The organism is Nocardia kruczakiae NBRC 101016 (assembly GCF_001612965.1).
GTDB classification, from domain to species: Bacteria; Actinomycetota; Actinomycetes; order Mycobacteriales; family Mycobacteriaceae; genus Nocardia; species Nocardia kruczakiae.
On sequence record NZ_BDBL01000027.1, the window covers coordinates 1 to 111002 of the forward strand.

119 protein-coding genes, 2 pseudogenes and 1 riboswitch (1 of these 122 running past the window's edge) are annotated in these 111002 nt (G+C 68.6%); of the genes and pseudogenes, 61 read left to right on the forward strand and 60 right to left on the reverse strand.

The genetic code is table 11. The features are described 5' to 3' along the window. Positions 1-368: 368 nt before the first annotated feature. Complete coding sequence (argS, locus tag NK1_RS19655; protein WP_084461235.1) at positions 369-2135, forward strand: arginine--tRNA ligase; 1767 nt, start codon at positions 369-371, stop codon at positions 2133-2135. A 115-nt stretch (positions 2136-2250) separates the two neighbouring features. On the opposite strand, the gene NK1_RS19660 is transcribed toward argS, so the two are convergent. The 3 genes from NK1_RS19660 to NK1_RS19670 form a co-directional block, all read right to left on the reverse strand. Next, entirely contained in the window at positions 2251-2811 is a 561-nt protein-coding gene (locus NK1_RS19660) for an NUDIX hydrolase (RefSeq protein WP_063010622.1), read from the reverse strand. 50 nt (positions 2812-2861) lie between these two features. Then, complete coding sequence (locus tag NK1_RS19665) at positions 2862-3899, reverse strand: endonuclease/exonuclease/phosphatase family protein (RefSeq protein WP_245660679.1); 1038 nt, start codon at positions 3897-3899, stop codon at positions 2862-2864. A 118-nt stretch (positions 3900-4017) separates the two neighbouring features. Next, a complete protein-coding gene (locus NK1_RS19670) occupies positions 4018-4593 on the reverse strand; it encodes a TetR/AcrR family transcriptional regulator (RefSeq protein ID WP_245660693.1) in 576 nt (191 codons plus the stop codon). A gap of 163 nt (positions 4594-4756) precedes the next feature. Between NK1_RS19670 and NK1_RS19675 the strand changes: the two genes are divergently transcribed. The 5 genes and pseudogenes from NK1_RS19675 to NK1_RS19695 all read left to right on the forward strand — a co-directional run bounded on the left by NK1_RS19675 (position 4757) and on the right by NK1_RS19695 (position 9469). After that, on the forward strand, positions 4757-5491 hold the full coding sequence (locus NK1_RS19675) for an SDR family oxidoreductase (protein ID WP_063010626.1): 735 nt from the start codon (positions 4757-4759) through the stop codon (positions 5489-5491). A gap of 511 nt (positions 5492-6002) precedes the next feature. Further along, positions 6003-6128: pseudogene (locus tag NK1_RS35805) on the forward strand (nuclear transport factor 2 family protein); the annotation flags it as partial. 37 nt (positions 6129-6165) lie between these two features. Next, positions 6166-7845: a steroid-22-oyl-CoA synthetase gene (casI, locus tag NK1_RS19685; RefSeq protein ID WP_245660681.1), complete on the forward strand. Its 1680-nt coding sequence runs from the start codon at positions 6166-6168 to the stop codon at positions 7843-7845. 132 nt (positions 7846-7977) lie between these two features. Further along, positions 7978-8592 carry a hypothetical protein gene (locus NK1_RS19690; RefSeq protein WP_063010632.1) on the forward strand — a complete coding sequence of 205 codons (615 nt, stop codon included), beginning with the start codon at positions 7978-7980 and terminating at the stop codon, positions 8590-8592. Between the two features lie 217 nt (positions 8593-8809). Next, positions 8810-9469: a GAP family protein gene (locus NK1_RS19695; RefSeq protein ID WP_063010634.1), complete on the forward strand. Its 660-nt coding sequence runs from the start codon at positions 8810-8812 to the stop codon at positions 9467-9469. A 14-nt stretch (positions 9470-9483) separates the two neighbouring features. Here the strand turns inward: NK1_RS19695 and NK1_RS19700 are convergent, their stop codons facing one another. Both NK1_RS19700 and NK1_RS19705 read right to left on the reverse strand, forming a co-directional pair. After that, positions 9484-9708 carry a LapA family protein gene (locus NK1_RS19700; RefSeq protein WP_063010636.1) on the reverse strand — a complete coding sequence of 75 codons (225 nt, stop codon included), beginning with the start codon at positions 9706-9708 and terminating at the stop codon, positions 9484-9486. 12 nt (positions 9709-9720) lie between these two features. Continuing rightward, on the reverse strand, positions 9721-10686 hold the full coding sequence (locus tag NK1_RS19705) for a DUF389 domain-containing protein (RefSeq protein ID WP_063010638.1): 966 nt from the start codon (positions 10684-10686) through the stop codon (positions 9721-9723). A 181-nt stretch (positions 10687-10867) separates the two neighbouring features. Here NK1_RS19705 and NK1_RS19710 point away from each other — a divergent pair, with 181 nt between their 5' ends. Beyond that, a complete protein-coding gene (locus NK1_RS19710) occupies positions 10868-12763 on the forward strand; it encodes an alkyl/aryl-sulfatase (protein WP_084461237.1) in 1896 nt (631 codons plus the stop codon). A gap of 33 nt (positions 12764-12796) precedes the next feature. On the opposite strand, the gene NK1_RS19715 is transcribed toward NK1_RS19710, so the two are convergent. The 8 genes from NK1_RS19715 to NK1_RS19745 form a co-directional block, all read right to left on the reverse strand. Further along, positions 12797-14263, reverse strand: a complete 1467-nt coding sequence (locus NK1_RS19715) for an FAD-dependent oxidoreductase (RefSeq protein ID WP_063010640.1) — start codon at positions 14261-14263, stop codon at positions 12797-12799. Positions 14264-14301: 38 nt separating this feature from the next. Then, positions 14302-14457: a hypothetical protein gene (locus tag NK1_RS34625; protein ID WP_157104354.1), complete on the reverse strand. Its 156-nt coding sequence runs from the start codon at positions 14455-14457 to the stop codon at positions 14302-14304. A gap of 7 nt (positions 14458-14464) precedes the next feature. Further along, entirely contained in the window at positions 14465-14695 is a 231-nt protein-coding gene (locus NK1_RS19720) for a ferredoxin (RefSeq protein WP_063010641.1), read from the reverse strand. After that, positions 14692-15927 carry an NADH-ubiquinone oxidoreductase-F iron-sulfur binding region domain-containing protein gene (locus NK1_RS19725; RefSeq protein WP_063906055.1) on the reverse strand — a complete coding sequence of 412 codons (1236 nt, stop codon included), beginning with the start codon at positions 15925-15927 and terminating at the stop codon, positions 14692-14694. The genes NK1_RS19720 and NK1_RS19725 overlap by 4 nt, the downstream gene beginning before the upstream one ends. Continuing rightward, positions 15924-16496, reverse strand: coding sequence for a ferric reductase-like transmembrane domain-containing protein (locus NK1_RS19730; protein WP_063010644.1), 573 nt, complete (start codon positions 16494-16496; stop codon positions 15924-15926). The genes NK1_RS19725 and NK1_RS19730 overlap by 4 nt, the downstream gene beginning before the upstream one ends. Continuing rightward, the gene (locus NK1_RS19735; RefSeq protein ID WP_063010646.1) at positions 16493-17419 is read right to left on the reverse strand and encodes an FAD:protein FMN transferase; all 927 of its coding nucleotides are present in this window, start codon (positions 17417-17419) and stop codon (positions 16493-16495) included. The genes NK1_RS19730 and NK1_RS19735 overlap by 4 nt, the downstream gene beginning before the upstream one ends. Beyond that, a complete protein-coding gene (locus tag NK1_RS19740; RefSeq protein WP_157104355.1) occupies positions 17416-17673 on the reverse strand; it encodes a hypothetical protein in 258 nt (85 codons plus the stop codon). The genes NK1_RS19735 and NK1_RS19740 overlap by 4 nt, the downstream gene beginning before the upstream one ends. Before the next feature lie 132 nt (positions 17674-17805). Further along, positions 17806-18744 (reverse strand): GlxA family transcriptional regulator, encoded by a 939-nt coding sequence (locus NK1_RS19745; RefSeq protein ID WP_063010650.1) that lies wholly within the window; start codon positions 18742-18744, stop codon positions 17806-17808. A gap of 201 nt (positions 18745-18945) precedes the next feature. On the opposite strand from NK1_RS19745, the gene NK1_RS19750 reads away from it, so the two are divergent. The 5 genes from NK1_RS19750 (at position 18946) to NK1_RS36330 (ending at position 21255) form a co-directional block, all read left to right on the forward strand. Then, positions 18946-19638, forward strand: coding sequence for a DJ-1/PfpI family protein (locus tag NK1_RS19750; protein ID WP_063010652.1), 693 nt, complete (start codon positions 18946-18948; stop codon positions 19636-19638). A 44-nt stretch (positions 19639-19682) separates the two neighbouring features. Then, positions 19683-20000, forward strand: a complete 318-nt coding sequence (locus NK1_RS19755; protein ID WP_063010654.1) for a hypothetical protein — start codon at positions 19683-19685, stop codon at positions 19998-20000. After that, positions 19997-20446 carry a hypothetical protein gene (locus tag NK1_RS19760; RefSeq protein WP_063010656.1) on the forward strand — a complete coding sequence of 150 codons (450 nt, stop codon included), beginning with the start codon at positions 19997-19999 and terminating at the stop codon, positions 20444-20446. The genes NK1_RS19755 and NK1_RS19760 overlap by 4 nt, the downstream gene beginning before the upstream one ends. Before the next feature lie 82 nt (positions 20447-20528). Then, positions 20529-21011 carry a hypothetical protein gene (locus NK1_RS19765; protein WP_063010658.1) on the forward strand — a complete coding sequence of 161 codons (483 nt, stop codon included), beginning with the start codon at positions 20529-20531 and terminating at the stop codon, positions 21009-21011. Between the two features lie 79 nt (positions 21012-21090). Next, on the forward strand, positions 21091-21255 hold the full coding sequence (locus NK1_RS36330) for a mannosyltransferase YkcB-related protein (protein WP_439955952.1): 165 nt from the start codon (positions 21091-21093) through the stop codon (positions 21253-21255). 29 nt (positions 21256-21284) lie between these two features. Here NK1_RS36330 and NK1_RS19770 read toward each other — a convergent pair whose 3' ends face one another. From NK1_RS19770 to NK1_RS33870, 3 genes are all read right to left on the reverse strand, one after another. Further along, positions 21285-22163, reverse strand: coding sequence for an SAM-dependent methyltransferase (locus tag NK1_RS19770; RefSeq protein ID WP_063010829.1), 879 nt, complete (start codon positions 22161-22163; stop codon positions 21285-21287). 532 nt (positions 22164-22695) lie between these two features. Then, entirely contained in the window at positions 22696-25017 is a 2322-nt protein-coding gene (locus NK1_RS19775) for an insecticidal delta-endotoxin domain-containing protein (RefSeq protein WP_063010660.1), read from the reverse strand. A 93-nt stretch (positions 25018-25110) separates the two neighbouring features. After that, positions 25111-25482 (reverse strand): DUF1918 domain-containing protein, encoded by a 372-nt coding sequence (locus NK1_RS33870; protein WP_369689824.1) that lies wholly within the window; start codon positions 25480-25482, stop codon positions 25111-25113. On the opposite strand from NK1_RS33870, the gene NK1_RS19780 reads away from it, so the two are divergent. Next, a complete protein-coding gene (locus NK1_RS19780) occupies positions 25393-25635 on the forward strand; it encodes an MmyB family transcriptional regulator (protein ID WP_063010662.1) in 243 nt (80 codons plus the stop codon). The genes NK1_RS33870 and NK1_RS19780 overlap by 90 nt on opposite strands. An 18-nt stretch (positions 25636-25653) precedes the next feature. Here the strand turns inward: NK1_RS19780 and arsB are convergent. The 3 genes and pseudogenes from arsB to NK1_RS19800 all read right to left on the reverse strand — a co-directional run bounded on the left by arsB (position 25654) and on the right by NK1_RS19800 (position 28071). After that, positions 25654-27152, reverse strand: a pseudogene (gene arsB / locus NK1_RS19790) (ACR3 family arsenite efflux transporter). After that, on the reverse strand, positions 27149-27529 hold the full coding sequence (locus NK1_RS19795; protein WP_063010668.1) for an ArsR/SmtB family transcription factor: 381 nt from the start codon (positions 27527-27529) through the stop codon (positions 27149-27151). The pseudogene arsB and the gene NK1_RS19795 overlap by 4 nt, the downstream one beginning before the upstream one ends. A 74-nt stretch (positions 27530-27603) precedes the next feature. Then, positions 27604-28071, reverse strand: coding sequence for an ArsI/CadI family heavy metal resistance metalloenzyme (locus tag NK1_RS19800; RefSeq protein WP_063010831.1), 468 nt, complete (start codon positions 28069-28071; stop codon positions 27604-27606). A gap of 97 nt (positions 28072-28168) precedes the next feature. Between NK1_RS19800 and NK1_RS19805 the strand changes: the two genes are divergently transcribed. The 4 genes from NK1_RS19805 to NK1_RS19820 all read left to right on the forward strand — a co-directional run bounded on the left by NK1_RS19805 (position 28169) and on the right by NK1_RS19820 (position 30705). Continuing rightward, complete coding sequence (locus tag NK1_RS19805; RefSeq protein WP_063010670.1) at positions 28169-28528, forward strand: Rv2640c family ArsR-like transcriptional regulator; 360 nt, start codon at positions 28169-28171, stop codon at positions 28526-28528. Positions 28529-28666: 138 nt separating this feature from the next. Further along, positions 28667-29260, forward strand: coding sequence for a TetR/AcrR family transcriptional regulator (locus NK1_RS19810; protein ID WP_063010672.1), 594 nt, complete (start codon positions 28667-28669; stop codon positions 29258-29260). Next, positions 29257-30102: an alpha/beta hydrolase gene (locus tag NK1_RS19815; protein WP_063010674.1), complete on the forward strand. Its 846-nt coding sequence runs from the start codon at positions 29257-29259 to the stop codon at positions 30100-30102. Before NK1_RS19810 ends, NK1_RS19815 begins: the two co-directional genes overlap by 4 nt. A 174-nt stretch (positions 30103-30276) precedes the next feature. Then, positions 30277-30705 (forward strand): SRPBCC family protein, encoded by a 429-nt coding sequence (locus tag NK1_RS19820; protein ID WP_063010833.1) that lies wholly within the window; start codon positions 30277-30279, stop codon positions 30703-30705. Between the two features lie 20 nt (positions 30706-30725). Here NK1_RS19820 and NK1_RS19825 read toward each other — a convergent pair whose 3' ends face one another. Continuing rightward, positions 30726-31355: a VOC family protein gene (locus NK1_RS19825; protein ID WP_063010676.1), complete on the reverse strand. Its 630-nt coding sequence runs from the start codon at positions 31353-31355 to the stop codon at positions 30726-30728. Further along, a complete protein-coding gene (locus NK1_RS19830) occupies positions 31352-32560 on the reverse strand; it encodes an MFS transporter (RefSeq protein WP_084461241.1) in 1209 nt (402 codons plus the stop codon). Before NK1_RS19830 ends, NK1_RS19825 begins: the two co-directional genes overlap by 4 nt. A gap of 84 nt (positions 32561-32644) precedes the next feature. On the opposite strand from NK1_RS19830, the gene NK1_RS19835 reads away from it, so the two are divergent. The 7 genes from NK1_RS19835 (at position 32645) to NK1_RS19860 (ending at position 37933) form a co-directional block, all read left to right on the forward strand. After that, complete coding sequence (locus tag NK1_RS19835; protein ID WP_063010678.1) at positions 32645-33097, forward strand: winged helix-turn-helix transcriptional regulator; 453 nt, start codon at positions 32645-32647, stop codon at positions 33095-33097. Positions 33098-33298: 201 nt separating this feature from the next. After that, positions 33299-33544, forward strand: a complete 246-nt coding sequence (gene mbp1, locus NK1_RS19840) for a microaggregate-binding protein 1 (protein WP_036510789.1) — start codon at positions 33299-33301, stop codon at positions 33542-33544. A 41-nt stretch (positions 33545-33585) separates the two neighbouring features. Next, a complete protein-coding gene (locus tag NK1_RS34630; RefSeq protein ID WP_157104356.1) occupies positions 33586-33744 on the forward strand; it encodes a hypothetical protein in 159 nt (52 codons plus the stop codon). A 31-nt stretch (positions 33745-33775) separates the two neighbouring features. Further along, positions 33776-34240 (forward strand): CinA family protein, encoded by a 465-nt coding sequence (locus NK1_RS19845; protein ID WP_063010680.1) that lies wholly within the window; start codon positions 33776-33778, stop codon positions 34238-34240. Between the two features lie 152 nt (positions 34241-34392). Further along, on the forward strand, positions 34393-35898 hold the full coding sequence (prpD, locus tag NK1_RS19850; RefSeq protein ID WP_063010682.1) for a 2-methylcitrate dehydratase PrpD: 1506 nt from the start codon (positions 34393-34395) through the stop codon (positions 35896-35898). Next, entirely contained in the window at positions 35895-36809 is a 915-nt protein-coding gene (prpB, locus tag NK1_RS19855) for a methylisocitrate lyase (protein ID WP_063010684.1), read from the forward strand. The genes prpD and prpB overlap by 4 nt, the downstream gene beginning before the upstream one ends. Beyond that, positions 36809-37933, forward strand: a complete 1125-nt coding sequence (locus NK1_RS19860) for a bifunctional 2-methylcitrate synthase/citrate synthase (protein WP_063010686.1) — start codon at positions 36809-36811, stop codon at positions 37931-37933. Before prpB ends, NK1_RS19860 begins: the two co-directional genes overlap by 1 nt. Before the next feature lie 24 nt (positions 37934-37957). Here the strand turns inward: NK1_RS19860 and NK1_RS19865 are convergent, their stop codons facing one another. Genes NK1_RS19865 through NK1_RS19875 form a run of 3 tightly spaced genes read right to left on the reverse strand, consistent with a single transcriptional unit; the run spans position 37958 to position 40885 of the window. Further along, on the reverse strand, positions 37958-39403 hold the full coding sequence (locus NK1_RS19865) for a lipase maturation factor family protein (RefSeq protein ID WP_063010688.1): 1446 nt from the start codon (positions 39401-39403) through the stop codon (positions 37958-37960). 40 nt (positions 39404-39443) lie between these two features. Continuing rightward, on the reverse strand, positions 39444-40268 hold the full coding sequence (locus NK1_RS19870; protein WP_063010690.1) for an acyl-CoA thioesterase: 825 nt from the start codon (positions 40266-40268) through the stop codon (positions 39444-39446). Continuing rightward, positions 40265-40885 carry a TetR/AcrR family transcriptional regulator gene (locus NK1_RS19875; protein ID WP_063010692.1) on the reverse strand — a complete coding sequence of 207 codons (621 nt, stop codon included), beginning with the start codon at positions 40883-40885 and terminating at the stop codon, positions 40265-40267. Before NK1_RS19875 ends, NK1_RS19870 begins: the two co-directional genes overlap by 4 nt. A gap of 116 nt (positions 40886-41001) precedes the next feature. Between NK1_RS19875 and NK1_RS19880 the strand changes: the two genes are divergently transcribed. Beyond that, positions 41002-41760, forward strand: a complete 759-nt coding sequence (locus tag NK1_RS19880) for a DUF72 domain-containing protein (RefSeq protein WP_063010837.1) — start codon at positions 41002-41004, stop codon at positions 41758-41760. Positions 41761-41772: 12 nt separating this feature from the next. On the opposite strand, the gene NK1_RS19885 is transcribed toward NK1_RS19880, so the two are convergent. Then, complete coding sequence (locus tag NK1_RS19885) at positions 41773-45207, reverse strand: serine/threonine-protein kinase (protein WP_063010694.1); 3435 nt, start codon at positions 45205-45207, stop codon at positions 41773-41775. 232 nt (positions 45208-45439) lie between these two features. Between NK1_RS19885 and NK1_RS19890 the strand changes: the two genes are divergently transcribed. The 3 genes from NK1_RS19890 (at position 45440) to NK1_RS19900 (ending at position 49228) form a co-directional block, all read left to right on the forward strand. Then, positions 45440-46297: a crotonase/enoyl-CoA hydratase family protein gene (locus NK1_RS19890; protein ID WP_063010696.1), complete on the forward strand. Its 858-nt coding sequence runs from the start codon at positions 45440-45442 to the stop codon at positions 46295-46297. Positions 46298-46323: 26 nt separating this feature from the next. Next, the gene (locus tag NK1_RS19895) at positions 46324-47073 is read left to right on the forward strand and encodes a VOC family protein (RefSeq protein ID WP_063010839.1); all 750 of its coding nucleotides are present in this window, start codon (positions 46324-46326) and stop codon (positions 47071-47073) included. 148 nt (positions 47074-47221) lie between these two features. After that, positions 47222-49228 carry an aconitate hydratase gene (locus NK1_RS19900; protein WP_063010698.1) on the forward strand — a complete coding sequence of 669 codons (2007 nt, stop codon included), beginning with the start codon at positions 47222-47224 and terminating at the stop codon, positions 49226-49228. A gap of 6 nt (positions 49229-49234) precedes the next feature. Here the strand turns inward: NK1_RS19900 and NK1_RS19905 are convergent, their stop codons facing one another. The 6 genes from NK1_RS19905 to NK1_RS19930 form a co-directional block, all read right to left on the reverse strand. Beyond that, a complete protein-coding gene (locus NK1_RS19905; RefSeq protein WP_063010700.1) occupies positions 49235-50212 on the reverse strand; it encodes a glycine betaine ABC transporter substrate-binding protein in 978 nt (325 codons plus the stop codon). Further along, the gene (locus NK1_RS19910; protein WP_157104357.1) at positions 50209-50946 is read right to left on the reverse strand and encodes an ABC transporter permease; all 738 of its coding nucleotides are present in this window, start codon (positions 50944-50946) and stop codon (positions 50209-50211) included. The genes NK1_RS19905 and NK1_RS19910 overlap by 4 nt, the downstream gene beginning before the upstream one ends. Beyond that, positions 50943-52226, reverse strand: a complete 1284-nt coding sequence (locus NK1_RS19915) for an ATP-binding cassette domain-containing protein (RefSeq protein WP_063010702.1) — start codon at positions 52224-52226, stop codon at positions 50943-50945. Before NK1_RS19915 ends, NK1_RS19910 begins: the two co-directional genes overlap by 4 nt. Next, positions 52223-52867, reverse strand: coding sequence for an ABC transporter permease (locus NK1_RS19920; RefSeq protein ID WP_063010704.1), 645 nt, complete (start codon positions 52865-52867; stop codon positions 52223-52225). The genes NK1_RS19915 and NK1_RS19920 overlap by 4 nt, the downstream gene beginning before the upstream one ends. A 134-nt stretch (positions 52868-53001) precedes the next feature. After that, on the reverse strand, positions 53002-53934 hold the full coding sequence (locus NK1_RS19925) for a TauD/TfdA dioxygenase family protein (RefSeq protein ID WP_063010706.1): 933 nt from the start codon (positions 53932-53934) through the stop codon (positions 53002-53004). A gap of 100 nt (positions 53935-54034) precedes the next feature. Then, positions 54035-54706, reverse strand: a complete 672-nt coding sequence (locus NK1_RS19930) for a TetR/AcrR family transcriptional regulator (protein ID WP_063010708.1) — start codon at positions 54704-54706, stop codon at positions 54035-54037. A gap of 211 nt (positions 54707-54917) precedes the next feature. On the opposite strand from NK1_RS19930, the gene NK1_RS19935 reads away from it, so the two are divergent. Continuing rightward, positions 54918-55589: a hypothetical protein gene (locus NK1_RS19935; RefSeq protein WP_157104358.1), complete on the forward strand. Its 672-nt coding sequence runs from the start codon at positions 54918-54920 to the stop codon at positions 55587-55589. Here the strand turns inward: NK1_RS19935 and NK1_RS19940 are convergent. Continuing rightward, the gene (locus tag NK1_RS19940) at positions 55525-56298 is read right to left on the reverse strand and encodes a 1-acyl-sn-glycerol-3-phosphate acyltransferase (RefSeq protein WP_063010712.1); all 774 of its coding nucleotides are present in this window, start codon (positions 56296-56298) and stop codon (positions 55525-55527) included. The two genes, NK1_RS19935 and NK1_RS19940, sit on opposite strands and share 65 nt — an antisense overlap. Positions 56299-56468: 170 nt before the next feature. Between NK1_RS19940 and NK1_RS19945 the strand changes: the two genes are divergently transcribed. Continuing rightward, positions 56469-56849, forward strand: a complete 381-nt coding sequence (locus NK1_RS19945) for a DUF488 domain-containing protein (RefSeq protein WP_063010714.1) — start codon at positions 56469-56471, stop codon at positions 56847-56849. A 30-nt stretch (positions 56850-56879) separates the two neighbouring features. Here NK1_RS19945 and NK1_RS19950 read toward each other — a convergent pair whose 3' ends face one another. Genes NK1_RS19950 through NK1_RS19960 form a run of 3 tightly spaced genes read right to left on the reverse strand, consistent with a single transcriptional unit; the run spans position 56880 to position 58525 of the window. Beyond that, positions 56880-57437, reverse strand: a complete 558-nt coding sequence (locus tag NK1_RS19950) for a histidine phosphatase family protein (protein WP_063010716.1) — start codon at positions 57435-57437, stop codon at positions 56880-56882. Then, positions 57434-58288 (reverse strand): CbtA family protein, encoded by an 855-nt coding sequence (locus NK1_RS19955; protein ID WP_063010718.1) that lies wholly within the window; start codon positions 58286-58288, stop codon positions 57434-57436. The genes NK1_RS19950 and NK1_RS19955 overlap by 4 nt, the downstream gene beginning before the upstream one ends. A gap of 21 nt (positions 58289-58309) precedes the next feature. After that, positions 58310-58525, reverse strand: a complete 216-nt coding sequence (locus NK1_RS19960; RefSeq protein WP_036510848.1) for a CbtB domain-containing protein — start codon at positions 58523-58525, stop codon at positions 58310-58312. Between the two features lie 36 nt (positions 58526-58561). Then, positions 58562-58702, reverse strand: a riboswitch (cobalamin riboswitch). Positions 58703-58816: 114 nt separating this feature from the next. Here NK1_RS19960 and ligD point away from each other — a divergent pair. Further along, positions 58817-59761, forward strand: coding sequence for a non-homologous end-joining DNA ligase (gene ligD / locus NK1_RS19965; protein ID WP_063010720.1), 945 nt, complete (start codon positions 58817-58819; stop codon positions 59759-59761). 213 nt (positions 59762-59974) lie between these two features. On the opposite strand, the gene NK1_RS19970 is transcribed toward ligD, so the two are convergent. Together NK1_RS19970 and NK1_RS19975 are read right to left on the reverse strand one after the other, a co-directional pair. Then, the gene (locus NK1_RS19970) at positions 59975-61054 is read right to left on the reverse strand and encodes an NAD-dependent epimerase/dehydratase family protein (RefSeq protein ID WP_036510960.1); all 1080 of its coding nucleotides are present in this window, start codon (positions 61052-61054) and stop codon (positions 59975-59977) included. 5 nt (positions 61055-61059) lie between these two features. Continuing rightward, positions 61060-62412, reverse strand: a complete 1353-nt coding sequence (locus tag NK1_RS19975; protein WP_063010843.1) for a cytochrome P450 — start codon at positions 62410-62412, stop codon at positions 61060-61062. Between the two features lie 234 nt (positions 62413-62646). Between NK1_RS19975 and NK1_RS19980 the strand changes: the two genes are divergently transcribed. From NK1_RS19980 to NK1_RS19995, 4 genes are all read left to right on the forward strand, one after another. Then, a complete protein-coding gene (locus NK1_RS19980; protein ID WP_063010722.1) occupies positions 62647-62997 on the forward strand; it encodes a hypothetical protein in 351 nt (116 codons plus the stop codon). Positions 62998-63090: 93 nt separating this feature from the next. Continuing rightward, complete coding sequence (locus NK1_RS19985) at positions 63091-63582, forward strand: Dps family protein (RefSeq protein WP_063010724.1); 492 nt, start codon at positions 63091-63093, stop codon at positions 63580-63582. Further along, the gene (locus NK1_RS19990; RefSeq protein ID WP_063010726.1) at positions 63561-64601 is read left to right on the forward strand and encodes a beta-propeller fold lactonase family protein; all 1041 of its coding nucleotides are present in this window, start codon (positions 63561-63563) and stop codon (positions 64599-64601) included. Before NK1_RS19985 ends, NK1_RS19990 begins: the two co-directional genes overlap by 22 nt. 11 nt (positions 64602-64612) lie before the next feature. After that, entirely contained in the window at positions 64613-64963 is a 351-nt protein-coding gene (locus NK1_RS19995) for a hypothetical protein (protein WP_063010728.1), read from the forward strand. On the opposite strand, the gene NK1_RS20000 is transcribed toward NK1_RS19995, so the two are convergent. The 4 genes from NK1_RS20000 to NK1_RS20015 are packed head-to-tail and all read right to left on the reverse strand — an operon-like array spanning position 64933 to position 67923. Beyond that, on the reverse strand, positions 64933-65211 hold the full coding sequence (locus tag NK1_RS20000) for a hypothetical protein (RefSeq protein ID WP_063010730.1): 279 nt from the start codon (positions 65209-65211) through the stop codon (positions 64933-64935). The two genes, NK1_RS19995 and NK1_RS20000, sit on opposite strands and share 31 nt — an antisense overlap. After that, positions 65208-66698 (reverse strand): molybdopterin-dependent oxidoreductase, encoded by a 1491-nt coding sequence (locus NK1_RS20005; RefSeq protein WP_063010732.1) that lies wholly within the window; start codon positions 66696-66698, stop codon positions 65208-65210. Before NK1_RS20005 ends, NK1_RS20000 begins: the two co-directional genes overlap by 4 nt. Positions 66699-66718: 20 nt before the next feature. Further along, positions 66719-67141 carry a hypothetical protein gene (locus NK1_RS20010; RefSeq protein WP_063010734.1) on the reverse strand — a complete coding sequence of 141 codons (423 nt, stop codon included), beginning with the start codon at positions 67139-67141 and terminating at the stop codon, positions 66719-66721. Between the two features lie 2 nt (positions 67142-67143). Continuing rightward, positions 67144-67923, reverse strand: a complete 780-nt coding sequence (locus NK1_RS20015; protein WP_063010736.1) for an SDR family NAD(P)-dependent oxidoreductase — start codon at positions 67921-67923, stop codon at positions 67144-67146. Between the two features lie 177 nt (positions 67924-68100). Between NK1_RS20015 and NK1_RS20020 the strand changes: the two genes are divergently transcribed. Continuing rightward, entirely contained in the window at positions 68101-68331 is a 231-nt protein-coding gene (locus NK1_RS20020) for a DUF6480 family protein (RefSeq protein ID WP_063010738.1), read from the forward strand. Positions 68332-68485: 154 nt separating this feature from the next. Beyond that, the gene (locus tag NK1_RS20025; protein ID WP_063010741.1) at positions 68486-68758 is read left to right on the forward strand and encodes a hypothetical protein; all 273 of its coding nucleotides are present in this window, start codon (positions 68486-68488) and stop codon (positions 68756-68758) included. Between the two features lie 236 nt (positions 68759-68994). Here NK1_RS20025 and NK1_RS20030 read toward each other — a convergent pair whose 3' ends face one another. Further along, positions 68995-69201: a hypothetical protein gene (locus tag NK1_RS20030; protein ID WP_063010743.1), complete on the reverse strand. Its 207-nt coding sequence runs from the start codon at positions 69199-69201 to the stop codon at positions 68995-68997. Positions 69202-69396: 195 nt separating this feature from the next. Between NK1_RS20030 and NK1_RS20035 the strand changes: the two genes are divergently transcribed. Both NK1_RS20035 and NK1_RS20040 read left to right on the forward strand, forming a co-directional pair. Then, positions 69397-70503 carry a glutamate--cysteine ligase 2 gene (locus NK1_RS20035; protein WP_063010745.1) on the forward strand — a complete coding sequence of 369 codons (1107 nt, stop codon included), beginning with the start codon at positions 69397-69399 and terminating at the stop codon, positions 70501-70503. 9 nt (positions 70504-70512) lie between these two features. Continuing rightward, the gene (locus tag NK1_RS20040; RefSeq protein ID WP_063010747.1) at positions 70513-71577 is read left to right on the forward strand and encodes an NAD-dependent epimerase/dehydratase family protein; all 1065 of its coding nucleotides are present in this window, start codon (positions 70513-70515) and stop codon (positions 71575-71577) included. A 36-nt stretch (positions 71578-71613) separates the two neighbouring features. Here the strand turns inward: NK1_RS20040 and NK1_RS20045 are convergent, their stop codons facing one another. From NK1_RS20045 to NK1_RS20070, 6 genes are all read right to left on the reverse strand, one after another. Next, complete coding sequence (locus NK1_RS20045; protein WP_063010846.1) at positions 71614-72069, reverse strand: SRPBCC family protein; 456 nt, start codon at positions 72067-72069, stop codon at positions 71614-71616. Then, positions 72069-72593 (reverse strand): DUF4142 domain-containing protein, encoded by a 525-nt coding sequence (locus tag NK1_RS20050; protein WP_157104359.1) that lies wholly within the window; start codon positions 72591-72593, stop codon positions 72069-72071. Before NK1_RS20050 ends, NK1_RS20045 begins: the two co-directional genes overlap by 1 nt. 293 nt (positions 72594-72886) lie before the next feature. Beyond that, complete coding sequence (locus tag NK1_RS20055) at positions 72887-74527, reverse strand: phytoene desaturase family protein (protein WP_063010751.1); 1641 nt, start codon at positions 74525-74527, stop codon at positions 72887-72889. Between the two features lie 3 nt (positions 74528-74530). Beyond that, positions 74531-74992 carry an SRPBCC family protein gene (locus NK1_RS20060; protein ID WP_036510888.1) on the reverse strand — a complete coding sequence of 154 codons (462 nt, stop codon included), beginning with the start codon at positions 74990-74992 and terminating at the stop codon, positions 74531-74533. A 182-nt stretch (positions 74993-75174) separates the two neighbouring features. Continuing rightward, positions 75175-76263 (reverse strand): NAD(P)-dependent alcohol dehydrogenase, encoded by a 1089-nt coding sequence (locus NK1_RS20065; RefSeq protein ID WP_063010753.1) that lies wholly within the window; start codon positions 76261-76263, stop codon positions 75175-75177. A gap of 3 nt (positions 76264-76266) precedes the next feature. Then, the gene (locus tag NK1_RS20070; protein WP_063010848.1) at positions 76267-76734 is read right to left on the reverse strand and encodes a DUF4334 domain-containing protein; all 468 of its coding nucleotides are present in this window, start codon (positions 76732-76734) and stop codon (positions 76267-76269) included. Positions 76735-76817: 83 nt separating this feature from the next. On the opposite strand from NK1_RS20070, the gene NK1_RS20075 reads away from it, so the two are divergent. Next, on the forward strand, positions 76818-77366 hold the full coding sequence (locus NK1_RS20075) for a TetR/AcrR family transcriptional regulator (protein ID WP_063010755.1): 549 nt from the start codon (positions 76818-76820) through the stop codon (positions 77364-77366). An 82-nt stretch (positions 77367-77448) separates the two neighbouring features. Further along, positions 77449-78288, forward strand: a complete 840-nt coding sequence (locus NK1_RS20080) for a glucose 1-dehydrogenase (protein WP_063010757.1) — start codon at positions 77449-77451, stop codon at positions 78286-78288. Positions 78289-78296: 8 nt separating this feature from the next. On the opposite strand, the gene NK1_RS20085 is transcribed toward NK1_RS20080, so the two are convergent. Beyond that, entirely contained in the window at positions 78297-78821 is a 525-nt protein-coding gene (locus NK1_RS20085; protein WP_063010759.1) for a DUF4383 domain-containing protein, read from the reverse strand. Between the two features lie 176 nt (positions 78822-78997). Between NK1_RS20085 and NK1_RS20090 the strand changes: the two genes are divergently transcribed. The 9 genes from NK1_RS20090 (at position 78998) to NK1_RS20130 (ending at position 90179) form a co-directional block, all read left to right on the forward strand. Further along, a complete protein-coding gene (locus NK1_RS20090) occupies positions 78998-81424 on the forward strand; it encodes a molybdopterin oxidoreductase family protein (RefSeq protein WP_084461260.1) in 2427 nt (808 codons plus the stop codon). After that, complete coding sequence (locus tag NK1_RS20095; RefSeq protein WP_063010761.1) at positions 81421-81909, forward strand: hypothetical protein; 489 nt, start codon at positions 81421-81423, stop codon at positions 81907-81909. Before NK1_RS20090 ends, NK1_RS20095 begins: the two co-directional genes overlap by 4 nt. Positions 81910-81941: 32 nt before the next feature. After that, positions 81942-82766 (forward strand): BON domain-containing protein, encoded by an 825-nt coding sequence (locus tag NK1_RS20100; RefSeq protein ID WP_063010763.1) that lies wholly within the window; start codon positions 81942-81944, stop codon positions 82764-82766. A 29-nt stretch (positions 82767-82795) separates the two neighbouring features. After that, a complete protein-coding gene (locus NK1_RS20105; RefSeq protein WP_218023144.1) occupies positions 82796-83575 on the forward strand; it encodes a metallophosphoesterase family protein in 780 nt (259 codons plus the stop codon). A gap of 618 nt (positions 83576-84193) precedes the next feature. Then, positions 84194-85351 (forward strand): AMP-binding protein, encoded by a 1158-nt coding sequence (locus tag NK1_RS20110; RefSeq protein WP_063010765.1) that lies wholly within the window; start codon positions 84194-84196, stop codon positions 85349-85351. Positions 85352-85526: 175 nt separating this feature from the next. After that, entirely contained in the window at positions 85527-86192 is a 666-nt protein-coding gene (locus NK1_RS20115) for a rhomboid-like protein (protein ID WP_063010767.1), read from the forward strand. A gap of 145 nt (positions 86193-86337) precedes the next feature. Beyond that, positions 86338-88473 carry an acyltransferase family protein gene (locus NK1_RS20120; protein ID WP_374726700.1) on the forward strand — a complete coding sequence of 712 codons (2136 nt, stop codon included), beginning with the start codon at positions 86338-86340 and terminating at the stop codon, positions 88471-88473. A gap of 83 nt (positions 88474-88556) precedes the next feature. Next, positions 88557-89507: an alpha/beta hydrolase family protein gene (locus NK1_RS20125; protein WP_245660685.1), complete on the forward strand. Its 951-nt coding sequence runs from the start codon at positions 88557-88559 to the stop codon at positions 89505-89507. 54 nt (positions 89508-89561) lie between these two features. After that, the gene (locus NK1_RS20130) at positions 89562-90179 is read left to right on the forward strand and encodes a TetR/AcrR family transcriptional regulator (protein ID WP_063010771.1); all 618 of its coding nucleotides are present in this window, start codon (positions 89562-89564) and stop codon (positions 90177-90179) included. A 10-nt stretch (positions 90180-90189) separates the two neighbouring features. Here NK1_RS20130 and NK1_RS20135 read toward each other — a convergent pair whose 3' ends face one another. From NK1_RS20135 to NK1_RS20150, 4 genes are all read right to left on the reverse strand, one after another. After that, complete coding sequence (locus tag NK1_RS20135; RefSeq protein WP_157104361.1) at positions 90190-90744, reverse strand: hypothetical protein; 555 nt, start codon at positions 90742-90744, stop codon at positions 90190-90192. 81 nt (positions 90745-90825) lie between these two features. Next, complete coding sequence (locus tag NK1_RS20140; protein ID WP_036505405.1) at positions 90826-91044, reverse strand: hypothetical protein; 219 nt, start codon at positions 91042-91044, stop codon at positions 90826-90828. A gap of 161 nt (positions 91045-91205) precedes the next feature. Next, positions 91206-91871 (reverse strand): sterol desaturase family protein, encoded by a 666-nt coding sequence (locus tag NK1_RS20145; protein WP_063010775.1) that lies wholly within the window; start codon positions 91869-91871, stop codon positions 91206-91208. After that, entirely contained in the window at positions 91861-92592 is a 732-nt protein-coding gene (locus NK1_RS20150) for a FadR/GntR family transcriptional regulator (RefSeq protein ID WP_063010777.1), read from the reverse strand. Before NK1_RS20150 ends, NK1_RS20145 begins: the two co-directional genes overlap by 11 nt. 196 nt (positions 92593-92788) lie before the next feature. On the opposite strand from NK1_RS20150, the gene NK1_RS20155 reads away from it, so the two are divergent. Both NK1_RS20155 and NK1_RS35035 read left to right on the forward strand, forming a co-directional pair. Then, positions 92789-93709 carry a universal stress protein gene (locus NK1_RS20155; RefSeq protein WP_245660687.1) on the forward strand — a complete coding sequence of 307 codons (921 nt, stop codon included), beginning with the start codon at positions 92789-92791 and terminating at the stop codon, positions 93707-93709. A 36-nt stretch (positions 93710-93745) separates the two neighbouring features. Beyond that, positions 93746-93901, forward strand: coding sequence for a DUF8730 family Cys-rich protein (locus NK1_RS35035; RefSeq protein WP_167331982.1), 156 nt, complete (start codon positions 93746-93748; stop codon positions 93899-93901). A 1-nt stretch (position 93902) separates the two neighbouring features. Here the strand turns inward: NK1_RS35035 and NK1_RS20160 are convergent, their stop codons facing one another. From NK1_RS20160 to NK1_RS20170, 3 genes are all read right to left on the reverse strand, one after another. Next, complete coding sequence (locus tag NK1_RS20160; protein ID WP_063010856.1) at positions 93903-94325, reverse strand: organic hydroperoxide resistance protein; 423 nt, start codon at positions 94323-94325, stop codon at positions 93903-93905. A 5-nt stretch (positions 94326-94330) separates the two neighbouring features. Next, entirely contained in the window at positions 94331-94804 is a 474-nt protein-coding gene (locus NK1_RS20165; protein WP_063010779.1) for a MarR family winged helix-turn-helix transcriptional regulator, read from the reverse strand. Positions 94805-95002: 198 nt separating this feature from the next. Then, positions 95003-95554: a TetR/AcrR family transcriptional regulator gene (locus NK1_RS20170; protein ID WP_245660689.1), complete on the reverse strand. Its 552-nt coding sequence runs from the start codon at positions 95552-95554 to the stop codon at positions 95003-95005. A gap of 108 nt (positions 95555-95662) precedes the next feature. Between NK1_RS20170 and NK1_RS20175 the strand changes: the two genes are divergently transcribed. Then, positions 95663-97093, forward strand: a complete 1431-nt coding sequence (locus NK1_RS20175) for an FAD-dependent oxidoreductase (protein ID WP_063010781.1) — start codon at positions 95663-95665, stop codon at positions 97091-97093. A gap of 8 nt (positions 97094-97101) precedes the next feature. Here the strand turns inward: NK1_RS20175 and NK1_RS34635 are convergent, their stop codons facing one another. Genes NK1_RS34635 through NK1_RS20185 form a run of 3 tightly spaced genes read right to left on the reverse strand, consistent with a single transcriptional unit; the run spans position 97102 to position 99529 of the window. After that, positions 97102-97239, reverse strand: coding sequence for a hypothetical protein (locus tag NK1_RS34635; protein WP_157104362.1), 138 nt, complete (start codon positions 97237-97239; stop codon positions 97102-97104). A 17-nt stretch (positions 97240-97256) separates the two neighbouring features. Further along, on the reverse strand, positions 97257-98675 hold the full coding sequence (locus NK1_RS20180) for an amidase (protein ID WP_063010783.1): 1419 nt from the start codon (positions 98673-98675) through the stop codon (positions 97257-97259). Positions 98676-98704: 29 nt separating this feature from the next. Further along, the gene (locus tag NK1_RS20185; RefSeq protein WP_063010785.1) at positions 98705-99529 is read right to left on the reverse strand and encodes a GntR family transcriptional regulator; all 825 of its coding nucleotides are present in this window, start codon (positions 99527-99529) and stop codon (positions 98705-98707) included. A 427-nt stretch (positions 99530-99956) separates the two neighbouring features. Between NK1_RS20185 and NK1_RS20190 the strand changes: the two genes are divergently transcribed. Next, on the forward strand, positions 99957-100403 hold the full coding sequence (locus NK1_RS20190; protein WP_063010787.1) for a VOC family protein: 447 nt from the start codon (positions 99957-99959) through the stop codon (positions 100401-100403). A gap of 9 nt (positions 100404-100412) precedes the next feature. On the opposite strand, the gene NK1_RS20195 is transcribed toward NK1_RS20190, so the two are convergent. Then, complete coding sequence (locus NK1_RS20195; protein ID WP_063010789.1) at positions 100413-101276, reverse strand: NAD(P)-dependent oxidoreductase; 864 nt, start codon at positions 101274-101276, stop codon at positions 100413-100415. 471 nt (positions 101277-101747) lie between these two features. Between NK1_RS20195 and NK1_RS20200 the strand changes: the two genes are divergently transcribed. The 7 genes from NK1_RS20200 to NK1_RS20230 form a co-directional block, all read left to right on the forward strand. Further along, positions 101748-103958: a SulP family inorganic anion transporter gene (locus NK1_RS20200; RefSeq protein WP_063010791.1), complete on the forward strand. Its 2211-nt coding sequence runs from the start codon at positions 101748-101750 to the stop codon at positions 103956-103958. A 290-nt stretch (positions 103959-104248) separates the two neighbouring features. Beyond that, positions 104249-106489: a SulP family inorganic anion transporter gene (locus NK1_RS20205; RefSeq protein WP_063010793.1), complete on the forward strand. Its 2241-nt coding sequence runs from the start codon at positions 104249-104251 to the stop codon at positions 106487-106489. A 246-nt stretch (positions 106490-106735) separates the two neighbouring features. Next, the gene (locus tag NK1_RS20210) at positions 106736-107383 is read left to right on the forward strand and encodes a (2Fe-2S)-binding protein (RefSeq protein ID WP_063010795.1); all 648 of its coding nucleotides are present in this window, start codon (positions 106736-106738) and stop codon (positions 107381-107383) included. Positions 107384-107500: 117 nt separating this feature from the next. Beyond that, the gene (thrS, locus tag NK1_RS20215; protein ID WP_218023143.1) at positions 107501-109579 is read left to right on the forward strand and encodes a threonine--tRNA ligase; all 2079 of its coding nucleotides are present in this window, start codon (positions 107501-107503) and stop codon (positions 109577-109579) included. Positions 109580-109587: 8 nt separating this feature from the next. Beyond that, a complete protein-coding gene (locus NK1_RS20220) occupies positions 109588-110223 on the forward strand; it encodes an ATP adenylyltransferase (protein WP_063010799.1) in 636 nt (211 codons plus the stop codon). 1 nt (position 110224) lies between these two features. Beyond that, positions 110225-110896 carry a phosphatidylinositol phosphate synthase gene (gene pgsA, locus NK1_RS20225; RefSeq protein WP_063010801.1) on the forward strand — a complete coding sequence of 224 codons (672 nt, stop codon included), beginning with the start codon at positions 110225-110227 and terminating at the stop codon, positions 110894-110896. A 22-nt stretch (positions 110897-110918) separates the two neighbouring features. Then, positions 110919-111002 carry the 5' portion of a phosphatidylinositol mannoside acyltransferase gene (locus NK1_RS20230; protein WP_063010802.1) on the forward strand. 900 nt of this gene lie beyond the right edge of the window, so the window shows 84 of its 984 coding nt (coding positions 1-84); it begins with the start codon at positions 110919-110921; its stop codon lies off the right edge, out of view.

Below are 111002 nucleotides of genomic sequence, written 5' to 3' on the forward strand. Positions count from 1 at the left end.
AGAGCAACGCACCCAGCCATATCTGGGCTGAATTGGCGTCCGGCCGCAGACTGGGCCGACACCCAACCGGGGCGCGGCTACATTCGTCACCGTGCGACCTTCGGTCTGGCTGACATCAGCCGTGCCGTTGTCTGTTGTGCGAGCGCGGCTGGTAAGAACTTCCTCAGGTACGACGATGGAGCGCACCTGCGGTCGACACTTGCACGGGGGATGGGCGAACTCATGGCCGAAGGATTCGTCAGGGACATCGACGGCACACACATCCGCAAACCGACGGATCGACCGCAAGATAGCTGAGATGCCAACAGGCATGCTCCTTGCCGGCCTGGGATACTGGCTCATCCCGACTATTCAGGAGGATTCTTCCCGTGGCCCAAACCGGGGTTCTGCCGTTGATCGACCTTGTCGCTGATGCCGTGTCTCGTACGGTCAGCGTGGTCCGACCCGCTGCGGCAGGCGCAGACCCGGTAGTCCGACGATCCGCACACGCCGATTTCCAATCCAACGTTGCTCTTTCTCTGGCCAAACGGTTGAAGGTCAAGCCGGTCGAACTGGCGACTGAATTCGCCGAGAACCTGGAATCGGTTGGAGCGCCGGTCGTTTCGGTGGAGCTGTCCGGCCCTGGTTTTCTGAATATCGGGGTTTCCGATAGGGCGGTGTGGCAGCAGGTCGCGGCACGACTGGCCGATGACCGCCTCGGAGTCGCTGCGTCGGAGGGCGGATGCCGGACGGTCGTCGACTACTCGGCGCCCAACATCGCCAAGGAGATGCACGTAGGGCATCTGCGGACGACGATCATCGGCGACAGCTTGGCCCGCCTGCTGGAGTTCCTGGGGGCGGAGGTGGTTCGTCAGAATCACTTGGGGGACTGGGGAACTCAGTTCGGGATGCTGATCCAATACCTGGACGAGCACCCGGATGCGCGCTGGCGCCGTGAAGATCTCGCTGAGCGGGACGGTTCGTCGGTGTCCGCGTTGGACGCGTTGTACAAGGCGGCGCGTAAGGAGTTCGATGCCGACTCGGCGTTCGCGGACAGGTCGCGGGCGCGGGTGGTGGCATTGCAGGCCGGTGATCCGGCGACGCTGGCTCGGTGGCGCGAGATCGTCTCGGAGTCGGAACAAGCCTTCGCCGATATTTACCGTCGGCTCGGGGTGTTGCTGACTGCCGAGGATTCGGTGGGGGAATCGTTCTACAACTCGATGCTGGTGGACACCGTCGACGAGCTGGTCGGCAAGGGGATCGCGGTCGAGAGTGATGGCGCGCTGGTCGTTTTCTCCGAGGAAGTGAACGGTCCCGACGGCCGGCCGGTGCCATTGATGGTGCGAAAAAGGGACGGTGGATACGGTTACGACACAACCGATCTCGCTACGATCCGCTACCGGATCAGCGAGTTGGGGGCGCAACGGCTGCTGTATGTGACCGACTCCCGCCAAGCCCTGCACTTCCAACTGATCTTCGAAACCGCGAGGCGCGCAGGCTGGCTCACCGAGAAGGTCGACGCGGAACACATCGCCTATGGCACGGTCCTCGGTCCCGACGGCAGGCCGTTCAAGACCCGCGCCGGTGGAACCGTGCGATTGATGGACCTGCTCGACGACGCTTTCACGAAGGCCCGTGAAGTTGTCGCTGACAAAGACCCCGACCTGGCCCCGGCAGAGCTGGACAAGATCGCCGAACAGGCCGGGATCGGTGCGGTCAAGTATGCCGATCTGTCGACTTCGCGGGTCAAGGACTACACCTTCGACCTCGACCGCATGATCGCATTCAACGGAAACACGTCCGTGTATCTGCAATACGCGCACACGCGGATTCGTTCGATCCTGCGCAAGGCGGGCGAGTCCACACCGATCGTCGATGTCGATGTGGTGCTGGAACCGGCCGAACGTGCACTCGCTTTGGAACTCGATGCCTATAGCTCGACCGTTCGTGAGGTCGCCGAAACACTCGAACCACACCGATTGTGTGGCTACCTCTACGAGCTGGCGCGCGACTTCACCACCTTTTACGACAACTGCCCGGTCCTGAGTGCGGCCGAACCTCTGCGGGGTAATCGCCTGGCGTTGTGTCGACTCACGGCGGCCACCCTGTCGCACGGGCTCGGACTACTGGGAATCGCTGCGCCCGAAAGGATGTAGACCGCAATCGAAGAGAACTGACGCCGCGACGTGGAGCAACGCACCGAGCCTCATCTGGGCTGAATTGGCATCCGGCCGCAGACCGGGCCGACGCCGAGCCGGTGTCGCGGCGGCGCTACCCGGACAGCGCGGTGCGCAGTTTGGTGAGGAATCGGCTTATGTGCGGGTCGGATTCGGGGATGGTGGCGCGATCGATCTCCCACCATCGGCCGCCGGCGAATTCTCGTGGGTCGAGGGTGAAGGGGTGGTCGCGGTGGCCGCGAATCACGTACCAGAGGGAGACGTCGCGGTGGGGGTGAGTGCCGACGGTTCGGGTGCTGGTGAGGAACAGGGGGCGTTCGCCGACGACGGTGAAATCGGCGTCCGTTCCGAGTTCTTCGGCGGCCTCTCGTCGGGCGGTGTGCAGAGGGTCTTCCCCCGGATCCACGTGACCGCCCATGGGTAGGTGTAGTCCGGACTTGCGGTGGGCGCCGAGCAGTACCGCGCGGGCATCCGGATCGACGACCACCACATACGACACCAGGTGTTGTGGCGGTGTGGCCGGGGGTTCTCGCCGGAAGATGTCGTCGGTGCCGGCGAGCCACGACAATGTCTGCCGGATGTGCTTCTGCTCCAGGGTATCCAGCGGGGTGATCGCTGCGACGATGTCCGCGACGACCGCGGTGGCGGGGTGCATGGGCCGACGATAGCGGCGGGTACCGACAATCGAGCCGGGCTACTCGGGCGCTATCGCGAGTGGGTGAGGCGCAGGTGCGCGATCAGCGCCTTGTGATCGGCGCCGGGCAGGCGGATCGTGTCGACGGTGTCCGCGTGGCCGTCGGCGACCAGGATGTGGTCGATGCCGACCAGCGGTGGCCAGCGTTTATCGGTGGGGTAGGTGACGAGGTGGCCGGCGCCCTCCTGCTCGGCGGCGTCGTGGAACCGGTCCGAGAGCATCGCCCGGAATTGGGCATGGTCGAAGGTCGCGTTGAAATCGCCGCCGACGATCACCGGCCGATCCGCGGGCGAGCGGTCGAGAATGGTTCGTAGCCGGGACAATTCGTCGGCCCACAGATGTGTTCCGGAGATCGGGGGCACCGGATGGAAGGCATAGACGCCGACCGGCCCGACCTCCGGGACGGTGGCGGTCGCGGAGAGCTGGTTCAGGACGAATCCGTCGTATTCGACAGTGTCCGAGAGGGGATAGGCGCTCCAGATCCCGGTCCCGGTGGCGGTCCGCCCGGGCGACAGATATCGATGCGGCAGCAACCGGTCCAGGCCGACGTCCTCGAGGGCGTGCACCGCGGCCGGAGTCAGTTCCTCGACGGTCAGGATGCCGACCTTGCGTTCGCGGACCTGCTCGATCAGCGCCTGCGGATCGGCGCCGTCGAAGAGCAGATTGGCCTGCATCACCGTCAGCGGCGTGCCGTGATCGCCGGGGGAGCGGCCGACATACAGTGGAGCCTGCGTCCAGATCGCCACGCCCACAACGGCAATGGCCACCGCGACCCCGGCCCACCGCTTCGCGGCGGCGAACAACGCCACCCCGAGCAGCGCGGCACACATCAGATACGGCGCACCCGACGCGGCCAGAATCAGCCACCGGGACTCGGTTCGATTGAAGTGCAGTGCCACACCGGCGGCGCCTACCAGGGTCGCGACCACCGCAAATGATTCGAGCGCGATCCGCCCCCACGCCGCCTTCACGCTCCCGACCCCCGCAGCCCGGATCCGGTGATCGCCCGCCGCGCGGCCTCGTTCGTCGGCGGCGTATCCCGCAGCCACGACGCCGGGAGGCAAGGCCGTCCGGCCGTTGTCCGGATCCGGTGCGCGCACGGCTCGGGCGGGGGAAACGGCACGGCACTCCCATCGATCGATCGGCTCGCGGATGTGGTGAGTGTATTCAGTCCTCTCGGGCGGGTTTTCGGCCGTCCGACGGTGCGGCCGTGCCGTACAGAACGTTGGTGACCAGGCTGGTGGCGAAGTGCTCGCCGAGGGGCAGGTTCGGCAGCAGCAGGCGGTGGTAGCAGGCGCCCCACAGTTGATCCACGACGATCTCCGGATCGATGTCGGCACGCAGTTGGCCCCGCTGCTGTGCGCGGCGCATGGCCTCCACGGCCAGCCGGCGGCGCGGTCCCGAATAGCGTTCGAGCAGGGCGGCGGACAGTTCCGGATCGGTCTGGGCCTGGCCGACGAGTTCGGCGATCACTCGCCCGGCGCGCGTGTGGGTGAGGACGTGGACGAACGAGCGGAGCTGGGCGGTCAGGTCGGCCTCGATATCGCCGGTGTCCGGAAAGGTGAGCGCGGATTCGACGGCATGGAAGTATCCGTCGAGCGCGAGCGCGCCCTTCGACGGCCACCACTTGTACAGCGTCGTCTTGCTGACACCGGCCTTCTCCGCGACCGCCTCGATGGTGAACGCGCCCATCCCCGACTCGAGGAGCAGCGTGCCGGCGGCGTCGAGCGCTTCGGCGCGCACTTCGGCGGCCGGACGGCGGCCCCGGCCTCGTCGCTTCCGTCCCGCCTCGTCCTGTTCGGGCATTCTCGACCTCCGTTTTCGAACTTCTCCAGCGTGACATATGGACGCAGCGTTCACAATCTGATTATATGGACTAGTAGTTCATAAATCCGAGGGAGGCATCATGGCTGAACACACGCGCGTCGCACTGGTGACGGGAGCCTCGGGCGGCATCGGTCGCGCCGTCGCCCGGCGTCTCGCGGCCGAGGGAATGGCCGTCGGCGTCCACTACGCCGGAAACAAGACCGCGGCCGACGAACTCGTGGCCGAACTCGAAGGGCGCGGCGGCCGAGCCCTGGCGGTGGGCGGCGATGTGGCCGACGAACACGCGATGGCCGCTGCGTTCGACGCGGTGGAGGCCGGCTTCGGTGGGATCGATGTCGTCGTCAACACGGCCGGGATCATGACGCTGGGGCCGATCGCCGACTTCGATCTCGAGGCGTTGGATCGCATGCACCGCACCAACATTCGCGGCACCTTCGTCGTCGCGCAGCAAGCCGCGCGGCGGGTGCGTTCGGGCGGCGCCGTCATCACGTTCTCCACCTCCGTGACCCGCCTGGCGCCTCCTGGATACGCCGCCTACGCGGCGAGCAAAGGTGCGGTCGAGGCGATGACTCTGATCCTGGCCCGCGAGCTGCGGGGGCGCGACATCACCGTGAACGCGGTCGCCCCCGGCCCCACGGCCACGCCCCTGTTCCTCGACGGCAAGGATCAGGAGGCCGTCGACCGACTCGCCGCGCAGTCCCCGCTGGAACGGCTCGGCACACCCGACGACATCGCCGAAGCGGTCGCCTTCCTGGCCGGTCCGGGCCGCTGGATCAACGGACAGGTGCTCTTCGCCAACGGCGCCATCGCCTGACCGCCCACCCAGCGGGAGTATTCGGCCGAATCGTCCGGAGAGTGGTCACACTCTTGCCATTCTGAGCGGATATCTCGCCGGAGCGGACCGGCGCCGCGCACGCACTCGATGCCGTCCTGGTGGACCGGCTGCGGCACTGTCTGCGGGTGGTGGCGGTACGCGGCTCGGCGGGGCCACCGCGGTGCTGATCCAGGACCGGGGAACCTGCCGGGAGCTGTCGGACGTGCTGAATTCCGCTGTGGTGCAGGAATTTCCGGAATCGCGCCGGGGCGCGGGCGGGCCGTGGGTGGGGATGGGGGAGCGGCTGCCGGCGTACGCCGCCGCCACGTCGTGGGAGCAGGCGCTGCGGGCGTTGCGTTTCGCCTCCTCGACCTGGCACGGGCGCCGGGTCGTCGCCTACGAGCGCCTCGGGTCCCTGGCCCTGCTCGGCGAGCTGCCCGGATTCGGATTTCGTCGCGAGCCGCAGCAATATCCTCGAATACGCCCTCGACCGATTGGTCGTCGACGATCACCCGTCGACGCGGAGGGCCGGATCGCCGGTGAGGACTCCTATCACTCCGGACCGGTGGAGATCCGCAAACTGAGGTTCGACGAATTGCCCGGCGAATACGTCGAACTCGTGCACTCGAAGGCGTGAGAACGGCCAGACTCGGCTGATGGAAGGCGATACCGAAATGACCGAACTAACCCCTGCGGCCGCGGATGTGCGCCGGGCGAATGTCGCGACCCTGCTGCTCGACCGGCTCGGTGACGAGCGGCTCGGACTGCGCACCCGTGATCGGGATTGGACCTGGGACGCGGTGGTCCGGGAATCGGCCGCCCGTGCGGATCTGGCGCACTCGCTGCGTCGTGACGGGCCCTTCCATATCGGGATCCTGCTGGACAATGTTCCCGACTTCGTCTTCTGGCTGGGGGCGGCGGCCTTGGCGGGGGCCACGGTCGCCGGCCTGAACCCCACTCGCGGCGACGCTCAGCTGGCGGCGGACATCCGGTATGTCGACTGCCAGCTGATCGTCACCGACGCGGCCGGGATGGCGCGCCTGCGCGACCTGGATCTCGACCTTCCCGAGGACCGGTATCTGCTGGTCGACGACCCCGGTTACGCCGCGCTCGTCGATTCCCATCGAGTCGAACCGGCGGCCGCGGGCGGCGGCCCGGACGCGCTGATGCTGTTGCTGTTCACCTCCGGCACCACCGGAACCTCGAAAGCGGTGAAATGCAGTCAGCGCCGCCTTGCGATGATCGCGTACGCGGCGCGGGACAAATACGGTCATGTGCGCGACGATGTCGACTATTGCTGTATGCCGCTGTTCCACGGCAATGCCATCATGGCGTTGTGGGCGCCGGCGCTGACGGTCGGCGCGACGGTGTGCCTGACACCGAAATTCTCTGCCTCCCAATTCCTTCCGGACATCCGCTATTTCGGTGCGACCTTCTTCACCTATGTCGGCAAGGCGCTGGGATATCTGCTCGCCACCCCCGAAACACCGGGCGACGGTGACAACGCCCTGGTGCGCGGTTTCGGCACCGAGGCCTCGGTGGCCGATCAGGCCGAATTCCGGCGCCGCTTCGGCGCCGAATTGTTCGAGGGCTACGGTTCCAGCGAGGGCGCGACCCTGGCGGCGCTGGATCCGAATGCCCCGCCCGCGGCCCTCGGCCGTCCCGCCCACGCCGGTGTCGCGGTGGTGAATCCGGATACGCTGCGCGAATGTGTGCGTGCCGAACTCGACGAATTCGGCCGGGTCCGCAATCCCGACGACGCGATCGGCGAGATGATCGACAAGGCCGGCGCGCTGGCCTTCGAGGGCTATTACAAGAACGACGCCGCCGATGCCGAACGCATTCGCAACGGCTGGTACTGGACCGGAGACCTCGGCTACATCGATACCGAGGGTTTCCTGTATTTCGCGGGCCGCAAGGGAGATTGGATTCGCGTCGACGGGGAGAACACCTCCGCCCTGATGATCGAACAGGTTCTGCGCCGCCACCCCGCGGTCATCGCCGCGGCCGCGTTCGGCGTCCCCGACCCGCGATCCGGTGACCAGGTGATGGCCGCGGTGGAGGTCGCCGACCCGGAGTCGTTCGATGTGCGCGAATTCGCCGAATTCCTCACCGCACAAAGGGATCTCGGGACCAAGGGGACGCCGCGACTGCTTCGGGTGTCGGCGAATCTGCCGGTCACCGGCTCCAACAAGGTGCTCAAACGCCAACTCCAGGAGCAGGCGTGGCGCACCGACGAGGCCGTCTATCGCTGGATCGGACGCGGCAAACCCGAATACGAACCCATGACGGCGGCGGACAAGAAGGCATGGGAGGCCGAATTCGCGACCTACGGCCGGGAGCGCCTGCTGTAACCGCACAGCACCGGCGGCCGGCCCGCGGTCGCCGCAATGGCCTCGCGCATTCCCCGTCCTGACGGTAACTGGGCGGTTACTGTGAAACCGCGGCACCGTCGCACATGCGGTTCACGGTCGGAAGGGGTCGGGATGAACGGCATCGTGGTTGCGCTCGTGGGAGCTCTGCTGTGCTTCTACGGAATCAGGTCGGTTCACCTGGGGATCCTCGCGATCGGCTTCGGCCTCGGCTGGATGATCGCGGATCTGTTCACCCCGTCGTTCCTGTGGCTGCTGCTGTTCGGCGCGATCGGCGCGCTCGCCTCGTGGGTGGTGACATCGCTGATCTTCCGTTTCGCGGCCTTTGTCATCGGCGGGTTGACCGGCGCCATGGTCGGCGCCAAATTGGCGGCGGTGCTGCAACCAGGAGACAAGAACTGGGCGCTCAGCATGATCGTGATCCTGGCGGTCGCCGTAGCCGGCGGGTTCCTCGCCGACCGCTTCCGGGCCCGCGCACTGCTGTGGCTGACCTCGATCGGCGGTGCGAGCATGATGCTGAGCGGCATCGGTCGGATGAACGATCACCTGTCGTTCCTGCGGGCGCCGGATTCCACGTGGCAGCAGATCTTCTCGGCGCTGGCCTGGATCGCGCTCTCGGCGGCGGGCTGGATCGTGCAACGCCATCTGTTCGCCGAGAAACTCGGTATCGACCATCTCGCCGGACGGGACAAGCACAACGGCGGCGGCGCCGTCGCCACCGGGCACTGATACCGGCATCCCGCCGTCACGTCATCCGATTCGGGTGAGGTGGGCGGGGCTCACCTGCGGCACAGTCGTCACCGCACCCCTGCTCGGAAGGAGTCGGAGATGACAACCTCGTCGCAGTACCGCGCGCCGGTCCACAGCCACCCCGTGCGGCAGGGTTTCGCCGCGGGGACCTCGATCGGCGCCGGCGCCACCTGGCGCCCGCAGATGTGACGCGGACATGGGTGCTGTCCTCGGTGATCTGCTGCCCCTGGCGGTCGGCGTCGCGATCTCACCGATACCGATCGTGGCTGCCATCCTGATCATCCTCTCGGCGAACGCCGCCCGCGCCGGAACCGGCTTCGCCATCGGCTGGGTGCTCGGAATCGTCGTCGTCACAACGATTTTCGTGGTGCTGTCCGGAACGTTGTCGGATTCGCAGGACGAGCATTCGTCGACGGTGACCGCGTGGATCAAGATCGTGCTGGGCGTCGTGCTGCTGGGATTGGCCGCGATGCAGTGGCGGTCGCGCTCCGACACCGGCGTACCCGGGTGGATGCGCGCGATCGACACGTTGAGCGCGGTGGGTGCGGTTGGCCTGGGCGCGCTGCTCTCGGCGGTGAATCCGAAGAATCTGCTGCTCTGCGTCTCAGCCGGGGTGGCCATCGGAACGAGTGGGATCGGCGGCGGCTCGCAGGTGATCGCCGTGCTGGTGTTCACGGTGATCGCGGCCGCCAGTGTGCTGGTGGTGGTGATCGGATATCTGGTGGCCGCCGAACGGCTGCGGGGACCGCTCGACCGCGCCCGGCGGTGGTTACAGGCGAACAACCACGTCGTGATGGCGATCGTGCTGCTGGTGATGGGCGCCGTCGTCCTGGGAAAGGGAATCGGCGGACTGTGACCGGTCCCCGGCGGTCAGCGCCGGGCGCGCCGGGTGAACAGGCCCACGATCCAGCCGACGACGAACATGATCAGCAGTATCAGCCACAGCGGCGACCGGATGGTCACGGTGAGGATGTTGATGTCGACGCGATGATGATTCTGCGCGACGAAGATGACGGCCAGAACCGCCAGCACGATCGCCACCCACTGCCGCGGCGAGATGCGGGACAGCAGGGAAGGTTTAGCGGCCCGATCCATATCGTCCTCCTGTTACTCGTTGGTGACACGATTGCCGACGGTGTGCACGACGACGACGGCCGGATCCCACGGGACCAGATCGTCGACCGCCCGCTGTAGGTCGGCGAGCGGGGGGAGTTGCTGAGGCCCCAGCACCGATACCGTCGCGGTCTCGCTGTGCACTGTGACGTCGGTGATTTCGGCGCCCGGTGTCTCGCGCAGCCAGGTGCGCGCCGCATCGGCGATCTGCCCGGCCCACAGTGTCGACAGCGAATTCACCGTCATGGGGACCGCGACCACGACGAGCGCCACGGCGAGTGCGAGGTAGGCCCGGCCGCGCCGTGCGGTGGTTGCTTCCTCGCGTCCGTAACCGGCGATGATCAGCACGACGGTCGTGGTGATGATCATCGCCAGCACATTCGAGGCGAACAACACGAACGCCCCCAGCGCCAATGACGGTGCGCCCGAACCCAAACAGACGCCGACGACGCCGAGCGGGGGGACCAGCGAGATCGCGATGGCCACGCCCGGCAGCACATCGCCGACATCGCGGCGGGTGACGGCGACGGCAGCGACCAAGCCGGTGGCCAACGCCGCCGTCAAGTCCATCAGTTTCGGTGAGGTCCGCCCCTGCACCTGCGAATTCGACAGAACGTTGATCGGATTGGGTAACAGCTGGGCGAACAGATAGCCGAGCAATACGACCGCAACCACCCCGGCGACGACCAGCACGGCACTGTGGGCGATGAGTTTCGCGCGACCGGTCACGATGCCGAACCCGATGCCGAGGATCGGCACGGACAGCGGCGCCACGATCATCGCGCCGATGACGGTTGCCGTGGAGTCACCGACAACCCCGGATATGGCGATGACGGCGGACAATACGAGCATCGTCCAGAACGCGGAACGCTTGGCGGGCGCGTCGCCGACCGACAGATCGAGGCGGTCGGTGAGCTCGTCCAGCGAGCGCCGCTGGGTGGCCGGAAGCAACTGGTGCACGACCCGTGGTCCTTCCCTGCGGTGGCAGCCGTCGAGCCGATGATCTCGGGTGCGGGCCGTGCGGGCTTCACCCGTAGCAGGTGACCTTCACCCGTCTCGGGTGAGGTGGCTTCCCGACAGCGCTGGAAGTGTCGCGGGTGAGTCGACACAACCAGCCTTCGTGCAGATTGGGGTGCGTGCTATGACCGGCCAGGGCGACGTTTCCGGGAGTGTGCGGACACAGAACGAGGAGGCGACCCGAGCCCTGCCCTTCGGGGACGATCAGGATTTCGCGGATGCGCGGCGCGGATTCATCGCGGCGCTGGAACCCGGCGTGGTCGAGAATGCGGCCGGCGATGTGGTGTGGGACAGCGACGGTTACGCCTTCCTCGACGCGGAATGCCCGCCCACTGTGCATCCCAGCCTGTGGCGACAGTCGAAACTGTGTGCCATCCAAGGCTTGTTCGAGGTGACCGAGGGGATCTATCAGATTCGCGGGCTCGATCTGTCGAATATGACCGTGGTCGAGGGCGATACCGGCGTGATCGTGATCGATCCGCTGATCTCCCGGGAAACCGCCGCCGCGGGTCTCGCGCTGTATCGCACGCATCGCGGTGACCGGCCGGTGACCGGGGTGATCTATTCGCATTCGCATATCGATCATTTCGGTGGAGTCAAAGGCGTGACCACGCCGGAGGATGTCGCGGCGGGCCGCTGCCCGATTCTCGCGCCCGCGGGATTCGTCGAACATGCCGTCGAGGAGAACGTCTACGCCGGCACCGCCATGGCCCGCCGCGCCGCCTACATGTACGGCGCCGCCCTGGGGCGGGGGCCGAAGGGCGCGGTCGGTGCCGGATTGGGGCCGACGACCTCGACCGGAACCCCGACCCTGATCACACCCACGACCGACATCACCCACACCGGCCAGACGGAGATCGTCGACGGTGTGCGCATCGAATTCCAGCTGACTCCGGGCACCGAGGCGCCGTCGGAGATGAATTTCTATTTTCCCGACCGGCGCGCACTGTGTATGGCGGAGAACGCGACGCACACCTTGCACAATCTGCTCACATTGCGCGGCGCCCTGGTGCGCGACCCGCATGTGTGGTCGAAATATCTCACCGAATCGATCAATCGTTATGCCGCACAGGCGGATGTGCTGTTCGCCTCGCATCACTGGCCGACGTGGGGAACCGATGAGCTCACGGAATTCCTTGCGCTGCAACGCGATCTGTACGGCTACTTGCACGACCAGACCTTGCGCGCGCTGAACAAGGGCGCCGTCGGCATCGAAATCGCCGAAAGCATCGAACTGCCACCCGCTCTCGCCGCGGCCTGGCACACGCACGGCTATTACGGATCGGTCAGCCACAATGTGAAGGCGATCTATCAGCGCTACATGGGCTGGTTCGAGGGGAACCCGGCCACCCTGTGGGAGCATCCGCCCACCGAATCGGCGAAGCGGCACGTCGAGTTCATGGGCGGCGCCGAGCAGGTGCTGCAGAAGGCGCGCGACTCGTTCGCCGCCGGCGATTTCCGTTGGGTTGCACAGGTTCTCAATTACGTGATATTCGCCGACCCCGGCAATCGCGAGGCGCGGGCACTGCAGGCCGACACCTTCGAACAACTCGGCTACGGTTCGGAGAACGGCACCTGGCGCAACTTCTTCCTGATGGGCGCCTACGAATTGCGCAACGGATCGGTCGGCACTCCGACCGCCACGGACGCACCCGATATCGCCGCCGCGCTCACGGTGGAACAGCTCTTCGACGCCATCGCGCTGCGGATCGACGGTCCCAAGGCCTGGTCGGCCGACATCACCATCGACTGGACGATCTCCGACCTGGATGTCGTGCATCGCACCCAGCTTCGCCACGGCGTTCTCGTCCACTACGACGTGAGCGCCGATATGCCCGCTCCGGACGTCACGTTCACCCTGTCCGACGCCGATCTGCACGCCGCGCTGCTCGGCGCGAAGGATATGCAGCAGTTGGTCGCCGACGGCGCGGTCACCGTCGACGGCGATGTGTCGAAGTTGATCGAACTGGTCGGCTACCTCGACGCGCCCGACCCCGACTTCGCGATCGTGACGCCTTAGCGGGCGTCGGCGACCGCTGCTGTCACCGGCCGGTTACAACTGGTCCAGATCGCGAGTAGCCGGTCCCTCCAACAGTTTTCCGTCGTGGGTGAAGCGCGAGCCGTGCAGCGGGCAATCCCACGAACGCTCGGCGTCGTTCCAGTTCAGAATGCCGTACAGGTGTGGGCAGACCGGCGACACGGCCGAGGTGGTGCCGTCGACTGTGCAGACCCCGACGGGGCGGATGCCGCGACGTTCCACCCGGCCCTCGCCCTCGGCGGGGGTGCCACCGCCGCCGAATGCCGCGCTCAGCCAGCCGGTCGTCAGATGCCGCGCGACTTGGATATTCAGCGACGCGGCCTTCGCCAGCCCGGTCACCTCACTGCCGCGCCAGGTGCGATATGCCTGCGCCCACGGCTGATGGCCGCCGAGCGCGGTGCCGGCCAGCGCGAGACCCGCCGCCACCGCGTTGGTCATTCCCCATTTCGCGTAACCGGTCGCGACGAGGATGTGATCGCTGCCCGGAAGCAGCGGCCCGGCGTAGGGCAGTTGGTCGATGGCCGAATAGTCCTGGGCCGACCAGCGGTGGGTCAGTTCGGCATCGGGGAAGTGCGTGCGCGTCCAGTTGTACATGTCGGCGACGTGGGCCATCGCCGATCGGGTACGGCCCACCACATGCCCGCTGCCACCGACGAGCAGCAGATCCTCGCCGCCGTGCGGGGCGTACCGCAGTGACCGCGTGGGCTGGTCGGCGGACAGGTACATGTCGTGCGGGAATTCGCCGGGCACCCGGAACGCGGCCGCGTAGGAGCGGTGGGGCTCGAGCCGCGCGAAGTATCCGCCGCGATCGAGAATCGGTGTGCCGGTGGCCAACACCACGGTCTTCGCGCGGATATCGCCGCGGTCGGTCGACACGGTATCGCCGTGGACGGCGCGGACGCGGGTGTGTTCGAAGATCGTGGCGCCGTGGCGGCAGGCCTGCAGCGTCAGCCCCTCGAGGACGTCCATCGGGTCGAACTGCGCCTGCTCGGCCAGGCGCACGGCGCCGTAGGTGTGGAACGGCAGCGCGGTCTCCTCGGACCACGCGACGTCGAGCCCGGCCTGCTCACAGGCGCGAAATTCCTTGCGCACCAAGTCGGTTCCGTCCTCGGTGCCGGCGTAGGTGATCGCGTCCGCGTGCTGGGTGGCGATGTCGTTCTCGGCGCAGAACCGCAGCAGCCATTGCTGGCCCTCCAGGTTCGCGTCGACGTATTTGCGCACCGTGCTCGCCGAATGCTTCGCGGTGATCGCCGAGAGGTGCGTGCCCTGCAGCAAGCTGAGCTTGCCGGTGGTGTTGCCGGTCGTGACCGCGCCGATCGTGCGGGCCTCGAGCACCGCGACCGTGCGCCCGGCGCGGGCGAAGAGAAGGGCGGTCACCAGGCCGGTGAGCCCGGCGCCGACGACGACGCAGTCGTACTCCCCGCCCGGTTCCGGGGTCACCGGGACCGAGACGGGTGCTCGATCGAGCCACAGAGATGTCACCGGACCAGCCTCCTGTCGTTGCGCGTGTTTCCGCCTCGTCACCGCAGGTTGCCCTCTTTGTCCGGCGGCTCCGTCCGGCCCGACCGGTGGTTGTGGATCGTGCGGTACAGCAGTACCGCGGCGACCAGGACGATCAAGCCGACGATCACCAGTAGCTCCATACCGGAGCCCTTACCCGGGATGGGCGCCTTCAACCCCCTGTCATCGGATCCGCCGCAGCGACAGCGCCAGGCGCGGGCACAGGCTCACCGCATCCCGGGCGGCGGGGGCCGCATCGCTGTCGAGGACCGGGTCCCGGTGGTCGCGGGTGAGCGGGAAGCCCCAGTCGTCGCGGGCGATGGCATGGGGGAGCAGTTCGCTGCACAGGCCACGGCCGTCGCAGCGGGTCCAGTCGATGTGCAGGCGCCAGGCGGGGCGGTCGGATGCGGTCACCGGGCGGCTTCCTGGGAACGGGCACGGCAGCAACCGTGCCGGTGGTGGTCGATGTCCCCGGCGAAGACGGCCAGGGCGGAACGCGCCAGCCGCGCGGTCCCGTCGGGGTGGTGGCAGGCGCCGCGGCCGTCGACCAGATCGGCGATGCGGGCGATGTCCTGCGCCCGCGTGGGCCCGCCCGCCGCCAGGTCGTCGAGGGTGCGTGCCAGCCGCGGTAGGCCGTTGCGGCACGGACCGCATTGTCCGGCGCTCTGGGCGGCGAGGTAGGCGGTGATGTCGGCGGTGACCCGCAGCCCGCACTCGTCGTGGCGGAGTACGCGTATGACGCCGGCGCCGGGCGTCGCGTGCCAGTGGCGCAATGTTTTCCGGGACAACGCCGCGCCGGGAAGGGCTGTCCCGGGCAGCCAGGCGCCGTGGTATCCGCCGACGAGAACCGCTTGGACCTCGGCCGGATCGGTGCGTCCGAACCGTTGGATCACCTCGGTCAGGCCGGTGCCGAGTGGTATCTCGACGACACCGGCGACGTCGGTTCCGGACAGGGTGACCAGCATGGTGCCGGGTTCGTCGCGGGTTCCGGCGGCGCGGAACCAGGACGGCCCGAATCGGGCCAGCAGCGCCAGATGTGCGAGGGTCTCCACGTTCTGCACCAGTGCCGGGCGGCCGTTCAGCCCGGAGCGGGAGGTGCTGACCGGCTTGTCCCGCGGGATCGGCGCGCGACCGGCCAGTCGCTCGAGGACCGCGCTCTTCTCCCCGGCCAGGAAGGTGTCGGCGGAGGGCGTGAGATCCACTCGCCGCGCGTCGTAGCCCGTGGACTGCCGCTCGGCGAGGGCGTGCCGAATCGGGTCGAGCAGCCGTTGCGGGGCGTACAGATGGCAACGCCCCGCCCCCACGGCGGCGGCTGCCACGGACAGGCCGTCGAGTACGAGATGCGGTGCGCGCCAGAGTAATACGGCATCCTTGTCGCTGTCGGGTTCGCCCTCGGCGCCGTTGGCGACCACGATCGCGCGCCGTCCGTCGGCCACGGCGGCGAGCTTGCGCGCCACCGGGAAACCCGCGCCTCCGCGACCGGTGAGACCCGCGGCCGACACCACGTCGATGAACTCGCGTCCGACGGCGCGCGCGGGGCCGTATCGCGCCACGTGTGCGGAGAGTTCGGGTCCGGTGGCCGCCAGCAGCCGGTCGGAGTCCGTCGGGGCGGATGGAGTCGTGGGGTTTCCGGTCAGTGTCGTCATTGCCGGCTCCTCTCGGGAACTGTGCTGAATTCGGTGAAACCGCGGCTGAACCGCCAGACGCCGGCGGTGGCGACGGCGACGATGCACGCGCCGATGAGGGTGAGCATCCAGACCCGGTCGACGTCACTTCCCGACCCGAGCGTGTGGATCAGAGCCACCGGCCACAGGGCGTAGACCGACCAGTGCACCACGCGAAAGAGGCGGGGGCCCAGGCGATGTCGCAGCAGGGCGGTGATCACGACCACCGCCAGCAGGTCGACGGCCAGGGTGCCGAAACCCACCCACAGCGGCCGATAGCCGCCGGTGAACGGCACCACGACAGTCAGCAGCCGCAATTGGGCGTACGGATCGAAGAGCAGGGTCAGCACATGCAGGACGACGAACGCCGTCGCCGCCAGTGCCGCGCCGCGGTGGAATTCGGCCAGCCCCGCGCGGGGGAGCAGGACGGCCCGCCCGGAGCGGGCGGCGATTCCGGCGACGGCCGCGACGGTCAGCAGGATCAGTGCCGTGATGCCGCTGCCCCGGCCGAACGCCCACAGTGCCTGGTCGAACGCGGAACTGCTCATCATCGAATTCCTTCCGGCTGGTCGGGCCAGCTGCCGAGTGTGAGCACCCGCCCGTCCCGATCGACGAGCCGGGCCGGGAGCCCGGCGGACCGCAGCCACGGCAGTGCCGCCCGGCCGCGCACCACGGCGGCGGTGGCGGCGGCATTGGCCGCGAGGCAGGATTCGGCGGCCACCGACACCGTGCGCCAGACCGGCTCCGCGGCGCATCCGGTGCGGGGGTCGAGAATGTGGTGCAGCGGGCGTCCCCCGCGAATCCAGCGGCGCCGCACCGTACTCGAGGTGGCGATCGCCGCGCCCGCGGGCAACCGGACGAGGGTGGCGGGCTGGGTCGCGCCGTCCTGGACGAGGACCTGCCAGTGCCCGCCGGGTGCGGGTCCGGCGGTGGCGATGTCGCCGCCGAGGCTCACCAGTACACCGCAGCCGAGTTCATCGGCGACCGTGCGCGCACACCGGTCGGCGGCCAGGGCCTTTGCCGTCGCGCCGAAGTCGAGTCGCATACCGGCGGGCAGCGTCACCGCGCGCGGGGACCGGATCACCTGCGACCAGTCGGGGCGCGGGGTGACGCGCAGCGCGACGACCGCCGGTCCGGTGGTGATCTGCGTGAAATCGCGGTCGTAGCCGAGGTTTTCGAGGTCGGCGCCGATCGTGGGATCGACGTCGCCGTCGGTGTCGCGGGCGACGGTCAGGGCCGCGTCGAGATATTCGTCGAACAACGCGCTGACCGTGACCGGACGGCCGGGTGTCAGCGCGCTGATCTCGGAATCGGCGCGAAACCGGTTGCAGGCGTGGTCGACTCGATCCAGGTGGGCGTCGACGAGGCGGCGCGCGTCGGCCAGCGCGGCCGGGTCGGTGACGACGATGCGCGCGGTGGTGCTCCACAGCTCCCATTCGGCTGCGGCGGTCTCCGCCGCGGGTGCCGAGGTCACGAGCCGCTCGAGCGTGCGTGTGCGGTGCCCTGGCCGGGGCTCAGCTGGGGCACGCTGCCCGAGGTGCCGGACGACTGATCGGTGTTGCCGGTGTTGTTGCTGCCGCTGTTGTCGGTGATGGTGCCGGTCGTCGCGGCGGGCTGGTTGTCGGCGTACGCGACGACCGCCGCCGTCGTGGTGCCGACGGCGCCGACGGCCACGAGTATCCCCGCCGCGGTCCGGCCCAGGCGGCGGTTCGGATGTGACGTTCCCATATCGGTCACCTGCTCGTTCGGTGCTGCGCCGACGCGTATCGGCGATCTCTGAAAGGCCAGCATGCGCACCGAGGCTGGGTGCCGGCTGTGCGTCGGCGATGAGTTGCCGAGGCGGCGACCGTGAACTGAAGATCAGCTGAAATTGCGGCGATAGCTGTGCGGGCTGACGCCGGTGGTGCGTTTGAAGCGCTCGCGGAAGGTGGTGGGCGAGCCGAAGCCGACCTGGGCGCCGATGCGTTCGACGGAATGCGCGGTGGATTCCAGCAGATGCTGGGCGCGGCGGATGCGGGCGCGATGCAGCCACTGCAGCGGCGTGGTGCCGGTGTGCTCGCGGAAGCGGCGGATGAGGGTGCGGGTACTGACGCCGGCGCGGGCGGCGATCTCGTCGAGGGACAGGTCGGCCGCGAGGTTGGTTTCCAGCCAGTTCAGCAGCGGCTCGAGATCGGAGCCACGGGGCGTGGGCGCGAAGCCGTGGACGATGAATTGTGCTTGTCCGCCTTCGCGTTCCAGCGGCATCACCGAGAGCCGGGCGGTGTCGGCGGCCACCGCGGAACCGTAGTCGCGGCGGATCATGTGCAGGCACAGGTCCAGCGCCGCGGCGGCACCGGCCGAGGTGAGGATCTGGCCGTTGTCGACATAGAGCACATCCGGGTCGACGTCGACGGCCGGATACGCGGCAGCCAGCTCGGCGGCGGCGATCCAGTGTGTGGTGGCGCGCAGGCCGTCGAGCAGTCCGGTGGCGGCCAGCGGAAACGTGCCCGTGCAGATGGAGGCGATGCGTGTTCCGTTCGCGGCGGCGGTGCACAGCGCATCGCGGACGGCCGGTGAAATCGGCGCGGTCGGGTCGGCGGTCCCGGGCACCATGATGGTGTCGGCGTCCGCGAGTCCGGCCAGTCCCCAGGGCGCGCGCAGGAGGAATGCTCCGGAGTCGACCTCCGATTGTTCGGCGCAGACCCGGACGTGATAGCCGGGGCGGCCGTCGGGCAGCCGCGTCCGGCTGAAGGCCTCGATCGGGGCGGCGAGGTCGAACGAGACCACTCCGTCCAGGGCGAGAACGGCGACGGTGTGCATGGCTGGAACATACCCCGTCGCCAGTTGTGACATCCGCCATTGCGCGCCGGATAGTGATCTGTTCCTCCAGGTCACAGCCACTTCTCTGAGCTATGTCATTTTCCCGTCGAAACATGTCGAAAATGCCACTGGGATCTGCGGGAGTGCCCGCATACCGTCGGGCCGTGCCCGGGCCGGCCGGGTGGATGCGAAGGGATTCCCATGCATGCTCAGATCGTCCTGTTCGACGGGTTCGATCCGCTCGACGTCATCGCCCCGTACGAGGTGCTCTATGCCGGCGGAACCGCATCCGAGGGAGCCGTGAGCGTCGAACTGGTCTCGGCGGAAGGGCCGCGAGTTGTGGTGAGCGGCACCGGCGGGCTGGAGTTGCGCGCCACCGCGGCACTCGATCCGGCGCGACCCGGTGTGGTGCTGATCCCCGGCGCCTCGGGCCGTATCGGCGAGCCGGGGGAGGTGCCGGACCAGGATGCCGGGTCCGCCGGCGAGTGGCGCCGCGACGAATTCATCCCGGTTCTCCTCGGCCGCACGCTGACCACCGGCCTGCCCGGCCTGCTCCGCGCGGCGATGGACAACCCGCGGATCACGGTGGCCGGCGTCTGCGGTGGGTCGCTGATTCTCGCCATGGCGGGATTGCTGGAGGGGCGCCCGGCGACCACTCATCACCTGGGACTGGATCTGCTCGATGCCACAGGCGTGCAGGCCGTGGACGCGCGTGTGGTCGACGACGGCGATCTCGTCACCGGCGCGGGCGTCACCTCCGGTCTCGACCTCGGTCTGTATCTGCTCGAACGCGAGGTCGGGCCACGCATCGCCCATGCGGTCGAGCGGCTGTTCGCGCACGAACGCCGCGGCACCGTCTGGCGCCGCCAGGGACCCGCGCCCGCCACCGTCTGACCCGACCTGCTCGATCCACGACACATCAGAGGAGTAACTTCGTCATGTCCGCCGCAGGCATGTGGGATCTGTCCATCTCCACCCCGATCGGCAGGATTGCCGTCGAACTCGAGCTCCATCGCGAGGACGGTACTCTCGTCGGCACGGCAAGCGGTGCGGGCGAACGGGTTTCGCTTCGCGACATCGTGCTCGACGGTGATCGGCTCACCTGGAATCAGGCCGTCACGTCACCGATGCGATTGAATCTCGCCTTCGCGGTCACCGTGGCGGGTGACGCTCTCACCGGCACCGCCAAGGCCGGCCGCCTGCCCGCGTCGAAGGTCACCGGCGTGCGCCGTGGCGGAGCGGAGCGCGTCCGGTGACGAAAGTGCTGCTGTCGCTGCATGTTCTGGCCGCGGTGATCGCGATCGGACCGGTTGCCGTCGCCGCCAGCATGTTTCCCCCGGCCCTGCGCCGGGCCGCGGAAACGACCGAATCGAGCGCGAATCTGCATGTCCTGCACCGTATTTGCCGAGTGTATGCCGTCGTGGGCCTCGCGGTCCCGATCTTCGGGCTGGCCACCGGCGCCGCGCTGGGCGTACTCGGGACCGGATGGTTGATCACATCGATCGCCCTCACCGCCGCGGCCGCGGCGATCCTGGCCACGATGATCCTGCCCGACCAGCGCGCCGCCCTCACATCCCTCGCCCCCGGCCGCGTCGAGGCCACGGCCGCGCGCCTGGCCATGTCGGCCGGCATCTTCAACCTGCTGTGGGCGACCGTCGCGGTGCTGATGGTGGTGCGCCCAGGATCGACCACCGGCGCCTGAACCCTCGGCGTGTCCGGTCGCGACACGACGAGGATTCCGCCGGGTCGGTGCATTGCGGCGCCGGCCGGAATACCGTGGACATATGCGCGCTGTCGTCCATCTGGTGCTGTTCGCCTGTGGGGTCGTGATGGCGGTCGGAGCGTTCGGGCCGTTCGTCGGGGTCGTGCAGGCCCGCCACATCCGGCTCGTCGACATCCGCGACGGCTTCGCGACCGGAATTCCGCTGGACGGGGTGCAGGCCCAGTCGCCGCAGCTGCGCGCGTCCTACACGGTGGTGTTGCTGCTCGTCGCCCTGGTGATGCTGCTGGCCGGGCTGTTCGGCTCACGGATCCTGGGATGGCTCGCGGTGCTGGCCGGCATCGCGGCGCTCGTGGTGCCGGCCTGGCGATTGAATCAGCGGTTCGACAGCCAGTTGCGCGACGACTATCAGCATCTGCTCACCGGTACCTGGGGGCTGTATCTGTTCGGCGGCGCGGTGGTGGTCGCCATCCTGGCGCTGCTCGTGCCGGGTGAGCGGCCCCGGCGCCGGGCTACCGTAGGTGCGGGGGAGAAGCAGGCCCGCTAGGCGTTCATCACAACCTCACTGCTCGCTCACAGGTAGCTGTGGAGCTGCACGGGCTGGCTAGGCCGGGCTGACCGGTGGCCTGGCGGGCAGTGCGGCCTACTCGTCCGCGACCGTCGCGACCGCGCACTCCGGTGGTGGGCCCACGGTCGGCCCGGCGCAGGCGATCGGTGGGTTCTCCGGCAGCGACCCGGTGCCGACACTCGCACAGTTCCAGGCCGACGTGAAGGACGGCAAGATCGCCTAACCAAGTCCTGTTCGTATCGCACACGCGCGTCACGGACGGGTGACGGTCACCAGACTGATCAGCGACTGCTGGCGGCCCTCGGGGCCTTCGGGTGTGTAACCGAGGCTGCGGATGTAGTCGGGAAGGTAGATGCGTTCGCCGGTCCATCCGCGGTCGGTGAACCAGGTGGTGGTGTCGCTGCGCGGCTCGTTGTAGATCAGCTTCACCCACTCCGAGCCGGATTCTCCGTCGGCTGCCAGGGCTTCGGCGGCCTCGGCGGGCAGGGGATCCATCTGTTCGACGGCGGCTCGGCTGCCGGGTGCGCTGAGCGAATGGACGGTGTCGAACAGCTGGTCCTGGGCGGTGGGTGTCAGGTAGATCAGCAGCCCCTCGATCAGCCACGCGGTCGGCTGATCGGAATCGAAGCCGCTGTCGCGCAAGGCTTTCGGCCAGTCGCCCCGCAGATCGACCGCCACCTCCCGGCGATCCGCGATCGGTTCCCGCCCCGCCCGCGCGAGGGTCTCGCGCTTGTAGTCGAGGACCTGCGGCCGATCCAGTTCGTAGACGGTGCAGCCCGCCAGCGACGGCAGCCGATAGGCCCGCGCGTCCAGCCCCGCCGCGAGCACCACCACCTGCCGGATTCCCGATGCCACGGCGGCATCCAGACAGTCGTCGAAATACCGGGTCCGGAACAGTTGGTGCTGCTGAAACGGTATGCCGAAATCCGTTGTCAGCAAAGGGTGTTCGGGTTGACGTCCGGCCAGCAGATCCGCCCATTCGCCGCCGGCGGCCGAGACGAACAGCTCGGCGAGCGGGTCCCGAGCCGGGGCGTCGCCCGCACGTCCGCCCAGTGCGCGAGCTGCCGCGACGAACAAGGCCGTGGATCCGACACCGGTGTTGATATCCCAGGAATCCTCGTCGGTACGCATGATCGCCAACCTACCCACCGCGCCGAGCGCGGCAGGGACCCCGCGCCGCGCCCGCGCGAATCCGCCACGAACCCATCGCCACCACCGGTTTTCCACCATTCAGTACGGTGCGAGCGGACAGCGATCTCGTATTCGCTGGAGTGCAGGTCGATGCCACGTGGGGGCGTGCGCCCGGACTGGTACCGGCAACCGAGATGGGTTACCAGCGTTCGCGGCTCCCGCGTCTGCGTTCCTCCCGCATTCGGCGCGCGTGATCATCTTTCCGACGGCGCGCGGGAAATCCCTTCCGTCCCGCGGCAACGAGCCTGTGGCGTCTTCGAGCCGATCGGGTCGCGGGCCGGGCCCCCGCCCGGTTCTCGTCCACAGCCTGACAGCCGTGCTGGGGCAGCGGAGGAGCTGGCACGTCGGTCACTTTCGGAGCTGCGAGCACGATCGCCGAGTCCGAGATCCAGTGCCCGTGAAGGAACTCGGCGGGCACTGGATCTCGCTGAGGGTGTTTCTGTCGACGGGGTTTGGGTGTCGGGCCGGTGGTCTAGAGCGTGGTTGGGTTGGTGGTGAGGTCGTCGTTGGTGAGTAGGAGGTGATTGTCGAGGGTGATGTCGGTGGGTGCGATGCGTCCGCTGGTGGATGTGAGGGTGAACGTGATCGTCTCACCGGGGGCCGGGGGTGTGGCGGCGGTGATCGTGGCTTGGGTGCCGCGGTCGGTGCGGGTGTGAGTGAGTTCGAGTCCGTCGGCGCTGTCGAGAATGAGCCCGTCACCGGTTTCGGCGGGCAGCATCAACCGCAGGGTCCACGGGCCCGGGATTACTTCCCCAGCGGTGGGGTTGTGCAAGATGAATTCTGTGGTGGCGGAGTATCCGAGTGGGGACGGGTCCGTCCACAGCGACGGCAGTTGATCGGCGAGCGCGTCGCCGAGGACCGGCGCGGGCGCGAGTACCCACCGGGTCGCCCGGACTCGATCGGACTGGCCCTCGACCAGGGTGTCGTCGGCCACCGTGGCGTAGTGGTAGCGATCTTGGCTGCGGCAGCAGATCATCCAGGTGCCGTCGGTATCGGTGCCGTTGCCGGTGTCCGAGGCCGGGTTCGGGTGCAAGTCCCACACGTTGTCGCCGGTCGCGGGCTCGTCCGCGTCGACGAGGCGCAGGCCATCGGGGCCGTGTTGCAGCCGCTGCCCACTGTAGGCGTTGACCAGGACCCACCCGCCGTCCTCGGTCGCGTAGACGACCCAGTCACGACTACGGGAGCCCGCGCCCTCACGCACCATCGGCCGTGGACTACCGGTCAGCGTGTAGTGATCCACATCCAGAAAGCCGCCGCCGTCGGCGTCGATGACGTGGTACACCTGCCCGGACACCAACTTCGGCCGGACATTGAAGGAATTGAAAGTATCATTCCATGAGTCCGGTTTGAAACTGGCCATCATGCAGTTCGCCTGCCCGAGGGAATTCTGACTCAGAATCCGCAACTGAGAAAGGGCGAAACCAGGAATGCTGCATTCAAGTTTGCTATCGGAATCTTCACGGATGCCGATAGAATCTTTACTGCCTGACCAATCTTTGATATCCACACGTCGAAAGCGAGTGTCGTAGGGTCCCCGGGATTGAGGTTTCGAACAGTAGAGTGTGAGGTCTGTGATATAGGCAGGGTTGGGGTATGGATCGGGGAAGAACGATTCACGCTTCCGCCACGGCGGCCGTGCGGGGGTCCGGCGATTGACTCTTCTGCTCGTTCCCGAAGTGTTGTTTTCGTTGTAGGAACATTGGTTGATCAGCGCATACTCAACCGTCCGGAATGATTCCCATGAGCTAACTGTTTTGGTTCCGAACTCTGCACCGATTTCCAACGACCATAGCGATTCGCTGGTTTGCGGCTTTTTGGGGCCTGGCCAGTTCGAGTCTATCCATCGGCGGAAATCCGGACTTTGGTCGTAGCCGAACGGGCCGAAGTGGAGCTCGATTTCCCGGGGTATGTCGGTGGGCTTCCACTCGGGGTCCTCCATGTATGGCCAGAGGAGGGTGAATTCGTAGGCGCTCAGGTACATGATGCGCGCGTAGCCGACGTTGCAGCTCCAGTGCGGCATGGGGCGCTTCTGGCCCTCGTCATAGGTTTTTCGAACATAGTCGACGTATTTCTTGATGCCCTCTTTGAGTTCACTCTTAGTTACTTCGGTATCTCCTTCGGAGATTTCGAGTATCTTGGCGAACTTCAGCTTCTCACGCAGCAGCATCAGGTGCATGCTCGCCGCCATGGCGAGGTAAGGAAGTGCATCGAAACGATACTGCCCTACCGTGAGATCGGGGATGCGGCTTTTGAGATAGCGGATCGCACCGTTCAGTTCCTCGTTGGTGCGCCGCATATCCCAGATATCTGTTCCGTACTGATCGGCATATTTACGATAGTAGTTGACGCTTTCCTGTAGACCTTCCAGAATTTTCTTGGCGGATTCGTTGTAGAAGACCTGGATCTCTTGCTTGGTGACCTCTCGTATCAGCCGGATGAGGGCTTCCTGTCTCTCTTTCGCCTCCTCTTGATCAGCAGGATTTATCGCATCCATGAGCATGCCGACAGCTGACCCCAGGATGCCGCCTATTACAGGCACAAACCCGAGCCCCATGCAGATTGCCTGTTTATTGGCCCAGAAGATCCCGGCCAGAAATTGCTCTTCGCTGATTTCGAAGGTCGGCGCGACTTCGGTTCGAAGGTCTCGCAGTTCCTTCTCATCGGCCGCAACCGCACCTCCGCTCGAACGCTGCTGTGGATACGTCGGATGCTCACCGGTTTCGGACATCGAAAACTCCTCCGTGGAATGGGGAAGGAACATGTCGGCGGCGCCGGTGTGGCGCGCCTTGTTCACCCGCGGATGGGCGCTGGTCGTGGATAACACTCCGGCCACGGACGTGTGCGGCTCGGCGGGAGGCCATGGGCGGGTGACCATACGAACCCTGCCCTACAGCGCGGCCGCCCATCGCGCGCGAGACCACCGGCGTCGGCTCGGTCTGATCAGACAATCCGGCCCGGGAAAGATCAGGCCCTCGTGCCCATCCTCGAACCGCACCACCTGTCGGGGTGCGCCGTGGGCGCCCCGAATCTCGGTGATCTGCCCGCCTGATCGATCATGCCCACCCTGCGGCTGCGTATCACCAGTTGGTCTCCGATGTTCGCATGCATCGAGCAACCTCCCTCTGTGCCGTAGTTGTGCACCAGCCGAGCAGTCACTGCGGCACCCAGTATGAGCGATCAGTACCACGATCGCGGTTTCGAACGAACATCGGTGCGGCGGCGATCCGGGACCCGCATCGGAAGCCCGTGCTCGGATCACCCGGCGGTAGGCCTGATCACCCTCGACTGCGACACCCTGCTCGTCGCCCTCGACGATCTGCGGATTTCCGTCTACACCGCCGAGCCCGGCACCGAGGACGCCGCCCGGCTCGACCTGGCGATCGTGCTGGGCACGCAATCGCTGACCCCATGAGCGGCGGGGCCGCCCGATTCACGACGTCGACGGCAGGAGTTCGGCGATGAGATCTTCCACGCGAGAACGGATGTCGTCGCGGATCCGCCGCACGGCTTCGATGTCTCGTCCGGCCGGGTCGTCCAGTTGCCAGTCGCGATAGTCGACGCCGTGGAAGTACGGGCAGGTGTCGCCGCAGCCCATGGTGATGACGACGTCGCTGATGCGGACGGCGCCGGGCGTCAGGACTGCGGGGGCGCCGGCGGTGATGTCGATGCCGGCTTCACGCATGACCTGCACGGCTACCGGATTGATACGGTCGGCGGGTTCGGTGCCGGCGGAGCGGACGTCGATGCGGTCACCGGCGAGGTGGGTGAGAAAGCCCTGGGCCATCTGCGATCGTCCGGCGTTGTGCACGCAGACGAACAGGACGCTGGGTTTCATTGTCGTGCAGAGCCTTTCGCGGGCGCGGGGACAGCGGAAGTGGTGGGGAACCGGTTGCGCAGGGCGAGGGAGACATAGACGAGGCCCACGAGGACCGGGACTTCGATCAGCGGGCCGACGACCCCGGCCAGGGCCTGCCCGGAGGCGGCGCCGTAGGTGGCGATCGCGACCGCGATGGCGAGTTCGAAGTTGTTGCCCGCGGCGGTGAAGGCGAGGGTGGTGGTGCGTGCGTAGCCGAGGCCGGCCGCCCGCCCGAAGACGTAGCCCCCACCCCACATGATCGCGAAGTACGCCAGCAGAGGTATCGCGATGCGTGCGACATCCCAGGGGCGGTCGGTGATGTGGTTGCCCTGCAGGGCGAACAGGATCACGATCGTGAACAGCAACCCGTACAGCGCCCACGGCCCGATCCGCGGCAGCAGCCGCTCCTCGTACCATTGCCGGCCGCGGGCCCTTTCGCCCAGCTGCCGGGTGAGATAGCCCGCGACCAGCGGGATGCCGAGGAAGATCAGCACCGATTTCGCGATCTGCCACGGTGAGGTATCGATCGTGGTTCGTTCGAGCCCGAGCCATCCGGGCAGAACGGAGAGATAGAACCAGCCGAGTACGGCGAACATGACGACCTGGAAGATCGAATTCAATGCCACCAGGACGGCGGCCGCTTCGCGGTCTCCGCAGGCCAGATCGTTCCAGATGATCACCATCGCAATACATCTGGCGAGGCCGACGATGATCAGACCGGTCCGGTATTCGGGCAGATCGGGAAGCAGCAGCCAGGCGAGGGCGAACATCAGCGCGGGCCCGGCGACCCAGTTCAGCATCAGTGAGGCGAGCAGCAGACGCCGGTCGCCGGTGACGGTGTCGAGCCGGTCGTAGCGGACCTTCGCCAGCACCGGGTACATCATGATCAGCAGGCCGAGGGCGATGGGCAGCGAGATCCCGTCGACCTGCACCGCCGAGAGAGTGTCGCCCAGTCCGGGGACGAGTCGCCCGAGCAGCAGACCCGCGGCCATGGCCACGCCGATCCAGACCGGCAGGAAGCGGTCGAGAGTGGACAGTCTGCCGGCGACCGCGGTGTCTTCGGTGGTGGTCACGTATGCACTCCGACCCCGGACTGATCGGCGAGTAGATCCGAAAGACGCTGCAGCGCTTCGGGAATCACCCGGTAGTACACCCAGGAGGCGCGGCGCTCACCGGTGACCAGCCCGGCCTCGCGCAGCACCTTCAGATGATGGGAGATGGTCGGCTGGGTGACGTCGAGTCCGTCGGAGACGTCGCAGACGCAGGCTTCGCCGCCGGCGCGTGCCGCGATGGCCGACAGCACCCGTAGCCGGACGGGGTCGCCGAGGGCTTTGAACATCGCAGCCAGGTCCTGGGCCGCCTCGGCGCCCACGACCGGCCGCACCCGCGGAGTGGTCACACACCCGGCCGGTGCGGCCACGGCCGCCGAAGGCGACTCCTGATTAGACATCCATCGATATTGACAGATATCGATATGAACGGGCAAACGAAGCCTCGATGAACAAGCGCACCGTGCGGCGGTGGTCAGCTGCAGCAGGCGCCTTCGGGGGCCGCATCGGCATCGGTACCGCAGCACGCCTGCACGGCCGTGATGTCGTCGGCGAATTGCGATGCGTCGCCGAAGGTTTCGGTGTCGGCGAGCACGGTGTAGACCTCCCATTTCTCACCGTGGGGTCCGGTGACCCACACCTTGTCCTGCCGGGCGAAACAGCAGGTCGTGCCGATCTGCTCCGCGGTGAACAGTCCGGCCTGCGACAATCGCGCGATCTCGTCGTGGACCTGTTCGGAAGTCTCCACCTCGACGCCGAGGTGGTTGATCGTCCCGCCGGCGCCGGTGTTCTCCAGCAGTACCAGCTTCAGTGGCGGCTGCTCGACGGCGAAATTGGCGTAGCCGGGCTCGCGCTTGGCCGGTTCGGTGTCGAACAGTGTGGAGTAGAACGCGACCGCTCGATCGAGGTCGTCGACATTGAGGGCGAGCTGCAGGCGAGACATGAGAACCTCCATGGTCCGATATATGTCGAAAAGGTTGGTGGTTCCGAGTCTGCTCCACCTCTTCGACATATGTCAATGCCGACGGTAGGGTGGCTTCATGCCCAAAGCGCTTCCCGTGATCGATATGTCCGCCCCGGTGTGCTGCGCGCCGGTGGCGGCCGGGCCGGTCGACGATGTCGCGGCCCTGGAGGTGGCGTTGCGGCTGAAAGCGCTCGCCGATCCGGTGCGGGTGAAACTGATGTCGCTGCTGCTGGCGAGTCCGGATACCGGCGAGAACGGCGGGAACCTCGCCGCGGCGGTGGGGTTGGCGGAATCGACGGTCAGCCATCATCTCGGTCAACTCCGCAAGGCCGGCCTGGTCGAATCCGAACGTGTCGGCATGAATGTCGTCCACCGCGCCAAACGCGATGCGCTGGCGGCATTGTGCGTGGTGCTGGACCCCAACTGCTGCCGGTGAGTGTCGCCGCCGGGTGACATCTCCGGGGTCTTCGCGAGGTCGCCGTCGGGCTGCTCGTTCCCGGCCGAAATATCGCTGGCCGCGCCGAACCTAATATGCTTAGGATGATTCCTAAGTGGATTAGGTTAGGAGTCGTGGATGTCACCCCGTGCCGGGTTGTCCCGAGAGCGAATCGCCCGTGCCGCAGCGGAACTGGCCGACGAGGTCGGATTCGCCCATATCACGCTGTCCGCGGTGGCCCGTCGGTTCGGCGTGAAGGATCCCAGTCTCTACACCCACGTGCGCAACCTGCGGGACCTGCAGGTGCAGGTGGGATTGTTGGCGGGGGCGGAGATGAACGAGCGGATCGGTGCGGCGGTGGCGGGGCGGTCCGGACGCGACGCGCTGTTCGCCTTCGCCGACGCGTACCGCTCCTACGCCCTCGATCATCCGGGCCGGTACGCGGCAACGCAGATCCGCATGGATCCCGACGAGGTCGCCGGAGAGCCGGCCCTGCTACGCGGAATCGAGCTCACCGCGGCGCTGCTACGCGGCTACGGATTGAGTGAGCCCGCGTTTACCGACGCGGGACGCCTGCTGCGCAGCACATTTCACGGTTTCGCCACCCTGGAGGCGGCGGGCGGATTCGCCCACTCCAGGCCAGTCGAGGCCAGCTGGCACCACATTCTCGACGCCCTGCACCGCACCCTGACGCAGTGGCCGCTCCCCACCGAAGAGAAAGCAGCGCAATGAGATCCGACGCTCTGTCCGTCCCCGGCGCCACCCTGTACTACGAAATGCGCGGCGACGGGCCGCTCCTGCTGTCGATTCCCGGGGGCGGCGGCGACGCGGGCGTCTTCGATGAGATGGCCGAGGTCCTGCAGCGCCACTTCACCGTCGTGGCGCTCGATCCGCGCGGATATTCGCGCAGTGTTCTCGACAACGGACCCGAACGGCAGCAGGTGGCCGTGCAAGCCGACGACGCGGCGCGACTGCTGGCGCATCTGACCGACGAGCCGGCGTTCGTCTTCGGCACGAGCAACGGCGCGATCGTCGGACTCGACCTGCTGGCGAGACATCCCGGCCGCGTGCGTCGGCTGATCGCGCACGAACCGCCCTGCTTCGCCGTTCTGCCGGATGCGAGCGAGCACCTCGCGATGGTCGCGCAGGTGTACGACCTGCTGCACACCGACGGGCTCGCAGCGGCCGGGGCGAGATTCCTGGCCGGTATCGGTCCCGCGATGAAGCCGGCCCCGGAGGTGTCGCAGTTGTCGGAGCGTGCCGCGCAGATGTGGGCTCGCCTCGCCGCCAACGGCCCGCTCATGATCGAACACGAGTTGCGCGAATTCACTTCGTACACACCGGATTACCCGGCGCTGGCCCTCGTGTCCGACCGGCTGGTGCTCGCGGTCGGCCGCGAGACCCGCGGATGCCTGCCCTATCGGCCGGCCGTCGAGATCGCGGCCCGGCTCGGATCGGCGGTGGTCGAGTTCCCCGGCGCGCACAACGGTATCCGGACCGAGGCGGTGGAGTTCGCGCACCAGCTGGTCGAGGTGCTGGCGGCGGAGCGCGCGAGCACGCCCGATCGCGGATAGAACCGACGGTCTCGCGGCGGATTACGTCACCGCAGCGTCATCCGACGGATTCGCCGGAACCCCGGCGGCGGCCATGCTCGATAAGTGTCCCGGAGCGCGAACCACGCTCCGGACGAGGACATCCGTCGGCCGCTCACCGCGGCCGATGGCCCTACCGGTTTCGAGGAGTTCCCCATGACCACCGTCCGTTTTCAGCTCGTCTCCACCCTGACCCCCGCCGAGGTGCTGCGGGTCCTCACCGATTTCGGCCCGTCCCGGGCGCAGGTGTGGCCGACGATCGATGCCGAGCACTTCGTCGTGCACGAACAGGGCGAGGGCTGGGCCGAGGTGACCGAGGGTACGGAGGCCGCCTGGGAGCGTGCCCGCTACGAGTGGGATCCGGCGGGTGACACGGTGACCGTCACCACCCGGGATTCCAAACTCTTCGGCGCCGGTGGTGGCTGGGTCTTCCGTGCCACACCCGCTCCGGAGGGCAGTCGCGTCGAGGTCGAACTGACCCGGACGCCGCGGGCCTTCAAGGGGAAGCTCCTGGCCGCGCTGCTTCCCCTGATCGGCCCGTCGTCGCTGCGTAAATCCTTCCGAGTTCCGTTGCGGGCAGCCTGATTTCGGCCACTCCACCCGGTTCAGGCCTCGACCTCCCACACGAATCCGTCGGGATCGGTGAAGGAACCGAGCGGGCTGGTGACGGCGATCCGATGCGATCCGGAACCCTCGGCCGGGACGCCCGCGTCCTTGGCGGCGGCCTTGCGTCCGTAGAGCGCGAGCTTGACCGACCCGGCCGGCGACTCGAATTCGGCGTACTTGCCGCCGAAGCTCTTCGCCACGGTCAGGCCGCGTTCGACGTAGAACTGCTTGGTCGCCTTGACGCTGTCGACCCCGAGCAGCAGGACGAAATCGTCGACCTCGCGGGCGGCCGGTCCGGTGTCCTTCTTCGCCGAGGTCGCGATCTTCCAGACCGCGCCGTCGGGGGCCTGCACGACGCCGCCGTAGCCCCAGAAACTCTTCTTGGCCGGCTTCACCGTCGTCGCGCCTGCCGCGACCGCGGAACCGATGAAGCTGTCGACGGTGCTCGGCTGGGACACCACGAGGGAGAGGATGTATCCGCGGAAGCCGGTGGTCTCCGCGTCCGACTTGCGGACCCGCAGCCGGTCGCCGAGACCGAACGCGGATTCGTAGAAGGCCGCGGCGGCAGCCGGGTCCGGGGTCTCGACGACGACCGATGCGATGGTGCTCTGAGCAGTGGTGATGTTCATGTCGAAGACGTTATCGGCGATCGCGGGTGGGTCGCTTCTCGATTCCTGATCACTCCGGGAGCCCCCGCGATCGCCCACACCGCGACGCCGCCGACCGCGAAGGCGGCGCCGAGAATGCTCGACCCGGTCCATCCGGCCGCGGAGTACGCGGCGGTCGTGGCGGCCGCGCCGAGTGCCGAACCGACCGAATAGAAGAGCATGTAGGTGCCGATGATGCTGCTGGTCCGGTCGGGGTGGGCGGCGGTGAGCAGGTGCTGATTGCCCACATGCACGGCTTGGACGGCGAAATCGAGGACGATCACCCCTGCGACGAGCAGCCACAGCGACCACGACCCTTGCGCCGTGGCCAGCCATGAGACGGCCAGCAGGACCAGTGCCGCCCCGGTGATCGGGTGCGCGAAACCGCGGTCGGCCCAGCGTCCGGCCCGGCCCGCACCCAGGGCGCCCGCCAGCCCCGCGAGCCCGAACAAGCCGATCCGCGCGGTGTCGAGATGCCACGGCGAGGCCGCGAGCGGGAGCGCCAGGCCGCTCCAGAGCGTGCCGAAGGAGGCGAACAGGAAGAAGGCGATCAGGCCGCGCGAGAGGAGGAGCCGGTCACCGAACAGCGTGCGCGAGGTGTGCAGCACCTGCCGGTAGGGGGTGCGGCCGGTGCGGATGTCGGCCGGTAGGAGCACAAGAACGAGGCTTGCCAGCGCGACGAGAAGGACGGCCCAGACGGCGTAGACGATGCGCCAGCCCCAGCCGGTGGCCAGAGCACCGGCGACGATGCGCGCACCGAGAATGCCGACGACGACGCCGGAGGTCACCATGCCCAGGGTGCGTCCGCGCTGCTGCGGTGCCGACACGGCCGCCGCGTAGGCGACCGTCGTCTGCACCACGACCGCGAACAGGCCGGCCAGCGCCAGTCCGGCGAGCAGCACCCACGTGCGTGTCGCGGTCGCGGCGATCACGACCCCCACCGCGGTGAGCAGCAGATGTGCGGCGATGAGCTTGCGCCGGTCGATCGTGTCACCCAGGGGAACGAGGAAGACCAATCCGGCCAGGTACCCGAGTTGCCCGGCGGTGACGATCCATCCCAGGTCGCCGGCCGGCACGCCCAGGTCGTCGCCGATCTGCGTGAGTATCGGCTGGGCAGAGTAGACGGTCGCGACCGACACCGCGCAGATCGCGGCGAACAGTAGGCGCCGCCCGAGAGGTAGGAACACCGAGACTCCAAATCAGTAGCGTTTTGCAACTGTTCGAACGGTACGTCACAATGGTTTCAATCAGCAACCGTTGAGGAGGGCGTGATGACTCAGCCGGTACTCGCCGACACCGCGTGGACCGATCCGGCGTGTCCGGTCGCGCGCACGCTCGACCTGGTCGGCGATCGGTGGAGTCTGCTGATCGTCCGCGACGCGATGGACGGCGCCCGGGCATTCCGGGATTTCCAGCAGGCCACCGGAATTGCGCGCAACATCCTCACCGACCGGCTCCGCAGACTGGTCGCGCGCGGCATCCTCGAACGCACGCCGGGGCCGTCGGGCCGGCGGCACATCTACACCCTCACTCCGGCCGGCCGGGATCTGTTCACCGTCGTCGTCGCCTTGCGGCAGTGGGGTGAGCGGCACGCGTTCGGCCCGGCCGAGGAACATTCCGTGCTCGTCGACGAACACGGTGTCCCGATTCCCGAGCTGCGGCCCGCGAGTTCGGGCGGCGGCGCCGTGGACTCGGAAACGACCTTCGTGCGCAAGGCGGGCTGAGCGCGTCGACTCCGTCACAGTCGGGCAGCCATGATCCCGGACCCGGGCTGAGCGACTTTTTCGCCGCCGACCAGCGGATGGAGGTCGACCATCCCCGCCCGGCCGCGCCGGGCCCGCGCCGTGAGCGGGTAATCGTCCGATTGAGCACCGCCGCGCTGGGTAGGCGTTGCATGTCAGGAAATTGCGACGGAAGGGGACTCCGTGTCCGACCACAACAGTGGCCCGCGTGAGGGCATCAAGGGCGTCGTCGAGGATGTGAAGGGTAAGGCCAAAGAGGCTGCCGGCATCGTCACCGGCAACAACGACCTCGAGTCGGAGGGCCGCGCGCAGCAGGACAAGGCCGAATCGCAACGCGAGGCGGCCGAGAAGGAGGCGCAGGCCGAGCGGGCTCGGGCCGAGGCCAAGGTCGACGAGGCGCGTCAGCAGTCCCACCAGCAGGGAAGCTAGTTTCCCGACCGCTCACCCGTTCCGTGCCGGAGGAGGTTCTCGTGGTTTCACACGACGTCATCGCCCAGCTTCGCCAGGACATCACCACTGCGTCCGATGCCGGAGACGAGGCCGAAGTGCAACGGCTGCAACGCGAACTCGACACCGCGCTGCAGGCATATCGCGAAAGCGGAGACGACGCGGAACGGGAAGCGGAATGAGCGACACCGTGGCCGCCCGGGAGGCGGGGCGATGACCGAGGGTGCCGCCGAGCGGATCGCCGAACTGGCCGCAGCGGCCGGTTCGACGATCGCGGTGGCGGAGTCACTGACCTCGGGCAAGATCGCCGCCGCCCTCGGCGCGGCACCGGATGCGGGACAGTGGTTCCGCGGCGGGGTCGTCGCCTACAGTCCGGAGGTCAAACGATCCGTCCTGGATATGCCCGATGTCCCCGTGGTGTCGCGGCCGGCCGCGGAGGCGCTGGCGGCGAATGTGCGCAAACTGCTCGGCGCGAGCTATTCGGTCGCGGTCACCGGCGTCGGTGGCCCCGAACCGAGTGACGGCGAAGAGCCCGGCACGGTGTGGTTCGCCACCGCCTCCGAGACCGCGGTCACCGCGTGCCGGGCCGAATTCGACGGTGAACCGGAAGAGGTCCTCGAGCAGACGGTGCGCTTCGCGCTCGGCTGTCTGCTGGACCGTCTGACCGTCGATCGATAAACGGTCCGCGGACGACCACACCGTCCGCAAGGTTCGCAACTTCGCCGAATCCATTACGCAGAACTAGGCAGTTGCAACGTATTTCGACGGGTACCCGTCCTGAGTAGCGTCCGAATCATGCGATTCGACGACGTACTCGGGAGGTCCCGGCTGTGAAGAATCACCTCGTTCGCACGCACCGCTCGGCGGATGTGTTCCCGCGGACGGAACATCTCGCGTGGCGGATCGCCGAGGTCGCCACGGATCCGGTCGCGGTGGCGCCGGACACCGAGGAGATGATCGTCAACCGGATCATCGACAATGCCGCGGTCGCCGCCGCCTCGATCACCCGGCGCCCGGTGGCCGACGCCCGGGCGCAGGCCCTGGCACACCCGTATCGACCGGGCTCCTCGGTGTTCGGTGTGCTCGGGACGTATTCGCCGGAGTGGGCGGCCTGGGCCAACGGTGTCGCGGTGCGCGAACTGGATTTCCACGACACATTTCTCGCCGCCGAATACTCCCATCCGGGCGACAACATCCCGCCGATTCTGGCCGCCGCCCAACATGCCGGACGCAGCGGCCGCGATCTCGTTCGCGGTCTGGCCACCGGCTACGAGATCCAGATCGATCTGGTGCGGGCGATCTGCCTGCACGAACACAAGATCGACCACGTCGCACACCTGGGCCCCTCGGCCGCCGCCGGCATCGGTACCGCGCTCGGCCTCGACACCGAAACCATCTATCAGGCCATCGGTCAGGCGTTGCACACCACGACCGCGACCCGGCAGTCCCGCAAGGGGGAGATCTCCAGCTGGAAGGCCTATGCGCCGGCCTTCGCGGGAAAGATGGCCATCGAAGCCGTCGACCGGGCCATGCGCGGCGAGGGTGCGCCCGCTCCCATCTGGGAGGGCGAGGACGGGGTGATCGCCCGATTGCTGTCCGGCCCCGACGCCGAGTATTCGGTACCGCTGCCGGGTCCGGGCGAGCCGAAGCGAGCGATCCTCGACTCCTACACCAAGGAGCATTCGGCCGAATATCAAAGCCAGGCGCCGATCGATCTGGCACGGCGTATGCGCGCCCGCATCGGAGACCTCGAGGAAGTGGCCTCGATCGTGTTGCATACCAGCCACCACACTCACGTGGTGATCGGCACCGGCTCCGGCGATCCACAGAAATTCGATCCCGCGGCTTCGCGGGAAACCCTCGACCACTCGGTCATGTACATTTTCGCGGTCGCGCTGCAGGACGGGACCTGGCATCACGAGCGGTCCTACGCACCCGAGCGTGCCCGCCGGCCCGACACGGTCGCGCTGTGGCACAAGATCTCCACCGCCGAGGACCCCGAATGGACCCGGCGGTATCACTCCGCCGATCCCGCCGAGAAGGCGTTCGGCGCCCGCGCCGAGGTGACGCTGACCAGCGGTGAGGTGATCGTCGACGAACTCGCGGTCGCCGACGCCCACCCGCTGGGTGCGCGGCCGTTCGCCCGCGAGCAGTACATCGCCAAATTCCGCACCCTCGCCGAGGGAGTGGTCGACGCGGCCGAACAGGACCGCTTCCTCGACGCCGCGCAGCGGGCGGGCTCGCTCGCGCCGGGCGAACTGGCGCAGCTGACATTCGCGGTGTCCGACGAGGTGCTCGCCCGCGCCCCGAAATCGCCGAAGGGATTGTTCCGATGAGCGGATTGCTCGCCGCCACCACCTCCGCCGCAGACAAACGCGTCGCCTTCCGCGCCGGACTCGCCTCGGGGACGATCCAGCGGTTCCCCGGTGCCTTCAATCCGTTGGTGGCCAAGCTGATTCAGGAAATCGGGTTCGAAGGGGTCTACGTCTCGGGTGCGGTGGTGTCGGCGGAACTGGGGCTGCCCGATATCGGGCTCACCACGCTGACCGAGGTCGCGGCCCGCGGCGGGCAGGTCGCCCGGGTGACCGACCTGCCGGTGCTCATCGACGCCGACACCGGCTTCGGCGAGCCGATGAACGCCGCCCGCACCGTGACACTGCTCGAGGATGCCGGACTCGCGGGCTGCCACCTGGAGGATCAGGTGAATCCCAAGCGCTGCGGTCACCTCGACGGCAAGGCCGTCGTGCCTGCCGACGAGATGGTGCGTCGCCTGCGCGCGGCCGTCTCGGCGCGGCGGGACCCGAATTTCGTGATCTGCGCCCGCACCGACGCCGCCGGAATCGAAGGCATCGACGCGGCGATCGACCGCGCCCGCGCCTACGCCGACGCCGGGGCCGACCTGATTTTCACCGAAGCACTCGGCGGCGCAGCCGATTTCGAGAAATTCCGGGCCGCGGTCGCGATTCCGCTGCTGGCCAATATGACCGAGTTCGGCAAATCCGAACTGTTGCCGGCGCGGACACTGGAATCCATCGGCTACAACGCCGTGATCTATCCGGTGTCCACCCTGCGCCTGGCGATGTGGGCGGCCGAGACCGGGCTGCGCGAAATTTACGAGGCCGGCACCCAGGCGGGATTGCTGGATCGGATGCAATCTCGCAGCCGCCTCTACGAGCTGTTGCAGTACGAGCGCTACAACGAATTCGATTCCGACATCTTCACATTCACCCTGGGAAGGAACCAGTGATGACGATGGCCGCGACTCCGGCGATCAACAAGGGCCTGGCGGGCGTCGTCGTCGACACCACCGCGATTTCGAAGGTGGTGCCGGAAACGAATTCGCTGACCTACCGGGGCTATGCCGTCCAGGATCTGGCGGCGCACTGCACGTTCGAGCACGTCGCCTACCTGCTGTGGTACGGGGAACTGCCGAACGATGCTCAGCTGGAACGGTTCTGCCAGCAGGAACGGGCGGCCCGGCGAGCCGATCGGTCACTGCTGTCGCTGGTGACCAAACTGCCCGACACCTGCCATCCGATGGATGTGGTCCGCACCGCGATCAGCTACCTCGGCGCCGAGGACCCGCTCGAGGACGACAATTCGCCGAAAGCCAACCGCGCCAAGGCGTTACGTATGCTGGCGGTGCTGCCGACCATCGTGGCCGCGGACCATCGCCGCCGGCACGGACTGGACCCGATCGCCCCGCATTCGCATCTGGGATATGCGCAGAACTTCCTGAACATGTGTTTCGGGGCGGTGCCGGCGCCGGAACTGGTACGGGCCTTCGAAGTGTCGCTGATTCTCTACGCGGAACACAGTTTCAACGCCTCCACGTTCGCGGCGCGGGTGGTGACCTCCACGCAGTCGGATATCTACAGCGCCGTCACCGCCGCCATCGGCGCGCTGAAGGGACCGCTGCACGGTGGCGCGAACGAGGCGGTCATGCGTGACATGCTCGATATCGGCGAGCCCGAGCGAGCCGAGGCATGGCTGCGGACGAAGCTGGCGGACAAGCAGAAGGTGATGGGCTTCGGCCACCGGGTCTACAAGAACGGCGATTCCCGGGTGCCGACCATGAAGCGGGCGTTGCTCGATATCGCCGCCGCCACCGACGGCGGCCGATGGGTGCGGATGTACGACATACTCGAACGCACGATGTCCGAGGCCACCGGGATCGCGCCGAACCTCGACTTCCCCACCGGCCCCGCGTATTACCTGCTCGGCTTCGACATCGAAACCTTCACCCCGATCTTCGTCATGAGCCGGATCACCGGCTGGGCCGCCCACATCATCGAACAGGGCGCCTCGAACGCGCTGATCCGCCCGCTCAGCGAATACGTCGGCGTCGAGCAGCGACCGGTTCTGACCTGACCGGTCCGGCGGGTGGCGGATGAATCAGCCGTGCCGGATGCGAGGGGAGGCGAGGGCGGTCGGTGGGACGTAGTCGCCGACCGCGTCGCGGTGCCACCACACATGGTCGCGGCGGAGTTCTTCGCGGGTGCTGAAACGGTAGAGGTAGTGCCGGATTCGCACGTGGGCGGGCGGGATGTCCGGAAAAGGATTGTGCCGCAACAGATGCAGGGTGGCCGGGTCGTTGGTCAGCAGTCGTCGCAGGAACGGGCCCAGCCAGGAGCGGGCGTAGATCGGGGAGATGGCGGCGAACCACATCAGCCAGTCCAGGCGCAGATGATAGGGCGCCCACTGGCGCGGCAACCGGTGCGGATCACCCGGCTTGCCCTTGAAATCGTATTCCTTCCATTCGGTGTGCTCGGTGATGTGCCGGTCCCGGGTGCCCTCCACCACCAGTTCCCAGCGCCGGCGCTCGATCCGCCCGAACGCGCCGTAGGTGTTCACCAGGTGGTACCGATTGAAGCTGGCGTTCATCTGCTGGTGCCCGGACAACAGGTTCCGGATCGGCCAATAGCTGAGCACGACCACCGCGGCGGTGAAGGCGAGGACCACCGCGACGAACCACATCGGCGGGTCCGTGAACGCGGGCCGGTCGGGCAGCGGCAGGACGGTCGCGGCCGAGCGGGCGTCGATCGCGGTGCAGGCCAGCAGGATCGTCAGCCAGTTGAGCCAGGCGAAATTGCCGGACAGGACCAACCACAGCTGGGTGACCACGACGACCGTCGCGGCGATGCTCGCGACCGGCTGCGGAGTGAACAGCGCGAACGGCACGACCAGCTGCGCGATATGGTTCGCGGCCACCTCCACCCGGTGCAGCGGTCTGGGCAGGTGGTGGAACAGCCAGCTCAGCGGGCCGGGCATGGGCTGGGTTTCGTGGTGGTAGTACAGGCAGGTCAGATCGCGCCAGCAGGGGTCGCCGCGCAGTTTGATCAACCCCGCGCCGAACTCCACCCGGAACAGCAGCCAGCGCGCCAGCCACAGCACGAGAATCGGTGGCGCGATGTGGTCGTTGCCGAGAAAGACCGCCAGGAATCCCGTCTCCAGCAGCAGCGATTCCCAGCCGAACGAATACCAGGCCTGGCCCACGTTGACGATCGACAGATACAGCACCCACGCCGCGAACCACAGCAGCATCGCCGCCCACAGCGGCACTCGATCGTCGGCCCCGGCCGCCAGGGCCGCCGCCAGCGCCGCCCCGGCCCAGGCGACACCGGCGAAGAACCGGTCCGAATAGTGCAGATGGAACAGGCTCGGCGAGCCCCGGAACGAGGAGCGGGCCAGGAACGCGGGCACCGGCAGCATGCCGTCGGCGCCGATGAGCGCCCGGAACTGCCGCGCGGCGCCCACGAACGCGATCAGATAGACGACCGCGAGGCCGCGTTGGAACACCTCGCGCGCGAACCAGTAGCCGGGCGCCGTGAACCACTGCATGGTCGGGGCATACCCGCTGCGGCCGGTCGCGATGCCGGGTTCAGTCCTTGAAGTACACCAGTTGATGGGTGGTGGCCAGCGGCCTGCCGTCGGCGCCCCACAGCTGTGCGGACTGATCGAAGTAGCCGCCGCCGAAGTGCTGGCCCCGGGCGGTGGCGAGCAGTGGACGGTCGCCCTGGATGGCGAGCGCGGCGGCATCGGCGTGGAAGTAGACGGTGAGCGAGACGGTGCCGGCGGCGACCATGCGGCCCTGCCGCACCATCACCCGCGGAATGAACACATCCGCCAGGGCCGTCAGCGCGGGAAAATCCAGCGGGCGAGCCGGGAGGTCCCGCACCCACAGGGTGGTGGTGGAGGTCGGCTGTTCCCGCGGCTCCGCAGTGATCGGCCCGCCGCCCTCGACGAACCGCATCTCGTAGTTGCGCATCCACACCGGGAATTCCGGCGGTTGCGCCACGGGCACCGACTCGACGGGCGGCGCGGCGGGCGGTTCGATCTCTGTATCGGACCAGGTGGGCCGCCGGGCGCCGCAGACGACGGTGGCGGTGGTGGTCACCGCGTCGTCCTGGCTCAGCGTCAGCATCCAGTGCTGGGTGCTGCGATTGGTGCGTACCGGCCGGCAGTCGATCGTGAACGGGCCGTCGGCGATCGGGCCCGCGTAGTTGACGGTGATCGACACCGGTTCGGCCGCACACCGCGGATCGTCGAGGACGGCGCGCACGGCGGTGGCCGCGGTGACGCCGCCGAAGGGCCCCACCATATTCGAATACTCTGCCGCGGTGCGGGCCAGGTAGCGGCCCGCGCCGGCGGGCGCCGGCGCGGTGGCGAGATCGAACGGGTGGGTGCCGAGATCGGTCCGATTCACGAGCGGGTACTCCTTGTCCGGGACGGTGGGGTCGTGGCGGGGGTCGCGATCGCGGCCTTCAGCAACGATTCGAGTTGGTCGCCGATGCGGTCCAGGGCGGTGGTGCTGCGTTCGGCCCGGCACATCGCCACGCTGCCCTCGAATGCCGCGATGATCAGGGTGGCCGTGCGTTCGGCTGCCGCCTGCTCGGCGCCGTCGTCGCGCAGGGATTGCGCCAGTAGGTCTGTCCATCGGGCGAAGGCGGCCGCCGCCGCCGCGCGGCTGCCCTCGGCATCCGGCACGTCCTCCACCGCTACCGCCAGCACAGGACATCCGGCGCGAAAGTCGCTGTCCAGCAGATTCTTTCGCCAACGGCGCAGGAACGAGCGCAGACCCTCGACCGAACCCTTGCGCAATTCGCGCGACAGCGTCGCCGCCGTCAGATCACCGGCGAGGGCGACGGCTTCGGTGGCCAGTTCGGCCTTGCCGCCGGGGAAGTAGTGGTAGGTCGAGCCGAGCGGAGCGTCCGCGAATTTGGCGAGATCGCGCACACTCGTGGCGGCGAGACCGCGCCGGCGAATCATCTCGGCCGCGCCCGCCACCAATTTCGCGCGCGAATCATCCCGTGTGCCGCTCATATCTCCCACCTCCCTATAACGTTCGTCATAGCGTAGCTCGCCCCTATAACGGCCGTCATAGAGGGTGTCCGGCGAGGTCCCAGCGGAGCCGCGGCGAGTCTGGTTCGATGGACGGTGTGACCCTGTTCGTCGGGACTTCCGGCTGGCAGTACCGGGACTGGCGCGGCGTGCTCTATCCGCCGGGCGTACCGCAGCGGCTGTGGCTGGAACGGTATGCGGCCGCCTTCGCGACCGTCGAGAGCAACAACGCCTTCTATCGGCTGCCCAGTCGCGAGGTCTTCGCCGCCTGGCGGGAACGCACGCCGGACGATTTCGTCGTGGCGGTGAAGGCCAGCCGCTTCCTCACCCATGTCAAACGCCTACGCGAGCCGGCCGAGCCGGTGCAGCGGCTGCTCGAGCACGCCGCCGGCCTGGGCGACCGGCTGGGTCCGATCCTGGTACAGCTGCCGCCGACTCTGCGGGCGGACGCGACGCTGCTCGACGACTGTCTGCGACAGTTTCCCCCGACCGTGCGCGTGGCCGTCGAACCACGCCACGAGTCGTGGTGGACACCGCGCATCCGCGCCGTGCTGGAGGAACGCGGCGCCGCGCTGTGCTGGGCGGATGCGTGCTCGCGCCCGGTGACGCCGTTGTGGCGCACCACCGATTGGTCGTATCTGCGTCTGCACTCCGGGCTGGCGCGGCCGCAACCCCGGTACGGCCGGCGCGCGCTGACCGCATGGGCGCATCGGCTGGCGGACACCTTCGGTTCCGCCGACGGATACGTGTACTTCAACAACGACCCGGGCGGTGCGGCCGTCCACGACGCCGTGGTGTTCGCCGGGCTGGCGCGCGACGCCGGGCTGACGGTCACCCGCACCGACGTGGCTTTCTGACGGACCGGCGGATCACCCGAGCTGGTCGAGGAAGGTCCGCGGAAGCGCGATGGCGGGAGACCCCGCGGAATGCCGCGCCGCGTCGCCCGAGAGCCGCCGGACGACACCGATCAGCGCCGGACCCTCGTCGATCAGCGGGCGCACCAGTCCCGCTTCGACGCAGCGGCGCAGCGCCGGCGCGAGCACCGCCTCGGCTTCCGCCGACCGGCCCACGGTCTCGAGGCAATGCGCGAACAACAGCGTGGCGCACAGGGCGGCGCGCGGGCGCGCGGCGGCGTCGATCGACTCGCGCAGGGCGCGGGCGCGGGGGAGTGCCTGTTCGGGATCCGCGCGCAACAGCCACCGGATAGCCGCTTCCTCGGTGAGGTCGTGAATCGCGGTCGCCACGCCGTCGCGTGCCCCGCGGGGTGCGGGCGGCTCGCCGGGGCCGGATTCGCCCAACCCCAGCCGGATTCGCTCGAGTTCGATGCGTGCCGACAGCCGCGGCAGGGTGTGTGCGGTGGCGACCTCGGTGCCGTCGGCGAGTAGTCGCCGCGCCGCCTCACGGTCCCCGCGCAGCGCCTCGATGCGCGCACCCGTGCCGTAGACGGCGGACAGGAAATCGACTGTGCCGCCTTCGAATCCGAATTCCACCGCCACGCCGAGCAGATGGTGCGCCTCCGCGATCTCGCCGCGGTCGTAGAGGAAATCGCCGAGTGCGGCCGAGGCCAGGCGAGCGGTGAGGGAACTCTCCCCGGTCGTGGTGCGCGCCAGGTGCAGCGCCGTGCGGAAGTGTTCCTCGGCCGCCTCGCTGTCGAGTTGTTCGCGCGCCGCCATCCCCGCGAAACAGTGGCTGTACATGATGCTCAGCGCCCCGGTGATGTGCCGGAAATAGGTCCGGCCCCACCGGTGCCATTCGTGGACACGGTCGAAGTCGAAGCGGTGTAGTGCGGTGAAGGCGCCCAGGTTGGCCGCCGCCGACAGCACGAACGGCGCCAGCGAATCCGCGCGGGCGCAACTCTGTTCGACGATGTCCTCCAGTCCGTCGAGGTGATCGGCGAGCGCCGTCTCCACCCCGCACAGAATCGATGCCTCGACCGCGAGATCGGATTTCCGGTGTCCCGGAGGCTGTTTCGCCGAATCGGCGGCCAGCGCCAGTTGCAGTGCGGTGTGCATGCGGCTCGGCCGCCGCAACAACACCGCCGCCCAGGCCAGCGCGATCTGCAGGGTCGGATCGGCCGCGGCGTCGGTGACGGGCAGTTTCGCCGCCAGCGCCGCCAGGGTGGCCAGATGCGAATGCTGCACCAGTTCGCGGGCGTGCGCGGAGACCAGCGCCACCGCGCGTCCGGGTTCGCCCGCCGCCATCGCGTGGTCGATCGCCTCGCTGAGCATGTCGTGGGCGGCGAACCATTCGGCGGCGCGGCGGTGCAGGTGCGGTACGCGTTCGGGGTGGTCGCGCTCGAGCCGCCGGCGCAGGAAATCCGAGAACAGCGTGTGGTAGCGGAACCATTCGCCGTCGTCGTCGAGGCGGCGCAGGAACAGGTCCCGCCGCTCGATGTCCTCGAGCAGCGCGCGCCCGTGCGGCCGTCCGGTCAGCTCCGAGGCCAGCGAGCCGCACACCTTCTCCGTGACAGCGGTTTCCAGCAGGGCGGTCAGCACGTCGGGTTCGAGTGCGTCGAGCACGTTGTCGGTCAGATATTCGCTGATCGCCTGATGCCGTCCGGACATGGTGGCGATCGCGCTGCCCGGGTCCTCGCGCCCGCGCAGCGAGATCGATGCCAGTTGCAGCCCGGCGACCCAGCCGTCGGTGCCGGTCCGCAGCCGGTCGATATCGGCCGCGTCCAATGCCAGCCCGCCCACCCGGGTCAGGAAGTCCGCGGTCTCCTCCTGGTCGAAACGCAAGGCGGCGGAGTCTATTTCGATCAGATCGTCACGAACGCGGATGGCCGAGAGCGGCAGTCCGATCATCTCGCGGCTGGTGATCAGCAGTTGCAGATGGTGGCAGGCGTTGTCGAGCAGGAAACGCAACGCGGCGGTGGTATCGGCGTCGGTGACGCGATGCCAGTCCTCGATGATCATCACGATCCGTTCGCCGTCGGCGTGGATGCGGTTGATCAGCGTGGTCAGCACATAGCGCATCACATCGTTGCCGTGTTCCTCGACGACGCGCAGCAGTTCGGTGGTCAGGACCGGCCGTGCCCGGCCGACGGCTTCGATGAGGTGCAGCAGGAACCACACCGGATTGTTGTCGTCGTCATCGATGTTGAGCCAGCAGGTGGCGACCCCACGGCCGACCATCCGCTGCCCCCACTGAGCGGCGAGCGTGCTCTTGCCGAAACCGGCCGGCGCGTGGACGACGATCAGGCGCGGCCAGCGATCGCGATCCATCGAATCCAGCAGGCGGGGACGGCGCACCAGCGGACGCGCGGACAGCGCCGGATGGAATTTCGTCTCGGGGGTCGGCGGTGTCGTCATCGGGTCGGCCGGAGGAAGCAGGCCGAGCCGGGTCGGTTCGCCGACGCGATCGGCGGCGGCTGCCGGTTCGGCCGCGGGAGTCTCCGGTGTCGAGATCGCCATCTCGTCCACGCGAAGACCGCGGTGGCGCTGCGCCTGCTGCGCCCGCGCACCGAACTCCACCGCGGAGACCGGGCGCTGCGCCGGGTCGGCGGCCATACTGTCCTCGATCAGTGCGCAGATGTCGTCGGGAATGCCGCGGGGACGCAGATCGGGAATCGGTTCCTCGGTGATGCGCACGAATTGGGCGACCAGCCGCTCACCGGAGCGGCGCTGGAAGGCGGCGTGGCCGGTCAGCATGCAGAACAGGGTGGCGCCCAGGCTGTAGATGTCGGAGGCGACCGTCGGGGTGCCGTCGCGCAGCACCTCGGGAGCGGTGAACGCCGGTGACGCCGTCACCACGCCGGTGGTGGTCCGGAAACCGCCCTCCACCCGGGCGATACCGAAATCGGTCAGTTGCGGTTCGCCGTAGTCGCTGAGAAGTACGTTGCCCGGCTTGATATCTCGATGCAGGATGCCGGCGCGGTGCACCGTTTCCAGCGCACCGGACAGCTTCACCGACATGCGCAGCGCGGCAGTGATATCCAGGGGCCCGCCGTGCTGGATCCGCTGTTCCAGCGAGCCCTTCGGGTGATACGGCATCACCAGATAGGGCCGCCCGCCGCCGGTCGTGCCGACCTGCAGGATCGCGACGATGTTCGGATGTTCCGGGAGCCCGCCCATGGCCCGCTGCTCGCGCAGGAATCGTTCGAGATTCTCGTCGCCGAATTCGGATGTGGCGGTGAGTACCTTCACCGCGACGGTGCGTCCCAGTGCGAGTTCGCGGCAGCGATAGACGACGCCGAATCCGCCCCGCCCGATGATGTGCGCATCGGCGAACCCGGCCGCTCGCAGATCGTCGTCGATCACCAGGGAGCGGTCGCGCTGGGTTGCCATGGGGTCCTTGTCGGCCATCGGCACCGTTTCCGTCTGTACTGCTTCCGCGGAGCCCGTCGCGCTGGCATGTCAAGTATAGGGCGCGACCTGGCCGTATGCCGGGGCCGTGACCGTTCGCTGACCCCGCTGCCGCCGCCGAGGCGTTCGTGCGGCACGTGCGGCCCAACCGGCAGGCGACGCAACGGGATTCGCGTGCCGGGCCGGGGCGGGGTCGGCCACGGGGGATGGTCACCGTCCGGAGGCTGCTGGCATGCTGTCCGATATGGCCGACATCCGCTGGGAAATCTCCGACTCCATCGCCACCATCACGCTCGATCGCCCGCAGCAGCTCAACGCCTTCACCGCCGCGATGGGCGAGGAACTGATCGCCGCCTTCGACGCCTTCGACCACGACGACCGGGTGCGCGCGATCATCGTCACCGGCGCGGGGCGCGCGTTCTGCGCGGGCGCGGATCTGTCGGCCGGAGCCGAAACCTTCGCCGCCGAGTCGACCGATACCTTCCGCGACGGCGGTGGTGAGGTGGCGCTGCGAATGTTCGAATCACAGAAGCCGATCATCGCCGCGATCAACGGCCCCGCCGTCGGCGTCGGTATCACCATGACCCTGGCCGCGGACTTCCGGCTCGCCGCCGACACCGCGCGCATCGGATTCGTGTTCAATCGGCGCGGCATCGTGCCGGAATCGTGCTCCAGCTGGTTCCTGCCCCGCCTGGTGCCGCTGCAGACCGCGCTGGACTGGGTGTACTCCGGCCGGCTGGTCGAGGCCGACGAGGCGTTGGACTCGGGCCTGTTCTACGCCCTGCATCCGGTCGGCGATCTGCTGGACCAGGCTCGGGCTCTGGCGCGACGGCTCACCGAACATTCGGCGCCGGTCTCGGTGGCGTTGTCGCGGCAGATGCTGTGGCGCGGACTCGGCGCCGAACATCCGATGATCTCGCATCGCGTCGAATCGCGCGGTATCAACCAGCGCGGTGCCAGCGCCGACGCCCGCGAAGGCGTCTCGGCCTTCCTCGAGAAGCGGCCCGCGCGATTCCCCGACAGCGTCGAGCGCGACCTGCCCGATGTGTTCGCCGGTGACCTCGCGACTCCGCCCTTCCGACCCGCCTGAACCGACCGGTGACCGTGGAGGAACGCATGATTCGCTGGACCTGGATGTACATCGACCGGCCCGCCGCGCGGTTCGACGACGCCTTCGCCTTCTGGACAGCGGTGACCGGCACCGGGCTGTCGGCCCGCCAGGGGGAGCACGCCGAGTTCGCGACTCTCGACCCGGCGACGGGTGACGCCTACCAGGCGGCGCAGGCGGTCGGCGGGGACGGTGGCGCCCATCTCGACATCGATGTCATCGATCTCGACCGCGCTCGCCGCGCGGCGCGTGATCTCGGCGCGACCCTGGTCGCCGATCACGACACCTGGTCGCTCGCACGGTCCCCGCACGGCCTGCCGTTCTGCCTGACCACCGGCGACGGGCGGCATATCCCCGCGCCGGTGACCGGACCCGACGGCAGTCTCAGCCGGGTCGATCAGCTCTGTTTCGATATCCCGCCGTCCGGCTACGACGGCGAGGTCGAATTCTGGGCCGCGCTCACCGGCTGGCCCGTGCGGCGCACCGGTCGCGCCGAGTTCACCCGGCTGCTCGTGCCCGCACGCCTGCCGGTCCGGATCCTGATCCAGCGCCTGGACAGCGAACAGGTGCCCGGCGCCCATATCGATATCGCCTGCGCCGATGTCGAGGCGGTGGCGACCTGGCACGAATCGCTGGGCGCCCGGCGCGCGCACCGCGGCGCGCAGTGGCTGGTGATGAACGATCCGGTGGGCGGGGTGTACTGCCTCACCGAGCGAGACCCGTTGACCGGCAAGGTATTTCGGCGCAGCCCGCGCTGAACGGGGTCCGCTGCGGGCGCGAGCCGGTGTGCCGGTCCCGGGACCGGTTGCGGCGCGCCGGCGTGGATCGGCGCATCCTGGAAGGGACTGGCGCACCGACGACGCGCCCGGCCCCGGCGATCCCGCGGACCCGGGCAGAGGAGGGCAGATGACCGGCCAGCAGGCGCACACGGGCGGCCCGCGCACCGTCGCCCAGAAGTTGATCGAGTCCCATCTGGTGTCGGGCCGGATGCGCCCGGGGGAGGAGATCGCGCTGCGCATCGACCAGACGCTCACCCAGGACGCCACCGGCACCCTGGTGATGCAGGAACTCGAGGCGCTCGGGCTCGATCGGGTCCGCACCGAACTCAGCGCACAGTACGTCGACCACAATCTGTTGCAGACCGACGACAAGAACGCCCAGGACCACGAATTCCTGCTGTCGGCCTGCCGCCGCTACGGGCTGTGGTTCTCGAAACCGGGCAACGGGGTCTCGCACCCGACCCATATGCAGCGTTTCGGCAGACCCGGCGTGACGATGGTCGGCTCGGATTCGCATACGCCGGCCGGCGGATCGCTGGGCATGCTCGCGATCGGCGTCGGCGGTCTCGAGGTGGCGCTCGCCATGGCCGGCGAGCCGCTCTACATCACCATGCCGCAGATCTGGGGCGTCGAACTGACCGGTGAACTGCCGCCCTGGTGTTCGGCCAAGGATGTGATCCTGGAGATGTTGCGCCGCCACGGCGTCAAGGGCGGCGTGAACCGGATCATCGAATATCACGGTCCGGGCCTGGCGGGACTCACGGCGATGGACCGGCACGTGATCGCCAATATGGGCGCCGAACTCGGCGCCACCACCACGGTTTTTCCGGCCGACGACGCGGTGCGCGAATTCCTGCGCGCCGAGGATCGCGCCGCCGACTTCACCGAACTGCGGTCCGACGCGGGCGCGACCTACGACCTCGACGAGCACATCGATCTGTCCGCGATCGAGCCGCTGATCGCCCGGCCCTCCTCACCGGGGGACGTGGTTCCGGTGCGGGAGGTCGCCGGGGAACCGGTCGCGCAGGTGGTGATCGGGTCGTCGGCCAACCCCGGGCTGCGCGATTTCGCGATGGCCGCCGCCATCGTCTCCGGCCGGCAGACCCACAGTGACGTCAGCTTCGACGTCAATCCGTCCTCGCGGGAAATTCTCGAGGATCTGACCAGGATGGGCGCCACGTTCGAACTGATCCGCGCCGGGGCGCGCCTCCACCAGTCCGGATGTATGGGCTGTATCGGCATGGGGCAGGCGCCGGCCGTCGGCCGCAATTCCCTGCGCACCATGCCGCGCAATTTTCCGGGACGCTCGGGCACCGACGAGGACTCGGTGTGGTTGTGTTCGCCGGAGACCGCCGCCGCGTCCGCGCTGACCGCGAGGATCACCGATCCACGCGATCTCGCCGAGGAACTGGGCCTCGACTATCCGGTGCTGGAACTGCCCGCCCACGCGTCGGTCAACACCGCGATGCTGGTGGCGCCGCTGCCGGAAGCCGAGGCGCGCACCGTGGAATTGGTGAAGGGCCCCAACATCTCCGCGCTGCCGGATTTCGATCCGCTGCCGGATGTGATCGAGGCGCCGGTCCTGCTCGTGGTCGGCGACAACATCTCCACCGACGACATCTCCCCGGCGGGAGCGCGGGCACTGCCGTTCCGCTCGAATATCCCGAAACTCGCCGAATTCGCCTTCACCCGTATCGATCCGGATTATCCCCGGCACGCGGCCGAGATCTCCGGCACCACCGGACATGTCGTTGTCGGCGGCGACAACTACGGACAGGGCTCCTCGCGCGAACATGCCGCGATCGCGCCGCGATATCTGGGGCTGCGGGCGGTGATCGCGAAATCGTATGCGCGCATCCACTGGCAGAATCTGGCCAATTTCGGCATCGTCGCCCTGGAATTCGCCGACCCCGCCGATTACGACCGCATCGGGGTGGGTGACGTGCTGCGCATCGAGGGGCTGCGGGCCGCTCTCGCCGCCGGTCCCACGATCACCGCCCACGATGTCACCGCGAACGTGGATATCCCCCTGCGCCACCGGCTTTCGGAGCGTCAGGTGGAAACCGTGCTGGCCGGCGGCATCATTCCGCGGCTCGCGGCAGCGCAGGCGGCGCGCGAGATGTCGGATCGCTGAGCGTTTCTATTCGACGAGTTTTTCGCTCTTCAACCAGTCGTAGGCGACGTCGGCGGGATCCTCGCCGTCGATATCGACGCGGCCGTTGAGTTCCTGCATCAGATCATTGGTCAGCCGCTCGGAAATGGTGCCCAGCAGCTGACGCAACTGTGGATAGCGGTCCAGGATCTCCCCACGCACGACGGCGGCGCCGCTGTAGGGCAGGAAGAACTTCTTGTCGTCGTCGAGCACGACGAGATCGAGATTCTTCACCCGGCCGTCGGTGGTGTAGATCATGCCGAAATTGCACGGCGCGCTCTTGGCCGTCGCGGTGTAGACGACGCCGGCGTCCATCCGGGTGACGTTGCCGGTGGGCACGCCGTTCGGATCGTTGTAGGGGATACCGTATTTCTGCAGCATCGGAATGAAACCGTCGGCGCGGCTGAAGAATTCGTCGTCGACGCAGAACGTGCGATCGCGCACGGGCAACGCCGCCACATCCGACAGCGACTTCACCCCGAGCCGTTGCGCGGTCGGCGTCGACACACCGAAGGCGTAGGTGTCGTTGAAATTCGCCGGCGGCAGCCATTCCAGGTTGTGCTCACGCTTCTCGATATCGTGCACGCGCTGCCAGAGTTCCTGCGGATCGGAGATCGTCTCGGTTTCGTTGTGGTAGTTGACCCATCCGGTACCGGTGTATTCCCACAGGATGTCGGCGTCACCGTTGAGCTGAGCCTGCCGCGACGACGCCGAACCCGGTGCGCCGGTCAGATCGGTGACCTTCGCGCCGGCGGCGGCCAGATAGGTCGCGGTGATCTTGCCCAGCAGCACGCCCTCGGTGAAACTCTTCGACGTCACGACGAGTTTCGCGCCGTCGAGCGGTCGCTGCCCGCCGGGCAGGCTCGCATCGTGGAAGGTGCCCGACGAGCTGACCAGCCCGCAACCGCCGATCATCGACACCACCAGGACGATCGCGCACAGTGCCAGGGCCCGTGCCGGCCTCATGACACACCTCGCGGAGTCGCGGCCAGTTCGACGAGTCTGCCGAGCCAGTCGATGATCAACGCCAGCAGTCCGACCAGAATCGCCCCGGACACGAGCAGTTTCGGCAGGAACAGGGTGACGCCCGTCGTGATCAGGGTGCCGAGACTGGTGGCGCCGATGAAGGTGCTCAGCGTCGCGGTGCCGACCAGGATCACCAGGGCGGTGCGCACCCCGTTGAGGATCACCGGCACCGCGAGCGGCAACTCGACCCGTACCAGGGTGCGGGCGGCGGAGAATCCGATCCCGCGCGAGGCCTCGATGGTGCGCTGATCCACCTGCCGGAGGCCGACGATGGTGTTCTGCAGGATCGGCAGAATCGCGTACACCACCAGACCGACGACCGCCGTGCGGAATCCGGTGCCCAGCCAGAAGGTGAACAACACCAGCAGCCCGACCGCCGGCGCCGCCTGGCCGATATTGGCGATGTTGACCGCGAGCGGCTCCAGACGTTTCAGCGCCGGCCGGGTCAGCGCGATACCCAGCGGAATCGCGACCACGACCACGATCACCGTGGCCACCACGGTCAGCTCGATATGCGACCAGATCGTGGTCCGCAGGTTGGACCAGGCGAGCGAGGCCTGCTCGGTCGGGGTGAACGTCGTCGACCGGTACCAGACGAGGTAACCGATGCCGATGACGAGGATGATCAACGGCTCGAACCAGACGTCCATCGGCAGCCGGCGCAGGCGGGTCATGACTGTCCGGCCGATTCGTGCTCGTCGTCGGCGGCGACCACCGGGGTCGGCGCGGGATCGGTTCCGTCGACGTAGGTTTCGTACGAGGTGTCGTATTCCTCGGAGCGCACATCGGCGAGTGCGGCCTGGATGGTCTCGGTCACCGCGCCGATGCCGATCGAGCCGACGACCGCACCGCGCCCGTCGGTCACCAGGGCGGCGCCCTGACTGGCCGCCAGCATCGCGTCGAGGGCGTCGTTGAGTGTCGAGGAGCGCGCGACGACCGGCAATCGCCGATCGAGGTAGTCCGATACCTCCGGTTTGCTCGCCAGTTCGGTGAGCGAGGGCCACGACCGCGGCCGCCCGGCGGCGTCGACGACCACCACCCACGTCTGGCCGGCGGCCCGCGCGCGCCGGATCACCGCCTGCGACGGCTCTCCGATGCGGGCGGTGACCACGTCGTCGAACTCCACATCGCGCACCCGCTGCACGGTCAGATAGGCGAGTTTGGCGCCGGAGCCGACGAATTCCTCCACGAAGGGCGTGGCCGGTGCGGTGAGGATTTCCTCGGGCCGCGCGTACTGCTCGACATGCCCGCCCTCGGACAGGATCAGCACCTTGTCGCCGAGTTTGGTGGCCTCCTCGAAATCGTGGGTGACGACGACGATCGTCTTGCCGAGTTCGTGCTGAATACCGATGAGGCTGTCCTGCAGGCGAACTCGGGTGATCGGGTCGACGGCGCCGAACGGCTCGTCCATCAGCAGCACCGGGGGATCGGCGGCCAGCGCCCGCGCGACTCCGACGCGCTGCTGCTGGCCGCCGGACATGTCCTTGGGCAGCCGGTCGGCGAATATCCCGGGATCCAGGCCGACGAGTTCGAGCAGATATTCGGTGCGTTCGGCGATCCGCTTCTTGTCCCAGCCGAGCACCCGCGGGATCGCGCCCACGTTCTTGCGCACCGACCAGTGCGGGAACAGGCCGCCGGATTGGATGACGTACCCGATCGACTGCCGGAGTTTGTCCGGGTCCTCGCGGGTGACGTCGCGCCCGTCGATGAAGATGCGGCCCTCGGTCGGCTCGATCAGGCGGTTGATCATCTTGAGGGTGGTCGTCTTCCCGCATCCGGAGGGGCCGACGAAGGCGACGATCTGTCCAGCCTCGATCTCGAGGTCGAGGCGGGCGACGGCCGGCTTGTCCTGGCCCTTGTACCTCTTGACGACCGAGTCGAGGACGATGGACGCCCCGGTGACATTGCGTTCCGGCGTCGCCGGTCCGGGCCGGTCGGTCACAGCGTCGGTCATGAGAGTCCTTCGGCGATGGTGAGGCGGCCCAGCAGAACGAGTAGCGCGTCGAACACCAGCGCCACGATGACGATGAGGATGGTGCCCGTGGCCGCGGTCTCCAGCGCGTTCGCGCCGCCCAGTCGCGACAGGCCGTTGAAGATCAGCGATCCCAGGCCGGGCCCGAGAACGTAGGCGACGATGGCGGCGACACCGACGATCATCTGTGTGGAGACCCGGATACCGGTCAGGATCACCGGCCACGCGATCGGCAGTTCGACGGTGAGCAGAATGCGGGTGCGGGAAAAACCGATTCCGCGTGCGGATTCCACCACCGAGGGCGGTACCGAGCGCAACCCCACGATCGCGTTGCCGATCACCGGCAGGGCGGCGAAGAACGCCAGCATGATGAACGACGGGACCACACCCAGTCCGAACGGGACCAGCAGCAGGGCCAGCAGCGCCAGCGACGGAATGGTCAGCGCGACCCGGCTCGAGGTGAGCGAGAGCTGCGACAGCAGCGGCAGCCGGTAGACCGCCATCGCGATGAGGACGGCGACGATCGTGCCGACCAGAACCGTCTGAAACGCCAGTGACGCATGCTGATAGGTGAGAAAGGCCAGAGTGTCACCCCGCCCTCGGATGTAGTTCCACAGGTTCACGGGACTCCCATCGTCAGCCCTCTGCCGGCACCTGTCCGCGCGCCGCCACCGGGCGCAGGTTGGTCAAAGACTAAATGACAGTACGGCTCCGGTTCCGCACGCCGCGCGGTTCACGCCGCTCGCGGCAGTAATCTTCATGCCGCTCGCGGCAGCGACTGCGCGGGGGAATACGACTGCGCGTCACCGGAGATCACCGTACTCGGGCGGCCGTCGACGCCGACGGGTACGGCACCGGCCAGCGTGATGCGGGTGAGCCGGCGGTGTTCGGCGCCGTCGTAGTCGTCGATCGCGTAGTGCTGGGTGGCGTGGTTGTCCCAGATCGCCACATCGCCGGGCGCCCAGTCCCAGCGGGTGGTGTGCTCGAGCCGGGTCACCCGATCCTGGAACAGGCGGAACAGGGCCCGTGATTCGGCGGTGGACAGGCCGACGATCTCCTTGACGAAGCAGCCCAGCAACAGCGCGCGTTCCCCGGTCTCCGGATGGACGTGCACCACCGGATGTTCGGTCTCGAAGTAGCGGGACTCGAATTCGGTGCGGTACGAACGGGTTCCGGCATCGGGCCGGTCGTCGGCCTCGGCGGCGTAGTCGTAGCGGTTGGTGTGGCGGGCGCGCAGATGCTCGGCCAGCACGCGCAGCGGTTGCGGCAGCGACTCGTAGGCGGCGACGGTGGAGGCCCAGGTGGTGGATCCGCCGTAGGAGGGCAGGGACACCGCGCGCAGGATCGAGGTTTTCGGCACGCGGTCGACGAAGGTGACGTCGGTGTGCCAGACGTTGGAGCGGCCGTGCTGTGAATCTATGGCCAGGCTCTTCACCCCGGCGGAGGTGAGTGTCGGATGCGGCGTGGTGGGCGTGCCGAGCAGTTGCGCGAATTCGTACTGCCCGTCCTCGGTGAGGTGGTCCTGGCCGCGGAAGAAGATCACCTTGTGCCGGTGCAGGGCCGCGCGGATCGTGGCGATGGTGTCGGTGTCCAGCGAGCCGCCGAGGCGAACTCCCTCGATCCGGGCGCCGATGTGGTTGCCCAGCCGGACCACTCGCACCGCGGTATCGGTTGCCTCGTCGACGGACATCGCACGACCTCTCTTCCAGCCTGTCGGACGTGCGGTAGGTAACCACCCGGAGGCCGGGTCCGGCCAGCGTTACGGTCACCGGGATCGAAATCCGGTGGTCTCAGGCCCGGCCGCGAGCCTCGAGCTTGTGTTCCAGACCGGCGATCACGAGGTCGACGTCGAATTCGAACTGCTCGCCGACCCGCCCGGCGCTCTCGCGCGTGGTCGCCACCTGCCGCAGAAGTGGAAACTCTTCTCCCACTTCGGAATTCAGTGTCCGCGCGACGTGTTCGGCCTGCAGGTCCACATGGCCCCGGGTCGCCTCCGCGGATTCGCGCGCCGCCGAGTACGCGATATCGGCGAGCAACCGCAGGGTGCGCCCGGCCTCCATCGGCTCGAATCCGGCGCAGACCAGCGATTGGAAGATCCGCTCGATCTGCGCCAGCGTCGACAGTCCGCCGCGGCCACGGAATCGCACATGGTAGATCAGCACTCCCACCTGGGTGAGGGCTTCGGCGACCGCGGTGGCGAACAGGTGCAACAGTTGCCGCCAGTCACCGTCGGCGGACAGGTCGAGGCGGCGGATCTCGGTTTCGAAGGCGTCGAGCGCGACCAGTTCCAGTAACCCGTCGCGGTCGCTGACGTAGTAGTTCAGCGATTTGCGATCCACGCCCAGTGCGTCGGCGACCGACTTCATGGTGAGTGTTTCCGGCGGCAGCGCGCGTGCGGCGGCGACGATGCGATCCCGGCTCAGCCGGGGCGGCCGCCCGCGCCCGCGCCGCGATGTCTGCACTGTTCCAGCCCCCGAACCGGTTGTATTCCCGCCGCTCACCCTCTCAGGCTACGGATGCCGGCGGCGGGTCCGGACAACACGCCCGGTGGAGGGGTGCGAGTTTGGCCAATATTTTCTCCCGTTGGGGGAAAATAAACTAGTCTCTGCTCGGGCGATGTGGGCCGTCCGAGGCGGGGAAGGCAGTGGTGGTTGTGATCGGAACGGAAGTGCTATGTCTGCTGTGTCGCACCGGTATCCAACGAACGCCCACGCGGCGGAATCTCCGAGCGAATGCGCCGTCGCCGAATCCGGCCGGCGCGCGCTGCGATATCAGCTGATCGTGATCGCGGACAACCCGGTCGAGGTCGTCTCGCGCGCCGGCGGGTGGCTGTTCGATCGCGCCGTCGCCGGCTGGGAGGTCACCGTCGCGGTCGATTCACCCGGCGATATCCGGCCACTGACCATCCTCGGGCTGGGTGTGCTCGACCTCGGTTGTGTGTTGCGCTGCCGGCGGCAGGTGCCCATACCGCACGCCTTCGCCGTCGCCGGGGATCTGTCCGCACTGGGCGAACCGGCACGCGAATGGGCGCACCGGTATATCGGCAGCGCCCGCACCGACGTCCGGTTTTGGGGCGAAACCCGTTGCGGCAAAACATCTTTCGCGCAGGCCTCGCCGACGCCGTACGTGCCGAGCCGGGCGGCGCGAGCCTTCAAGGCCTATGCGCTGGAGGCCGTGGGCATGCGGCCACCGGCCCGTGATGTCGAATCCTTTCGCGCGTGGTCGGTGCCGTGGCCGCCGGATCGGGAGTGCGGACGCTGCCTGGCGGTTGACGCGCGCGTTACCGGACGGCGGCGATCGCCCCGTCGAGGGCGCGCTGCATCCGGGTACCGACGACCCGGGTGATCTGGGCCGGTCGTTCCGGGAAATCCGGCAGCGGCTCGTCGAGGTAGAACGTGGCGCGGCCACTGGGGCCGTAGGCCAGGCCGAGGAAGACGAAAACCGGGGCCGCCCCGGCGTTTCGGGCGCGCGCGGCGATGTGGCCGATGCCGGTGCCGATGGTCTGCACCCGGGCCGGATCGGTCTCGTTGCAGGTGCCTTCGGGGAACAGAGCCAGGTCGTCGCCGTCGACCATGCGCCCGACGCAGACGTCCATCAGTTGCTGTCCGGCGGCGTAGGCTGCGCGCGCGCCGTGATCCTTGCCGCGGAACACCGGGATGGCGCCCATGACGTCGATGCGCGAGCGCTGTCCCGGCTCGATGAACAGTTCGTCCTTGGCCAGCACCCGGATGTGGCCGATCCGCGGCCGGAACACGCTGCGCCAGGCGAAGGCGGCGACGGTGCGCGGATCTTCCACGCTCACATGGTTGATCGCGATGATCATGCGGCGGTCGTCGCGGATCAGCTGCCGGATCGCCGCGCGGGCACCCTCGGCATAGCGGACCGCCGGGCGTTTGCGATAGGCGGTGATCGCGTAGAACAGGCGCGCGCGGGTGCGGGGCGCCCGGTGGGTGCGGTAGTACTCGTAGACGGCGTCGCGATTGTCGAATTCGACCGACGGGGGTAGGGCTGGGGGTAGGGCTACGGGATCGGCGGTCGAGATCGGGGCGTTCATTCAACCTACGCTACCGTAACCTACGGCTACGTAGGTAGGGGTCCGCGAACGCGTTCTCGGCGAGCGGGCGAAAGCGGCCGCGCGCGTGATTACCCTCGAATGCGGGAAGGGGACCGGCCATCCCGCGTTGCGGGTGCCGGGTGAGACGGCCGACCGAAGGGAGCAGCGCGATGGCGAGCACACGACCGCGAGTCCAGGTCCGGCGGATCTACGACGATCCCGATCCCGACGACGGGATGCGCGTGCTGGTCGATCGCCTCTGGCCGCGCGGGATGAGCAAGGAGAACGCCCACCTCGACGAATGGTGCAAAACGATCGCGCCCTCCACCGAACTGCGCACCTGGTACGGCCACGACCCCGCCAAATTCGACGAATTCGGTCGCCGCTACCGGGAGGAACTGCACGATCCGGAACGCGCCGCCGACCTGGACCATCTACGCGAACTCGCCGGGCGCGGCATGCTGACTCTGCTGTCGGCCACCAAGCGGATCGACATCAGCGAGGCAGCGGTGCTCGCCGATCTGGTCGAGAAGAAGTCGGCGCCGCACTGAGGTGGACCGGCATGGCCGAACCGCACGATCTCACAGCGGATTCGCGGTGTGCCGCACGGTCCAGGCCGGGCCGCGGCTGTGCAGTGTGGTGGTGCTGAGCGGCGGAATGTCGATGCGCCAGAACGATTCCGGCGGCGCGGCGAGGGCGAGCAGGACACTCGCGCGGACGACGGCGGGATGGGTGGTCGCGACGATGCGGCGTCGGTCCGCGACCACCGTGTCGAGCCAGCCGCGTACCCGGTCGAGCAGGTCGGTGATCGCTTCGCCGCCGTGGCCGCGATAGCCGGGATCCGTCATCCAGGCCATGAGGTCGGCCGGGTCCACAGTGTCCATCGACATGCCCGCCCAGTCGCCGCAGTCGAGGTCGCGCAGGGCGGGTTCGGTGGTTGCGCGCAGGGACAGCAGGGCGGCGGTCGCGGTCGCCCGCAGTTCCGGGGCGGTCAGGACCCGGTCGGCCCGTGGCGTCGCGGGGGTGGCGGCGCCGCGGGGCGGTTCGTCGAGCGGTTCGTCGACCGGGAAGCGGGCCGACCGCATCGCCGCGGTCATGCCGTGACTGATCAGCGTGAGCCGGGTGACGGTCGCGCTCATACCGCCGCTGCCGGCGCGGCCGCGGCGGAGTCGTCCGCGCGCCGGAACAGCCGCGGTGCCAGTGTCGCGAAACCGACGCCGATCACCGACCACAGAATGACCTGTGCGGCAAGGGAATAGAAACGGAAGTAGTACAGATCGTCGGCGGGGAAGCCCGGATAGACGATCCGGCCGCTCGAATCGGTCAGCGGCCGCGGTGTTTCGGTGGCCGCGTCGCCCAGGGCCCGGTTGGCGGCCAGATGCCCGAGTGAGGGCAGCATCGCGGCGATCGCGGTCACTACGACGACGAAGGCCAGGCCCGCGGCGATGGTCGCCGTCCAATTGCCCAGGCGCGCTTGCAGTGCGCGGCCCAGCCATACGGCGCCCACCGCGCAGGCCGCGGCGATCGCCACCATCAGCAGGTACAGGCCGGTGCGCTGCCCGATCGTGTCGGGGTTGCCGATCGAGGGCGGATTGGCCGGATACTTGAAGAACGGCACGGCGTACAACACGCCGAACATGCCGCCCGCCACGCACAGCGCGAGATTGCGCGGGCTCAACGCGCCGACGCGGCCCACGAACAGGCAGTACACGACCGCGAACAGCGCACCCATCGCGGCGCCGAACACGATCATGCCGAAGCCGACGCCGATACTCGCCTGCACCGACCGGGTGAACAGTTCGCCCTCTTCCATGCCGGCCATCGTGTGACCGGCGGCGTGCTCGAGTGTCGTATGCGCCTCGTCGCGCCCGCCCTCGTAGGCGATGGCGCGGTCGATGATCGGCTCGGCCAGAATCCGGGCGAATACGAAGGTCAGCAGCCCGCCGATGGCGCCGACCAGCACGCCGCGGGCGATGATTCGTTTTTCCATCGTGATGGCTCGATCCCGCGGTCAGTGGCAGGGGTAGCCGAGGAAATGCCGTGCGTCGTGGACGAATTCGTGCACGTGCATATCGTCGCCGAAGATCGAGACCGCGCCCTGATCGATACCGATGAAATAGAGGGCGAGCAGCGCCAGGACGGTGGTGCCGCCCAGCCACAGGGCTGTCGTGGGAATGGAGAGTCGCATCGACTCCAGGCCGGACCGGGGAACATAGGACGTCGCCATGTGACTCTCCTCCGGGGATTGCGCGTCCCCGCTCGATGGTGGTTACCACGCGATCCGAGTATCTGACTCGCTTTCCGCCCGGCGGAAGGCTCACAGTGGCGCGACCGTCCCGGATTTGCACCGGGTTCCTCGAATCGTCGCTCGCACAACCATACGAAATCGCGGTCCGGCCGGTCAATCGGGTGGTTGCGAGATCGGGTCGTGACCGAAATGTCAGCGCCGTCGTCGCTGTGAGAGGAGGATTTCAGGGTAGTAACCAGAAAATAGCCATCGATCGAAGGGTGGGCCCTCATGAGCGGATTGCCGCGGTATGCGGCGATGCTGGCCACGGCCGGCGCTCTGCCCGCCGACAGCGCGGCGTGGGCCTACGAAGTGAAATTCGACGGTATCCGCGCCATCGGTTACGTGGATCGGGACCTGCGGCTGATCTCGCGCAACGGCAACGACGTGACCGCTGCCTGGCCGGAACTCGCCGACCTCGCCCCCGCGGCGCCGCCGATCGTCGTCGACGGCGAAATCGTCGCCTTCGCCGCGGACGGGCGTACCTCCTTCGCCGCCCTGCAACCGCGCATGCACCAGCGCAATCCGGCCATGATCCGCGCGCTGACCCGCTCGGTCCCCGCCACCTACCTCATCTTCGATCTGCTGCACATCGGCGACCGGTCGCTGATCGATCTGCCCTACGAGCGACGCCGCCGTTTGCTGGAACAACTCGGCCTGCGCGGCCCGAACTGGCGCATTCCACCCCGGCTGACCGGCACCGGCGCCGACGTCCTGGCCGAATCGGCGCGCTTGGGGCTCGAGGGCATCGTGTGCAAGCGGCTGGACAGCCCGTATCTGCCCGGCCGGCGCAGTCCGCTGTGGACGAAGGTCAAGAACGTCAACGATCAGGAGATCGTCATCGTGGGGTGGCGGCCCGGCGCGGGCCGGCGCGCGGGACGCATCGGCTCACTACTCATGGGCGTGCACGACGAGACCGGGGAATTGGTCTACATCGGCAATGTCGGCACCGGCTTCACACAGGCCATGCTCGATGATCTGCAGAACAAACTGCGGCCGCTGCGGCGGCGGACCCCCACGGTCGCGGCGCCGGTGAAGGACGCGATCTGGGTGGAACCCGAACTGGTGGGCGAGGTGTCGTTCACAGAGCGGACCGGGGACGGGCGCTTGCGTCACCCGTCCTGGCGTGGATTGCGGCCGGACAAGACGCCGGACGAGGTCAACGCTCCCGGTTAGCACGGCGCCGACGACGATCCGGCGTGGTTCGATCTCTTGTCGGTCGGATTACATGGGCATCATCGGGAACATCATGTTCCACATGTCGCGCAGCATCGCCATCATCTGCATGCACATCGTCGCTCACCTCCTACCTGTGGTGTGAATCCCCCACAGGTCCCACGCGGTGGCGAAACGCGTGGTTCAGCATGTGGCCCGGGCCTCCCGGGACATTCACAGGTCCGCGCCCCAGCGGTCGACCGGGTCGCTGCCACCGACACCGGAGGCGAACTCCCGCACCCGCAGACGCCCACCGGCGTCGGACGCCAACGGCGGTGTGGCGCCGCCGGATCCGTGACTCATACCGGTCAGGACCTCGCGCAGGGCGGAGACGGCGTCGACGCGCGGCGCCCAGCCGAGATCGCGCCTGGCGCGGGTGGTGTCCATGATCGGCAGGCGCATCATCGCGTCGAACAGTTCGGGCGGGGCGGGGACCAGGCGCAGGCGCCAGCCGACGGCCAATGCGGCGCGTACGGCCCCGGGCGGTACGGACACCGTCGGCGCGTCGAACAACGCGCCGAGTTTCGCGCGATCGATCACCGGGTCGGCGGCCAGGTTGAACGCGCCGTGCACGCTCGGGTCGACGACGGCGAGACTGTAGGCGCTGCCGATGTCGTCGGCGTGCACCGCCTGCAGTCGCAGACCCGCCGGCACGGGCAGCACCGGGATCAGGGGAGGGCGCAGCACGCTGCCGGGCACCAGCGGGCCCGCGAACAGCCGGCGCTGCTGGCTGGCGGAGGCCTCCTGGAAGGTGAAGGCGGGGCGCATCCGCACCACCCGCCGGTCCGGATGTTCGTTCTCGAACAGGTCGAGCAATCGCTCGACATAGGCCTTCTCCCGCATGTACCCGGCCGGCGGCCAGCCTTCCGTGGACCAGTCCTCGCCGACCGGATCATCATGGTGCACAGGGGAATACGCGCCGACCGACGATGCGTACACCAGCGACGGAACGCCGGCCTGCGCGACCGCGCGCAAGACCCGTTCGGTTCCCTGCACGTTCGCGCGCCAGGTTTCGAGCGGGCGATGCGTCGGCTGGAACACCCACGCGAGATGGACCACCACGTCGGCGCCGCGGAATTCGGTGAGCAGATCGTCGCAGCGCATATCGGCGCGCGCCCACCGCACCCCCTCGGCCGGCTGCCGCGGCAGCCGCCGGGCGAGTCCGACGATCGCGTCGATCTCCGGGCGCCGGGCCAGCGCGGACACGACCGCGGTGCCGACGTTCCCGGTGGCTCCGACCACGACCACACGCATATCCGTCACCTCCCCGCCGGCGAAGGCGACTGTGCCGCTTGGAGTGCGCGCGCCCGCGCGGCGAACTCGATGCGGAAGTTGTCGAAGGTGATCGGCAGCGCCGCCGAGGGGGTGGGCCGCGGGTGCGAGCGCAGCTCCAGATCCAGTTCGTCGATCAGATGCGCCAGCAGGCTCGTGGTGAGGAACAGGACCAGATCGCGACCGGGGCATCGGGCCGGGCCGGCGCTGAACGGCACCAGCTGCGGGTACCGCTCGGCGCGTCCGTCGAGCCAGATATCGGGTTCGAAGGTGTGCGCGAACGGCAGGGTTTCCGGGTCGCGGTGGAAGGCCGGTACCGGGATGAGCAGGGCCGCGCCCGCCGCCACGGTGCACCGGTCGTCGCCGCGGCCCCATGCAGTGTCCTCGGTGGTGTCGCGCAATATCGCCGGGGTGGTCGGCCACAGCCGCACCGACTCCAGGATGCAGGCACGCAGATACGGCCGTGGCATGGCGCGCTCGGGCTCCTGCGCGTCCAGCCGTGCGCGGGCGAGCTGCTCGGGATGGGTGGACAGTACGGCGAGGGCACGGATGGTCGCCATACCGGCGGCGTCGAAGGCGAACAGCCAATGCGGGATCTGCCCGACCGGATCGACCGTGCCCGCGGCCGGCAGGTGCGTCAACGCGCCTGCGAGACTGTCGGTTTCGGCCGACTGCACATAATCGTAGAGTTGCTCGTAGAAGCGCTCGCGCAGCCGTCGATGCGGCCGCGCGAAGTACGACCAGTTGCCCGCCGCGCGCAGCCGCCACAGCCGATCCGTGATCGAGTCGTCCTCGCGGGCGCGGCGGCCCAGCACGATCCGGCGCACGAGTCGCCACCAGTCGGTGGTGAAATGCGCCGCCCCCAGCCCGCCGCGCTGCATCGCGGTGCGGATCTGCTCGCGGGCGGCATCGGCGACCACCCCGGCGAACGGATCGGCCAGATGGTGCAGCGGCCGGTCGGTGTCGAGCGCCTGTTCGTTCAGGCGGCGGCGCTGTTCGCGGGCCGCACCCTCGGAGATGAGCACCCCGTGCGGCTGGAAGGTGCGCAGTGCGGCGATCTTCTCCCGATTGGCGGGATGGAACGGAGTCGGCGCGCCGTCGAGTATCCGCGAGACGTCGGCGGGCTCCAGCGGCACCAGCACCCGCCGCCCCGGCAGCACCAGTTCGACCGGCCCGCTGCCGAATTCGCGGCGCAGCCGGTGCATCCTGCGGACCGCGCGGTCGTCGGCGCCGAGGCGTTCCAGCACCGCCGTCATGCCGCGGCGCCGGGCGATCACCCCGGCGGCGACCGGTGCCAGCCCCAGATCGGCCAGTGCCGCCGCGGCGCGCGGTCCGGTCAGCCGGTGGGCGGCTCGGCCGGGGGCCGGCGTGGGGCGGACAGGGTCGGCTGAGCTGCGCGAATCGGTGTCGCCGTGTGGATCGAGTTCGCGGTGCACATCGGCCTCCTTTGGTCCTCAGCGACCGCCTACCCGGGAGGGATCGGGCGAAACGAGCGCCCGGGAACCGATCGAATATTCGCGGAGGGGCCGGGTAGTGCCGGGGTGACGAGTACACGAAACGGGCCGGAGGTGAGGATGGCACGCGAGGTCGATCCCCGCTGGAGTGACCCGCCGAGTTTCCGGCGGGCCGTGCGGTACGCGGTCGGCGTGCTGGTGGTGGCGGCGATCGTCGCAGGGGTGGCGCTGGGCTGGGCGGCCTCGCGGGAGCAGTGCGCGAACGCCGATCACGTGGCCTGCGATACCGCGTCGCGGCTGGCCGTCGGTCTGGTACCCGGAATCGTGTTGTTACTGGGCGGCATCGGCGCGTTCGTCATCACCGTGCGGCAGTGGCGCGGCGGACGGCCGTGGCCGGTATGGCAGGGCGCGGGCTGGTTCCTGTTCGCGGTGATGGTGGTGTATCTGGCGATGGCGATGGCCGCAGGCTGAACCCTGCCGCTCGTTTGGAGTCGCCGGCAGCGGGTAGGTCCTGCACGCAAGCAGTCGCCTAGGTGATGACTGTCAGCGAGGAAGGAGACCATCGTGGCCAAGACCTCCACGACCACCGATCCGATCGCGACGGTGCTGGAGCCGGAACAGCAACGGATCGCCGGTGACGCGCTGTGCGCCACCGTCGTCGATCTGATCGATCTGAGCCTGATCGGCAAGCAGGCGCACTGGAATGTGATCGGCCCCCGGTTCCGCACCGTCCATCTGGCATTGGACGAACTGGTCGAGACCGCGCGCGGCTTCACCGACGCGGCGGCGGAACGGGCCACCGCCATCGGCGTCAGCCCGGACGGGCGCGCCCGCACGGTCGCGGAGAGTTCCAGCGCCGAATCGTTCCCCTCGGGGTGGCAGCAGGACGGTGACGTGATCGCGGCGATCGTCGCCTCCCTGGCCGCTGTCGTGCGCCGTCTGCGTGAGCGGATCGACGCGTCGGAGAAGGCCGATCCGGTCACCCAGGATCTGCTCATCGATATCGCCGGCCGGTTGGAGCAGCTGCATTGGATGTGGCAGGCCCAGGCCGCCTGACGCGCGTCCTGCGCCGATATCTGGTTCCGGCGGCGGCCGTCCTGGCCGTCGCCGGTTGCTCCGCGCCGGGGTCGCGACTGGAAGCGCCCGATGCCGTGCGGGTGACACCGATCGGGGCCATCGTGCACGCACCGGTGTGGTCCTACCGGTCGGACGCGCTCGTGGCGCTGGCGCGGGACCGGGTCGTGAAGGTGAACGGACTGGCCGACGGCCGCGGCGATACCGTCACCTCGGCCCGCCTGCGGGGCCTGGGACCGAACCTGCAGATCAGCCCGGTGGACGACGGCGCGGCGCTGGTCAGCGCCACGGATCGGCAAGCCGTGGCCTCGATTCGGCTGTCCGATCTGGTCGATACCGGCACACTGTCCGCGGGTCCGCGGCCGTCGTATCTCGCGCTCGATTCGGGGGAGCGGATGCTGCTGGCGCTCTCCCAGGACGGCGCCACGGTCACGCCGGTGGATCTGCACCGGCGCACCGCATTGACGCCCACGGTCGTGAACGCGGGCCCGGAGGCCCGGCTCGACGGGGCGAACCGCAGTCGCGAAGTGGAGTTCCACGTCTACGGACCCCGGGGCAGCGCGCACTACAAGGGCAGTTCCTCACCCGCGGACCGAACCGGCGCCGACGACGAACCCGTCCTCGCGGCCGCGGGGGACGGCGCGAAGGTCACCCGGTTGTATGTGGCGCGGCCCGGGGGCGAACTGATCGCCCTGGACTCCCGTCGCGACGGATCCGGAAGCGAGACGGTCGGATCCGTCGACCTGGGCGCGCCGATCCGCTATCTGGCCACCGACGACACCCGCATCTACGCCGCCACGGACCGGCAGCTGGTAGTGCTCGAAACCCGCAGCTTCGAGGGATATGCGAACGGAACCATTCCCGTGCTGCGCCGATTCGATCTCCCGGTGCGGCAAGCGCGGGAGCCGGCGTGGTCGGGAATCGCCGTGGGTCCGCATCGGGTCTATCTGACCGTCCGCGACCTGCCCGAGGTGGTGTCCGTGGCCAAGCCGCAACTGTGAGAGGTGTCGTCGTGGCCGACAATCGTTCCGGCACAGTCGATGTCGGTGAGGATCTGGATATTCTGAGCGAACAGCTGCGCGGGTTGCGGGAGTTGGCCGCCGATCCGGATCTGACCGCGGCCGACGGCGTCGTCTACGACTTCGGCATCCGCTGGGGCGCGATGATGTCGGGGCGGCTGCCGCGCGTCGTGTACTACCGGGAGCGCGGTGCGCTGTCGGTGGCCGATCGGGACCGATTCGACCGGCTGATCGAGGAATTCGCCGACGCCGCCACGACGATCGAACGCTTACGGCTGGCCCCGGCGCACACGACCGGTCGCTCCGAGCCCGCTCATTCGGTCACCGGAGGAAGCCACAGCTGATCGTGGCGCATCCGGATTCCGGTGTGCGGCACCGGACATGCGGGATTGGCGCAGGTCAGCGCGACCATATAGGCGTCGAGATCCTCGTCGAGGAACAGGAACCCCAGATACAGCGCGTCGCCGACCCGGAAATCCGTTGCGCCACAGGCTCGGCAGCGTGCGCGCCGGCGGTCGAGGTAGGCCAGGACGCGATCGCGTTGCCGCTGGGTCAGTTCGATGTTCTCCGGCCGCCGGTGGGTCGTCGTCATATCTCGACGTCCTTGTCGTAGTAGATGTTGTCCTCGCGCCAGCCGCCCATGCCGCGGCCGATATGGGAGTAGTCGGAGACGAACTCGATCCGGTCGATCCACTTCGCCATCTTGAAACCGACCTGGTTCTCCACCCGAAGCCGAAGTGGCGCACCGTGTTCGATGGGCAGCGGTGCGCCGTTCATCCGGTAGGCGAGCAGCGTCTGCGGGTTTCCGGCCAGCTCCAGATCCAGCACCTCGTAGAACTGGCCGACGCCGTCGGCGCTCGGATCGTCGCGACCGGTGTCCTGCATGGTGAGGAAGCACAGATATTTCGCGCCCGGCAGGGGGCGGACCCGAGCGACGAGTTCGCGCAGCGGCAGCCCGGTCCATTCGCCGATACTCGACCAGCCCTGCACGCAGTTGTGCAGCACCCGCTGGGTCTGCGGTTCGCCGAGGGCGCGCAGATCGTCCAGGCTCAAGTGCATCGGGTGTTCGACGAGACCGCCGACGTCCAGGCGCCAATCGGCGAAATTGTGTGCGGCCATCACTTTGTACGGCAGCGCCGTCGGCGGTTTCCCGTTCACCCGATGTTCCGGCGAGAGCGCGTGTGTCGAGTAGTCCTGCCGCGAGGTCAGCGGCCGGAGCAAGCCCAGCCGCATCCGGCGCACGAAGGCGCCCAGCACCCGCTGCACCGACCGCGGATCGCGCAGGCTCCACACCGTGGCCGCGATGTGCACCAGCACGATCGCGCCGATGATCACCAGCGACAGCGCGATCGCCCAATTGATGTTGCGGACCTGGCCGAAGATCATCAGCGCGGTCAGCTGACCCCAGCTCCAGAAGAACACCATCGAGACGTGGATGACGATGAACGCGGCGAATGCCAGCAGACCCAGGAAATGCAGGCTGCGCGCCGACTGCCGGCCGCCGAACATCCGCACGAACCACGGAAAACGGGCCTCCACGGCCGGGGATTGTGCTGCGCCGGTGAGTATCTGGAACGGCGCGAGCACGAAGATCACGCCGGCGTAGGCGAGTTTCTGCACCGCGTCGAAGGGCTGGCCCGGCAGTAGCGGCGGCAGGTCGAAACTCATATAGGTCACGATGTCGTGCCACGCCGCGGGAAACAGCGACCACGAGGTCGGAATGTAGCGCCGCCACTGGCCGGTCGCGAACAGCAGGACGTAATAGGCGAGGCCGACGAGTATCCAGCCGGCAACCGTCGCGAAATGCCAGTGCCGGCCCAGACCCAATTTCTTGTGGCCGGGCAGCGCGATCAGTGACGAGTAGCTCTCCTCCTCGTCGAGGGTGTCGTAGAGCTTGTCGGTCGGCATCCGCTTACGGGTGAATCGTGCCCATTCGGTGCCGGGTTTGCTGTCGTCGCGCCAGAAGAGTTTCGGGTAGCTCGACAGGATTTCCACCCCGCTGCGCATTGCGAAGGTCAGAAACAGCACATTGAGCCAGTGTTCGATCCGCAGCCAGGCCGGAAAGTCCAAGGTGGTCATCGCGCGTCACCCGTTCCGGTTCAGTCGTGCCAGTGCTGTCGTTGCGGCCGGGCGACGGTGACACCCAGCACGATCGCGGCGGTCACCGCCAGGAACCCCAGCGCGCAGGTGCCGGCCACACTGCCCGGCGCGCTGTCCCACCAGCCCCGTACCTCGGGCAGGCCGGGGAGTCCGGCGAGCCTGCTGAGCACGTACACCACCAGGAAGGTGAGGGAGGCGAGCCCGCCCAGGGCCCAGCCGGCGCGTGCGGTACGGGCACCGCACACCAGCGCCGCGGCGCCGGCGCACCAGGCGATCAGGATCGCGAAACCCACGCGCAGGTAGGTCGGCAACGCGTCCTCGCGCACCAGCACGTACAGATGCACCCCGCCCAGACCGAGCAACAGCGCCGCCCCGGCCGCGGTGGTCGTGCGAGGAAGGTCGACGGCGGCGTAACGGTCCACGATCAGCGCCCCGAGATGATCTGTCCCGCTTTGGCTTTCAGCGCGTCGGGGACGACGCGCCCGACCAGGCCCATCACCTTCGTGGGCAGCGAGGCGGCGACGACCTTCTGCTCGCCCGCCAGCAGCGCGTCGACCCCCTGGCGGGCGACCTCGGCCGGATCGTCCTTGGGGCCGCGGCCGATGCGGGTGTCCAGCATCTTCGCGCGCCGGAAGAAGTCGGTGTCGGTGGGACCGGGCATCAACGCCGTGACGGTGATGCCCTTGTCGCGCAATTCCTGCCGCAGCGCCTCGGCGAACGACTGCACGAACGATTTCGACGCGTGATACACGGCCTGCTCGGGGCCGGGGATCATGGCCGCGATCGACGAGGTGAACAGCAGCCGGCCCGAACCGCGCGCGGCCATATCGGCGACCACCGGTTTCGCCAGGCGCACGGTCGAGCGCACGTTGAGGTCGATCACCGCGAGCTCGTCGTCGAGGTCGGTCGACAGGAAATCGCCGCCGCGCCCGATACCCGCGTTGAAGGCCACCGCATCGAGTGCGCGGCCGTCCTCGGTGGCCGTGGCATACAGCTGCTCCGGCCCGTTGGCGCTGTGCAGATCGATGCGCAGCGGCCGCACGCGCGCACCGGAACGGCGCAGTGATTCGGCGGCCACGTCGATGGCGGCGTCCTCGGCGGTGATGACCACGTCGTAACCGCGTTCGGCGAACTGTCTGGCGAGCTCGAACCCGATACCGCTGGACGCGCCGGTCACCAGGGCCAGGGGAGGTGTGTCGGTCATACCTCCCGCCTACCCGGCCAGTGCGAACACATACCTGCGCGCGGTCGACTCGCTACCGACATAGGTTTCGCCCGATTTCCCCGCACCGGCGTGGTTGCCCGCGCCGGTGCGGGGTAGGGCTGCAGTGAGAAGCCGACGACGATCAGGGGCGCGTTCGCCCCGGACAGGACGCCCGACATGTCTCCAATGGATCCGGACCCGGCCAAGACTCCGGACCTGGAACCCGGTGGTGGTGTAGCCCCCGGTTCCACTCCGCCCGATACCGCCCAGACCTCGGGTCTCTCGGCGCCGGAGCCGAGCACGCGGCATCATTTCCCGGCCAGCGGGGCGTTGCTGATCGTCATCGTCGCGGCGATCGTGGTGGTGTTCGTCGTCGTCGCGATCGCGCTGATCGTCTCCATGGCCTGACGAGTTCCCGTCCCCCGCCCGACGGTTTTCGGCCCTCTGCGGCCGACCGTGACCGAAACTATATCCGGCTCAGGCGAATTCGCGGTTTCTCCGCGCTCGTGCGCGGGTACTCGCGCTGGTATCGCGTTGGCGCGCGCCGGTGGGAGGTCGCGAGATGTCGGTCGAGCAGAGGGAATACGACGACGACCCGGTGATCGAGGACCCGCGACCCGATGTCCCGGACGCCGATGACCGGCCCGGCCGGGAGCGGATCGTCGGGCTCGCACAGGGCGGATCATGCGGCTCGGCCGGATGGCGCGAGCGGGGCTATCGACCGTATGCGACGCATCGCCCGACGTGTGCCGCGCCACCCGGGTCGGGCGGGCTGACGTCCCGAAAAATCTTCTGGCACAACATTATCGGAGAAATCGGCCGACACCGGCCGTGAAGCCGGTGCCGGCCGTGCGGCAGTTGGCCGGTCGTGCTGGAACTACCGCCCCCGTCCGGAGAGACGATTCGTCGTAGGCCTCGCACCGGCGCACTCCGTTGTGCGGGACCGAATTGCGGCTATCCGTCGCCGTTGACGGATAGGGCGCTACGTCGAATCGTTCTCGGTACAGGAGAGATACCCCGCCTGTTCGACCGTAACCGGCGCGGAATCGCCGATTCGCGGATCGGCTGCGATCAGTCGACCTCGCCGGTCCGGTCGTGTTCGGCGCCCTCCGGCGTGGTGGTTAGCGGGGGTGTCGGTTGCGGGTCGTCGTCGGCGGGGGGTTCGGGATCCCGCCACTCCTCGGCGCGGCTGGAGCGGTTGCCGCGCAGGGTTCCCTGGAGATCGTGCCGTAGTTGGTCGTCCTCGCGCGCACCGTGTTTGGTGTTTCCTCGGTCCATCGTCCTCTCCTTTCGCGGATCAGCGGTGCCGGAGCAGAGCGGCGACACCGTCGCTCGGAGCCGGATCCCGATCGATGGTCACATGCGGCGGCTACCCGCACCCGGCGAGTGAAACCTCGATCCGCGCCGGAATGCGTTTGCCGTTCCGGTCGCCGGGCATCACCGAGCCATGGACTGTGCCGGGCGGGTGAGCCGATGGATGCCGCCGATGTGACGTTCGGGGTCGAGGAGGAATTCCTTCTGGTCGATCCCGTCTCCGGAGCCCCGGTCCCGAAGAATTGCGAGGTCGCGCGGTCGGCGGGCGATGCCGGTATCGATCTGCAGCTGGAACTGACCAGCTGTCAGGTGGAGACCAGCAGCTCCGTGCACACGCGCGTGGACGACCTGCTGCGGGAGCTGCGGCAGTTGCGCGGCGCCGTGGTGCGCGCCGCGGCCGACAACACCGCGCGGCTGCTCGCCACCGGGGTGCCGCCGACCGTGCCCGACGACTATCCGGTCACCGACACGCCGCGCTATCGCCGCATCGAGGAGCAATTCGGCATGCTCGCGCACGAACAGGGGCTGTGCGGTTGCCATGTCCACGTCTCGGTGGACGATCCGGAGACCGCGGTGCAGATCAGCAATCATCTGCGGCCGTGGTTGCCGGTATTCCTTTCGCTTACAGCCAATTCCGCGGTCTACCGCGGAACCGACACCGGCTACGCGAGTTGGCGCAACGTGATGTGGCGGCGCTGGCCGAGTGCCGGCCCGCCGCCGTATTTCGATTCCCGCGCCGACTACGACGCCGCGGTCGAGCTGATGCTGACCTGCGGCAGCATCCTCGACACCGGGATGGTCTATTGGGATATCCGCCGCTCCGTACATTTCCCGACGTTGGAGATCCGGATCAGCGACGTCCCCGTGACGGCCGAGGAATCGGCATTGCTGGCAAGTCTGGTGCGCGCCGCCGTGGTGGTCGGCCGTGCGGAGGTGCGTCACGGACGACCGGCGCCCGCGGTGCCGGCCGCCACCCTGCGCGCCGCCTACTGGAAGGCCGCGCGCGAAGGACTCGACGGCGACGGAGTCGATCCACTGGTCGGGCGGGTGGAACCGGCGCGCATCCGGCTGGCCCGGCTCGTCGAGCACGTCACCCCGGCCCTGCGAGAACTCGAGGAGGAGCAGTTCGTGACCGAGACGATCGCCGCGGTGACGGCCCGCGGCAACGGCGCCCGTCGGCAGGCGGCGGCATTGCGCCGGCGCGGAGCGATCGCCGACGTGGTGGACGAACTGGCCGAGGCGACCGCGGATGGCTGTTCGCCGTAGGGGGGGCTCATGCGTATCGCGATCACGGGCGCGAGCGGGAATGTCGGCACGGCGCTGCTGCGGGCGCTGCCCGAGGCCGAGATCGTCGCCATAGCCCGGCGTCCGCCGCCCACCGACCGGGCACCGTATGCGCGGGCACGATGGGTCGCCTGCGATATCGGGCACCCCGCGGCCCGTCCTACCCTGGCGGCGGCCTTCGACGGGGTGGACGCGGTGGTGCACCTGGCCTGGGCCGTGCATCCGCGCCGTACCGATCCGCCGCTGGAACGCACGAACCGGATCGGCACCGACCACGTGCTGGGCGCGGTGGCCGACAGCGGCGTGACGCATCTGACGGTCGCGTCGTCGGTGGCCGCCTATTCTCCCGCGCCGCGCTGGACCCGAGTCGACGAGCGGCAGCCCCGCGACGGCGTACCCGGGGGTGCCTACAGTCTGGGCAAGGCCGAACTGGAACGGCGGCTCGACGCCTTCGCCGGCGAGCACCCGGCGGTGGGCCTCGCTCGGATCCGGCCGTGCGGCACCGCCCAATCGGAGGCGGCCGCCGAACTCGGCGACTGGCTGCTCGGGCCCTGGCTGCCGCGTTCGCCGGTCGGCCGCCGATGGTTGCCGGTACCGCTGTGGCCGCGGCTGCGTCTGCAACTCGTGCACGCCGAGGACGTGGCCGCAGCGATCCGGGCCATTCTGGTGCGCCGGGCCACCGGCGCGTTCGACCTGGCCGCCGAACCGGTACTCACCGCGCCCGCGCTGACCGAGATCTTCGGAGGATTCCGGGTTCCCGTCCCGCGCCCGGTGCTGGCCGCTGCGGCCTTCGCGGGCTGGCGACTCGGACTGCTGCCGTTGCACCCGGCCTGGCTGAAGCTGGCCGATCGGGCGTGTCTGGTGCGGGCGGAGCGAGCGCGGCGTGAACTCGATTGGCGGCCCGCGCATTCCGCGGTCGACGTGGCGACGGAGCTGGCCGCCGGGCTGCGCGCACGCACCTCCGGCGGCAGCGCCACGCTGAATCCGGAGCCGATGCGTTTCCGGCCGGGACGCCCGACGCATCAGGATCAGCGGCCGCAGCATCGCAGGCGATGAACGCCGATGAGCGAGCCCTGCGGCCGGCACCGATCACTAGGGTTTGCGGGTCTCGACGTAGTGTGCGGCCACCAGATCGCAGAGCCGGGCCAGTGACTGTTTGTTGCGGGGCTTGAGGGCCATGGTCTGCACCACGTCGGGGATGAGCCGGCCCGGTCCGCGGATGATCTCCTCGCTCATGCTCACCTCGGTGGTGTCGGCGTCGATGGGAGTCATCGCCAACCGGATCCACGCCACTCCCACCGGCCACAGCTCGGCCTCCAGTTCGATGCTGTTCGGCGGATCCACGGCCACCACCCGGGTCGCCTGCTGGGCCATCAGCGGCCAGGCGCCGACGCTGTGATGGATCCGGGAGCCGATCCGCGGCCAGTCCTGGTCCACATCGCGCATGTGGGTGGACCCGACCACCCAGTGGCCGTAGGACCAGCCGTCGGAGAGTACGGCGAACACCTGCTCGGCCGAACCGGGGACTCCCATCGTGACCTCGCCCATCAGCACACCGCCAAGGCGTCGCGAATCATGTCCAGATGGTGCTGGACCACGGGCGCGGCGTTCTGTGCCAGCGCCGTGACCTGCGGGCTGCTGCCCTGCGCGGTCTCGGTGGCGCTAGCCTGCAGCGTCTGGACGTGGAATCCCTCCTGCATGTGCAGCCAGGCCAGGTCGTAATCGCGGCCGGTCTTCATCGCCGTCTCGCGCATCTGCTGCGACTGGTCGGCGGACGGCATCATCGGAAGGGGCACGCCGTTGGGGATCGCGACCGCGGCGCCCATCGCCTCGAGCCGGGTGTGGTCGGTCACGAGAACGGGACCGAGATCTCGCACCTGCTGACAGGTGCCCATGGCCGCCGCGCCCGCGCCGGACAGCATCTCGGTCAAATTCCCCTGGTGGACGGCGACGAGAAAATCGCTGTCCTGCGCCGACAGCGCGGCCGGTTGAGCAGCCCCGACCCCGGTCACGCCGAATCCGAGGCCGACCGCGGCGGCGGTAACGACCAGCAGACGATGCGGTGATTTCATGATGTGCTCCTGTTCGCTGGGTGTTTGCAGCCCGAATGCCCAGCGCGGCGCGTCGTACACGTGCCGCCGGTGCACACAGCACCACCGTTTCGCCGCGCGGGATCACCGGGGACCGGGTGCGCCAAGTCCAGGCCGGGGCATGGCGGCCCGGCAGCGAGGTCATGCGGACCTTGGCGGCGCATTCGACGCTCTCGTGGCTGTCCCATGTCGGCAGTGCCTCGGCCGCGCCGATACGACGATCGGCGGGGGTTCGTCGATCGTCGGTGCCGGCTCGCGCAGCCGTCTCCGTCCGGTCAGCGGTCGATGTCGTAGAGTGCGGAGTGCAAGCGGGACAACAACTTTCGCCGGGGCCAGCCGGTCGGGCGGGAGTCGGCCAGCGCGGCGCGGGCGGCGTTGGCGCCGCAGGTGCCGTGCACGCCGCCGCCCGGATGTGCCGAGGCCGAGCCCAGATACAGTCCCGGAACGACGGTTTCGGGCCGGCCGAGTCCCGGGACGGGGCGCAACACCAACTGCTGGTGCAGCTGGGACGTGCCGCCGTTGACCGCGCCGCCGACGAGATTGCCGTCGGCACTGTGTAAATCGCTGGGCCGCTGCACGATCCGCGCGTGAATCCGGCTGCCGAAGCCGGGCGCATGGGCTTCGAGGACGGCGTCGACCCGTTCGGCCAGCAGGTCGGCCGAGGCGTCGTCGGTGACCCCGCGCGGCAGATGGGTGTAGGCCCACGCCGATTCGGTGCCGGGCGCCGACCGGCTGGGATCGGCCGTTGTCATCTGACCGAACAGCAGGAACGGCGTGTGCGGCACCACGCCGGTGCCGATATCGGTGGTCCACCGCGCCAGCCCCGCCCGGTCGGCGCCCAGATGCACCGTGCCCGCCTCCCGCAGCTGTTTCGACCGCCACGGAATCTGTTCGGAGAGGGCGTAATTCACCTTGACGGTGGGAGCGTCCCAGGTGAATCGTTCCAGATCGGCGCGCAGCCGCTGCGGCAGATCCGCGTCGGCGAGCAGCCGGGTGTAGAGCGTCGGCGCGTCGATATCGGCGATGACCGCCTTGCGAGCCCGCACCATCTGACCCGCGGCCGTGATCACGCCGTCGGCGCGCCCGTTGCGAATGACGACGCGTGCCACCGGCTGTCCGCAGTGGACCCGGGCTCCCGCCGATTCGGCACGGTGCACCAGGGCCGCGCTCAGTGCCCCGGCCCCGCCCACGGGAACCGGGAATCCGCCCTCCTGGGCCAGCATGCTCAGCAGATAGCCGTAGACGCCGCTGCCAGGCGCGTCCACCGGGACATCGGCGTGCATCGCGTTGCCCATGATCAGCAATTTGGCGGCTTCGTCGTGGAACAGTTCGTCGACCATCCGCCCGACCGGCAGGACCAGGAACCGCAGATACCGGAACAGCTCGGCGGATCCGAGATCACGCCACAATCCGGCCGCCCCGCGCACGGGCGGGAACGGGCCGAGGAACGAGCCGAGCAGATGTTCGCGCACCTGCCGCCACTGCTCGACCAGCCGCATCCAGGTGCGGCCGTCGCGACTGTCGCGCCGAGCCAGCGCCTCGGCCGTGATCTCGGCGTCCGGATGTACGACGGCGGCATCCGTGTCCTCGGGACCGCGAGGGTGGCCGTACACGATGGGCGCTCGGCTCCACCGCAATCCGTGATCTTCCAGACCGAGGCCGCGCAGCGCCGGCGAGGCGCCGGCCATCGGATAGAACGCGCTGAACAGATCCATCCGGTAGCCGGGCACCAGCTCGGCGCTGCGCACGGCGCCCCCGGCGGTGTCCTGGGCTTCCAGCACCACCACATCCCAGCCATGATCGGCGAGCAGCGCGGCGCTCACCAGGCCGTTGTGCCCGCCGCCGATGATGACGGCGTCGACAGGCGCGGCATCGAGCGGCGCCGAACCACCGGGCGTGGGCGAGGATACGGGCATGTGCTACGGCCGGGGCCGGTCGACGTCGCCGCGCCACGCACCGGATTCCCGTGGGCGCGATTCGATGAAGTCGCGGAAACGCTCGAGGTCACCCTTGACGCGACGATCGAGTATGCCGAGCTTGTCGGCGACGTTCTCCACGAACCCGTCGGGATCGATATCCATCTGCGCGGTCACGCGCGTGGTGTCCTCGTCGAGCCGATGGAAGGTGATCACTCCGGCGTGCCGGGGACCGGCCTCCGAGGTCCACGACACCCGCTCGTCGGGGTGCTGCTCGGTGATCTTCGCGTCGAATTCGCGCGTCGCGCCGGCCACGTGCACCGTCCAGTGGGTGTGCGTGTCGTCGCGCTGTTCGACCCGCTCGACGCCCTGCATGAACTGCGGAAACGATTCGAACTGGGTCCACTGGTTGTAGGCGGTGGTGACCGGTACGTGCACATCGACCGATTCGGTGACTGTTGTCATGCTGCGACCTCCTCATGGTCTCGGTGGGCAACGCTGACGCCATACCCGCGCCGCGCGCTCGTACACGGATCACTCGGTCCCGGCGTCGCGTGCGTACCTCGAGCGGACCACCGCGAGCAGTGCGGCCTGCCGGGCGTGGCCGGGGATGTGCCGCCCCGGCAGATCCCGCCCGGCGGCCGCGGTCACCAGGTCAGCACGGGTTTGACGACACGTCCCGCGTGGTGGTCGGCCAGGGCGGCGCCGATTTCGGTGTACGGGTAGGACCGGACCAGCCGGTCGAGCGGCAGCCGGCCGGCCCTGTGGAGCTCGAGCAGTTGCGGGATGAACCGCTGCGGCACGGCATCGCCCTCCAGGCAGCCGTGAATGGTCTTGCCGCCCAGCACGATATCGCGCATATCGAGCTGCGGGACGCCGATGCCGAGGCCGACCGCCGCCACCGCGCCGCCGGTGGCCAGCCCCGTCACCGCCGCCGCGAGCACATCGGGACGACCGGTGGTGTCGAGGGCGTGGGTGGCGCCGCCGCCGGTGAGTTTTTCTATGGTCGCGGCGGTCTCGTCGCCCGGGGCCAGGGCGGCGGCCGCGCCGAGTTCGAGGGCGAGCGCACGGCGATCCGCGGAGGGTTCGACCACCAGCACCGTGGTGCCGGGAAGTGTCCGCGCGGCCAGCAGCCCGGCCATGCCGACCGCACCCGCGCCGTAGATCACGATCTGCGAATCCGGTTCGGGGGAAAGCACATTCAGTACCGCGCCCGCGCCGGTCTGGAAGCCGCAGCCCAGCGCGGCGGCGACGGCGAGATCGGTGTCGCCGGGGACGACGACCGTATTGTCCACGGTGCTCAGCGCGTATCCGGCGAAACTCGACTGCCCGAAGAAGCCGTCACGCACGCGGGTGCCGTCGACGGTGATGCGGGGCGAGCGATCGGCACGGCCGCCGAACTGGTTCAACGCGGTGGATCGAGCACAGTAGGGCAGGCGGCCGAGCCGGCAGTTGCGGCAGGTGCCGCAGTGCCGGAACGTCAGCACGACCCGGTCGCCGGGCCGCACGCCCGCCACCTCGGCGCCGACCGCCGCCACCACACCCGCGCCCTCGTGGCCGAGCAGGATCGGGCGATCGGCGGCGCCGGCGGCGCGGGAGACCAGATCGGTGTGACAGATTCCCGACGCCTCGATCCGGACCAGGATCTCGTCGGCGCGCGGCTCGTCGATCGTGACGGATTCCAGGCTGAATGCGGCCCGCGGATCGCGCGACAGCGCGGCAGTGGTCACCGGCACGGCTCAGACCCGCTCGAGCAGGAAGTAGAAGTATTCGCCGCCGGCCAGCACCAGTTCGGGTCGTCCGTTCATGATGCCCATCAGCGTGTTGTCGTCGAGGCGCTTGAAGTGGTCGAACACCGCGCGGCCGTCGTAGACCATGGTCGCGGTGACCTCGCCGCGGAATTCGATATTCCACAGCGTGGCCTCACCGCCGCCCAGTTCGACATCGGAGTACAGCGTGCCGTCCTCGGCGCGGCAGATCAGCGGCTTCGCATCCATCGTCGAATGGAAGGTCTTGCCGTACCAGCCGCTCTTGTCCAGTGCGCGGCACAGCGGGTGTCCGGTTCGGAAGGCGGCGCCCTTCCATTCGCCGAGGATGTCCTCGGCGCGCACGACCGCGAGTTCGGCCCACAGCCGGTCCAGCTCGTCCGTCGATACTCCGCTCGATTGCGCCGCCAACTCGCGCCAGCGTTCGGTCGTCCCGGTCATCGCATCCTCCACAGTTTTCCCGAACCAGCCGGTTCGGGAACCTACACCCGAACCGGCTGGTTCGGCAAGATAGGATCCGCGGCATGCGCGCAGCAGGCCATGCCACCAGGGAGCGAATCCTCGCCGCGGCCAAGGCGGAGTTCGCCCGCTACGGCATCGCCGGGGCCCGGATCAACCGGATCGCGGAGGCGGCCAATGCCAGCAAGGACCGTCTGTACGCCTACTTCACCGGCAAGGACGACCTCTACGCGGCGGTGACCGAGCAGTGGGCGACCGAGACCACCGCCGAGACCGCGCTGGACGCGGGCGATCTGCCGTCCTATGTCGGCAGGCTCTTCGATCACTATCTGCACCACCCCGACAACGCCCGGCTGCAGGCGTGGGCGGAGATCGAGCGCACCCATATCCCGGGCGCCGACGAGGCGATCCGGCGCGCGGTCGCACCCAAGATCGCCGAGATCCGCCGCGGTCAGCGCGCCGGGCTCATCACCGGCACCTTTCAACCGCTGACCCTGCTGACCCTGCTGACCGATCTCGCCCGCACCTCCGCGGTCCACGCCCTGCACGACGACGACGCCGAGGACCGGCGCGCCGCCACCGTCCTCGCGGCCCGGCGGCTGATCGCCCCGTGAGCGCGGCGCTGGTTTGCCCGTAGCGGGTGCGGGTAGCGCGAGTGCTGAGGGTTCACCGCCGCCACGTCGACAGGAGATCGCGATGGGTTTTCCGGAGCAGCAACAACAGGTCCCCGGGGTGCAGCAGCGGATGTCGCCGCAACCGGACTGCGGGGAGGACAGCTATCGGGGATCGGGCAAACTGACCGGGAAGGCGGCGGTGATCACTGGCGCCGACAGCGGAATCGGCCGCGCCGTGGCCATCGCTTTCGCGCGCGAGGGCGCCGATGTGCTGATCTCCTACCTCGACGAACACGAGGACGCGCAACAGGTCGTCGCGCTGGTGGAGCAGGCCGGCCGCAAGGCGGTCGCGGTGCCCGGTGACCTGTCGGATCCCGAACACTGCAAGGCCGTCATCGACCGCGCCGCAACGGAATTCGGCAAGATCGATGTCCTGGTCAGCAACGCCGCGTATCAGATGACGCACGAAAGCCTCGACGAGATCTCCGGCGACGAATGGGATTACACGTTCAAGCTCAACGTCGGCGCGCTGTTCCACCTGGTGAAGGCGGCCGTCCCGCATATGCCGGCGGGCGGCTCGATCATCGGCAGCTCCTCGGTGAATTCGGATATGCCCTCACCGACGCTGGCGCCCTACGCGGCCACCAAGGCGGCCATCGCCAACTTCTGCGCCAGCCTCGCACAGATGTTGGGAGAGAAGGGGATTCGCGTCAACAGCGTCGCGCCGGGCCCGATCTGGACGCCGCTGATCCCGTCCACCATGCCGGTGGAAAAGGTCCGCAACTTCGGCGACGACGTCCCGCTCGGGCGGGCCGGGCAACCCGCCGAGCTGGCCGCCTCCTATGTGCTGCTGGCCTCCGACGACGGCAGCTACATCTCCGGTGCGCGGCTCGCCGTCACCGGCGGCCGGCCGATTCTCTGATCGGCCCGTCAATCGGTCCGCCCGTGGCCGGTCCCGGGCGGAGCGGACTCCGGACGTCCCGGCTGCGGCGATCCCTCGAACAGGATGGGACGGTCGCCGGCCGGACCGAGGAACAGACCGAGCAGCAACATCGCCGCGCCGAGGCCCAGATGCAGCCAGTTGTCCGCGGTGTTGACCGGAATGACGTTCGCGCTCGACTCCTTGTCCACGACCAGGCCGTACACCCAGAGCGCGAGGTAGACGACGCCGCCCGCGATGAGATAGGTCCGCGCGGTCATCGTCGTGCGGCCCATCGCCAGACCCGCGACGCCGAACACCAGATGCACGATGTTGTGCAGCGCCGAGACCTGGAACACGCCGAACAGCTCGGCGCCGGAATGGTGCCCGGTCCAGGTGAGCATGTCGTAGTTCGTGGTCACGCCCGGGATGAACCCGAGCACCCCGACCACCAGGAACGCCGCCCCGACCACATAGGCTGCGGCCTGCACCGGGGAAACCCGTGCCCGATGCCGAGGTACAGATGCGGTGGCCATCGCTGCTCCCTTCGAATGCCGAAGATTCGCCCGTGACTTCGACGGTAACCGCACCGGACCGCCGCGAACAGCGCGAACCCGTTACAACCCGGTCGGCGCGGGTATCGCGGACACGGACCGGGCTGTGGCCAGGACCGGGTTCGCGCCATCCGCCACTCTTCGTCTCCGAGGTGACCATGCATATCCGATCCGGTACCCACACGGCCGGGGCGAGCGAACACGACCGCATCGCGCACCCGTGGGGGACGCGCACTCCGTACGGGCCCGGGCAACCGTGGCCGGCACGCGTGGACATGTTCCTGGCCGAAGGGGTGCGCGAGGACATGGTGGAACGCTGGGTGCCGACCGCCTCGGTGCTGCATTCCAACGGCGACGCGATGGATATCGCCGTGCGCGAGGGCCGCATCGTGGGGGTGCGCGGCCGCGCCGGGGATCGGGTCAACCGCGGGCGGCTGGGACCGAAGGACCTGTTCGGCTGGCAGGCCAACAATTCTCCCGACAGGCTGACGGCTCCGCTGGTGCGCCGCCGCGGCAAACTGGTCGAAACCGATTGGGACACCGCCATGTCGATGGTGGCCGAGCGGACCCGGGAGCTGCTGGGTGAGCGCGGGCCGGGATCGATCGGCTTCTACACCACCGGGCAACTGTTCCTGGAGGAGTACTACGCGCTCACCGTCCTGGCCCGCGGCGGCATCGGCACCAATCATCTCGACGGCAACACCCGGCTGTGCACCGCCACCGCGGGTGAGGCGCTGAAGGAGTCGTTCGGCTCCGACGGGCAGCCCGGCAGTTACGCCGACGTCGACCACGCCGACGTGATCGCGCTCTACGGCCACAACGTCGCCGAAACCCAGACCGTGCTGTGGTCGCGCATGCTCGATCGCCTGCGCGGCCCGAATCCGCCCGCCCTCGTCTGCGTCGACCCCCGCACCACACAGGTGGCCCGCGCGGCCACCATCCATCTGGCACCGCGCCCGGGCACCAACGTGATGGTGATGAACGCGTTGTTGCACGAGCTGATTCGCAACGACTGGATCGATCGCGACTACATCGCCGCGCACACCGTCGGATTCGACGAATTGCGTCGACAGGTCGCCGGCTGCACGCCCGAACGCGCGGCGGAGATATGCGGCGTGCCGGCGGACGACCTGCGGGCCGCGGCGAGGGTGATCGGCACCGGCGAGCGGGTGCTGTCGACCGTGCTGCAGGGCTTCTACCAGTCTCACCAGGCCACCGCGGCGGCGGTGCAGGTCAACAACATTCATCTGATTCGCGGCATGCTGGGCCGGCCCGGCTGCGGGGTGCTGCAGATGAACGGCCAGCCCACCGCCCAGAACACCCGCGAATGCGGTGCCAACGGCGATCTGCCGGGATTCCGAAACTGGGCCAACGATTCTCACGTCGAGGAACTGGCGCGGCTGTGGAATGTCGACCCCGAACGCATACCGCACTTCAGCGCGCCGACGCATCTGATGCAGATCCTGCGCTTCGTCGAGGACGGCTCGATCCGCTTCCTGTACGTCAACGGCACCAACCCGGCGGTATCGCTGCCCGAACTCGCGCGCGTGCGCGCCCTGCTGTCGCAGCGGCGGCTGTTTCTCGTCGTGCAGGACATCTTCCTGTCCGAGACGGCGCAATGGGCGGATGTGGTGCTGCCGGCGGCGACCTGGGGCGAGAAGACCGGCACCTTCACCAACGCCGACCGCACCGTGCACCTGTCGGAGAAGGCGGTCGAGCCGCCCGGCGCCGCCCGGCCGGATCTGGACATCTTCCTCGACTACGCCCGCCGCCTGGATCTGCGCGACGCCGACGGCGCACCGCTGCTGCCGTGGCGGACGCCGGAAGAGGTGTTCGAGCAGTGGAAGCGGTGCAGTGCGGGACGCCTGTGCGACTACTCGGCGATGAGCTACGAGAAACTGCGCGCGCTGGGCGGTATCCAGTGGCCGTGCACCGAGGAGCATCCGGAGGGCACCGAGCGCTTGTACGCCGACGCGAAATTCCGTGCGGCGCCGCAGGATTGCGAAACCTACGGTCGCGATCTGATCACCGGAGCGCCGCTGGAGCCGACCGAATATCGCGCGCTGAACCCCGAGGGCCGCGCGGTCATCAAGGCCGCGGAGTATCTCCCGCGGCACGAGTCGCCGAATGAGGACTATCCGTATGCGCTGATCACCGGTCGCACGCTCTACCACTTCCACACTCGCACCAAAACCGGCCGGGTCTCGCAACTGCAGGCCGCCGCGCCGGAGGTGTGGGTGGAGATGGCCGCCGAGGACGCCCGCCGCGAAGGGTGGGACGACGGCGACCTGGTGCGCGTGCGCACCGCGCGCGGGCAGGTAACGGCCCGGCTGCGCACCGGCGACATCCGCCCCGGCGTGGTCTTCCTCCCGTTCCACTACGGCTACTGGGACACCGCGGCCGGCGATCGCCCAGCCGGGAAGGACGGCACCGCCGCCAACGAGCTCACGCCCACCGAATGGGATCCGGTGTCCAAACAACCGCTGTTCAAATCCGGCGCGGCCGCGATGGAACTCGTGCGCCCCGGCCGGCGATCGGAACGGACCACCACACCGGCGGTCGAACTGGAGCGGAGTGTGCGATGAACGATCTGGACGCCATGCTCGCCGAAATACACGGCAGCGACACCCATCTCGGCACACTGCTGATCCGCACCGCCGATCGTCACCGCACCGACCACGAGGTCCACCACGTGTGCCGGGATCTGCTGGTCTGGACCGACGAGCATCGCCGCAAACTGGCCCACACCGGAGAACGGCGCGGCCTGCACCTGGACGCGTCGCCGCTGTCGGTCGCCGGACCGGTGGAATCGGCGCGCCGGACGCTCGGGGCCCTGGTCGGCCGGCGGCACGCGCCCGCGCTGCTGTTGCTGCGCGATCTGCGTACGCTCCACAGCCATGCCGCGGTGGTATCGGTGAACTGGGAAATCCTGGCCCAAGCGGCGCAGGCGGCGAGGGACGGCGAACTGCTGGACCTGGCCTCCGACTGCCATCCGGAGACGTTGCGACAAATGCGCTGGGCCAATGCCAAGATCAAGGAGACCGCTCCCCAGGCCGTCGCGACGCCGTGAATACCGCTGCCGACGGCGGGTATGCGCCCGCTATGACTGCCTCGATAGAGCAGTTGCTGCACACGCTCACCAAGGTGGTGAACGCGCTGCTGGCCCATGAGATCGACTTCGCGGTCGGCGGCGGCTGTGCGGTGTACGCGCGCGGGGGTCCCGCGAGCGACCACGATGTCGACATCTACGTCAAACCGGCCGACGCCTTCCGGGCTCGCGACATCCTGACCGCGTCCGGACTGCATGCCGTCGACCCGCCCGAGGACTGGCTGACCAAGGTGTACGACGGAGATACGCTGGTGGACTTGATCTTCCGGCCCAACTACCGCAACGTCGACGACGATCTGCTGGGCCGCGCGACCTGGATGCGGATAGGCCCGGCGGCGGCTCCGGTGCTCAGCGGCACCGATCTGATGGTGGACAAATTGATGGTCCTCGACCCGCACCGGCTCGATTTCACCCGGCTGCTGGCGATCGCCCGGGATCTGCGGGAACAGGTCGACTGGCGGCGCGCCCGGGACGAAACCGAGGTCTCGCCGTACGCACGGGCGTTTCTGGCGCTGGTCGAGGATCTCGGAATCGGAGGTGAGGTCATGGCTCAGGACTCTGGCGACGAGGTGTTGCCGCAATATCTGGTCGCGAATCTGCGGCGGGCCTTCGCGGAGGACCCGCGTACCGCGGAACTCGGCGTGCAGGTGACCATCCGCGGCGCCGTGGTGGTGTTGTGCGGAGAGGTCGGCAGTGAACAGCAGCGCAGGGATCTGGAGGACATCGTGCGCGAGCGGGCGCCGAAACTGCGTATTCACAACGATATTCGGGTGTCCTCCACGCAGTCGCCCGTCGTCGATCACGAACGGCTGAGCTGATGACGGGCCCGGGACGGACGACCGACGGGGTGGTGCGCATCGCGGCGGTGGCCGATATCCACCTCGGTGCCGAGTCGCGGGGGACGCTGCGCCCGGCATGGGAGCGACTGCCCGAGGAGGCCGACGTGCTGCTGGTCGGTGGCGATCTCACCCGGCACGGCACCCTCGACGAGGCGCGGGTGGTCGCCACCGAACTGGAGGACCCCGGCGTGCCGGTGATCGCGGTGCTCGGCAATCACGACCACCATTCCGATCTGCAGGACGACATCACGGCCCTGCTGCGCGATCACGGGATCCGGGTGCTGGAGGGGACCTCCACCACGGTGACCGTGGGTCCCTATTCGCTGGGCGTGGCGGGGACGAAGGGCTTCGGCGGCGGCTTCGCCGGCAAGTGCGCGAGCGTGTTCGGTGAGCGCATCATGCGCGACTTCGCCTCCTACACCGTCGATCTCGCCGACGCGCTGCATGTCGCCCTGTGCGGGCTCGACACCGATGTGAAGGTCGCGCTCACCCACTATTCCCCCTGCGGTGACACCCTGCACGGCGAGCCGCCGGAGATCTATCCGTTCCTGGGCTCGTACCTGCTCGGTGAGGCGATCGACACCTGCGGAGGCGCCGATCTGGCGATCCACGGGCACGCGCACGCCGGATACGAGCGCGGCACCACGCCCGGCGGGGTCCGGGTGCGCAACGTGGCCCAGCCGGTGATCCGCGCGGCCTACACGGTCTACGATCTCTCGGTGCCGGAGCGGGCGGACGGTTCCGGTGCGCCGAGCGAGTCGCACGACGCCGCGCGGACCCCGGCCTGACAACGAATTGCCGGAATATCCGGACGGGGAAGTGTCGCCGAAGTTCTGGTAATTCCCCCGGGCTGCGGAATCATTTGTGGAGAATAGCCGAGGGTGGGTGCGGGAAGCCCTGGACCCAGCGGCGGGAATTGTCTTCCGGCCGATGCGGGAAGGATTGTTCCGAGCGGTCGTGACGTGAAATGGCACGCCCGCCCGGTCCGGGAAGACGTCGGCGTCTCGCTCGGTCAGGTGCTGCGACCGGCCCCGGGGCGCGACGGGAACGACCGGTGCCGCAGGAGGTTTCGCGGTGTCGGTGAGCTCGACGGACGGTACCTGATGAAGATCGCCGAGCGGCTCGGCGTACGCACAAAATCGCGCACATTCAACCGTGCAAATGTGCTTGCATCCGTAAATGCTTTCGCACAACACGTGACAATGCGCGCGGTTGCGCATTGTTGTTGTTCTGGCTAATGTGTCCGCATCCCGGTGGCGTACATGTGACGTTTCCTTCGCAGGCGATGCGTCGCTGCCTGTGTCCGCATGTGATCGGGTGCGAGCGTGTACTGCGGGGAGGAATGCGGTAGATATCGGACAAGGGGGAACAAAGATTGGTATTCGATGACAATAAATTCTGCATCGGTGAATATTCGAGGATATCGGGGCAGGGATATCGCGACCGGTGCCGGTAGGCCCGCGCTGTTGTTCAGCGCGGTCACGACCGCCATGCGGATGCGCCCGTACGCGACGGTGTCGAGCATGCACGACAGCCGGACCTTCGGTGACCTGCTCGCCGAGGTCTCCGACAAGGCCGCGCGATTCGATACGGTGTTGCGTCGTCCGCGTGCGAGAGTCCTTGTGGCACTCGGCAATTCCCCCGGATACATCTCGACGATGCTGTCGCTGCTCGCCCGCGGCGACATCCCCGTCCTGGCCAATCCGGCACTGCCGCTCACCGCGATGCGCGAGCTGATCGAGGAGTGCGGCATCGACGCCGTCGTCGCTTCCGGCCAGGCCGGCGGAATCCGGCTCGACGAACGATCCTGGGCACAGCGCACCGATTTCGACGGCGACCGCCCGGCCCTGCACCGCGACACCGAACTGTGCCGCGTCGCGTCGGCGCCGTCGCGGCGACTGGTCTGTCTCGAGTACTCCGCGACCGCGGTGCTCAACGCGGCCACCGCGTGGGTGGGCGCGAGCAAACTGCGCGAATCCGATCGCACGCTGTGTTTCGCGGGTCTGTTCGGGCGCTTCGGATTCCACACCGCCACCGTCGCCAATCTCGTCGCCGGCGCCGATCTGGTGCTTCCGGCCGGAACCCACGCGCCGGGCAATATCCATCGTCACCTGGCCGCGGAGTCGCCGACCGTGCTGGTGGCCGAACCGGCCGTCTATCAGGCGATGGTGCAGGGCACCCGGGAGGACCTGTCGGTCGACGTCGCGGCGGCGCTGCGCCGGATCCGGCTGCGGCTGTCGCCGCATTCGGTCGCCTCCTCGGTGGCGGCACGGGTGCGGGCCGTGTCGGGCCCGATCACCATCTGCTACGGCCTCGACGAAACCGGCCCGGTCGCCTACGGTTTCGACGCCGCCGACGGTGCGCCCGGTGTCCACCTGCTGTCCGGAGTCCGTATGGAGAACCGCTCCACCGACGGCGAGCAGTACGCGCGCGTGCACACCAAATCACTGGCGACGACCTACCTCAACGACCCGCTCGAATTCGAACGCGCCCTCACCGGCGACGGCAGCTATCTGAGCCGCAGCCTGGCCGGCCTGCCCGCATCGGTCGTCGACGCCGGCTGACGGCGGCGGCGCGGCCGGGGCATGCCGCCGCCGCACCTCGGCATTTCATCCGCGGTGGGTGATGCCGCCGTCGCGCGGGCGATACACAGTCGATGCGCCGGCGCTCGACGCCTCGTGAGCGCCGGGCCCGATCGGCCTGTGAGGAGCCCCGGTGGCGAATCGACGATCTGAGCGGATGCGTGGTCGTGCCGCCGCGGCATGGCGTTACGTCCGCACGGCGCCGTGGACGTTCTCGTGGTTGGCACTGCTGCTGGTGACCACGATCGTGCAGCATGCGGTGCCGCTGGACGACCTGAAGATCATTCTGGGCGAGCGCTCGACGAATCTGTCGAATCTGAAGAGCGATCCGCTCCACGTCCTGGTGACCAGCCTGCTGTGGGTCGCGGGCTACTTCTGGCTGCCGTATCTGGTGCTGTACTGCGTCTTCCACGCGCCCGCCGAACGGTGGCTGGGAGCCCTGCGCTGGGCGATCGTCGGATTGCTCGCCCATGTGGGCGCCACCTACATCAGCGAGGGGCTGCTCGGCTGGGCGATCCGGCACGGATATGCCGATCCCGCTCTCGTCGACGTGCGCGATATCGGCGTCAGCTACTTTCTCGCCGGCATCATCGGCGTGCTGACCTATCACCTCGCGTATCCCTGGCGATGGGTCTATGTCGTTGCGGCCACGGCATGTTTCGCCGCGCCGCCGCTGATCCACCTGACCTTCACGGGAATCGGCCACTTCTCGGCCTTCCTGATCGGCCTGGTGTGCTACCCGCTCACCCGGACCCGGACCGCGCCGACGTGGAATCCGGCGCGGGCGTGGCGGGAGCGTCACCGTCGCGCGCGCGCAGTGTAGTTCATCGGTGCGCACCTGGAAAGCCAAGTGGCGCTGATTGTTTGCGGCGTGCTAAGAGAGTGGACGTGTTGTGGTCTGCGCGTGTTCATCTCCACCCCCGTGTGTCGGTACCGGCGCCCCTTTGCGGGAACCGGCGTTTCGCGTGGTGACCGGAGGTATCGCTCGCGCCCGGGTCGCCGCGCCGCCGCCGGCGCGTTCGGGGCCGGCGCGTTCGGCGTCGGGCGCCGAGACCGCGTCGAACAGCAGGACCGCCTACCGCGGTGACCTGGACGGGTTGCGCGGTGTGGCGATCGTGCTGGTGGTGGTGTTCCACATCTGGTTCGGCCGGGTCTCGGGCGGCGTCGACGTCTTCCTGGTGCTGTCGGGGTTCTTCTTCACCGGACTGCTGGTGCGCCGTGCCGAGCGGGGAACCGTCGGCGTCGGATTCACACTGCGCCGCACCGGGCGGCGGCTGCTGCCGGCGATGGTCGTCGTCCTGGCCGCCGTCGTGGCCGCGACGATCTCCACGCGGCCCTATACGCAATGGTCGGATCTGGCGGGACAAACCCTGGCGTCGCTGTTCTACTACCAGAACTGGCGACTCGCGACGAGCTGGTCGGACTACCTGGCCGCGGATCCGTCGGTGAGTCCGCTGCAACATCTGTGGTCGATGGCCGTGCAGGGACAGTTCTATCTGCTCGCCCTCGTCGTGGTGGCGCTGGTCGCCGCGGTGCTGCACCGCATCGACCGCATCGCATTGCTGCGTCCTGTCCTGGCCGGTCTGATCGCACCCGCGGCGGTCGTGTCGCTGCTGTACGCGACCCACGGCGCGGCAACACATCAGGGCTGGAACTACTACGACAGCGGCGCGCGGCTGTGGGAGCTGCTCGCGGGGGCGGCGCTGGCGCTGGCCGGACCGGCCGTGCTGCTGCCGCGGATGCTGCGGGCGGTGACCGCGCTCGCCGGTCTGGCGGGCGTGCTGTTCTGTGGCTGGCTGATCGTCGACGGCGCGAACCGCTATCCGGGCCCCGCGGCGCTGGTGCCGGTGCTCGCCGCGGTGGCGGTGATCGTCTCCGGAAACAACGTCGCCGCGACGGACATGCCGTGGCCCAATCGGATTCTCTCCTCGCGGCCGGCGCAGTGGCTCGGCGAGATCGCCTATCCGCTCTATCTGTGGCACTGGCCGATTCTCATCTTCTACCTCGCCGAATCGGGTCGCCCGCACGCCGGGTTGCGCGACGGCGCGCTGGTCGTCGCGGCGTCGCTGCTGCTGGCATGGGTAACGCACCTGCTCGTCGAACAACCGTTGCGACTCGGAGCGCGCAGTGCGCCGCTGAGTTCGTCGACCCTGTATCGGCGTGGCGCGGGCGCGCTGGTGTGCGCGGTGGCCGTCGCCGTGGTCGCGGCCACGGGTGCATGGCAGTTCGGTGTGGTGCGCATGCATCCCGCGCAACCGACGCGACCGCTGGATCGGGTGCTGTATCCGGGTGCGGAGGCGCTGGCCGCGGGGGCACCGACCCCGCAGGCGCCGATGCGGCCCACGGTCTTGCAGGCTCCCGGCGAACTGCCGCCGCCCACGCTCGACGGCTGCATCGCCGACTGGGACACCCGCGAGGTGGTCACCTGCACCTACGGCGATGCGAGCGCCACCCGCACCCTGGCGGTGGTGGGCAGTTCCCATGCCGAACACTGGGTTCCGGCGCTCCAGGAACTCGCCGCACAGCATTCCTTCCGCATCCAGGTGTATCTGAAGATGGGCTGCCCGCTCACCCTGGCCGACGACGCCACCTACAAGGGGGAACCGATTCCCGACTGCCGGGACTGGTCGCGCGCGGTCCTGGACCGCCTGGCCGTCGACCGTCCGGACTGGGTGTTCACCACCGGCAGCCGGCCCCGCACCGGAACCGGCGACGAGACACCGCCCGAATATGTGGACGTGTGGTCGGCCCTGGCCGACCGCGGGCTCGACGCCGTCACGATCCGCGACTCACCGTGGTTGCGCCACAACGAGATCCGTTACGCGGCGGCCGACTGCCTGGCCGGCGGCGGCGACCCGGTCAGCTGCGGTATGCGCCGCAGCGATGCGCTCGATCCGGTCGATCCGCAGCTCGAACCGGCCTCGCGCTACCCGAACATCTTCCCGATCGACCTGAGCGACGCGTTCTGCGATGCGTCGGTGTGCCCGGTGGTCGCCGGCAACATCCTGATCTACCACGACGAACACCATCTGACCTCGAGCTATTCGCGCTCGCTGTCCGGGGCTCTCGGCCGGGAGTTGGGACCGCTGCTGCACTGGTGGTAGTGCCGCGCGTCACGTGGGGCGACACCGCGGCTCGATTGCCAGTACCGTATCCCACGAGTGGCTCGAGCAGGAGGTGCCCGCACGTGGTGGGCGTTGAAAAGGGTGGGGCGCGCCGGTGGGTGATGGCCGGGGTACTCGCGGTCGTCGTCGCGGCGATCGGTTTCGGTTCCGTGGAACCGGCAGCACCGGACGGGCATGCCGGTCCGGCGGTGCCGGGCCTGAGCATCCAACCGGCCGAAGCCGGTGTGCCGATCCGGATCGCGTACGGCCGCGAAGCCGATACCTTCGGTGACCTCTATCTGCCCGCCGGTGGGCCGCTGTCCGGATCGTCCGGCCGGTGTCCGGTGGTGGTGCTGATCCACGGCGGCGGCTGGGCGCAGTACCGCGATCTGACCCAGTTCTCCGCGCAGGCCCGCCAACTCGCCGAATCCGGTGTGGCGGTGTGGAATGTCGAGTATCGGCGGGTCAACGGTGCCGGCGGCTGGCCGGTGACGTTGACCGATGTCGACGACGCCGTCGCAGCCCTGGGCACGGTCGTCCAGCAGCGCGCCGGGGGACGGCTGGATCTGGGCAACGTCCATCTCGCCGGTCATTCGGCGGGCGGACAGCTCGCGGCGTGGGTCGCGGGCCGCCGGACCGACGGCGAGGCCGCATCGCGCGGGTTGCGCATCCGCAGTGTGACGCTGATGGCCGCGGTACTGGATCTGGACTACGCGGTGGCACACGGCAACGACGGATTCGCGCGCAAACTGCTCGGCGGTCTGCCCGACGAGGTGCCCGACCGCTACCGGTACGCCTCGCCGATCGTCAATCTTCCCCGGGGCGTGCACATCACGGCCGTGCACGGCGACGCCGACCGGGTGGTGTCGGTCGAACAGAGCCGCCGCTACGCCGCGGCCGCCCGCCGCGCCGGCGACCCCACCGACCTGCACATCCTGCCCGGTGTCGGGCACGCCGAATTCACCGATCCGGGCTCTGCGGCATGGTCGGTGGCCCGGGTGGCGATTCTCGCGAGCATCGCGGAATCGGCGTAGCCGGGCACCGTCCCTGCCGCGCCCGGCCGCGACCGATAGTGTGGATTCGTGACGATGGCGGACAGACAGTACGGCGGCCGTGCGGTGACCGAACGCCGGGCCGAACGCCGTCAGCGTTTCATCGTCGCGGCGACGAAGGTGTTCGCCGAACGCGGCTATGCGAATTGTTCGCTGGCCGATGTGTGCGCCGCGGCGGGACTGTCGAAACGGCAGTTCTACGAGGAGTTCCAGACCCGCGAGGATGTGCTGATCGCCGCCTACGACCGGGTCCAGGACGAGGCCGCCGCGGCGGTCATGCGGACTCTGGGCACGCTCTCACCGGCCGATCCGGCGCAGGCGATGGCGGTGGTGCTGTCGGCGTATCTCGACTCGATCACCTCCGATCCGTACCGGGCCAAGCTGGCATTCATCGAGGTGGTCGGCGCGAGCGACCGGATGGAGCAGCATCGCCGCGAACGCCGGCACGGCTGGGTCACCCTGCTGGAGATGGTGGTCGTTCCGATCGCCGGCCAGGGCGCGCGTCTGCGCGGCGGCGCCGCACTCTCGGCGAGCGTGCTGATCGGCGCGGTGAACGGTCTGGCCCACGAATGGTTGCTGATGCAGCCTCGTCCCGACGTGAGTGAGCTGACCGATCTCCTGATCCCCGTCGCACTGTCGTTGATCGAGACCTGATCCGCACCTGTCATGCGGGATCGAGCGAGTCGAGTTCGGCGCGCAGCTGGTCGACCTCGGCCGCGACCTCGTCGCGAAGTTCTTCGCGCTCGGCCAGGCTCAGTCGCAGACTCTCGATCGTCTCGTTCATCGCGGCAAGTCGCCGGTCCGCGCCCTCGAGATGCCATTCCAGCACCGAACGCCGGTCGACGTCGGTGCTGGCGGAACCCACCCACTCGACCAGATAGTCCAGCCATTGCGGTTGTTTCGGCATCGGTTCGTCGTCGTTCCAGCCGCGGCGCAGTGCGGGTTTGGGGGAGAGCACGCGCTCACTGTCGCCACCGTCCGGGGTGGGCGCGTGCAACTGGATCAGGCTCAGCTTGCCGGCGCTGGTCACCACCGCGGTCACCCGATATCGCCCGGCGAGATGCATTCTGAGTTCGGCGGTGCCGCGGCCGTCGGCGTCCATCGCGCCCAGCCACGGGCCGTGTGCCGCGCTGAGAATCGATTCGAGGATGCCGAGCTGGCCGACGCCGCGTCGCAGGCGGGTCGCTCGCTTGCGCAGCTCCTCGGTCGTGGCGGTCATCTGATCCCAGTGCATACCCACGAACATAGTGGTCCCGTCGCGCCGGTTCCCCACCTCCGGTGAAGTGGGGAACCGTCCCGATCACTGCGCGGGCGTCGCGGCCTGCGCACTTCCGCTCGACAGCGCCTTCACCAGATCGGTGATGCCGGACGCGGAGCCGGTGCCCGTGGGGTCCGGCTCGCCCGGCGCCACCACCGGTGTCGCGGAGACGGCGTCGTCCGCCGCCGCGATGCCGGCACCGCCGCACAACGCGGCCGCCGCGGCGGCACCGATCAGGGTCAGAGTTCCGAGTTTCTTCATTCGGATGAAGTCCTATTCCGTGGATGTCGTTGTGAATGCGGCTGCCGCATCGTCAAATTCACTACATCCGGACGAATCGGACCAGCCCCGAGTATCCGGGGCAGCAGTGCCGGGGGCGGCCGCCGTCGGTGCCCCGCAGGCTCCGGCCGAAGCTCGGTCGCTCAGCGGCCGGTGCCGTGCAATGCCGTGGCGGTGCGGGAATTCGGCGTCGACGCCGGATCCGGATAGGTGCCGAGCAGCCGGTCGGCGGTACCGGAGCTGGTGACGGTGAACCAGTAGTGCTCGTTCTTGAAGTGATGCAGCCGGTGGTTGCGCCGGACCGCGGTGTAGAGGCGGGTGCGCGGCTGATAGTCGGTGTGGATCAGATAGTGCGTCCACTCGTAGGCCAGACCCAGCACGCCGACCACGGTGAGGAAGGTCAATCCCAGTCCGATACGCGGAAACGCCAGTGCCGCAACGAGAACGAGAGCCGGGAAGAGCCAGAGGAAGGTCTGCCACGGGATGAAGATCAGGTCCACCCGGCGCGGGTCGGCATGGTGCTCGCGATGTTTGCGCGCGAGCAGTGAATCGAGGGTGAGCCGGCCGATTCGGCGGGGACGCCAATGCAGGATGCACACGTGGATCATCCACTCCGTCACCGGGAAGAACGCCAGCATCACCCCGGCGACCAGGGCATCGGTGAGCTGCCAGTCGCCCACCGCGATCCGGGCGGCCAGCGCGCCCGCCAGCAGCGTGGTGATGATCCACGGCGAGGGGCGGCGCACGAAGACGCCGAAGGCGTCGGGCAGGGTGGTGGTCCGGCGGTGGGAGCGGGTCTCAGCGGTCATCGTCCGCGCCTTCCATCGTGCGTATCACGGCGTCGAATTGTGTTGCGGCGACGCGCAACAGCGTGTCCGCGGCGGCGCGGGCCGCGGTGGGGTCGCCGCCGGCGACGGCCGCGGTGAGCCGGCGGTAGTGGTCGATGCTGCCGACCTCGGCGGCCATCACACCCGCCAGCGCGACGATCGCGGGCTCGTAGACCTCACGCAGCGTGTTGAACAACAGCCGGAACACGATCGATCCGGTGCCGTCGACGATGTGGTCCCAGAATGTCAGCGCCTCGAGTTGTTGTGCGACCGGTTCCTGTTGTGCGGCAAGCGATTCCAGGCAGTCGCCGAGTTCGGCGTGCAGTTGCGCGCCGCCGTGCTCGGCGGCCAGCGCGGCGACCTCCCGGCCCAGGACCAGCCGTGCCTGCAGGATGCTCGCGACCACGGTGTGGTCGAACTCGCCGTTGCGCACGATGAGCCGCGGCAGCAGATCCAATCCGGCCGCACGACGGAAGTCTCGCACCGTGGTCGCCCCGCCCTGGCGCACGTCGATGAGGCCGGTGTGCGCCAGCTTGCGCAGTGCCTCGCGCACGGTCGGCCGCGACACTCCGAGCGCCTCGGCGAGCTGCCGTTCGGCCGGAAGGGCGGCGCCCGCCGGAAGTTCTCCGTCGAGGACCTCGGTCACGAGCTGGTCGAATACCGCGTCGGGGACCGTCTGCCGGTCGATCCGCTGAAAGGCCATGACCGGAACGGTAATCCAGCCGTGGTCAGAGGTCAAGTGGTCAGACCAGTTCATCCCGTTTGTTTCCGGGGGATCCCCGCCTTCCGGCTACGATCGAGCTGTTCCGTCAGGTGCAGTGCTCCCGAGTTTCGCCCGGTGGGGGCTGTCGGGCCGGACCGGCTTTCGTACGCCGCCCAGTCGATCGAGGAGGATGTCCGTGACCACTGATGAATCCGTGACCGAGAAGTCCGTACCTGCCGGGCATCCGGAGACCGCGAAGGGGCCGATCGTCGTCGCCGTGGACGGCTCGCCGACCTCGCTGCAGGCGGTGGCATGGGCGGCCCGCGATGCGGCACTGAGCGGAGCACCGCTGCAGATCGTGCATTCGATCGCGATTCCGGCGAGTTTCGGTCCCGGCCTGGCCGCCGGTACGGCCCAGCCGGATTGGTTGCGAACCGACGGTGAGCAGATCCTCACGCGCGCGACCGAGGTGGCTCGCGACATCGGCGGGCCGGATATCGACATCGACGCCGAACTGGGACTGGAACTGATCATCGGCGACATGCTGGTGCGGTCGGCGACCGCCGGCGCCCTGGTCGCGGGCAGTCGCGGCCGGGGTGCGTTGCAGCGCGGGCTGCTGGGGTCGGTCAGCTCGGCGCTGGTCCATCATGCGAAATGTCCGGTGGTGATCGTCAAATCCCATTCGGCCACCGACCCGGTCGCGGCGCAGCGTCCGGTGCTGGTGGGCGTCGACGGCACCGAGAACAGCGATCCCGCCGTCGAGGCGGCCTTCGCCGAGGCGCACCGGCGTGGTGTGGAACTGGTGGCGCTGCATTCGTGGAGCGACACCACCGGTCTCGACATCTCGATGTTCGGCTGGGATACGATCGTCCGCGCCGAACACGCCATGCTCGCCGAGCGGCTCGGGCCGTGGCGCGAACGGTATCCCGAGCTGCCGGTCACTCTGCAGGTGGTGCGCGACAATCCCGCGAAATCGCTGCTGGAGCAATCGGATTCGGCGCAACTGGTGGTAGTGGGCAGCCGCGGCCGCGGCGGATTCGCCGGAATGCTGCTCGGCTCGACCAGTGCGGCGCTGATCGGTTCGGTCGAATGTCCCATCATGGTGGTGCGCCGCTGACGGCGCACCACGACGCCCCGACCACGAGGAGATGTCATGTGCGTCCCGACCACCTGTACGACCTGCGGCAAGACCACCTGGTCCGGCTGCGGCGCCCACATCGACGAGGTGCGCGCCACGGTTCCGGCCGACCGGTGGTGTGGCGGGCACACCGACCCGGCGCCGGCGAAGCGCTGGTGGCAGCGCGGCTGACTCAGTCCTCGGCGACGATCACGTGGACGTCAATGTTGCCGCGCGTCGCATTCGAGTACGGGCACACCTGGTGTGCCTTGTCGGCGAGCGCCTGAGCCTCGTCGCGCGACAGGTGCGGCAGTGACACCTCCAGGGTCACCTCGAGACCGAAGCCGCCCGCGTCGTTCGGGCCGATGCCGACCTTCGCGCCGACCGCGGAATCGCTGACATCGGCCTTCTCCTGCTTGCCGACAAGACGTAGTGCGGAGTGGAAGCATGCGGCATACCCGGCGGCGAACAGCTGCTCCGGGTTGGTGCCCGCCCCGCTGCCGCCCATTTCCGGCGGCGTCGCGAGGTCGACGTCGAGCTTGCCGTCGGTGCTGCGGGCGTGGCCGTTGCGGCCGTCTCCGGTGGCCAGGGCCTCGGCGGTGTAGAGGATTGCCATATCGATCATCGCTTTCTCTCGGTGGATGCGCCTTCGGCATCCGGTTCGGTATTCAGCGCGGCAGTCAGCCGGGCCAGTGTTTCGCGCAAGGTCACCAGCTCGTCCAGGGACAGTCCGCCGCCGAATGCGGTGGCCATGCGCGCCGGAATGTGGCAGGCGCGCTCCCGTAGTGCGTCCCCGCGTTCGGTGAGCCGGATCTCGACCCTGCGTTCGTCGTCCGCGGCACGCCGGCGCTCGACGAACCCGGCGGCCTCCAGGCGTTTCAACAGCGGTGAGAGCGTGCCGGAATCCAGGGCGAGGGCGGAACAGAGGTCACCGACGCCGCGCCCATCGCGCTCCCACAGCGCCAACATGACCAGATACTGCGGATAGGTCAGCCCCAGGGCGTCCAGCTGCGGCCGATAGCGGGCCGTCACCGCGCGGGAGGCGGCGTACAGCTGAAAGCACAGCTGCTGGTCCAGTGCCAGCGGATCGGTCATGACAACAAACGTAGGACACAATAAAGTTGTGCACAACATAAATTTCCTGAGTGCTGGATCACCCTTGATTGTCGATCGGCTGACGAGCGGGTGGAACCGGCCGGGGCGAGATGCCGCCGTGGTCGGCGCCGTGGGAAGTTTCGGCGGCGAGTGCGGCGGTGATACTCAGTACGGAGTTCGTCTCAGTCCGAGGTGTTCTCAGGCCGAAGTCGCCCGGACGACCATCTCCGCGATCTCGTCGTCGCTCAGGGTGCTGCGTTCGACGAGTATGTGCGACAACACGGTTCGCACGATGATCTCGGCGGCTTGTTCCGGTGTCACGGTCAAATCGCCGGCGCGTTGCAGGGACAGCAGTGGGGTCAGCAGCGCGGCCACGGTTTCGACGAGATTGCGCTCCGAATCCATGTGGGTGACCGCCGCGTTCAACAGCCACTGTGGTTCGTGACCGCGGATGTACCGGAACGCCTCATGGGCCCGCAGATAACGCAGCGCGAAAAGTGTTGCCGCGCGGGTCAATTCCGCTGTCGGCGCCGTCATGTCGACCACCTGGTACGCGGCGGCGATCATGGCGCCGATCTCGCGCCGGACGAGGGCGGCCACCAGTCCGTCCTTGTCGCCGAACTCCCGGTAGGTGGTCGCGCGCGATACGCCCGCGCGCCGCGCCACGTCGGTCAATGTCAGGTCGGTCAGGCCGGATTCCGCCACGAGTTGCAGCGCGGCATCCATCAGTTCGGTCGCGGACCTGGTCACCGCCTCATTCTGCCCGCTTTGCCGGTCAAGGCGGGAACGGTGGTTGTCTCCTCGCTCTTCTGAGACTAATTTGTATCTCAGTCTCAGTGGTGCGATGAAGGTGGCTCGATGGCGAGAATCGGCGAACATGCGGTGGTCGTGGGTGCCGGGATGGGTGGTCTGCTCGCGGCCCGGGTGCTGAGCGACCACTACGACCGCGTCACCGTCGTCGAGCGCGATGCGCTGCCCGACGGTCCGCAGGCGCGCCGGGGCGTCCCACAGGGCCGGCATGTGCACGGGTTGCTGCCGCGCGGGAAGGACCTGCTCGAGGAGTTCTTTCCGGGATTCGAGGCGCAGATGCGCGCCGCCGGGGCGATCGACTGTGATGTGCTGGGGGAGGTCAACTTTCAGATGGCCGGGCGCACACTGGCGCAGGTCTCCACCGGATATCGAGGTCTGCAGGCCAGCCGTCCGCACGTGGAACACCATGTGCGGCAACGTGTCCTGTCGATTCCGAATGTGACGCTGCGTGATCGGTCCCAGGTGTCCGGCGTCATCACGAACTCGTCCGCGACGCGCGTCACCGGCGTCACCGTGCACGATGCGGGCGGTGCGGAAGACCTGGGCGCCGACCTCGTGGTCGCCGCGACCGGGCGCGGCGCGATCGTCCCCGCCTGGCTGGACATCCTCGGCTATCCGCGACCACGGGAAGAGGGCACCACCATCGATATCGTCTACCGCAGCGCGTTCGTCGAACTCGAGCCGGGCGCGCTGGGAACCGACAAATCGCTGACCATCGGTGTGCGGGAACTCCCGCCGCGGGCACTGGCGCTGTTCGCGGTGGAGGGGCGCAATCGCTACGTGCTCACCCTGATCGGGCACGCCGGCGAACAACCGCCCGCGGATCCGGCCGGCTTCCTGGACTTCGCGGCGGCCCTCGCGCCGCCGCACGTGCGCGCGGCGTTACGGCGCGGCGAACTGATCACCGATGTCGCCACCTTCCGCTACAAGGCCAATCTGCGCCGGCGCTACGAACGCCTCGACCGGTTCCCGTCCGGCCTGCTCGCGGTCGGTGACGGCCTGTGCAGTTTCAGTCCCGTCTACGGCCAGGGCATGACGATCGCGGCGATCCAGATGCGGGTGTTGCAACGCTGCCTCGCCGCGGGTGGCGAACGCGATCTGGCCCGCCGCTTCTACACCGCCGTCACCCCCGAGATCGATATCGCCTGGCAGCTCACCGTGATCGCCGACAGCGCGATGCCGCACGTCGGCCCGCACCCGGATCCGGCGATCCGCGTCGCGGTCGCGGCCCTCGACCCGGTGCTGGCCGCGGCCGAGCGTGACCCGGTCGTCGCCGCCACGCTCTATCGCGTGATGGGGCTGACCCAGCGGCCGGCCGCACTGTTGCGTCCCGATCTGGTCGCACGCATCGGTGTGGGTGCGGCGCGTGCGGCCGCCGAGGTGGCGCTGGCGGAGGCCGAACGCCGGGCCGGTCGAATCGGTGGGTTCGTCGCGGCGCTCGGCCCGGCACAGTGCCTCGCCGCGGTGAAACGCCGGTGACGTGAGCCTCAGGTGAGAGCGAAACCGCCGGCCGGGTCGGCCCAGCGGGTGGCCTCGACCGTGGTCAGCAGGTCGGCCATGGCGCGCACGGCCGCGCGCATGGCGTCGACCGCGGCGGTTTCCTCGGGATCGGTGGTCCAGGTCATGATCGGCTCCTGACGATTCAGCGGAGGGCGGTGGGGATCTCGGTGTGATGGGTGGTGCGGCGCTGGTAGGCGTCCCCGGCGCGCAGGACGGTGGCTTCGCCGAAATGCTTGCCGGACACCGACATCGACAGGGGCAGGCCGTCGGCGGTGGTGCCGATCGGCAGCGCGAGGGTGGGGTTGCCCAGTGGGTTCCAGTACGGGGTGTGCAGACTCGACAACACCCCCATCGGCTGCAGTTGATCCAGATCGGCGATCGCGGGGGCGCCGAGGTGTCCGGTCGGCGTCACCACCAGGTCGACCTTCGTCAGCAGTTCGGCCATCCGCTGCCTGCCGATGCGGCGGACCCGTTGAGCCTGAACATAATCCGGCCCGCTGACCGCATCCCCGCCGGCGAGGATGATGCGGGTGGCCTGCCCGTAGTCCGCCCAGCGTTCGCGCAGCGCGGGCCGGTGGTAGGCGTGCGCCTCCGCCAGCATCACCACGACGTCGACCGCGGTCAGTTCCCGGTACATCGGCACCTGTACGGGCACCATCCGGGCGCCCGCCGTGGCGAGTACGGCCACGGCGTCGGAAAACCGTTGTGGCTGAGCCGGATCGATGCCACCGTCAGCGAACCGATCCAGATCGTCCACGCCGATGGTCAGTCCGCTCAGATCTCCGCTGAGCGCGCCCGGATAGTCGTCGACCGGTGTGTGCGCACTGTAGGGATCGGCCGGGTCGTATCCCGCCAGCACCGAAAGCAGCAGGGCGCAGTCGGCGGCCGAACGGGCCATTGGGCCCGGATGGTCGAGGGTGTACCCCAGCGGAACCACGCCGGACTTCGGGACGCGGCCGAAGGTCGGCTTCAATCCGGTGATCCCGTTGAAGGCGGCCGGAATGCGGATACTGCCCGCCGTGTCGGTTCCGACGGCGCCCAGGAACATCCCGGCGGCCACGCCGCTGCCCGATCCTGAACTCGACCCGCCCGCCCAGCGGGACGGATTCCACGGATTACGCGGTACCGGAAAGGGTTTGGCCGGATCCGGGAGACCGATGGCGAATTCCATCGTCGTCACCTTGCCGGTGACGACGGCGCCGGCCTCCTCGAGCCGGCGGACCACCGTGCAATCGCCCTGGGCGGCGCCCCACCCGGGATCGAGAACCAGGCTCTGCGCGGTGGTGGGTGCCGCGGAATGGGCGAGAATATCCTTGATTCCCACCGGGATTCCGGCCAGCGGGCCGAGCGGAACGCCGGCGGCCAGCTTCTCGTCGATGCGCGCGGCCTGTGCGACCGCGCGCTCGTCGAACCGCGACAGGTAGACACCGAGCGTCGCGTCGTGTGCGTCGGCGGCGGCGAGGGCCTGTTCGACCAGCCGGGTGGCGGTGGTCTCGCCGGACCGCAGCGCGGCGGCGGCCTCGGTCAGTCCGGAGAGTACGGGTGGGTCGGCGAGTGTCATGGTCGTCCTTACCTGGGCGGGCGGTGGTGTCAGCGGGACAGGGTGGCGGTCATGTCGAGGCGGGGGATGGCGCCGAGTTCGAGCTGGATCTCGCCGCGGCAGGAACCCAGCGCGTAATCGACGGCGATACCGCCGCGGGTACGGATGGTTTGTTCCACCAGCAGCACCGGCTCACCGGGCAGGATGTGCAGCAGTGCCGCGGTGCACTCGTCGGCGCGTGCGGCCTGGACGCCGATGTCGCTGCCGCCGACATCCACCCGGCCGCCGCGCAACAGACTGTAGAAGTCGTCGCCGAACGCGGCCTGGTCGATCCGCGTCGCCTCCGGTGCGCGCAAATAGTTGGTGAATACCGCGAGCGGGCGATCGTCGAGCAGCAGGACGTATTCGACGCACAGGCAATCGTCTCCGGGCCCGACATCGGCCAGATGGGCGGCGATCACCGGCGGCGCCGGGATCCAGGCCCAGTACAGCAGGCGCGGCGAGATCCGGCCGAGGGCCAGATGTTGCTCGAGCGTCCGGCCCTCCGGCGGCAGCGCGCCGGATACGACGTAGTGCTCACCGACCGCGACCGTTCCCACTCCGCGGCGTCGCTCGATCAAACCGTCGGCACGCAACATGCCGAGCGCGGCGCGGACCACGTCGCGCGGGAGATGGTGGCGCGCCATCAATTCGGGTTCGCCGGGCAACCGTCCGGTGCCGAACGAGCCCGCCCGCAGGTCCGCGCGCAGCAGATCCCGCAGGCGCCGTGCGGGCAGTTGCGCTGCGGCCGGCAGGATTTCGCGCATCTGATCGCCGAACACCCGGCGGTCGCGTGCGGTCCGATCGGAATGGAGCTGTTCGGAGCGGTGGTGCATGCCGGTAGCGTGCGGAGAATCCGCGTTACGCGACAAGGACTTCCGGTAAAGACCTGGTTACGCGGCCGACCGGATCGGTGCGCAAAGGCGTTACCAGCGGTTTTCGGTGCCGTCGGACGGTATTTCGCGGTCGCTCGGCAAGATGCGGTCCCGTCCGCAACCCCGGTGTCGGAAGTTACGCGGGCGGATGGTGGGAGTGCGGAGGGGGTGGGCCGGAGTGATGCCGGGATTGGTGGGAGCGACGCAGAGAGGGTTGGCGGGAGCGACCACGGTGGGGCGGTGGAGAGATGCAGGGTGGGCGGTGGGAGAGATGCAGGGTGGGCGGTGGGAGTGACACCGCTCGGTGGTATGTCCGATCCGTTCAAGACAGGCCCGGCGCCGGCGGAGTTGACTGCATGCGGAAGACGGCGAGAACGGAGGTATCGGGGTGCGAGCACAGATCCATGCGATCACGCTGGGCGTGGGCGATCTGGAGGTGTCGTTGCGGTTCTACCGGGCGCTCGGACTCGAGTCGCCGGGGATCATCGGAACCGAATTCCGGCCGGATGCGGAGAATCCCGGCGGGGCGGTGGTCATGTTCACGCTCGGCAACGGAGTGACGCTGGCGCTGTACGGCCGCGACGACCTGGCCAAGGATGCGGGAATCCCGCCGGAACGGATGCACGGTTCCGCGATGAGTCCGGGCTGGTTCGTCGACAGTGACGCCGAGGCGGAACGAGTTCTGGAACTCGCAGGCGCGTCGGGCGGCACCGTGGTCCAGCCCGCGCGCACGCGGCCGTGGGGGATCTACGCCGGCTACTTCGCCGACCCCGACGGGCATCTGTGGGAAGTCGTGCACTTCGCTCGATCCGAAGCTCAGCCGGGAGCTGACTAGCCCCGGTCGTCACCCCTGCGCCGAGTCGCCGCCGTCCCGGTACAGCGCGGCGATGGCCGCGATATCGGCGCCGGGATTCGTTCGTGCCGCATCCTCGTATCGCTTGCGGACGATTTCCGCCAACGGCAGGTGGGCACCCGCCTGCGTGGCGATGTCGACGGCGAGTCCCGCGTCCTTGGCGCCCAGGACGGTGGTCCACCATCCGTCCGGGGACGCGGTGAGCACGGCGTCGAAGCGGTTCGCCAGCGCGGGCGCGACGACCGGCGCGTCGGCGAGCAGTTCGCGCAGCTGGTCGTCGCCGAGTCCGCCGGATCGTCCCACGGTGAACGCCTCCGCCAGCGCCACGACCCCGGAGATCAGCAGGAAATTCGTGGTGACTTTGGCGGTCAGCGCATGTGCCGCCGAATCGTAGTGGCGCACCCGCTCGGAGAGCGTGCCGAGCAGACGTGCGAGCCGGTCCCGCAGTGGCGCGGGCCCACCGGCCAGCAGCGTCGCCTTCCCCGCCGTGACCGCGCCGGGCGCGCCGACGATCGGAAGAGCGAGAAACCGGTCACCGAAGCCGTCGGCGAGAGCGGCGCCCAATGCGGGGGAGACGGTCGAACAGTCGATGTACGGGGTGCCGGAATCGAGCGATGTCTGCAGTTCGCCGAAGGCCACCGAGGTTACCGCGGCGTCGTCGGCGAGCGCGGTGAGGGCCGCGTCGACTCCCGACACGGCCGCCGCGACAGTTCCCGCCTCCGTCGCTCCGGCCGAAATCAATTCGGCCGCTTTACCTTCGGTGCGGTTCCACACCGTCACCCGATGTCCGCCGTCGAGCAGGCGCCCGGCCACGGCGCGGCCCATCCGTCCCATTCCCAGAACCGCGATATGCATTGCTGCCTCCTCGTCCGGGTCGCGGTCGGCACACGGCACCGACCCTGTCCTTCCCACTGTCCCGCAGCGCGCCGCGCCGGTCGCGGTCGGCCTCGGTGATAGGAGAATCGTACAAGTGACCAGGAACGCCGCTGGGGTAGTATCGCCCGTGGGTGCGGCGAAGCGATTCTGCGCCATCGTCTTTCGGTGCATTGCTACGTTCGGGGGTGATCCCTGGTGACTCCGGACCTCGAGTCGAGTTGTGATATAGATCACAATTGAGTACCGGCGCCGACTTTTGTGCTGAAAACCCTTTCCAACTGCTTTGCGTTGTCTTTACTATTAGGTGCGTTGGGCCGCTGCCGGACCTCCATGTCCGGATGCGTCGCAGGCGCAACACATCTCGCGTCATCCGCTTCGCCCGCCCGCTCTCGATGCCAGTACATGTTCCACCGATGGACCGAACCGACACCGGTTCGGCGAAGGAGAAATATGTCCACCGACACCGACTCGGTCCGACGGACGTCACCTCGGGGCCTTTCGGTCGTTCTACGCCACGATCTACCCGCCTCCGTGGTGGTTTTCCTCGTCGCGCTACCCCTGTCCATCGGCGTGGCCGTCGCCATGGGCGCGCCGGTCGCGGCCGGTTTGATCGCCGCCGTGGTCGGCGGTCTGGTCGCCGGGCTGTGTGGCGGTTCGGTACTGCAGGTCAGCGGCCCCACCGCCAGCCTCACCGTCGTGGTGGCCGAATCCATCCACCAGTTCGGCTGGGCGACAACCTGTTTCATCACCGTGTGCGCCGGTGCGCTGCAGGTGGTGTTCGGCCTGAGCCGGATCGCGCGCGGCGCACTGGCCATCGCGCCCGTGGTGGTGCACGCCATGCTCGCCGGCATCGGCGTCGTGATCGCACTGCAGCAACTGCACGTCCTGCTGGGCGGGCAGACGTTGAGTTCGTCGTGGGCGAGCATCGTGCAACTGCCGCATCAGCTGACGGTGATGCACGCCGGCGACGCGCTGGTCGGCGGGGTGGTGATCGCGATCATGCTGGGCTGGCGCTATCTGCCGGGCCGGATTCGTGCGGTACCGGCGCCGCTGGCCGCCGTGGTCGCGGCGACGGCGCTGGCGATGGTGGTGCCCACCAGCGTGGAACGCATCACGCTGCACGGGTCGCTGTTCGACGCGATGTCGTTACCGCAACTGCCGCACGGCAATTGGAGTGCGGTCGTGCTGACCGCCTTCACCATCGCGCTGATCGCCAGCGTGGAGACGCTGCTGTCCGCCGTGGCCGTCGACCGGTTGCGGCCGGAGTACCGCACCGACCTCGACCGCGAACTGCTCGGCCAGGGCGTCGCGAACATGACCTCCGGCATGCTCGGCGGCCTGCCCATCGCCGCGGTCATCGTCCGCAGTATCACCAACGCCAAGGCCGGCGCGCGGACCAAGGCCTCCACCATGCTCAGTGGCGTGTGGGTGCTGGTGTTCTCCGTCGCGCTGGTCGAGGTGGTGCGTCAGATCCCGAAGGCGGCGCTGGCCGGGCTGTTGATCGTCATCGGTATCGGCCTGGTGAAACTCGCGCACATCCGCCTCGCGCGCCGCGCCGGTGATCTGATCGTCTATGCCGCAACGGTTCTCGTGGTGATCTTCGGCAATCTGCTGCTGGGTATGCTGATCGGGCTGGTGCTCTCGTTCGCGCTGCTCATGTGGCGGGTGGTGCGGGTGGTGATCGTGGCCGCGCCGGTCGGCGACACCGGGCGCTGGCTCGTGACCGTGGACGGTTCGGCCACCTTCCTGGCCCTGCCGCGCCTCACCGCTGCGCTGGCGCGGATTCCCGCGGGCGTCGCGGTCACCGTGGAGATGACCGTCGACTTCATCGACCACGCCGCCTCCGACACCCTGCACGAATGGGCGCAGCGGCACGAAAGCCTCGGCGGCACGGTGCAATTCGTCGAACTCGGCGCCGTGCGCATCGCCGACCTCACCGCGGGGCCGCCCGCGCGCGGCCACGCCCGGCGCATGCTCGACGACGTGCTCGCGCCCTGGCGTCCCACCACCCGCACCGATCGGATCGCCGCCGGGATCGCGGCCTATCACCGCGGGCACGCCCACATGATGCGGCCGCATCTGGACGAACTTCGGCACACCCAGGATCCGGAATCGCTGTTCGTCACCTGCGCCGACTCCCGCATCGTGCCCAACGTGATCACCAACAGCGGCCCCGGCGATCTGTTCACCGTGCGCAATGTCGGTAATCTGATCCCCGCCGACGGCCGCGACACCTCGGTCGAGGCCGCGCTGGTCTACGCACTGAACAAACTCGACGTGCGCTCGATCGTCGTCTGCGGGCATTCCGGCTGCGGTGCCATGGACGCACTGCATCACGGTCTGCACACCGGCTCGGGCCTCGACGACTGGCTCGCGCACGGCCGCCCCGCGCTCGAGCGCTTCCGCGCCGGGCACCCGGTGGCGGCGGCGGCCGCGGCCGCCGGATACGGCGAGGTCGACCAGCTGGGCATGGTGAACGTCGCCGTGCAGATCGAGACGCTGGCCGCCCATCCCGTCGTGCGGCGCGGGATCGAGGCGCGCGGTGTGGTGCTGTCGGGACTGTTCTTCGATATCGCCACCGCCCGCGTCCTCGCGATCACGCCCGACGGTATCGCCGATATCGACGACCTCCGCCACCCCGCACCTGTCCCGGTGTCCTGAAAGGAGCATTCCCAGTTCTGGCAATTTCGCCGGATGGAAAACGCGCGCTGAGCGGGCGCACAGTGGTGCCGGTGCAGGTCGGAGCTCCAGGCGGGTGAGGGCCGTCACATCGAATCCGGATCGTGTGCGAGGCTAAAGATCCTTTTCTAAGCCTTTGCTTAGTCTTTACTATTAGGGTTGCCCTCGCTTCCGGCTCACTGCTGGACAACGAAGTCTCGCAGCTGAATTCGATGCCTGGAGAACATGTTCGACCGACCGGACCGCCGCGGCGGCTCCGGTGAAGGAGCAATATGTCCACCGACACCGTCGCTACGCCCAGACCCTCGGCCCCGCCGGGCCCCAGCTGGTCGGACCGGATGAATTCGGTCCTTCGACACGATCTACCCGCATCCGTCGTCGTCTTTCTCGTCGCGCTCCCGCTCTCTATCGGCATCGCGGTCGCCACCGGCGCCCCGGTCGCGGCCGGACTCATCGCCGCCGCCGTGGGCGGCATCGTGGTGGGAACCCTGGGGGGCTCCGTCCTGCAGGTCAGCGGTCCGGCCGCCGGCCTGACCGTGGTCATGGCCGAGACCATCAATCAATTCGGCTGGAAGACAACCTGTTTCATCACCGTCTGCGCGGGTCTGCTGCAGATCGTGTTCGGCCTGAGCCGGATCGCGCGCGCCGCGCTCGCCATCGCACCGGTCGTCGTGCACGCGATGCTCGCCGGCATCGGTATCACCATCGCCTTGCAGCAGGTTCATGTGCTGCTCGGCGGATCGTCGCAGAGCTCGGCGTGGGAGAACGTCGCCGAGTTGCCGAATCAGCTGTTGCACCTCAGCGGTATCGACGTCGTGATCGGCGGGCTGGTCATCGCGATCATGCTCGGCTGGCGCTGGGTGCCGGCCAAGATCCGCGTGGTCCCCGGACCGCTGGTGGCGATCGTGGTCGCCACCGCGCTGTCGCTGGTGCTGCCCGGAGACCCCGCCCGCATCACGATGAGCGGGTCGCTGTTCGACGCCGTCGGCCTGCCGGACATGCCCAGCGGAGACTGGAGCGGTGTCGCGCTGGCGGTGCTGACCGTGGCCCTGATCGCCAGTGTGGAAAGCCTGCTGTCGGCCGTCGCCGTCGACAAGATGCACAACGGACCGCGTACCAACTTCGACCGTGAGCTCATGGCGCAGGGTGCGGCCAACGTGACCTCGGGCATGATAGGTGGCCTGCCGGTCACCGGCGTGATCGTGCGCAGTGCGACGAATGTGACCGCCGGTGCGCGCAGCCGGGCCTCGGCGCTGCTGCACGGCGTCTGGGTGCTGCTGTTCTCGATCGCCCTGGTGGGCGTGGTCGAGCAGATCCCGAAATCGGCGCTGGCCGGTCTGCTGGTGATGATCGGCATCCAGCTGGTGAAGCTCGCCCACATCAAGATCGCGCACCGCACCGGCGAACTGGTGATCTACGCGGTGACCATCGCCGCGGTGGTGTTCTTGAACCTGCTCGAAGGTGTGCTGATCGGTCTGGTCGTCGCCTTCGCGCTGCTGCTGTGGCGCGTGGTGCGCGTCTCGGTCGAGGCCGCTCCGGTCGAGGGCACCGACCGGTGGCTGGTGAGCGTCGACGGCACCTGCACCTTCCTCGCCCTGCCGAAGCTGACCGGGCAGCTGGCCACGGTGCCCGCCGGCGCGGACGTCCTGGTGGAGCTGACGGTCGACTTCCTCGACCACGCCGCCTACGACGCCATCCACTCTTGGGCGAAGCAGCACGAAAGTACCGGCGGCACCGTCGAATTCGTCGAGATCGGGACCGCGCGCATGGCCGATGCGGCCGAGCGTCCGCCGCGGCGCGCCCGGGCCCGCGGGCTGCTCGACGATGTGCTGGGGCCGTGGCGTTCCGAGGGTGGCAATCCCGTCGCCGCCGGTGTCGCCGCCTACCACCGCAGCCACGCCCACGTGATGCGGCCGCACCTGGACGAATTACGCAACGGTCAGGACCCGGACTCCTTCTTCCTGACCTGCTCCGACTCGCGGATCGTGCCGAACGTGATCACCAACAGCGGTCCGGGTGACCTGTTCACCGTCCGCAACATCGGCAATCTGATCCCGGCGCGCGGCACCGATGTGTCGGTGGACGCCGCGCTGAGTTTCGCGTTGCACAATCTGTCGGTACGCAACGTCGTGGTGTGCGGACATTCGGGCTGCGGTGCGATGAACGCCCTGCTGTCGGATCGGTCCGCCGGCCCCGATATCGACGACTGGCTGGCCCACGGCGCCGAGGCCCTGCAGCGCTATCGCGGCGGCCATCCGGTGGCGGCGGCCGCGGCGGCCGCCGGATACGGCCCGGCCGACCAGCTGAGCATGGTCAACGTCGCGGTCCAGCTGGAGACGCTGCGGGAGCATCCGGTCGTCGCACGGGCCGTCGACGAGCGCGGTGTTGCGCTTTCGGGCCTGTTCTTCGATATCGGAACCGCACGGGTCCTCGAGGTCACCACGACCGGCATCGCCGAGATCACCGATGCCGAGCGACCCGGAATACCCGCCCGGAATCCGACCCACGCCTGATCCGGGCGGAGGGTGCGCGAGTTCGTCGGCCCGACAGCCGAACTCGCGCACCCGTCCACCTTCGCCGCGGCAGCCGTCCCGCCACGACCCGGGGACGGCTGTCGCGGCGCGCCTGAACGTCGGCGTCGCCCGCGCCGATACGCTGAGCGGCGCACCCCGAAACCCTGCCGCCGCCTCGATCCGAGCGCGCCGGACATGCCATGGTGGACGTGGTGCATTCGCTGGATCGATGTGGATCGGAGTCGGATGGAAATGGTGGCGCAGTCGGTGGCGTCCGGGAGGCCCGCCCAGGTGGCCGGCATCAAACTCACCGAGCCCGCGTGGCTGTCGGAACGGATCGCCGATATGGGAATCTCCTGGGGCACAGGCAATTCCCGTGTCTCGGGCACGCTGTGGTGGTGTATGGCCGCCTCGGCGCTGGTGGATCCGATCACCGAGGCCTACGCGACCGGCGCACCGGCACCCGACCCCACGCTGGAACGGTTGCGCTGCGAGATCCGCCCCGACGGTGGCATCGAGCGGATCGTGCCCGAATCCGCGGGCGAGTCCGAGGCGGTCGGCGCCGCGCTGGGCGACACTCTGCGGCGCGTGATCCCGGTCGTGGCCCGGGTGACCGGCGCCGGTCCCGCAGCGCTGTGGGCGATCGTCGCCGACGCGATCGGCAACCGGGCCATCGACGCGGGCGATCCCGAGGCGGGGGCGCGGCTGGCCGCGCAGGTCGGGGAGCGGCTGCCCGCGCCGCGATTCACCGACATCGCCGCGCGTACGTTCGTGCGGCGCATCTCCTGCTGCCTGGTCTACGAGGTGCCCGGTTGCGATATGTGCACCAGCTGCCCCAAAAGGCCCGCCGCCGAGCGCGAGCGGCTGCTCACCGAGCTGGCCCGGCGCGGGTGAGCGGGCCGCGGCCGCTTCGCGGCCGGTCCATCGGCGCACGACCGGTACCGTCCCGATAGCATTGGTCGGGCCGGTGAGATTTCTGTTCGTCGACCGGCCCGGAACAAGAATGCCGACATGTCTAAGGAGAGCGCAGCCGTGACCACCTCAGCCCGCATAACCCCCGCCGCCCTCGTCCGGGTGCCGGCCGGGACGACGGCGGGCGCCGCGGTGCGCGAAGCGGGCCTGGCCACCAAGGGCCCCGACACCGTCGTCGTCGTCCGCGACGACGAGGGCAACCTGAGGGACCTGTCCTGGGCGCCCGAGACCGACGTCGAGGTCGAGGCGGTCACCGCCGGCTCCGAGGACGGCCGCAGCGTCATCCGCCATTCGGCCGCCCACGTGCTGGCCCAGGCGGTCCAGCAGGAGTTCCCCGAGGCCAAACTCGGCATCGGCCCGCCGATCAAGGACGGCTTCTACTACGACTTCCAGGTCGAGCGGCCCTTCACCCCCGAGGATCTGGCCAAGCTCGAATCCCGGATGAAGAAGATCATCAAAGGCGCGCAACGGTTTTCGCGCCGGGTGGTCGAGGTCGAGGAGGCCCGGGTGGAATTGGCGAAGGAGCCGTTCAAACTCGAGCTGATCTCCGATAAATCGGGAATCGACGATCCGGAGGTCATGGAGGTCGGCGGTAAAGAGCTGACGATCTACGACAATCTCGACCCGCGCTCCGGCGAGAAGGTATGGGGCGACCTGTGCCGCGGCCCGCACATCCCGACCACGAAATTCATTCCCGCGTTCAAACTGACCCGCTCCTCGGCGGCCTACTGGCGCGGTGACCAGAACCGCGAGGATCTGCAGCGCATCTACGGCACCGCCTGGGAATCGCCGGAGGCGCTGGAGAACCATCTGCACGTCCTGGAAGAGGCCGAGAAGCGCGATCACCGCAAACTCGGACTGGAACTGGATCTGTTCTCGTTCCCGGACGAGCTGGGTTCGGGCCTGCCGGTGTTCCATCCCAAGGGCGGCATCATCCGCAAGGAACTCGAGGACTATTCCCGTCGCCGCCACATCGCGGCCGGCTACGAATTCGTCAACACCCCGCACATCACCAAGGGGCATCTGTTCGAGGTCTCCGGACATCTCGACTGGTATCGCGAGGGCATGTTCCCGGCCATGCATCTCGACGCCGAATACAACGACGACGGCACCGTGCGCAAACCCGGCCAGGACTATTACGTCAAACCGATGAACTGCCCGATGCACAATCTGATCTTCCGCTCGCGCGGCCGGTCGTATCGGGAGCTGCCGCTGCGGCTGTTCGAATTCGGGTCGGTGTATCGCTACGAGAAGTCCGGTGTCGTACACGGGCTGACCCGGGTGCGCGGCATGACCCAGGACGACGCGCACATCTACTGCACCAAAGAGCAGATGCACGCCGAACTGACCTCGACCCTGCAATTCGTGCTGAGCCTGCTGCGCGATTACGGTCTCGACGATTTCTACCTGGAATTGTCGACCAAGGATCCGCAGAAATTCGTGGGCTCCGACGAATTGTGGGAGGAGGCCACCGAGACGCTGCGCAAGGTGGCCACCGATTCGGGCCTGGATCTGGTCCCGGATCCGGGCGGCGCCGCGTTCTACGGTCCGAAGATCTCCGTGCAGGCCAAGGACGCGCTGGGCCGCACCTGGCAGATGTCGACCATCCAGCTCGACTTCAACCTGCCCGAGCGCTTCGGCCTGGAATACACCGCCTCCGACGGCACCAAGCAGCGCCCGGTGATGATCCACCGCGCCCTGTTCGGGTCCATCGAACGATTCTTCGGCGTGCTCACCGAGCATTACGCGGGCGCGTTCCCGGCCTGGCTGGCACCGGTGCAGGTGGTCGGCATCCCGGTCGCCGACGCGTTCGCCGACCATCTGGACACGGTGGTGGAGGAACTGCGTGCCCACGGGGTACGCGCCGAGGTCGACCGCAGTGACGACCGGATGCAGAAGAAGATCTTCAACCACACCGCGCAGAAGGTGCCGTTCATGCTGCTGGCCGGCGAGCGCGATGTGAACGCCGGTGCGGTGAGCTTCCGATTCCGCGACGGCACCCAGGTCAACACCGTGCCGGTGGCCGATGCGGTGGCGACCGTCGTCGACTGGATCTCGCGGCGCGACAACGCCTCGCCGAGCGCGGAAGGATTCGAGGTCCGGACCGGTGGGGCGTGAGTGAGGGCATGGTGGAAGAGGCTGTGACGCAACAGGATCCGGGTCGGATCGTCGACACGGGAGCGGGGGACCCGGACCGGTTGCAGCGATTGTGGACGCCGTACCGGATGTCCTACATCACCGGTGCGGTCGCCGATCGCGACAGCCGCAACGGGCCGGCCGAGGCCGACGCGCCCGCCGGCGCGGAGGAGAAGACCTCGGCCGGGCTGAAGCACCCCTTCACCGAGATCCCGAAGATGTCGGACGAGGACGGACTGGTCATCGCGCGCGGCGAATGGGTGTTCGCGGTGCTCAACCTCTACCCGTACAACCCGGGCCACATGATGGTGGTGCCCTATCGGCGGGTGGCCGACCTCGAGGATCTCACCCCGGAGGAGAGCGCCGAACTGATGGCGTTCACCCAGCGGGCGATCCGGGTGATGAAGAAGGTGTCGCGACCCGAGGGCTTCAACGTCGGGCTGAATCTCGGCGGCGTCGCCGGGGGATCGCTGGCCGACCATCTGCATCAGCACATCGTTCCCCGCTGGGGTGGGGACGCCAATTTCATCACCGTCGTCGGCGGGGTGAAGGTGATGCCGCAGTTGCTGCGGGAGACGCGGGCCCTGCTGGCCGGGGCGTGGCACGAGGCGAAGGAAGTCGAGTAGCGTGCTGAGCTTCTTCGGTCGGGAGACGTTCGCCAAGGCGACGGCGCCGCTGGGCCGGGCGCTGGTGAGCACCGGGCTCACGCCCGACGCGATGACGCTGATCGGCACCACCGCCTCGATCGTGGCGGCGGTGACACTGTTCCCGACCGATCACCTGTTCTGGGGAACGATGGTGATCTGGCTCTTCGTCATGTTCGACATGCTCGACGGGGCGATGGCCCGCGCCCGCGGCGGCGGCACGAAATACGGTGCAGTCCTCGACGCCACCTGTGATCGCGTGGCCGACGGCGCCATCTTCGGCGCGCTCGCCTGGTGGTCGGTGTATCACGAGCACAGCAAGCACCTGTTCGTGGCGACGCTGGTGGTCCTGGTGACCTCGCAGGTGATCTCCTACGCCAAGGCGCGGGCGGAAGCGAGCGGGCTGTCGGCCGACGGCGGGATCATCGAACGCCCCGACCGCCTGGTGATCGTGCTGGTCGGCGCCGGCTTCACCGGCATCGGTGGCTATTTCGGCGTCGAGTGGCTCACCTACGCGGTGTATGTCGCGATGTACATCCTGGCGGTGCTGAGCATCGTCACCGTCTTCCAGCGAGTCCTGGCGGTACGGAATTCGGCCGGTGCCCGCGACGTGATCGCGCCGGTGACCAAGGCCGACTCCGATACGGCGAAATGAAAGTGGTAGGGGCGTGACACAGATGAGGGCCGCGCTGACCGACCGGGCCTACGCGGCCGGGTGGCGACTGGTACGGGGACTGCCCGAACGCACCGCGCGCCGCGCG

What these genes read in the sequence shown, in the direction of transcription:
- NK1_RS19745 (WP_063010650.1), bottom strand. Translation starts at nt 18,744, where the DNA reads ATGCACACCGTCGCCGTTCTCGCCCTGGACGGAGTGGTCTCGTTCGAC.
- NK1_RS19955 (WP_063010718.1), bottom strand. Translation starts at nt 58,288, where the DNA reads ATGGAAAAACGAATCATCGCCCGCGGCGTGCTGGTCGGCGCCATCGGC.
- NK1_RS19730 (WP_063010644.1), bottom strand. Translation starts at nt 16,496, where the DNA reads ATGATGAGCAGTTCCGCGTTCGACCAGGCACTGTGGGCGTTCGGCCGG.
- NK1_RS20175 (WP_063010781.1), top strand. Translation starts at nt 95,663, where the DNA reads ATGGCGAGAATCGGCGAACATGCGGTGGTCGTGGGTGCCGGGATGGGT.
- NK1_RS20185 (WP_063010785.1), bottom strand. Translation starts at nt 99,529, where the DNA reads ATGCACCACCGCTCCGAACAGCTCCATTCCGATCGGACCGCACGCGAC.
- thrS (WP_218023143.1), top strand. Translation starts at nt 107,501, where the DNA reads ATGTCTAAGGAGAGCGCAGCCGTGACCACCTCAGCCCGCATAACCCCC.
- NK1_RS20085 (WP_063010759.1), bottom strand. Translation starts at nt 78,821, where the DNA reads ATGGCCACCGCATCTGTACCTCGGCATCGGGCACGGGTTTCCCCGGTG.
- NK1_RS20045 (WP_063010846.1), bottom strand. Translation starts at nt 72,069, where the DNA reads ATGGGCGAGGTCACGATGGGAGTCCCCGGTTCGGCCGAGCAGGTGTTC.
- NK1_RS19820 (WP_063010833.1), top strand. Translation starts at nt 30,277, where the DNA reads ATGACCACCGTCCGTTTTCAGCTCGTCTCCACCCTGACCCCCGCCGAG.
- NK1_RS20015 (WP_063010736.1), bottom strand. Translation starts at nt 67,923, where the DNA reads ATGACCGACACACCTCCCCTGGCCCTGGTGACCGGCGCGTCCAGCGGT.
- NK1_RS19695 (WP_063010634.1), top strand. Translation starts at nt 8,810, where the DNA reads ATGGGTGCTGTCCTCGGTGATCTGCTGCCCCTGGCGGTCGGCGTCGCG.
- NK1_RS20135 (WP_157104361.1), bottom strand. Translation starts at nt 90,744, where the DNA reads ATGACCGCCACGACCGAGGAGCTGCGCAAGCGAGCGACCCGCCTGCGA.
- NK1_RS19700 (WP_063010636.1), bottom strand. Translation starts at nt 9,708, where the DNA reads ATGGATCGGGCCGCTAAACCTTCCCTGCTGTCCCGCATCTCGCCGCGG.
- NK1_RS19690 (WP_063010632.1), top strand. Translation starts at nt 7,978, where the DNA reads ATGAACGGCATCGTGGTTGCGCTCGTGGGAGCTCTGCTGTGCTTCTAC.
- NK1_RS20030 (WP_063010743.1), bottom strand. Translation starts at nt 69,201, where the DNA reads ATGGACCGAGGAAACACCAAACACGGTGCGCGCGAGGACGACCAACTA.
- NK1_RS20145 (WP_063010775.1), bottom strand. Translation starts at nt 91,871, where the DNA reads ATGACCGCTGAGACCCGCTCCCACCGCCGGACCACCACCCTGCCCGAC.
- NK1_RS20050 (WP_157104359.1), bottom strand. Translation starts at nt 72,593, where the DNA reads ATGAAATCACCGCATCGTCTGCTGGTCGTTACCGCCGCCGCGGTCGGC.
- NK1_RS20055 (WP_063010751.1), bottom strand. Translation starts at nt 74,527, where the DNA reads ATGCCCGTATCCTCGCCCACGCCCGGTGGTTCGGCGCCGCTCGATGCC.
- NK1_RS19815 (WP_063010674.1), top strand. Translation starts at nt 29,257, where the DNA reads ATGAGATCCGACGCTCTGTCCGTCCCCGGCGCCACCCTGTACTACGAA.
- NK1_RS19950 (WP_063010716.1), bottom strand. Translation starts at nt 57,437, where the DNA reads ATGAGCGCGACCGTCACCCGGCTCACGCTGATCAGTCACGGCATGACC.
- NK1_RS20035 (WP_063010745.1), top strand. Translation starts at nt 69,397, where the DNA reads ATGGATGCCGCCGATGTGACGTTCGGGGTCGAGGAGGAATTCCTTCTG.
- NK1_RS19755 (WP_063010654.1), top strand. Translation starts at nt 19,683, where the DNA reads ATGTCCGCCGCAGGCATGTGGGATCTGTCCATCTCCACCCCGATCGGC.
- NK1_RS20070 (WP_063010848.1), bottom strand. Translation starts at nt 76,734, where the DNA reads ATGACCGGGACGACCGAACGCTGGCGCGAGTTGGCGGCGCAATCGAGC.
- NK1_RS20195 (WP_063010789.1), bottom strand. Translation starts at nt 101,276, where the DNA reads ATGCATATCGCGGTTCTGGGAATGGGACGGATGGGCCGCGCCGTGGCC.
- NK1_RS19780 (WP_063010662.1), top strand. Translation starts at nt 25,393, where the DNA reads ATGAGCGATCAGTACCACGATCGCGGTTTCGAACGAACATCGGTGCGG.
- NK1_RS20040 (WP_063010747.1), top strand. Translation starts at nt 70,513, where the DNA reads ATGCGTATCGCGATCACGGGCGCGAGCGGGAATGTCGGCACGGCGCTG.
- NK1_RS19750 (WP_063010652.1), top strand. Translation starts at nt 18,946, where the DNA reads ATGCATGCTCAGATCGTCCTGTTCGACGGGTTCGATCCGCTCGACGTC.
- NK1_RS19800 (WP_063010831.1), bottom strand. Translation starts at nt 28,071, where the DNA reads ATGTCTCGCCTGCAGCTCGCCCTCAATGTCGACGACCTCGATCGAGCG.
- NK1_RS19970 (WP_036510960.1), bottom strand. Translation starts at nt 61,054, where the DNA reads ATGCGTGTGGTCGTGGTCGGAGCCACCGGGAACGTCGGCACCGCGGTC.
- NK1_RS19825 (WP_063010676.1), bottom strand. Translation starts at nt 31,355, where the DNA reads ATGAACATCACCACTGCTCAGAGCACCATCGCATCGGTCGTCGTCGAG.
- NK1_RS20220 (WP_063010799.1), top strand. Translation starts at nt 109,588, where the DNA reads ATGGTGGAAGAGGCTGTGACGCAACAGGATCCGGGTCGGATCGTCGAC.
- NK1_RS20100 (WP_063010763.1), top strand. Translation starts at nt 81,942, where the DNA reads ATGACTGCCTCGATAGAGCAGTTGCTGCACACGCTCACCAAGGTGGTG.
- NK1_RS19725 (WP_063906055.1), bottom strand. Translation starts at nt 15,927, where the DNA reads ATGACGACACTGACCGGAAACCCCACGACTCCATCCGCCCCGACGGAC.
- NK1_RS20005 (WP_063010732.1), bottom strand. Translation starts at nt 66,698, where the DNA reads ATGACCACCTTGGACTTTCCGGCCTGGCTGCGGATCGAACACTGGCTC.
- NK1_RS19890 (WP_063010696.1), top strand. Translation starts at nt 45,440, where the DNA reads ATGCTGTCCGATATGGCCGACATCCGCTGGGAAATCTCCGACTCCATC.
- NK1_RS19810 (WP_063010672.1), top strand. Translation starts at nt 28,667, where the DNA reads ATGTCACCCCGTGCCGGGTTGTCCCGAGAGCGAATCGCCCGTGCCGCA.
- NK1_RS20115 (WP_063010767.1), top strand. Translation starts at nt 85,527, where the DNA reads ATGCGTGGTCGTGCCGCCGCGGCATGGCGTTACGTCCGCACGGCGCCG.
- NK1_RS20025 (WP_063010741.1), top strand. Translation starts at nt 68,486, where the DNA reads ATGTCGGTCGAGCAGAGGGAATACGACGACGACCCGGTGATCGAGGAC.
- NK1_RS20150 (WP_063010777.1), bottom strand. Translation starts at nt 92,592, where the DNA reads ATGGCCTTTCAGCGGATCGACCGGCAGACGGTCCCCGACGCGGTATTC.
- prpB (WP_063010684.1), top strand. Translation starts at nt 35,895, where the DNA reads ATGAGCGGATTGCTCGCCGCCACCACCTCCGCCGCAGACAAACGCGTC.
- NK1_RS19885 (WP_063010694.1), bottom strand. Translation starts at nt 45,207, where the DNA reads ATGGCCGACAAGGACCCCATGGCAACCCAGCGCGACCGCTCCCTGGTG.
- NK1_RS19795 (WP_063010668.1), bottom strand. Translation starts at nt 27,529, where the DNA reads ATGTCTAATCAGGAGTCGCCTTCGGCGGCCGTGGCCGCACCGGCCGGG.
- NK1_RS20020 (WP_063010738.1), top strand. Translation starts at nt 68,101, where the DNA reads ATGTCTCCAATGGATCCGGACCCGGCCAAGACTCCGGACCTGGAACCC.
- NK1_RS20160 (WP_063010856.1), bottom strand. Translation starts at nt 94,325, where the DNA reads ATGGCAATCCTCTACACCGCCGAGGCCCTGGCCACCGGAGACGGCCGC.
- NK1_RS20200 (WP_063010791.1), top strand. Translation starts at nt 101,748, where the DNA reads ATGTCCACCGACACCGACTCGGTCCGACGGACGTCACCTCGGGGCCTT.
- NK1_RS19660 (WP_063010622.1), bottom strand. Translation starts at nt 2,811, where the DNA reads ATGCACCCCGCCACCGCGGTCGTCGCGGACATCGTCGCAGCGATCACC.
- NK1_RS19740 (WP_157104355.1), bottom strand. Translation starts at nt 17,673, where the DNA reads ATGGGAACGTCACATCCGAACCGCCGCCTGGGCCGGACCGCGGCGGGG.
- ligD (WP_063010720.1), top strand. Translation starts at nt 58,817, where the DNA reads ATGAGCGGATTGCCGCGGTATGCGGCGATGCTGGCCACGGCCGGCGCT.
- NK1_RS20180 (WP_063010783.1), bottom strand. Translation starts at nt 98,675, where the DNA reads ATGACACTCGCCGACCCACCCGTACTCTCCGGACTGACCGAGGCCGCC.
- NK1_RS19860 (WP_063010686.1), top strand. Translation starts at nt 36,809, where the DNA reads ATGACGATGGCCGCGACTCCGGCGATCAACAAGGGCCTGGCGGGCGTC.
- NK1_RS19865 (WP_063010688.1), bottom strand. Translation starts at nt 39,403, where the DNA reads ATGCAGTGGTTCACGGCGCCCGGCTACTGGTTCGCGCGCGAGGTGTTC.
- casI (WP_245660681.1), top strand. Translation starts at nt 6,166, where the DNA reads ATGACCGAACTAACCCCTGCGGCCGCGGATGTGCGCCGGGCGAATGTC.
- NK1_RS20130 (WP_063010771.1), top strand. Translation starts at nt 89,562, where the DNA reads ATGGCGGACAGACAGTACGGCGGCCGTGCGGTGACCGAACGCCGGGCC.
- NK1_RS19675 (WP_063010626.1), top strand. Translation starts at nt 4,757, where the DNA reads ATGGCTGAACACACGCGCGTCGCACTGGTGACGGGAGCCTCGGGCGGC.
- NK1_RS20205 (WP_063010793.1), top strand. Translation starts at nt 104,249, where the DNA reads ATGTCCACCGACACCGTCGCTACGCCCAGACCCTCGGCCCCGCCGGGC.
- NK1_RS20075 (WP_063010755.1), top strand. Translation starts at nt 76,818, where the DNA reads ATGCGCGCAGCAGGCCATGCCACCAGGGAGCGAATCCTCGCCGCGGCC.
- NK1_RS19770 (WP_063010829.1), bottom strand. Translation starts at nt 22,163, where the DNA reads ATGCGTACCGACGAGGATTCCTGGGATATCAACACCGGTGTCGGATCC.
- NK1_RS19980 (WP_063010722.1), top strand. Translation starts at nt 62,647, where the DNA reads ATGGCACGCGAGGTCGATCCCCGCTGGAGTGACCCGCCGAGTTTCCGG.
- NK1_RS20090 (WP_084461260.1), top strand. Translation starts at nt 78,998, where the DNA reads ATGCATATCCGATCCGGTACCCACACGGCCGGGGCGAGCGAACACGAC.
- NK1_RS19960 (WP_036510848.1), bottom strand. Translation starts at nt 58,525, where the DNA reads ATGGCGACGTCCTATGTTCCCCGGTCCGGCCTGGAGTCGATGCGACTC.
- NK1_RS19895 (WP_063010839.1), top strand. Translation starts at nt 46,324, where the DNA reads ATGATTCGCTGGACCTGGATGTACATCGACCGGCCCGCCGCGCGGTTC.
- NK1_RS20060 (WP_036510888.1), bottom strand. Translation starts at nt 74,992, where the DNA reads ATGACAACAGTCACCGAATCGGTCGATGTGCACGTACCGGTCACCACC.
- NK1_RS19910 (WP_157104357.1), bottom strand. Translation starts at nt 50,946, where the DNA reads ATGACCCGCCTGCGCCGGCTGCCGATGGACGTCTGGTTCGAGCCGTTG.
- NK1_RS20165 (WP_063010779.1), bottom strand. Translation starts at nt 94,804, where the DNA reads ATGACCGATCCGCTGGCACTGGACCAGCAGCTGTGCTTTCAGCTGTAC.
- NK1_RS19935 (WP_157104358.1), top strand. Translation starts at nt 54,918, where the DNA reads ATGTCTGCTGTGTCGCACCGGTATCCAACGAACGCCCACGCGGCGGAA.
- NK1_RS19835 (WP_063010678.1), top strand. Translation starts at nt 32,645, where the DNA reads ATGACTCAGCCGGTACTCGCCGACACCGCGTGGACCGATCCGGCGTGT.
- NK1_RS20095 (WP_063010761.1), top strand. Translation starts at nt 81,421, where the DNA reads ATGAACGATCTGGACGCCATGCTCGCCGAAATACACGGCAGCGACACC.
- NK1_RS19805 (WP_063010670.1), top strand. Translation starts at nt 28,169, where the DNA reads ATGCCCAAAGCGCTTCCCGTGATCGATATGTCCGCCCCGGTGTGCTGC.
- NK1_RS19710 (WP_084461237.1), top strand. Translation starts at nt 10,868, where the DNA reads ATGACCGGCCAGGGCGACGTTTCCGGGAGTGTGCGGACACAGAACGAG.
- NK1_RS35035 (WP_167331982.1), top strand. Translation starts at nt 93,746, where the DNA reads ATGTGCGTCCCGACCACCTGTACGACCTGCGGCAAGACCACCTGGTCC.
- NK1_RS19925 (WP_063010706.1), bottom strand. Translation starts at nt 53,934, where the DNA reads ATGTCCGTCGACGAGGCAACCGATACCGCGGTGCGAGTGGTCCGGCTG.
- NK1_RS20080 (WP_063010757.1), top strand. Translation starts at nt 77,449, where the DNA reads ATGGGTTTTCCGGAGCAGCAACAACAGGTCCCCGGGGTGCAGCAGCGG.
- NK1_RS19900 (WP_063010698.1), top strand. Translation starts at nt 47,222, where the DNA reads ATGACCGGCCAGCAGGCGCACACGGGCGGCCCGCGCACCGTCGCCCAG.
- NK1_RS34635 (WP_157104362.1), bottom strand. Translation starts at nt 97,239, where the DNA reads ATGACCTGGACCACCGATCCCGAGGAAACCGCCGCGGTCGACGCCATG.
- NK1_RS20210 (WP_063010795.1), top strand. Translation starts at nt 106,736, where the DNA reads ATGGAAATGGTGGCGCAGTCGGTGGCGTCCGGGAGGCCCGCCCAGGTG.
- NK1_RS19905 (WP_063010700.1), bottom strand. Translation starts at nt 50,212, where the DNA reads ATGAGGCCGGCACGGGCCCTGGCACTGTGCGCGATCGTCCTGGTGGTG.
- NK1_RS19915 (WP_063010702.1), bottom strand. Translation starts at nt 52,226, where the DNA reads ATGACCGACGCTGTGACCGACCGGCCCGGACCGGCGACGCCGGAACGC.
- NK1_RS19845 (WP_063010680.1), top strand. Translation starts at nt 33,776, where the DNA reads ATGACCGAGGGTGCCGCCGAGCGGATCGCCGAACTGGCCGCAGCGGCC.
- NK1_RS19945 (WP_063010714.1), top strand. Translation starts at nt 56,469, where the DNA reads ATGGCGAGCACACGACCGCGAGTCCAGGTCCGGCGGATCTACGACGAT.
- NK1_RS19875 (WP_063010692.1), bottom strand. Translation starts at nt 40,885, where the DNA reads ATGAGCGGCACACGGGATGATTCGCGCGCGAAATTGGTGGCGGGCGCG.
- NK1_RS19940 (WP_063010712.1), bottom strand. Translation starts at nt 56,298, where the DNA reads ATGAACGCCCCGATCTCGACCGCCGATCCCGTAGCCCTACCCCCAGCC.
- NK1_RS19765 (WP_063010658.1), top strand. Translation starts at nt 20,529, where the DNA reads ATGCGCGCTGTCGTCCATCTGGTGCTGTTCGCCTGTGGGGTCGTGATG.
- NK1_RS20000 (WP_063010730.1), bottom strand. Translation starts at nt 65,211, where the DNA reads ATGACGACGACCCACCGGCGGCCGGAGAACATCGAACTGACCCAGCGG.
- NK1_RS20140 (WP_036505405.1), bottom strand. Translation starts at nt 91,044, where the DNA reads ATGAAGAAACTCGGAACTCTGACCCTGATCGGTGCCGCCGCGGCGGCC.